This is a genomic window from Achromobacter ruhlandii (assembly GCF_902859695.1).
Classification (GTDB): domain Bacteria; phylum Pseudomonadota; class Gammaproteobacteria; order Burkholderiales; family Burkholderiaceae_B; genus Achromobacter; species Achromobacter ruhlandii.
On record NZ_CADIJL010000003.1, the window covers coordinates 112,090 to 224,209 of the forward strand.

A 112,120-nucleotide genomic window follows, 5' to 3' on the forward strand; every position below is an offset into this window, starting at 1 on the left:
GGACGCGCGCGTGGTGGGCTTCCAGGACGCCAAGCGCTTCACCGAGTCGCTGGACCGCGTGCTATTGCGTTGAGCGGCGGCCGGCCGCTACCATGAGGGTTCGCGCCGCGTGGGCGGCGCCTCCAACCCCTCAGGCCGGCGCCCGTGACGTCTCCGACAGTCGATGCAAGCCAGGACCGCACCGGTCTGATCTATCTGCAATTGATGTTCGTGATGGCCACCTGGGGCCTGAACATCGTCTCCATCAAGTATCTGACGCAGCACATGGATATCCGCGCCCTGGCGGCCTTGCGGATCGCCGTGGCGTTCGTCGCCGTCACCCTCATCGTCAAGGCGCGGCGCGGCCGCATTCCGAAGCTGGGACGCGTGGAACTGGCCTGGGTGGCGCTGGCGGGCTTCCTGGTGGTGTATGCGCACCAGACCGCGCTGGTGTACGGGCTGCAGTTCTCGTCGGCCGCCAACGGCACGCTGCTGATGGCCACCAGCCCCTTGCTGTCGGCGCTGCTGGCGGCCCTGTTCTATCGCGAGCGGCTGACATGGCTGCGCATCGCCGGCGCCTTGCTGGGCCTGGCCGGCGTGGCGATGGTGGTGGTGGGCAGCGGCGCGCAGATTGGCCTGACCGGCTGGGGCGACGCCATCGTGTTCCTGGCAGTGGCGGTGTTCGTGTTCGGCGGGCTGGTGATCCAGCGCATCTCGCGCACGCTCGATCCGCTGGCGATGCTCTGGTACATGTACCTGGCCGGCGGCCTGATGCTGATGGTGCACGCGGCGATGACGCCATCGTCGTATGACGCGGACAACTGGAGCATGACGTGGTGGCCGTGGCTGGTGCTGCTGTTCTCGGCGGTGATCGCCTCGGGTGTCAGCAACATCCTGTGGAACGCGGGCATCGCCCGGTTGGGCATCAGCCGCGCGGCGCTGTTCGTGAACTGGCTGCCGATCTTCGGCCTGCTGTTCGCCGCGCTGTTCCTGGACGAGCACGTCACGCTGGTGCACGTGGCGGGGCTGGCCTGCATTCTCAGTGGCACCTGGCTGGGCCTGCGCCGCGGCGCGCCGGCGTCGCGTTGAAACCGCGGCGGGCCGCAAGGGCCCGCCGGTAGTTGGCGTTGCATGGGCGCGTTTCGTGTGCGCGTTTCATGCCGAGGCGCGCGGATGACGAGCGGGGCAGGGCCGAGCAGGCCCCGCCAGCCGGGATCAGCGCTGCTGCTTGAGCAGCCGCGCCGCTTCGATCGCGAAGTACGTCAGGATGCCGTCGGCGCCGGCGCGCTTGAACGCCAGCAGCGCTTCCATCATGACCTTGTCGTGGTCCAGCCAGCCATTGGCGGAAGCCGCCTTGATCATCGCGTATTCACCGCTCACCTGGTAGGCGAAGGTCGGCACGCGGAAGGTGTCCTTGACGCGGCGCAGCACGTCCAGGTACGGCATGCCGGGCTTGACCATGACCATGTCGGCGCCTTCCTGCAGGTCGGCGGCGACTTCGCGCAGCGCTTCGTCCAGGTTGCCCGGGTCCATCTGGTAGGCCATCTTGTTGGACTTGCCCAGATTGGTGGCCGAGCCCACGGCGTCGCGGAACGGGCCGTAGAAGGCGCTGGCGTACTTGGCCGAGTAGGCCATGATCTGGGTGTGGATGTAGCCGTTGGCCTCCAGCGCGCGGCGCACGGCGCCGATGCGGCCGTCCATCATGTCGCTGGGGGCGACCATGTCGACGCCGGCCGCGGCCTGCGTCAACGCCTGCTTGACGAGGATCTCGACGGTCGGCTCGTTCACGACGTAGCCGTTTTCATCAATGACGCCGTCCTGGCCGTGGCTGGTGTACGGGTCCAGCGCCACGTCGCACAGCACGCCCAGGTCGGGGAATTGCTTCTTCAGCTCGCGCACCACGCGCGGGATCAGCCCGTCGGGGTTGGTGGCTTCGATGCCGTCGGGGGTCTTGAGCGCCGGGTCGATGGCGGGAAACAGCGACAGCACCGGGATGCCCAGCGCCACGCATTCCTCGGCCACCGGCAGCAACGTATCCAGCGAATAGCGCACCACGCCCGGCAGCGACGGCACGGCCTGTTTCAGCCCGCTGCCCTCGGCCACGAAGACCGGATAGATCAGGTCGTTGACGGTGAGGGCGTTCTCGCGCACCAGGCGGCGGGTGTAGTCGTCGCGGCGCAGGCGGCGGGGGCGGGAAACCGGGAAGTCGGGGGTGATGATCTGCGGGTTCATGGTACGACCTTGGGAGAAATCCAGTTTTCTATGTGCGCGCCAGCTTCTTCCAGGCCGATGCGCTCCGGCGCCGAGAAGGGGATGGTGTGCAGGGCGCCGATGTCCGCCAGGTCTTTGCGCACCGAGAACACGGTGCGCACGCGCTGGCCGTAGGGCAGCTTGTCGGCTTTGGTGAGCAGCGCCAGCACCGGGCGTCCGGTGGGGGCGATGAAATTGGCCAGGCGGCGGTCCAGTTCGGTGACGCCGCGGCGGATGTCGATGAGCAGCACGATGCCGGCCAGCGATTCGCGGTCGCGCAAATAACCGCCCAGGATGTCGGCCCACTTTTCCTTTTCGTCGCGGGCCACGGAGGCATAGCCGTAGCCGGGCAGGTCGACCAGATAGCCGATGTGGCCTTCGGGGTTCAACGGGTCGGGCAGGCCGAACATGTTGATCAGGCGCGTGCGGCCCGGCGTCTTGCTGGAGAAGGCGAGACGGCGCTGGTTGCACAGCACGTTGATGGCCGTGGACTTGCCGGCGTTGGAGCGGCCGACGAAGCAAACCTCGGGCGCGTCAGGAGGCGGCAACTGGTCGAGGCGAGCGGCCGACGTGAGAAAAGAGGCGCGATGTAGGAGGGACACGGGTGGCTTTGGATACGGTTGGTTTCGAGCCCTATTGTATAATCCGGCGTTTGCAACAGTGGTCCCCGTGCGCGGAGCCGTCTCTTTTGCTTACCGTTGAGGGCATTTCGTACCCGCCGGTCATCCGGCTTCGCAGGTACACCCGCCTTTGACGCGCAGGCAAATGGGCAAATCAGGTTCGATACGGTTTTCCAGATGTGCGGGCAGGCGTGGGCGCCTTTTTGCGCCTTGATCGATGTGATCGTCGAGGTCTTCATGAAGCGTGTGCTGTCCCGGATGTTGGTTGCGAGCGGGCTGTTGCTCGGCGCCTCCGCCTTTTCTACTACGAGCTTCGCCGCTGACGGCGCCGCGGGCCCGGCCAAGCCGGATGCCGCCAAGGGCGGGCAGCTGTTTGACCAGGGCGATGCCTCGCGCGGCATCATCGCCTGTGCGTCCTGTCATGGCGCGGCGGGTAACAGCACCATCCCGGTGAACCCCAACCTGGCCGCGCAACCCCACGAATACCTGGTCAAGCAGTTGACCGACTTCCAGGTCAAGCAGGGTGCCAAGCTGCCGGTGCGCAATGGCCCTGGCGGCAATCCGACCCCCATGACCGCCATGGCGCAGAACCTGACGCCGGCAGACATGCAGAACATTGCGCTGTATCTGGCGCAGCAGCCGCTGAAAGAACCCGCCACGGCCGGCCAGGAGAAGTTGGTTGACCTGGGTCAAAAGATCTGGCGCGGCGGTTTGCCCGAGCGCAATGTTCCGGCCTGTGCCGCATGCCATTCTGCCAATGGCGCGGGCATTCCGGGCCAGTACCCCCGCCTGTCGGGCCAGTTCCCCTTGTACATCGAAGAGCAGCTCAAGCTGTTCCGCAGCGGCGATCGCGCCAACGACGTGATGCACGCCGTGGCCGACCGGATGTCGGATGCCGACATCAAGGCCGTGGCGGACTACGCGGCTGGCCTGCGGTAGCCGTACGCCGGCACGCGCGCGGCTGGTCCGCGTTCACGCAACCTGGCATGGCGGAACCTGATTCCGTCATGCGCTGTCTACGAGGGGGGTAGCCGATCGCGCGGCCCCCCTTTTTTCATGAATTCGACTCAGACACACTCCCGTCCCTCCCTGCGCAGCCTGCCCCGCGATCTGTTTGAATTGCTAGGCTCGATGCGTTTCGCCGTCAGCCTGCTGATGTTCATCTGCGTGGCGAGCCTGGTGGGGACGGTTCTGCAGCAAAACCGCTCGTCCAACAACTACATCGACCAGTTCGGGCCGTTCTGGTTCGAGGTGTTCGACAAGTTCTCGATCTGGCACGTCTACAACAGCTGGTGGTTCCTGCTGATCATGGCGTTCCTGGTCATCTCGACGTCCGTCTGCCTGATCCGCAACGCGCCCAAGATGCTGCGCGACGCGCGTTCGTTCCGCGAGCACGTGCGCGGCGGTAGCCTGCGGGCCTTTCCGCACCGCGTCGAGACCGAGGCGCCCACCGACGTGCCGCGCACCGCGGCCGGCCTGACGGCGCTGCTCAAGCGCATGGGCTACGCGGTGCGCGAGCGCCAGGACAGCACGGGCGTGCTGCTGGCGGCCAAGAAGGGCAGCGCCAACCGGCTGGGTTACGTGTTCGCCCACGCCGCCATGGTCATCATCTGTATCGGCGGCCTGCTCGACAGCGAGCTGCCGGTGCGCCTGCAGGTGATGTTCGGCGGCAAGAAGCCGATCGTCGAGAACATGCTGATTTCCGAGGTGCCGGAGAGCGGCAGGCTGTCGGTCAACAATCCGAGTTTCCGCGCCAGCGTGCTGGTGCCGGAGAATGGCCAGGCCAGCACGGCGGTGGTGATGGTGGGGGATGGCGCCCTGGTGCAGCCGATGCCTTTCACCCTCAAGTTGAAGAAATTCGTTGTCGACTACTACTCGACGGGCATGCCCAGCCGCTTCGCCAGCGAAGTGGAGGTGACGGATCCGGATACGGGCAAGAGTTTCGATTCCACCATCGAGGTCAATGAACCGCTGCGCTTCAAGGGCATGACGGTCTACCAGTCCAGCTTCGATGACGGCGGCAGCACGGTGGTGCTCAAGGGTTATCCGCTGGTGGGTACGGCCAACACCACGTTCACAGTCGATGGTACCGTGGGCAAGACCGCGGAAGTAAGCGCTAACACTGCGCGTGGCCCGCGCAGCATGGGCGTAGAGATCACGGCCCTGCGCCCGATCAACGTCGAGGACCTGACCCGCGGCGAACCCAAGGGGGGCAGCCAGAGCTTCGCTGAGCACGTGGCGTCGGTGGCCGGCAGCGCGGCGGGCAAGAAGAACGAAAACCTGCGCAATGTGGGCCCCAGCGTCGAATACAAGCTGATCGACGACGCCGGCCAGGCGCATGAATTCCAAAATTACATGCTGCCGGTCCAGCTGGACGGCGCCAGCGTGTTCCTGGCCGGCGTGCGCAACAACGCCTCGGAGCCGTTCCGCTACCTGCGGATCCCGGCGGACGATGAGGGTTCGGTGGCCGAATTCATGCGCTTGCGCGCCGCGCTCGCCGACCCGACGGCGCGCCAGGAGGCGGCGCGCCGCTTCGCGGAGCGCAACAGCCCGAGCGGCGCCGATCGCCAGCCGCTGCAGACGGCCGCCGAGCGCGCCCTGGAAACCTACGCCGGCGGCGGCCTGCAGGCCGTGGCGGCGTTCCTGCAGGCCAACACGCCGGCGACCGACCTGGAGCGCGCGGCGGACGTGGTGATCCGGCTGATCGGCGCCAGCATGAACGAGCTGCGCGCGGTCGAGCGCGAACGCGCCGGCCTGCCGCCCGTGGCCACCGAGGGGCCCGAGGCCGAGCGCGCGGCGCTGTGGTCGCGCCTGTCGGTCGCGGCGCTGTCCGACCTGACCGTCTACCCGGCGCCGGTATTCTTCTCCCTGGCCGATTTCAACCACGTGCAGGCCAGCGTGTTCCAGGTCAGCCGCACGCCGGGCAAGAATACGGTCTACCTGGGCAGCCTGCTGCTGGTGCTGGGCGTGTTCTCGATGTTCTATATTCGGGATCGTCGTGTCTGGATCTGGATCAAGCCGCAGGAAGGCGGCAGCGGCATCCTGGCGGCGATGACTTCGCAGAAGCGTACACTCGACTTCAACCAGGAGTTCGATCGCTTCAAGCAGGCGCTGCTGCGCCAGAAAGGGTCTTAAGGTTTCCTATGTCCACGACGACCACCACGCATTCCCCCACGCCCGACAACCTCTGGCAGGACAGCCTGTCCGAGACCGGTGACAGCCGCGCGCAGCGTGGCCGGCCGGACTGGACTGACATCGTGTTCTTCCTGCTGCTGGCGGCGGGCGCCGGTTTCGCCCTGACGCGCTTCAGCGGCGCCATGGACTACTACGAGAAGATCATCCTGTGCGGCACCGTGCCGGTGCTGGCCTGGATGGGCTGGCTGTGGCGGCCCCTGCGCCGCCTGATGGTGGCCTGTGCGATCGCGGCCGGCCTGGCGCTGATGCTCTACGGCAACGACCTGGCGCGGGCCGAGCAGGTGTTCTTCCTGAAATACCTGTTCTCGTCGCAATCGGCCATCCTGTGGATGAGCGCGCTGTTCGCGCTGGCCATGGTGTGTTACTGGATCGGCTTCTTCAGTCCGACCGCGGCCTGGCTGGGCACGGCCCTGACCTGGGGCGCGGTGTTCGCGGGCGTCACCGGCCTGCTGGTGCGCTGGCGCGAGGGCCATCTGATGGGCCCCGACCTGGGCCACATCCCGGTCAGCAACCTGTACGAAGTGTTCGTGCTGTTCGCGCTGATCACGGCGTTGTTCTATCTCTACTACGAACGCAAGTACGCCACGCGCGCGCTGGGCGGCTTCGTGCTGTTGGTGGTGACCTCGGCGGTGGTGTTCCTGCTGTGGTATTCGTTCACGCGCGATGCCGGGCAGATCCAGCCGCTGGTGCCGGCGCTCAAGAGCTGGTGGATGAAGCTGCACGTGCCGGCCAACTTCATCGGCTACGGCACCTTCTCGCTGGCGGCGATGGTCGGTTTCGCCTACCTGGTCAAGCAGCACGGGCAGACCTCGTCGTGGCTCAAGCTGGCGCCGCTGTTCGTGCTGGGCGTGCTGCTGTGCGCCGAGCCGATGGTGTTCCGCACCGACGGCCTGTCGGCCACCTGGATGCTGTATTTCGGCATCGGCGCCGTGATCGTCGGCGCCATCCTGCTGGGCCGGCGCCGCATCGCCGCCGCGCTGCCGCCGCTGGAGGTGCTGGACGACATCATGTACCGCGCCATCGCCATCGGCTTCGCCTTCTTCACCGTGGCGACCATCCTGGGCGCGCTGTGGGCCGCGGACGCCTGGGGCGCGTACTGGCAGTGGGACCCCAAGGAAACCTGGGCGCTGATCGTCTGGCTGAACTACGCGGCCTGGCTGCACATGCGTTTGATCAAGGGCCTGCGCGGCACGATGGCGGCCTATTGGGCGCTGACGGGCCTGCTGATCACCGGCTTCGCCTTCCTGGGCGTGAACATGTTCCTGTCGGGGCTGCATTCCTACGGGCAGCTGTAATTCCAGCTCGCATGGCTAAAGGCCCCGTCTCGACGGGGCCTTTTTCATGCGTGGCAGGAGAGGTTCAGGGCAGCGTCGATTCGCCGCGCAGCAGGTCGTCCAGCGTTTCGCGCTGGCGCACCACGTGATAGTGGTCGCCGTCGACCATGACCTCGGCCGCGCGCGGGCGGGTGTTGTAGTTGCCGGCCATGGTCATGCCGTAGGCGCCGGCTGATTCCAGCGCCAGCACGTCGCCTTGCTCGATGACCAGCGCCCGCTGGCGCGCGAGCCAGTCGGCGCTTTCGCAGACCGGGCCGACGATGTCATAGTCGAGCGCATCGCCGGCGCGCGGCAGCAATGGCCGCAAGCCGTGCCAGGCATCGTACAGCGCCGGCCGCAGCAGGTCGTTCATGGCGGCGTCGACGATGGCGAAATTGCGCGCCTCGCCGTGCTTGAGGTATTGGACGGTGGTCAGCAGCAGGCCGGCGTTGCCCACCAGCGAGCGGCCGGGCTCCAGCACCAGGCGCAAATGACCCTGGCCGCGGGCCTGCAGACGCTGGAACACGCCGTCCAGCAACGCCTTGGGCGAGGGCGGCGTTTCATCGCTGTAGCGGATGCCCAGGCCGCCGCCCAGGTCCAGGTGCGACAGGCGGATGCCGATGCCTTCTAGGTCGGCGACCAGATCGAGCAGTTTTTCCAGCGCATCAAAATAGGGACTGATGTCGGTCAGCTGCGATCCGATATGGCAGTCCAGGCCGGTGACTTCCAGGCCGGGTAGCAGCCGGGCGCTGCGATAGGCGTCCAGCGCCGCCCCGATGGGGATGCCGAACTTGTTTTCCTTGAGGCCGGTGGAAATGTAGGGGTGGGTCTGTGCGTCGACGTCCGGGTTGACCCGCAGCGCCACCCTGGCGCGCCGGCCGGCTTCCTGGGCTACGTCGGACAGCCGCTGCAGCTCGGCTTCCGATTCGACGTTGAAGCACATGACGCCGGCATCCAGGGCCGCGCGCATTTCCCAGGCCTGCTTGCCGACGCCGGAGAAAACGATGCGGGCGGGGTCGGCGCCGACGGCCAGGGCGCGCTTGAGTTCGCCACCAGAGACGATATCGAAGCCGGCGCCGAGGCGGGCGAATTCCTTCAGGACGGCCAGGTTGGAGTTGGCCTTCATGCCGTAGCAGACCAGCACGGGCCGCTGGCCGACAGCGCTGTGGTAGGTGTTCCAGGCGGCTCGCTGCGCCGCGCGGGAGTAGACGTAGAGCGGCGTTCCCAGTTGCCCGGCCAGATGGTCCAGCGGCACGTCTTCGGCGTACAGCACGTTGTTGCGGTACTGGAAGAACGGGTGCCCGGCCAGGTCGGGCGGAACCGGGAACGCGGCGGTCATGGCAGCGAGGGCGCGGATGGTATCTGCGGCACCTGGGGCGTGGTCTGGCCCTGCCCGGCGGGTGGCGGCTTGCCGTCGGGCGTGGGCATGTACAAAGGACCCTTGTAGCCGCAGGCCGCAACCATGCCGGTCGCCACGAGCGTGGCTACAATGCGAAGAGACATGCGGCTGAATGCCAATTGGAACACTGGGAACTCCGTAATTCTTGCAGGCTCGATTATGACCGAATCCGAATTTCTTGCGTTGATCGACCAGGTGCTGAACAGCATCGAAAGCCAGGCCGATGACTGGGCGGCTTCGCTCGACGTCGACGTCGAAACCAGCCGCAGCGGCAATGTGCTGACGATGGTGTTCGAGGACAATACCCACGTGGTGGTGAACAGCCAGGCCGCCATGCAGGAACTGTGGGTGGCCGCGCGCAGCGGCGGCTTCCACTATCGCTACGACGGCCAACACTGGAACGATACCCGAGGCGGCCCGAATCTGCCCGATGCGCTATCGCAGATCTGTTCGGCCGCGGCCGGCGTGCCCGTCACGATCCGACTGTAGCGTTCAACAAAAAAAAGCCGGCGATTTCGCCGGCTTTTTTCATTCCGTTCAGAACGGGATCTTCTGCGACCAGGGCTGGGCACTCTGCGTGCCCACGCCCGGCGCGACCTTGATGCGGTTGTCCTCGCCGCTGTCGCTGTTCAGGCCGTTCAGGAACTCGCCCAGGGTATCCGCCTGCGGCAGGCCCAGGCGCGCCACCGCCTGGCCGGGCGGGAATTCCGAGAAGTAGTACTCGCCATTCTCGACGATGATGCCGTCGGGACGGGGGCGCGGCTTTTCTTCCGGCACGCCCTTGAGCACGTCCTGCATGTAGTCGACCCAGATCGGCATGGCCACGCCGCCGCCGGTTTCGCGCGAACCCAGCGACTTGGGCTGGTCGAAGCCGAGCCAGGCGGTGGCCACCAGCGACGGCGTGTAGCCCGAGAACCAGGCGTCCACGGATTCGTTGGTGGTGCCGGTCTTGCCGGCGATGTCGTTGCGCTTGAGCAGCACGCGGGCGCGGGCGGCGGTGCCGTAGGTGGCCACGCCGCGCAGCACGTCGTCCATGATCCAGGCGGTGCGCGGGTCGATGGCGCGGGCCGCGGCGTCGCCGGCCACGGTGGGCTTGGCCTGCATCACGATCTTGCCGCTGCTGTCGGTGACGCGGTCGATCAGGTAGGGCGTGACGCGATAGCCGCCGTTGGCGAACACCGAGAACGCGCCGGCCAGTTGCAGCGGGGTCACCGACCCGGCGCCCAGCGCCAGCGGCAGCACCGCGGGCTGGCGCGCCTTGTCGAAACCGAAGCGGGTCAGGTAGTCCTGTGCATACTGCGGACCGATGGCCTGCAGGATGCGGATCGAGACCATGTTCTTGGACTTGTACAGGCCCTGGCGCAGCGTCAGCATGGGCTCGTACTGGTTGCCGTAGTTCTTCGGGTTCCAGGCCTTGGAGCCGGTCTGCGCCGCGGTCAGCTCGAACGGCTGGTCGGAGATCTGCGTGGCCGGCGTCAGGCCGCGCTCGAGCGAGGCGGCGTAGATGAACGGCTTGATGTTCGAGCCGGGCTGGCGCCAGGCCTGCGTCACGCGGTTGAAGTTGCCGCGGTAGAAGTCGAAGCCGCCGACCATGGCGCGGATTGCGCCGTCCTGCGGCGACAGTGCCACGAACGCCGCCTGCACCGACGGCAGGTTGATGATTTCCCAGTTGTCGCCCAGCTTGCGGATGTAGACCACCGAGCCGCGCTTGATGCGCTGCTCGGGCTTGGCCTTGTCGTTGAGCGCGCGCGCCACCACGCCCAGCACCTTCTTGTCGGTGACGGTGATGATCTCGCGCGAGCTGCGCGCCAGCTTCACTTCGGTGGGGCTGGCCGACAGCACCAGCGCGGTCAGCAGGTCGCCGCTGTCGCTGAACTTGTCGAACACGCCGTCCAGGAATTCGTCCAGGGCCTGCGGGTTGTTTTCGGTGCCCGGGGGCAGGTCGAGCTGTTCCTCGGGGCCGGGGTAGGGCGCGCGGCGGGTGTATTCCAGCACGCCTTCGCGCACGGCGCGGTAGGCCGCTTCCTGGTCCTTGGACTGGACCGTGGTGTAGATGTTGATGCCGCGCGAATAGACGTTGTCCTGGTACACGTTGAACAGCAGTTGGCGCGCCAGTTCGGCCACGTATTCGCCATGGATGCTATAGCCGCCGGCCGGCGTGCCTTCGGCCGACTTCATGACGATCTGCTGCGCCATCGCCGTCTTGTATTCAGGCTCGGTCAGGTAGCCGAGCGACAGCATGCGGCCCAGCACGTAGCGCTGGCGCAGCTCGGCGCGGGGGCGGTTGGAGATCGGGTTGAAGCGCGACGGGGCCTTGGGGATGCCCGCCAGCATGGCGGCTTCGGCCGGGGTTACTTCGGACAGCGGCTTGCCGAAATAGGTGCGCGAGGCGGCGGCGAAGCCGTAGGCGCGGTGACCCAGGTAGATCTGGTTCATGTAGAGCTCGAGGATCTGGTCCTTGGTGAGCTCCGATTCGATCTTGAACGTCAGCAGCAGTTCGTAGAACTTGCGCGAGTACGTCTTTTCCGACGACAGGTAGAAGTTGCGCGCCACCTGCATGGTGATCGTGCTGGCCCCCTGCGTCTTGGACATGTTGATCAGGTTGGTCAGGCCGGCGCGCACCACGCCGGTCCAGTCGATCCCGCCGTGCTGGTAGAAGCGGTCGTCTTCGGCCGCCAGCACCGCGGACTTCATCACGTCCGGGATTTCATTGAAGCGCAGCACGTTGCGGCGTTCTTCGCCGAATTCGCCGATGAGCACCTTGTCCGCCGTGTAGACGCGCAGCGGCACCCGCGGGCGGTAGTCCGTCATGGCGTTCAGGTCCGGCAGGTTGGGCCAGGCCAGCGCCAGCGCCATGCCCGCCAGCAGCACGCCGCACAGGAACAGGCCGGCAAAGAAAATGCCGGTCTTGACGAAAAAACGCAATATCGGGGAACCGTTATTGGCGGGCTTGTCTTTTTTGGAGGAATTCTGCGGCTTGCTCATCGCGGCGATTTTACGGGTATCTCCGGTCCCGCCTCAGTGTGGCGGATCGGTTTCTGTAACAAGATAGTTCAGTGTGGTGCGCGGGCAACTTGGCGGCAGATGTGATAATGCCGTCATGAACTTTTCCGCTCATTCATGTCCGGAGGCTGACCCGGACCCGGCGCCCTCCGGCGAGGCGCCCGAAAACCCGCCTTGCGCCTCGGAGTGCCTGGGCAAGACCGTGTCGTTGCCGCACGACCTGCCCATCTTCCTGGTGGGGATGATGGGGGCGGGCAAGACGACCATCGGCCGTGGCCTGGCGCGTGCCCTGGGGCGCGATTTTATCGATCTGGACCATGAGCTCGAGGCGCGTTGCGGCGTACGGGTGCCGGTAATCTTTGAAATCGAGGGTGAGGCCGGTTTCCGTCGTCGGGAATCCGCCGCCCTGGAAGAGTGTACCCAACGGCGCAACATAATTCTCGCCACCGGTGGCGGCGCCATCCTGGCCGCCGAGAACCGGGTGCGCCTGCGCGAGCGGGGCATCGTGGTCTATTTGAGGGCCAGCGTGGACGAATTGTTCCGCCGCACCTGCCGCGATCGCAACCGGCCGCTGCTGGCCACCGCCGATCCGCGCGGCACGCTGCGCGACCTCATGACCCTGCGCGAGCCCCTCTACAAGGAAGTCGCCGACCTGGTGGTGGAAACCGGCTCCATGCCCATCCACACCCTGGTCAAGGCGCTCCTGCCGCAATTACAAGCCTTCGAGAAGCAGATATGAACGTTGTTGAGGTCGACACCCCGGGCGGACAGTACCCCATCCGCATCGCGCCGGGGCGCTTGGATGCCCTGGACGAAAGCATCCCCGCCGACGCCACCGCCATCGCGGTGGTGACCAACCCGACCGTGGCGGCGCTGTATGGCGAGCGCGCCGAAGCCGCCCTGGCGCGCACCGGCAAGCGGGTGCTGCGCATCGAGCTGCCCGACGGCGAGTCGTACAAGGACTGGCAGTCCCTGAACCTGATCTTCGACGCGCTGCTGGGCAATCGCCTGGACCGCCGCTGCGTGCTGGTGGCCCTGGGCGGCGGCGTGATTGGCGACATGACCGGCTTTGCCGCCGCGGTGTACATGCGCGGGGTGCGTTTCGTGCAGGTGCCCACGACCCTGCTGGCCCAGGTCGATTCGTCGGTCGGCGGCAAGACGGCCGTGAACCACCCGCTTGGCAAGAACATGATCGGCGCGTTCTACCAGCCGCTGGCGGTCGAGATCGACACCGCCGTGCTGGCCACGCTGCCGGCGCGCGAAGTGTCGGCCGGCCTGGCCGAAGTCATCAAGTACGGCCTGATCCTGGATCCGGAATTCTGGACCTGGTGCGAACAGAATGCGCGGAAATTGCGCAGCCTGGACCCGCAGGCCATTGCCTACGCCATCCGCCGCTCGTGCGAACTGAAGGCGCAGGTGGTGGGCAAGGACGAACGCGAATCCGGCCTGCGCGCCATCCTGAACCTGGGCCACACCTTCGGCCACGCCATCGAGGCGGGCCTGGGCTATGGCGCCTGGTTGCACGGCGAGGCGGTCGGCTGCGGCATGGTGCAGGCGGCGGAACTGTCGGCCGACGTGGCCGGCTTCCCCCGCGCCGACGTGGCCCGCGTGCGCGCCCTGGTCGAAGCCATCGGCTGTCCCGTGGTCGCGCCCGACCTGGGAGCCGATCGCTGGCTCGACCTGATGCAGGTCGACAAGAAGACCGAGGGCGGCGAGATCCGCTACGTGCTCATGACCCGCATCGGCGAAGCGATGATGCGGGCGGCGCCGGCCGATGCCGTGCGCGCCGTACTGGCCCGAACCACTCAATAAACATCGCTGGAGAGACGGTGTCGCAGATGAAAGAACTGGCTTCCTATGCATCCGACCCGTCCCGATCGCGCGGCCGGGCCTATGCCGAACCCGCGCCGGAAAACCGCACGGAATTCCAGCGCGATCGCGACCGCATCATCCATTCCGGCGCGTTCCGGCGGCTGGAGTACAAGACCCAGGTCTTCGTGAACCACGAAGGCGATCTGTTCCGCACGCGCCTGACGCACAGCCTGGAAGTGGCGCAGATCGCGCGGACCCTGGCGCGCAGCCTGGGGCTGTCGGAAGACCTGACCGAAGCCATTTCGCTGGCGCACGACCTGGGCCACACGCCGTTCGGGCACGCCGGCCAGGACGAACTCAATGCCTGCATGCGCGAGCTGGCGCCCGAGGCCGGCGGCTTCGAGCACAACCTGCAGAGCCTGCGGGTGGTCGATGAGCTCGAAGAGCGCTATGCCGACTTCAACGGCCTGAACCTGTGCTTCGAGACCCGCGAGGGCATCCTCAAGCATTGCTCGGCGGCCCATGCGCGGCAGCTGGGCGCCGTGGGCGAACGCTTCCTGGCCCGCACTCAGCCGTCGCTGGAGGCGCAGATCGCCAACCTGGCCGACGAAGTGGCCTACAACAACCACGACATCGATGATGGCCTGCGCTCGGGACTGATCACACTGGAGCAATTGCAGGGCGTGTCCATCTTCCAGCGTCATCATGCCGAGGTGCTGGCGCGTTACCCCGATCTGGCGTCGCGCCGCGCGGTGGCCGAGACCATCCGCCGCATGATAAATACGCTGATCGGCGACCTGACGCGTACGTCGCTGGCGCGCATCCGCGAGGCGGCGCCAGCCTGCGCCGACGACGTGCGCCGCGCGCCGCCGCTGGCTGGATTTTCGGACGACATTCGGCGCGAAGCCGACGAACTCAAGAAGTTCCTGTTCGACAATCTCTACCGACACTACCGCGTGTTGCGCATGACCACCAAGGCGCGGCGCATCGTGCGCGAACTGTTCGCGGCGTTCCTGGATGATCCGCGTCTGTTGCCGCCGGACTATCGGCGCGCCGCCTTCAACGACCAGGCCCGCGCCATCGCCGACTACATCGCCGGCATGACCGACCGCTACGCCATCCGCGAGCACCGGCGCCTGTTCGACATGAGCTAGGAGCCGGCGCCAGGCGGCGTTCAGGCTGGCGTGTCCTGGGCGGCACCCGCGCCGGGTTCTGGTGGCGAGACGCGGCCCTGCGGCGTCAACGATGCTTGCGGTAGGGTTCGTCGGCTTCGACGAAGGTGGCTTCGGCGCGCGCGTCGCGCATCCATTCCTGCATCGCCGGCAGCGCCAGCACCGCGTCCATGTAGTCGCGCACCGGGCCGGCCGCGGCGATGCCGTAGGTGACGAAGCGCGACACCACGGGGGCGAAGAACGCATCGGCGATCGAGAAGGCGCCGAACAGGAACGGGCCGCCCTGGCCGAATTCCGCGCGCGTGTCCTGCCAGATGGCGTGCATGCGCGAAATCTCCTGGCGCGCGGCCTCGGGGATGTCGATGCCGGGCAGGTGCGCCTCGATGTTCATCGGCAGCGCCTGGCGCAGCGCGCCGAAACCGCTGTGCATCTGCGCGGTCAGCGAACGGGCGCGGGCCCGGGCGCGGGCGTCCTGCGGCCACAGGCGGGCCTCGGGATGCTGTTCAGCCACGTATTCGCAGATCGCCAGCGAGTCCCAGACCGCCAGGTCGCCATCCAGCAGCACCGGCACCAGTCCGGCCGGCGTAAGCGTTTCCAGATGGCGGGCGAATGCCTCGGTGAACAGGCCCAGCTTCTGTTCGGTGAAGGCGACGCCGGTGGCGCGCAGCGCGAGCCAGGGCCGCAGCGACCACGACGAGTAGTTCTTGTTGCCGATGATCAAGGTGTACATGCCGATTCCCCTTCGTGACAGGCCCTGATTGCGCCGCGCCGTTCAGCCGCCGGGCGTGCGGCGCAGCAGTTTGCCGAGATAGTGTCCGGTGTGGCTTTCCGGCGCCGCCGCCACGTCTTCCGGCGTGCCTTGCGCCACCACCCGGCCGCCGCCGTCGCCGCCTTCCGGGCCCATGTCGACGAGCCAGTCCGCGGTCTTGATGACGTCCAGGTTGTGCTCGATGATGAGCACGGTGTTGCCGCTGTCCACCAGCTGGTTGAGCACCTGCAGCAGCAGTTCGATGTCGCGGAAATGCAGGCCGGTGGTGGGTTCGTCCAGGATGTACAGCGTGCGGCCGGTGCTGCGGCGCGACAGTTCCTGCGACAGCTTCACGCGCTGCGCTTCACCGCCCGACAGCGTGGTGGCGCTCTGGCCCAGCCGGATGTACGACAGGCCGACGTCGATCAGCGTGTGCAGCTTGCGCGCGATCGCCGGCACCGATTCAAAATACTCCAGCGCCTGCTCGACGGTCAGGTCCAGCACTTCGCTGATGTTGCGGCCGCGGTAGCGGATCTCGAGCGTTTCGCGGTTGTAGCGCTTGCCGTGGCACACGTCGCAGGGCACGTACATGTCGGGCAGGAAGTGCATCTCGACCTTGACCACGCCGTCGCCCTGGCAGGCCTCGCAGCGCCCGCCCTTGACGTTGAAGCTGAAGCGGCCGGGATCGTAGCCGCGGGTGCGGGCCTCGGGCACACCCGCGAACAGTTCGCGGATCGGCGTGAACAGGCCGGTGTAGGTGGCCGGGTTGCTGCGCGGCGTGCGGCCGATCGGGCTCTGGTCGACGCTGATGATCTTGTCGAAGTTCTCCAGGCCCTGCATCGCGACGTAGGGCGCCGGCTCGCTCTGCGCATGATGCAGTTGGCGCGACACCGCCACCGCCAGGGTGTCGTTGACCAGGGTCGATTTGCCCGAGCCGGACACGCCGGTGACGCAGATCAGGCGGCCGGCGGGCAGGCGCAAGTCGACGTTCTTGAGGTTGTTGCCGCTGGCGCCCGTGAGCGTCAACCAGGGCAGGTCCTCGGTGACCGGCCGGCGCTTGGGAATGGCGATGGCGCGCTGGCCGCTCAGGTACTGGCCAGTGAGCGAATTCGGGTCGCGCTGCACGGTCTCGGGATCGCCTTGCGAAACCACCTCGCCGCCATGCTCGCCCGCGCCCGGCCCCATGTCCACGACCCAGTCGGCCATGCGGATCATGTCTTCGTCGTGCTCGACCACGATGACGCTGTTGCCCAGGTCGCGCAGGTGCTGCAGCGTGCCGATCAGGCGGTCGTTGTCGCGTTGGTGCAGGCCGATGGAGGGTTCGTCCAGCACGTACATCACGCCGGTCAGGCCGGAGCCGATCTGGCTGGCCAGGCGGATGCGCTGGGCCTCGCCGCCGGAGATGGTGTCGGCGCTTCGGTCCAGCGACAGATAGTTCAGTCCGACGTTGTTCAGAAAGCTCAGGCGCGCCTCGATCTCGCGCACGATGCGCTGCGCGATCTCTTGCTTGGCGCCGGTCAGGGCCAGGTCGCGGAACCACGCCAGGCAGGTCGACAGCGGCATCGCTTCGACTTCATAGATGGCCTGGCCATGGCGTTCGCCGCCGCGCGGGTCCTGGCCGATCAACACGTTGCGTGCTTCCGGCCGCAGGCGCGAGCCGCCGCAGTCGGGGCAGGTCTTGATGTTGCGGTACTTGCCCAGCTCCTCGCGCACGGTGGCCGAATCGGTCTCGCGCCAACGGCGTTCGAGGTTTGGGATCACGCCTTCGAAGGTGTGGCGCTTGACGGTGCTGCGGCCCTTTTCGTTCAGGTACAGGAACGAGATTTCCTCGTCGCCCGAGCCATACAGCACTTTGTCGCGCAGCGCTTCGGGCAAGTCCTCGAAGGGCGCCTCGATATCGAATTCGTAGTGCGCCGCCAGGCTGGTCAGCAGCGAGTGGGTGAACGCGTTGCGGCGGTCCCAGCCGCGGATGGCGCCGGCCGCCAGGCTCAGTTCGGGGAAGGCGACCACGCGCTTGGGATCGAAGAAACCGACCTGGCCGATGCCGTCGCAGCTGGGGCAGGCGCCCATCGGGTTGTTGAAGCTGAACAGGCGCGGTTCCAGTTCCGGCAGGCTGTGGCTGCAGACCGGGCAGGCGTAGCGGCTGGAGAACACCTGTTCGCGGCTGCCGTCCATGTCCAGCGCCAGCGCGCGGCCGTCGGCCAGCTGCAGCGCGGTCTCGAAGCTCTCGGCCAGGCGCTGCTTGCTTTCGGGCTTGATGCGCAGGCGGTCGATGACCACGTCGATGTCGTGCTTCTCGGTTTTCTTCAGCGGCGCCATGCCGTCGATTTCCACCATCTGGCCGTCCACGCGCAGGCGCACGTAGCCCTGCGCCTGCAGGCTGGCGCATTCGTCCTCGAAGCTGCCCTTCTTGCCGCGCGCGATGGGAGCCAGCACCGCCAGGCGGGTGTCGGCCGGCCAGGACAGCACCGCGTCCACCATCTGGCTGACGCTCTGCGCCTGCAACGGCAGGCCGTGGTCCGGGCAATACGGCGTGCCGACCCGCGCGTACAAGAGGCGCAGGTAGTCGTGGATTTCGGTGATAGTGCCGACCGTGGAGCGCGGGTTGTGGCCAGCCGCCTTCTGTTCGATCGAGATGGCCGGCGACAGGCCCTCGATCAGATCGACGTCGGGCTTGTCCATCAACTGCAGGAATTGGCGGGCGTAGGCGGACAGGCTTTCGACGTAGCGCCGCTGCCCCTCCGCGTAGAGCGTATCGAATGCCAGCGAGGACTTGCCCGAGCCGGACAGGCCCGTGACCACCACCAGCTTGTGGCGCGGCAGATCCAGCGAGACGTTCTTGAGATTGTGGGTGCGGGCACCCCGAATGCGTATGGTCACGTCTATCGGGCTCTTTTAAGCGGTTGCAAAGGCCAACTTGGTACTATAGCGCGCCGAGTCCTCAGGCCATAGATCAGACCGCAAGCGCATGACATCCGCGCGCGAACGGCCCTCGTCACCGTTGAAAATTCGCATGCCGGCAGACACGAAACTGAAATTGACGCCTTCCGAGCGCCGCGCCAGCGTGGCGCTGGCCGGTTTGTTCGCCGCGCGGATGCTGGGGTTGTTCCTGTTGCTGCCGGTGTTCGCCGTGGCCGCCCGTGGCCTGCCCGGGGGCGACGACCCCGCCCGGGTCGGGCTGGCGCTGGGCATGTACGGTTTGACCCAGGCGTTCATGCAGATTCCCTTCGGGCTGGCGTCGGACCGTTGGGGGCGCCGGCCCGTGGTGCTGTTCGGCCTGCTGCTGTTCGTGGCGGGCAGCGTGGTCTGTGCGCAGGCCGATGATGTGTTCTGGATCACCATCGGCCGCGCCATCCAGGGCGCGGGCGCGATTTCGGCCGCCGTGACCGCCTGGCTGGCCGACGCCACTCGCGACGAGGTGCGCACCCGCGCCATGGCCATGGTGGGCGGCTCGATCGGCCTGTCGTTCGCCGCGTCGCTGGTGCTGTCGCCCGTGCTGGTGGGCTGGTGGGGCCTGTCGGGCCTGTTCTGGACCATTGCCTGCCTGGGCGTGATCTGCCTGGCGGTGGCGCGCTGGGTGGTGCCGGTGGTGCCGCGCACGCAGGCCCGCAGCATGCAGGCCGCCAGTCCGCGCCAGGTTCTTACCCACACCGATCTGTTGCGGCTCAATTTTGGCGTGTTCGTGCTGCACATGATCCAGGTGTCGCTGTTCGTGGTGGTGCCAGCGCTGCTGGCCAAGGCCGGCGGCCTGGACGCGCGCGAGCTCTGGAAGGTCTACCTGCCTGTGATCCTGGTGTCGTTCGTGCTGATGGTGCCAGTGGTGTTCGTGGCCGAAAAGCGCCGCGCCCACCGCGGTGCGCTGCGTGCCGCCGTGGCCGGGCTGGTGCTGGTGTGCGCGCTGCTGCCGGCGGCCAGCCATGGCTTCTACCCCCTGGCGGCGGCCTTGACCGGTTTCTTCGTGGCCTTCAACGTACTGGAGGCGCTGCAGCCCTCGCTGGTGTCGCGCGTGGCGCCGCAGGCCTACAAGGGCCTGGCGCTGGGCTTCTACAACACCGCCCAGGCCGCTGGCCTGTTCACGGGCGGCGCGCTGGGCGGCTGGGTCGCTTCGCATTCCGGCGCCGGCGCCGTGTTCATCGGCGCCGCGGTGCTGGCCGCCGTCTGGCTGGCCGTGACCTGGGCGCTCAAGCCGCTGGCCTAGGCGGCTGCCGTTGGCGAAATTCGCGGATCGCGCCGCCAACGGTGTCCAACAGCGGTGAAATCGTTTCCCCGGGTGGACGGCTTTGTCACCAATCGGGTTTGGCGCGGCGGGCGCTTTTCGTCGATAATAGAAGGCAAATTAGGGCTTCACCGGCGTCGCCGGTCATCGCTGCGATGACCGGCGAGTTTCATGAAGCCGGTCTTCAACATCGCTATTTATGTTGTTGCCGGCGCGCTCGCGGCAACGCGTGGCACAGGCTGTCAACAACAGAGGGACAACGGCATGGCATCGGTTAACAAAGTCATTCTCGTGGGCAACCTGGGTCGCGACCCGGAAGTCCGCTACAGCCCCGACGGGGCCGCAATCTGCAACATGTCCATCGCCACCACCTCCACCTGGAAGGACAAGGCCTCGGGCGAACGCCGCGAAGAAACCGAATGGCACCGCGTGGTCATGTACAACCGCCTGGCCGAAATCGCCGGCGAATACCTGAAGAAGGGCCGCTCGGTCTACATCGAAGGCCGTCTGAAGACCCGCAAGTGGCAAGACAAGGACACCGGCGCTGACCGCTACAGCACCGAAATCGTCGCCGACCAGATGCAGATGCTGGGTGGCCGCGAAGACGGCGGCGGCGGTGGCGGCAGCTACGGTGGCGGCGGCGGTTACGACGACGCCCCGGCGCGCCAGCCGCAGCAGCGCGCCCCGGCCCAGCGTCCGGCGCCGCAACAGCGTCCCGCGCCCCAGGCCGCGCCCGCGGGCGGCGGCGCCAACCTGGCCGATATGGACGACGATATTCCGTTCTGATTTCCGCCTTCCCGGCGGTCGATCGACAAAGCCCGGCAAGCCTCGCGCTTGCCGGGCTTTGTGTCGTTTGGGCGTCTCGCCGCTCCCGTGTGTCTACGGAAACCGTGGTCTTCCCCCTGAATCCCGGACAGCTGTCCACAGGCTGTGCACAGCATTTCAACAGCTTTCCCACCGATTTTCCGGCCTTTTCCACAGCTTTTGCACAAGGGGTGCAAAGGCCGGATTGGCGCTGTTATCGAGGCTTTCCAGTCTTTCCACTTGGCGGGATATCGTCCGCCAACTTCGTGATCGACGGTAGCCCGCAAGCCGCCTTGGTCCGCATCGGTGCGGGGCGGTCCCTATCCACAGGCTGCCCACAGCATTTACACAGCTTATCCAGCGCTATTCGGGGGTTTTCCACAGCTTTTCAACAGGGGGCGGGGCGGGTTGTCGGGTTCGCGCTAGGATTGTCGCTGTCTGCCATCAGCCGTCGATCATCCGTGCGCCACATGCCGTGACCGCGCCGACCGGTCCCGCGAGGAAATCCCCATGACTCAGAACATCTACGACACGCCCGAATTCTTCGAGGGCTACAGCCGCCTGGCCCGCTCGTTGCATGGCCTGGACGGCGCGCCGGAATGGCCGGCGCTGCGGGCACTGGTGGCGGACGTGAGGGGGCGCGACGTGGTCGACCTGGGTTGCGGCTTCGGCTGGTTCTGCCGCTGGGCCGATGAACAGGGAGCGGCCAGCATCCTGGGGCTGGACGTGTCCGCCAACATGCTGGCGCGGGCACGCGCCACGACCATCAGCGCCACCATCCGCTATGAACATTCAGACCTGGAGCGGTTGCAGCTGCCCGCGCAAAGCGTCGACCTTGCCTACAGCTCGCTGACCCTGCATTACCTGGAGCGCCTGCCAGCCTTGGTCGCGACCGTGCACCGGGCGCTCAGGCCCGGAGGGCGCTTCGTGTTTTCCTGCGAGCATCCTATCTACACCGCGCCGGCGCGCCCCGGGTTCATCGAGGATAGCGAAGGGCAACGAATCTGGCCGTTGAACCAATACGCCTTGCGTGGCGAACGGCGCACGGATTGGCTCGCCGAAGGCGTGATCAAGCAGCACCGCACGGTGGCGGACTATGTGAACCTGCTGATCGGCGCCGGGTTCACGCTCACGCACTTGGACGAATGGGCGCCCGACGCGGCCCAGCTGGCCGCGCAACCGGCGCTGGCGCAGGAGCGGGATCGGCCCATGATGCTGCTGGTGGCGGCAAACCGGTAGGGGAGAACGCCCTGGCGGGAGGGAATAGGAGGACGTCGAATGCAGTGAAATAATATGTTGCACAAAACCTGCTTGCGCTATCTATCTAGTAGTAGGTAAGATTCATCCATCGACGCAGCACCCAGACAGCAACGCGGCGTCGCCCAAACCAGAAATACAGTAGCACCCCTTTTTTATTTGCCGTGTTATCTACCTATAAGTAGATAGTTTAGACGAAACAACCTAGCCATCGCTATTTGGAGATCCCTCATGAAGACCCTCGTATCCGCCCTGATCCTGTCCGCTTCCTTCATCGGCGCCGCCCAAGCCGGCGAACTGGACTATCCGCCCGCCCAGGACACCCACAGCACCGTGACGCGCGCCCAAGTGCAGCAAGAACTCGCCGCGGCCCGCGCCAACGGTGAACTGGCCACGACCGAAGAAGGCTACGCCGCCACCGTGTTTGCCAGCGCTGGCGACAAGAGCCGCGCCCAGGTCAAGCAGGAACTGGCCGCCGCTCGCGCCCAAGGCCTGACCGAAAGCGGCGAACTGGACTACCCGCCCGTCCAAGGCTGATGTTTTTGACCTCGAATCTATCTATGGATAGATAGCACTTCCTGAATCGCATTGCCGATCCTTACTGGAGATCAACCATGAAGACCCTCGTATCCGCCCTGATCCTGACCGCCTCGTTCCTCGGTGCCGCCCATGCCGGCGAACTGGACTATCCGCCCGCCGTCGACACCCACAGCACGGTGACCCGCGCGCAGGTGCAGCAAGAACTGGCGGCCGCTCGCGCCAACGGTGAACTGGCCAGCGGCGAAGAAGGCTACGCAGCTACCGCTTACGCCAGCGCCGGCGACAAGAGCCGCGCCCAGGTCAAGCAGGAATTGGCCGCCGCCCGCGCCCAGGGCCTGACCGAAAGCGGTGAACTGGACTATCCGCCCGTGCAAGGCTGAGTCCGATGTCGGCCACTGCGAACCCCGGGGGGCGGGAACATTCCCGGCCGGGGTTCGCACGGTTGCATCGGAGCCCCGCATAGGGAATACCGCCGATGACGTACCGACCTATTAGTAGGTAATATTCAGCCATGGACACTCCGACCCCCAACACCACCCGCGACCAGCTGCTGGCCCACGCCGAGAAGCTGATCCGTACCCGCGGCTGCAACGGCTTCAGCTATCGAGATCTGGCCGAGCATGTGGGCGTGAAGACGTCCAGCATCCATTACTACTTTCCCGGCAAGGACGACCTGTTGTACGAGGCCGTCGAGGCCTACAGCGCCCGCGCCCTGGCGTCCGTGCGCAGCATCGACACCGCGCAGCCGGCACATGCCCAGCTCGACGCGTATCTGTCGATGATGGAGTCCAAGGCCTGTGGCCACGGTGAGTTGTGCCTGGGTGGCATGCTGGCCGCCGAAATGATGAGCCTGCCCGACCGCGTGCGCGGCGCCTTGCAGGGATTTTTCCGGGCGCACGAAGCCTGGCTGGCTCGCGTGCTGGCGCAAGGCGCTGAGGAAGGCACGCTGAAGTTCTCGGGCTCCGCCGAAGCGGCCGGCCGGGCGGTGTTCGCCACGGTGCAGGGCTGCATGCTGGTGTCGCGCCTGTTCCAGGCGCCGCCGGCCTTGTGCGAGGCGATCAGCGCCCTCTACGTCCAATGCCAGGACAAGCCCGCCGCCTGAGGCTTTCCGTCTTTCCTCCGCCACGGCCGCAACGCGCAAGCTTGCGGCCGTTGTGTTTACGGATCCGCGCCGACGCTGTCGTGTTGTGCGCCGCCAGTCGCGGACGTCGGGAAGTCCGGCCGCCCGTAGCGTCAGGCCGTCAGTGCGCGCGCCATGTCCGTGCTGCTGCGTGCCTGCATGCCCAGGTCGCGCATGCGTTGCAGGAAACCCGCCTGGGCCTCGACAAAACCCGTGACCGGGCTGATGCAGTCCGTCAGCAGGACCACGCGTGACAGATTGCCTCCCGGCAGGTATTCGGCAATGTGCTCGACGGTGGCCTTGACGCAATGGCTGCCAGCCTCGCCGGCAACGATGATGAGATCGGCGCGGTCGAGCGAATCGAGCAGCCGGCGGTTGAGCTGGCTGCGCGGGTCATCGGCGTCGGGCACTTCAGCCATCAGTGCGCTGTAGTGCTCCGTCCACGGGTTGGCGCCCTTGGGCACCTTGCGCACGATGAACTGGCGTTCGTCTTCCCAACGGGCGTAGGCCGCGCGCACATCCGCATGGACGTTGTGGCCCCAGCTGCCGATCTCGCAATGCACCGGCCATACCATCAGGGTGTAGCGGCCGCGCGCCTCCAGCTCCTCCAGGTAGGTCAACGTGCGCGGCAGGTCGTCGGCGTGGCGCGGCTGGAAGGCGCCCGAGCGTACCTGGCTGGCGGTGATGGGGGTGAAAGGGGCGACCGCGCGACCGTCGCCGGTGCGCCAGAAGGTGGGATGGGCGATATCCAGCCGGTGGTGTGAATCCAGCGTGACGGTAATGGCCGACAAGGCGGGCGCGGTGGCGTCGATGAAGCGCGCCAGCCGCTGCATATCGGCATGCGCGCCGGGGACCGGCAGCGCGGGGGCCATGGCCTGGCCGCTCAGGGGATCGACAGGCAGATGGCTGGCGGGCAGGTCACAGAAATCATTCTGCGGATCGATGATCAGGAGATGAGCGGAACGCGACATGGAGGCACAGGCGGGGAGTGAGTATGCAATATAGACCGGGAGGCGCGCTGCGCGCGAGCGTCCGCGCGTCTGCGGCCCTGGCCGGCCCCCGAGGCCAACGTGTCTCAGAACAGTACCAAGTGGCGGGGCAGATCGGGCAACTGGCGTAGCAGCGCACGCCATGAGAGCCACGCTCGCGCCATGCCCGCCACCGCTACTGCCGCCGCGCTGAGATAGAAAACCATGATCCGCTCCATGTCGCATAAATCGCACGATCGTGCGAAATTGATTGAAAACCATGCCGGCTGGCGCCGGCTTCCGGGGTAACGACTACTCGATGTACTTGAAACTGCGATACGTGGAAATCAGGCGTTCATAAGCGGCGCGGACCCGCTCGCGGGCCTTGGGGTCGCGCAGGAAGCGGGCGTCATGCATCAGCCCGATCATGAGACTGTAGACCTCGAACACCAGTTGCTCGGGATCGGTGTCCGGCCGCAAGTGGCCTTCGTCGAGCGCCTGCCGCACCGTGCGCACCATGACCCCGCGCCAGCGCCGCAGGTTGTTTTCCAGGATTTCGCGCAAGGGGGATTCGACGTCGTCGAATTCGAACGCGCCGGCGATATAGATGCAGCCGGTCAGCAGTTCGACGTTGCAGGCGCGTTCGATCCACAGGCTCATCAGCGCATTCAGGCGCGGCAACCCCCGTGGCTGCGACATGGCGGGGGTGAAGACGGCGGCCACGAAACGGCGTTCGTATTCGTCCAGCACGGCCTGCTGCAAGGCTTCGCGCGACCCTACGCGCGAAAATACGCCGCTCTTGCTGATGTCCAGTCGCTTGGCCACCTGGCCGAGCGACAGGCTTTCGAGGCCCTGGGCGGCGGCCATGTCCAGCGCCGCGTCCACGATGGCCGCGAACGTCAGTTCGCTTTTTTCAGTCTTGGCAGTCATGCGCTGCAATTTAGCACGACTGTGCGAAAAAAGGTTTGGCCATTCCTGAAGCCGGCAAAAAAAACGGACAGCCTGGGCTGTCCGGAATGTGAGGCGTGCCGCCGTAGCCGGCGGCCTCTGGCAATCAGGCCTGGGCGGCCTTGAATTCCAGGCGGAACTTGTGCAGCAGCGGTTCGGTGTAGCCATTGGGCTGGGTCAGGCCTTCGAACACCAGGGCGCAGGCGGCCTTGAACGCCAGCGAACGGTCGAAGTTGCCGGCCATCGGCAGGTAGTGGGGATCGCCGGCGTTCTGGCCGTCGACTACCTTGGCCATGCGCTTGAAGGTCTCCATGACCTGGTCGTTGTTGGTCACGCCGTGGCGCAGCCAGTTGGCGATGTGCTGGCTGGAAATGCGCAGCGTGGCGCGGTCTTCCATGAGGCCGACGTTATGGATGTCCGGCACCTTGGAGCAGCCCACGCCCTGGTCGATCCAGCGGACCACGTAGCCCAGGATGCCCTGCACGTTGTTGTCCAGCTCCTGCTGGATATCGGCGGCGGACCACTTGGAACGGTCGCCCACCGGCACCGTCAGCAGGCCGGCCAGCAGTTCGTCGCGCACGCTGTCGAGCTTGGTGCGTTCGAGTTCCTGCTGGACCGCCTGCACGTCCACCTGGTGGTAGTGCAGCGCGTGCAGCGTCGCGGCGGTGGGCGAGGGCACCCAGGCCGTATTGGCGCCGGCCTTGGGGTGCGCGATTTTCTGCTCGAGCATGGCGGCCATCAGGTCGGGCATGGCCCACATGCCCTTGCCGATCTGGGCGCGGCCGCGCAGGCCTGCGTCCAGGCCGACCAGCACGTTGTTGCGCTCGTAGGCGGTGATCCAGGCGGTGGACTTCATGTCGCCCTTGCGCAGCATCGGACCGGCCTCCATGCTGGAGTGCATTTCGTCGCCGGTGCGATCGAGAAAGCCCGTGTTGATGAACGCCACGCGCGCCGCCGCGGCCGCGATGCAGGCCTTGAGGTTGATGCTGGTGCGGCGCTCCTCGTCCATGATGCCCATTTTCAGGGTGTGGCGCGGCAGCGCCAGGAGATCTTCAACGCGGTCGAACAGCTCGCTGGCGAAGGCGGCTTCGGCGGGGCCGTGCATCTTGGGCTTGACGATGTAGACAGAGCCGGTGCGCGAATTGAGCTTGCGCTCACGGTCGTGCAGCGCCGCCAGGCTGGTGACGACGGCGTCGAGGATGCCTTCCGGGATCTCCTGGCCGTCGCGGTCGAGCACGGCCGGGTTGGTCATGAGGTGGCCAACGTTGCGCACGAACATCAGCGAGCGGCCATGCAGCGTCAGCGCCGAGCCGTCCGGACGCGTGTACTGGCGGTCGGGATTGAGCTTGCGGGTGAAGGTCTTGCCGCCCTTGGTGACGTCCTCGGTGAGGTCGCCCTTCATCAGGCCGAGCCAGTTGCGGTAGATGTGAACCTTGTCGTCCGCGTCGACCGCGGCAACCGAGTCCTCGCAATCCATGATGGTGGTCAGCGCGGCCTCAATCAACACGTCCTTGACCCCGGCGGCATCCGTGGCGCCAATGGCGTGGGCGCGATCGACCTGGATCTCGAAATGCAGGCCATTGTTCTTGAGCAGGATGGCGCTGGGTGCCGCGGCGTCGCCCTGGTAGCCAAGGAACTGGGCCGGCGTCTTGAGCGTGGTGGCGCCGTTGGCAAGCGCCACCTTGAGCTGTCCGTTCTCGACCGAGTAGCCGTGGGCGTCGGCGTGCGACCCCTGTGCCAGCGGCGCCGCGCCATCCAGGAAGGCGCGGGCGCGGGCGATGACGGCGCGGCCGCGTTCCGGGTTGTAGCCGGCGCCGTTGTCGCCGGGCGTGGCGGGAATCGCGTCGGTGCCGTACAGCGCGTCGTACAGGCTGCCCCAGCGCGCGTTGGCGGCATTCAGGGCGTAGCGGGAGTTGGACACCGGCACCACCAGTTGCGGCCCGGCCTGGTGCGAGATTTCGGTGTCGACGTTGTCGGTGGTGGCGCGCACGCTGGCCGGCTGCGGCAGCAGGTAGCCGATGCTTTCCAGGAACTGGCGATAGGCGGCCGGGTCGGCGATGGGGCCGGGGTGGGCGCGATGCCAGCGGTCGAGCTCAGCCTGCAGGCGATCGCGTTCGGCCAGCAGGGCGCGGTTCTTGGGCGCCAGGTCGTGTACCAGGGCCGCGAACCCTTTCCAGAACGCGTCGGCGTCCAGGCCGGAGCCGGGCAGCGCCTCTTGTTCGATGAACTGGCTGAGATTGGCCGCCACTTGCAGGCCGTGGTGCTGGATGCGTTGAGTCATGCGGGTCTCTGACGATTGGAGGTCTGGGCGGCGCGCGCGCCGGGCGAATCTGTCCGTACATCATCGTTCGCGTGCGCCGCAAAGTCCATATCAAAACCCGCTGGTCATACCAGTTTGTTCGCGGACTGCTGGGCAAACATCGTTTTTTTATGGTTTTATATCAGCTACTTACGAAGGTGGAATCTGGCAGGCTGCTTGGTATGCGTGCTTGGTCATACCACTGGCGCGGAGAGCCCATGCACGCGGAAACTGAAGCAAAACCCCGCCAGGTGGCGGATGAAGTAGCGGAGCGCATCGAACGCCTGATCCTGGACGGTGTCCTGAAGGCCGGCCAGGCGCTGCCGTCGGAACGGCGGCTGACCGAGAAGCTGGGCGTGTCGCGTACCGCGTTGCGCGAAGGCCTGAAGCTGCTGCGCGCCCGGGAAATCATCCACACCTCGCAAGGCAAGGGCTCGTTCGTGGCCCGTATCTCGAAGGTGGATGCCGGTCCGCTGATGCACCTGTTCAATTCGCAGCCGCGCACGCTGTACGACCTGCTGGAAGTGCGCTCGCTGCTGGAAGCGGATTCGGCGCGGCTGGCGGCCTTGCGCGGCACCGAGGCCGACTTCATCATGATCCGCCGTCGTTACGACGAGATGGTGAACGCCCAGGCCGCCGACACCGCCACGCACGCGCACCTGGATCATGCCTTCCACCTGGCCATCTGCGAGGCTTCGCACAACCCGGTGCTGGTGCACACGCTGCAGTCGCTCAATGACCTGATGCTTGGTTCCGTGTTCGCCTGTGTCAACAATCTGTACCACCGCGAACCCGAGAAGCGCCAGATCGACAAGCAGCATGCGCGGCTGTTCAACGCCGTTATTGGCCGCCAGCCGGAGCAGGCGCGCCGCGCCGCGGCCGACCATGTCGACAGCGTGCGGCAGAACCTGGCCGAGATCGAGCAGGAAGAGCAGCGCCTGGTGCGGGCGACGCTGCGCCTGGAGGGCTGGACTTAGCGTTAGCGGTCTTCGGTCATGGCGTTGGCCAGCGCCAGCGGCTTGCCGGCGTAGACGCGGCCGAAGCGGTTGCCCAGCAGGGCTTCCAGCGCGATCTGTTCCTGGCCCACGAAACCGCGCTGCGGCAACACGCCCTGTGCCACCAGATCCAGCGCCGCGCAGATGCCGGCCGCCGTCGACAACTGGATCGCGCTGAGGCGATGGCCGTCGACATCGGCGCCGAACACGCGGATGGGATACGACTCTTCTTCCAGCCGGCCGTGGCGATGGCCCGATGCCTGCGCCTGGATGACGATCACGTCCTGCTCGGTGGTGGGAATGGCGGTTTCGAAGATGTCCTTGAGCAGATCGCGGCGGTCACGCAGGCGCAGGTCATTGAGCAGCAGCTTCATGAGGTTGCAGTGGCCCGGATAGCGTACCGACTTGTAGTCGACATTGCGGGCGCGGCCCAGCAGGGTCGCGGGCAGCGTGCCCAGGCCGCCCGAGGTGTTGAAGGCCTCGTACTCGACCCCATCCAGCGCGAAGGTCTCGTAGCCTTCGAGCGCCGGCACGCTGGTCAACCGGCCGTCAACGATGGCCTCGCACGGATTGCAGTATTCGTTGATCAACCCTTCCGTGCTCCAGGTCAGGTTGTAGCGCAGGCTGTTGGAGGGGTAGCGCGGCAATGCGCCCACGCGCATGCGCAGGTCCAGCAAGGTGTCAAAGCGTCGCGCCAGCGCGTTGCCGACGATGCCGATGAAACCCGGCGCCAGGCCGCATTGCGGCATCAAGACGGCGCGGGCATCGCCGGCCAGCGCCTGGATGGCGTGCGTGCTGGCGACATCCTCGGTCAGGTCGAAATAGTGCACACCGGCCTGCGCGCACAGTTGCGCGACGGCGATGGCGCGATGAAACGGCAAGGCGTTGACGACCGCATAGCGGCCCTCGATGCAGCGGGCCAGTGACGCATCGTCACTGATCTGGCGCGTGTCGCAGCCCAGTTCCGCGACAACACTTAGGCGCGCCGGGTCCTGGTCGGCGACCAGGACCGAATAGTCGCCGCTGCGCTCAAGCATCAAGGCAATGGCGAAACCGATTTTTCCGGCGCCCAGGAGGAGGACGGGCTTGGGGGAGGGGGACATGGTGCGGCTCCTGCATAGAGGGGGGATGGGTTGGCCTCATCCTATGCGTGGGCGCTGTCGATTTGTAGATACCAAAGCGTCGTAACGGTTATATCTAACGTCGTTATGACTTAATTGAATGCCGAAACGTCAAAAAGAAAAGCCCTCCGGGTGAGGCCGGAGGGCTTTTGGGGGGCGAGTGCCAGGGCCTGGAAGCCAGGCCATGCAATCAGCTGCCCATGGGGGGGTAGTCCATGTTGCCGAAGGTGACCAGGCCTTCCGCCTTGGCTTGGGCCAGTTCGGTCTGGACCTGGCTGCGGCTCAGCGACGTGGTGCTGGCGGCGTGGGCGACGGGCGGGTAGTCCATGTTGCCGAAGGTGACTTCACCGGCGTTCTTGGCCTGGGCAAGCTGTTCTTGCACTTGCTGCGAGGTCAGGCTGGACTTCTGGGCGATGGCGGCGGGGTAGCCTTCTTCGCCGAAGGTGTACTGGCCGGAAACCTTGGCTTGTTGCAGTTCGGCCTGGACCTGGGCGCGCGTCGGGCCTTGGTCGGCTTCAGCGGCTTGGGCGCCAGCGGCGGCCAGAACGGACATGGACAGCATCAAAGCGGTAGCAAGGGTTTTCATAGCAGACCTCCATATGTCTTGAGCTTGGGATCCGATCCTCTGGCCTGATTGCCGGGGGTCGCTTGCTGTGTCCCGATGAGTTGCATTCTCGGCCCAAATAACCTTGGGATAAACCCTTATTCCCTGAAAACATCTTTCCAAAATGAATACTAATCACGATGGAACTTACCAAATGGCACCATAGGTGGCGATATTTCCATTTGATGACGCAATAGGTAGTGGTCGCAGGAGAGATCGGGCGGGGAGGGGCGAGGGCCGGACCCGCGATGGGGCGCACGCGGCAGAGCCAGGCGTGCCGGGAACAGAGGCGAGGACGGGGGAGATTCCGCAGCGCAAGCGAGGGGCAGCGCGCGCCACCCCGGGACGATGCCCCGGGGGCGGATCAAGGGGGAGGGATCAGCGGTTCAGGTCGGCCAGCGCGGCGTCGTATTCGGCACGGGCCTCATCCAGCTTGCGTTGGGCCTTGTCGATCTTTTCCTGCTTGCCCTTGGCGCGGGCGGCCTTGAGTTCGTCTTCGCGCTCGGACACCTTGTTCTGCTTGTCGCGCACATCGGCCTCGCGTTGCGATTGCAGGCGGCTGTCAGTGCAGTACGCCTTGGCCTCGGCCAGCGCCCTCTGCAAGCCGGCCACCCGGTGCGTGTTGCCGTGGGCGCGCGCGTAGGTGATTTCGTTCTCGAGACGGCAGAACTTGGCGGCGCAGCCCCGTTGCGCCGAGCAATCGGTGGTGGCCTGGGCGTGAGCCGGCAGGGCGCCGAGCAGGGCGCTGGCCGAAGCAAAGGCCAGCAGGGTTTTGGTCAGAGCGGACATCGGTGACTCCGTAAAGCATGTCGGAGCGGCCATCATCTCCCAAGCATGGCGCGTCCGCAATGCGCCGGATCAGCCGATCAGGGTGCCCGCGAGCGCCGCCGCGACCAGGATCGCACCCAGCCAGAGGTTGGCGCGGAACAGCATGAAGTTGCGATCCGGACGCTGGATATCGAACACTTTCAACTGCCACGCCAGGTGCACGGCGATCGCCGCCATGCCGACGTAATAGGCCCACGACATGCCGATGGCAAAGCCGCCCCAGGCCCACAAAATCACGGTGCCAAGATAGAAGCCGCCAATCCATAACTTGCCCTGGTCGCCGAAGCGCATGGCCGTGGAATGCAGGCCCAGGCTGCGGTCATCGCGCACATCGACGTAGGCATAGATGCTGTCGTAACCCACCTGCCACAGCACCGCGCCGAACCACATCGCGATGGCCGCCAGGGGCACATGGTTCTGCGTATCCGACCACGCCATCAGCATGCCCCAGTTGAAGCAGATGCCCAGCACCACCTGCGGCCAGTAGGTCACGCGCTTGCACAGCGGATAGATGAAAACGAACGGCAGAACGGCCACGGCGAGCCAGCGACTCATGCCATTCAGGAAGAACAAAAGCGACCCACAGACCACCAATTGGCCCAGCAAAAACCAGACCGCATTACGCATGCTGAGCTGCCCGCTGGTCAGCGGACGGAAGCGCGTGCGTTCGACGTGCTTGTCAAAGTTGCGATCGCACATGTCGTTGACGGTGCAGCCGATGCCGCGCATCAGTAGCGCGCCCAGCGAGAACACCACCAGGCGTTGCAGGTCGGGCAGGCCGCCGGCAGCCTGGACCAGCGCGGCGATACAGGGCAGCAGTGTCAGCCAGGTGCCGATGGGGCGATCGAGCCGGCACAGGCGGGCGTAGGGCCGCCACGATTTGGGCAGCCAACGTTCGACCCAGTCGGTGAAAACAATGTCGCTGAGGTCGACGGGAGAGGATTGCGGAGCGCTCACTGTCACGGCGAAAGAAAAGGGAGGAAAGCCGACAGCATAAAACAACGGCCGGGCAATGCGCCCGGCCGTGCGACCGTCAAGCCTGGTCAGGACCCGGTTTTCAGGCCGTGTATTCCTTGAGCAGCTTGCCCAGGATGGCGATGCCGGTGCGGATCTTGTCTTCCGGCACCGTGGCGAAGCTCAGGCGCAGCGTGTTGGCGCGGCCGGCGCCGCTGTAGAACGGCGCGCCCGGCACGAACGCGACGTTCTGGGCGATGGCCTTTTCCAGCAGCTTGGTGCTGTCGATGTGCTCGGGCAGCGTCACCCAGATGAACATGCCGCCTTCGGGCTTGGTCCAGCTGACGGTGGCGGGAAATTCGCGCGCGATGGCGTCCAACATGCAGCTGCCCTGGGCGCGGTAGATCTCGCGCACGTTGGGCAGGTGCTCTTCGAGGAAGCCGTCCTTGACGATTTCGTACACGGCCATCTGGGTCAGCGTGGGCGTGTGCAGGTCGGTGGCCTGCTTGGCCTGCACCAGCTTGTTGATCAGCGGACGGGCGGCGGCGATGTAGCCCAGGCGCAGGCCGGGGGCCAGCACCTTGGAGAACGTGCCCAGGCGCACGACGTTGGCGCCGTATTCGGCGGCCAGGGCGATCAGGCCCGGCTGCGGTTCGCCGGCGTAGCGCAGTTCACCGTAGGGATCGTCCTCGATGATGGTCAGGCCGAGCTCGGCGGCGCGCTTGACCAGCGCGATGCGGCGTTCCAGGCTGAGGGTGCGGCCGGTGGGGTTCTGGAAGTTGGGCAGCGCGTACAGGAAGCGGGCGCCGGCGGCCAGCTCGGGGGTGATGGCCTCGGGAATCAGGCCGCCGTCATCGGTGGGCACCGGCACGTACTTGGGCTGGTACAGGCTGAACGACTGCAGGGCGCCCAGGTAGCTGGGGTCTTCGACCAGCACCTTGCTGTCCTTGTCGACCAGCACCTTGCCCAGCAGGTCCAGCGCCTGCTGCGAGCCCGAGACGATCAGGACCTGGTCGGCGGCGACGTGGGCGCCGGCGCGGTTCAGGTCGTCGGCGACCCATTGGCGCAGCGGCGCGTAGCCTTCGGTGGGGCCGTATTGCAAGGCCGCGCGGCCGTTGGTGGACAGTACCTTGTCGAATGCCGCACGCACCACTTCCACCGGGAAGCCGCCGGGCGCCGGCAGGCCGCCTGCGAACGAAATGACTTCGGGCCGCTCGGTGACCTTGAGGATCTCGCGGATCGCGGAGCTGGTGAGTTGCAGGGCGCGTTCGGAAAAGGCGAACGTCGGTTCGAGAGGCTTGTCCATGGTTTGCTTCTTAATCAAGAAGGGAGTGACGGGGTGATGACAACGGCGCGGTAAAGACGTTACTGCGTAAACTATTGTCCCACAGCGTGGCAAGGCGGCCCCTTTATCGTGGGCAGCCCCTAAAATCACTTGCATCGATAATCGCCTGTACAGTTACATTTAGATATATGTTTGAAGCCGCCCCGATCACCGCCGACTCCAAGGCCGCGCTGTACGCCGAACTGGCCAAGCAGGCCCGCGCCCTGCTGGACGGCGAGCACGACCGCATCGCCAATGCCGCCAACCTGAGCGCGCTGGCCTACCAGGCGCTGCCCGACCTGAACTGGGTCGGGTTCTATCTGTTCGACGGCACCGAGCTGGTGCTGGGCCCGTTCCAGGGCAAGCCGGCCTGCGTGCGCATTCCGCTCAATCGCGGCGTGTGCGGCGCGGCCGCCAGCCAGCGCCAGACGCAGCTGGTGCCGGACGTGCACGCGTTCCCCGGCCACATCGCCTGCGACGCGGCCTCGCGTTCCGAGATCGTGGTGCCGCTGGTGCACCAGGGCGAGTTGATCGGCGTGTGGGACGTGGACAGCCCGGTGCCGGACCGCTTCGACGAAGACGATCGCCAGGGCATGGAAGCGCTGTGCGCGATCTTCCTGGCCAGCCTGCGTTGACAGCGTGGCGGCGGCCCGGTAGATTTGCGCATCGGTCGCCCGCGGCCGGTTTCAACCCTTTATTCCATTCATGATTCCTCAGGCCATCCAGTCCGCTTTCCTGTTCCGCGCCCTCGGCGTGGCGACGGTTTGCGCCGGCCTGAAATCCAAAAAACAGCCGCTCATCTGACCGGAGCATGCTGTTCCGTCAGATGGGCGACGGAACAGCGGCCTCACGGCGGCGCCACGGCGCCTTCGCGCGCACCCCCTGGTATCCCGAGCACTTCTGTACGGCCCAACCACGGTCCGCTTACACCGAAGGAGTGTTCATGCAAACTCATCAATCCCCGTTCCAAGGCGTCTGGATCCCCCTGGTGACGCCGTTTTCCGGCGGCGCCGTCGATGGCGGGGCCTTGCGCCGGCTGGTGCGCCATTTCAAGGCCGCGGGCGTCGACGGCCTGGTCGTCTGCGGCAGCACGGGCGAAGCCGCGGCGCTCGATGACGCCGAGCAGCTGGCGGTGCTGGACGCCGTGCTGAACGAGGCCGGCGCCATGCCGGTGGTGATGGGCCTGGCGGGCAATCACCAGGGGCACGTGCTGCAGCGGCTGGCCGCGTTCGGCACCCGGCCGCTGGCCGGCATCCTGGCGCCGGCGCCTTACTACGTGCGCCCGGGCCAGGACGGCGCGGCCGCTTATTTCCGCAGCCTGGCCGATGCCTCGCGCTTTCCCCTGGTGCTGTACGACATTCCCTATCGCACAGGTACAACGCTGGAGACCGCGACATTGCTGTCGCTGGCCGCGCATCCGAACATCGCCGCGATCAAGGACTGCGGCGGTTCGCTCGACAAGACCCTGGCGCTGATCGCCGACGGCAACATGAACGTGCTGGCGGGCGAGGACCTGCAATCGCTGTCGCTGCTGTGCCTGGGCGGCAGCGGCCTGATCGCGGCGGCGGCGCACATCCGTCCGGACCTGTTCGTGGCCATGTACCAGGCGGTGCGGGCGCAGCAGCTGGATCTGGCCCGCAGGCTGTTCCAGGCGCTGGCGCCGGTGATTCAACTGGCGTTCGCCGAACCCAATCCGGGACCGGTCAAGGCGCAACTGGGGCGCCAGGGGCTGTTGAGCGCGGAGCTGCGCGAGCCGATGCCGGCCGCGAGCGCGGCCCTGGCTCGGCGCATGGATGCGGCGGTAGCAGGCTTGAACCGGCAGTTTCCCTGCCAATAGGCGCAACTTCGGCCTGGGAGCGGCAGCTTTGTGGCGTCCGGATTCATTTGGTAATAAATGTCTCACCGCGCGGCTGACGGATTGCTTATGATGCGGCCATTCTCCGGGGTGAAACAAAACGTTCATGGCCCAAGCTTTTGTCGCGTTGTCCGCCTGGCAGGTCATGCTGGCGGGCCTGCTGTTCTTCGGCGGCATCTACCTGCTGTTCGGCGCGGCCACCTGGCTGCTGACCCAGTACATCCTGCCGGCGCTGGGCATCGGCCGGCCGCTCGATCCGCGGCCGCTGGCGCCGGGCCAGTTGCGCCGTGAATTCACGCAGTCGGGCGTGTCGATCCTGCTGTTCGGCACCGGCATGATCTTTCCGTGGGGCCTGCTGCAGCTGGGCTGGGCGCACCTGGATCCGGATGCCAGCTGGCAGAAAATCACGCTGGAGATCCTGGCCCTGGTGGCCTGGAACGACGTGCATTTCTGGATCAACCACCGCCTGCTGCACACCAAGCTGCTGCGCCGTTTCCACCTGCCGCACCACCGTTCGGTGGTGACGACGCCGTTCTCGACCTACAGCTTCCATCCGATCGAGGCGCTGATGCTGGGCAACGTCATCATGCTGCCGATGGTGCTGCATGATTTCAGCTTCTGGTCGCTGGCGTCGGTGCCGCTGTTCAGCCTGTTCTTCAACTGCATCGGCCACGCCAACTACGACTTCTTTCCCAACGTGTCGTATGCGCACTGGTTTGCGGCGAGCCGCCGGCATCACCTGCACCACGCCTGCTACAACGGCAATTTTGGTTTCCAGTTCACGTTCATGGACCGCCTGTTCCGCACCCGGCTGAAGGCCGAGGCGGCCGCGCCCCAGCTGGAAGCTTTCCGGCAGCGAGAATCGCTTGGCGGACGGGCTTAGCAAGACGCGCCGGCTGCCCGCGCTGCGCAACCGGCGCGATTGGCAGAGCCTGGCCTACCTGGCCGCGCTGCCCGCCCTGGCGGCGTGGCAGTGGCTGCATGGCTTCTGGTGGCCGCTGTACGCGCTGATGCTGTTCCTGACGCTGGGCATCGGCGTGATCCACCACAACCACACGCACATCCGCATGTGGCATGGCCGCTGGGCCAACCGCGCCACCGATTTCTGGATCACGCTGCTGCAGGGGCATCCCACTTTCGTGTTCTATCCGGCGCACGTGGCCAACCACCACCGCTACAGGCATGGCGCGCGCGACGTGGCACGCACCTACCGCTTCGGCGGCGACACCAATCACCTGTGGGGCTACCTGATCCATCCGGTGCAGGCCGTGTGGGTGCTGTATCCGCTGTTTTTCGCCTGGCTGGTACGGCTGCGCCGGCACTGGCCGGGCGCGTGGCGCTACTGCATGTGCCAGTACGGCGCCTGGCTGGGGCTGTGGGGCGGCCTGCTGGCGATCAATCCGGTCAAGGCGCTGGTGTTCGTCATCATCCCGCAACTGCACGGCCTGCACTGGCTGCTGGCCACCAACTACCTGCAACATGCGCACGCCGATGGCGGACCGCGCGCCGTCGCCGGCCTGAACTACGCCCGCAACTTCGAAGGACTGGTCAATCCGTTGCTGTTCAACATCGGCCTGCACACCGCGCACCACGAGAATCCGCGCGCGCACTGGTCCGAACTGACCCGGTTGCACCGCGACCACTACCGGGCCCGCGTGACGCCCGCGCTGAACGAGGGCGGCCTGACGCCCTACATGTTCCGCGTGTTCGTGCTGGGCACCTTCCTGCCGCGCTTTCGCAGCCGCTCGTGCATGGCACCCGAGCACGTGCGCTAGCGCCGCCACTCCATACCTGCCACTAGAGACCCGCCATGCCTATCGCGTTCAATCGTGTCTACCTGGAAAGCGCCGGCTATTTCATGCCGGGCGAACCCGTGTCCAACGAGGCCATGGACAGCTACATCGCGCCGCTGAACCGCATGTCCAGCCGCATCAAGAGCCGCATTCTGGCCGAGAACGGCATCAAGCAGCGCTACTACGCGATCGATGCCGAGGGCGGCACCGTCTTCACCAACGCGCAGCTGGCCGCCAACGCCATCCGCGATTGCCTGCGGCGCAATGACGGCGACCTGGCGGATGTGTCGTTGCTGACCAGCGGCTCGTCCGGCGGCGATGCGCTGATGCCGGGCTTTGCCAACATGATCCAGGGCGAGCTGGCCGCGCATCCGATGGAGACGCTGTCGGTACACGGCATCTGCGCGGCGGGCGTGTCGGCGATCCAGGTGGCGGCGCAGGGCGTCGAGATGGGCGGCCATGCCAGCGCGCTGGCGGTCGCGGCCGAGCTGCCGTCACGCCTGTTCAAGCGCTCGCGCTTTGCCGCGCGTGGTTATGACGCCGACTTCGACGCGCATTTCCTGCGCTGGATGCTGTCCGATGGCGCCGGCGCGTTGCTGCTGGGACGCGGCGGCCGGCCGTTGCCGGGCGCGTCCCAGGGCGTGCGGCTGCGCCTGAAGTGGGTGCACCAGCGCTCGTTCTCGGGCGACTATCCGGTGTGCATGCAGCTGGGCCTGTCGGCCGACCGGCAGAAGGGCCACCTGGACTATCCGTCGTGGAACGAGGCCGAGGCCGATGGCGCGCTGTCGCTGCGCCAGGACATCCGGCTGCTGCCGCACCTGTTCGACATCGGCATCCACGAGTACGCCAAGCTGGTGCGCGACGGTTGGCTGGATCCGGACCAGGTCGATCATTTCCTGTGCCACTACTCATCCGAGAAATTCATTCCGGTGGTCGAGGACCTGATGGAGAAGGCCGGCCTGGTGATCCCGCGAGAGCGCTGGTTCAGCAACCTGGCCTGGCGTGGCAACACCGGCGCGGCGTCGATCCTGATCATGCTGGCCGAGTTCCTGGAAACGCGCGAGATCAAGCCGGGCGAGCAGATCTTCTGCTACATCCCCGAGTCGGGCCGCTTCATGGCGGCCTACATGCTGCTGGAGGCCGAGGCCGCGCATGACGCCGCGCCGTCGGTGGCCGTGGGCGCCACGCCGGTCGCGGCCGGGCGCGAGGACGCCCACAGCGCCGATGCCGACGCCATCGCGCCGCCGCACGATCCGGACATGGCGCCGCAGGGCCTGGGCCAGTTGCTCACCGAACTGGCGGCGATCTGGCACGACTACCGCTCGCGCGTCTGGCGCACGCCGGTGGTGCGGCGCCTGCGCAACCGCCGCTTCGAGACCGCCGACTACCTGAACTGGATGGAGAACTGGATCCCGCAGGTGCGCGAGGGCAGCAAGTGGATGCGCGAAGGCGCGGCCTCGCTGACCGAGCAATATCAGCCGCTGGCTGCGCTGATCGACATGCATGCGGGCGAGGAGCAGAACGATTTCCAGATCCTGTTCCAGGACTACCGCACGGCCGGCGGCGCCATCGACAACATCGACGCGCTGCGTCGCAACCCCGGCGGCGAGGCGCTCAACGCCTATCTGCACAGCCTGGCCGCCACGCGCGACCCGATCGGCCTCCTGGGCGCCATCTACATCATCGAGGGCACCGGCCAGCGCATCGTGCCGGCCCTGCTGCCGTTGCTCAAGGCCAGCCTGAAGCTGCCGCCGGACGCCTTCCGCTTCCTGGAATACCATGGCCACAACGACGAGAACCACCTGGCGCGCTGGCTGACGGCGGTGGAACTGGCGCTGGACTGTGACGAGGACGGCCGCGCCGAGCAGCGTATCGTCGACACCGCGCGCCGCACGGCCGCGCTGTACCTGATGCAGTTTCATCACGTGATGGAGGATGATGCCGCATGAACAAGGAACCGGAATTCCTGGCCAAGGGCCACGATCCCGCCGATCCGAGTCCGTGGCTGGCGCTGTACCTGGATCGCAGCACGCCGCTGCCGGACAAGGTCAAGAAGGCCTGGCTGACCGATTCGAGCTGCGGCTCGCGCCAGTACCTGCTGCCGTTCCTGCGGCCGCTGGCGCGCGCCTGCATCATCCTGATCCAGGTCATCAAGACCTTCCTGCCGCGCCGCTGGTCGCATTCGCGGCTGCTGCATCGCATCCTGGCGTGGGGCCTGAAGCGCTTCGTCTCGCCAGAGGCCAACTGGCTGATCCTGCGGCATTTCCATCTGGGCGCGCAGATCCTGGCGTTCATCGCGGCCAACTCGCCGGTGCGCATCACCACCACGCCGCTCGAACCGATGGAGATCGACGATCTCAAGGACGAACTGTTCGTCAAGCACGACCTCAACCTGTTCAACTTCGTGATCCGGCTGAACCAGGCCTTGCGCGACGCGGGCGTGGAGATGCATGCGCCCGAGCGCGTGGACTTTTCGATGATCCGCGACCCGGATCTCAAGCTCGAGGACATGCCGCAGGGCAAGCTGAATTTCCTCGACCTGCAAAGCGCCATCGAGCTGTTCACGCCGCTCTACCAGCTGATGCTGACCGACAACGACTTCTGGCGCGCGGCCAATTCGCTGCAGCTGGATGAGACCATCGGCATCTACGCGGCCAAATTGCTGGGCGCGCCGCAGCACCTGATCCTGGTCAACAACAGTCATCCGCTGGTGCCCATGTCGACGCTGCGCGCCGGGTACCGGCTGGTGCTGCATGGGCTGTCGACCGAAATGCTGCACAGCCTGCTGATGGAGATGCGCGATGCGCAGCAGGGCGGCGAACCGCCCGCGCCGATCGCCTGAAAAGTGGTCGAATCCTAGCGTTGTCCCTGTAGGGCGGGTCGGGTTCGCTACGCTATAGTGCGACCCTTGTCCGCCGATTCGGGGTCGCGTGCGCGCGGCCCGGGTCTTCATTCCGGAAGCGCTTTCGATGCCCCAGCCCATAGAGATCATCGCCACCCTCCTGTTCGTCGTGGCGGTGTTGCACACCTTTTCCGTTCCCATGTTCGCCCGCCTGGCCCATCGCGGCGGGCCGCATGCCGGCTTCTGGCACCTGCTGGCCGAGGTCGAGGCGGTTTTCGGGGTGTGGGCGTTCGCCCTGATCGTGGCGATGGCGGCACTGTCGGGGCCGTCCGCGGCCATCGGCTACATGGACACCCGCAACTTCACCGAGCCGCTGTTCGTCTTCACCATCATGGTGGTGGCGGCCAGCCGGCCGATCCTGGAGCTGGTGGGGCTGCTGGTGCGCGCCACGGCGCGCGCGCTGCCGCTGCCGCGCGAGCTGGCGACGTTCTTCGTGGTGATGTCGCTGGTGCCGCTGGGCGGCTCGTTCATCACCGAGCCGGCGGCCATGACGCTGGCGGCGATCCTGCTGCGCGATGCCTATTTCCGCACCAGCGGCCGCGCCGGCTTCAAGTACCTGACGCTGGGCGTGCTGTTCGTCAACGTGTCGATCGGCGGCGTGCTGACCTCCTACGCGGCGCCGCCGGTGCTGATGGTGGCGTCCACCTTCGGCTGGGACTCGGCCTTCATGGCGCAGCATTTCGGCTGGCGCGCGGCGGTGGCGGTGTGCCTGAACGCGGGCCTGCTGACCTTCATCTGCCGCAAGGCGTTGCTGGAGCGCTCGGTGGGCACGGGCGGTGGAGTCGACGCCCCGGAAGGCAAGGACAACCGGCCGCCCGTGCCGGCGCTGGTGATGCTGATCCACCTGGTGTTCCTGGTGGCGGTGGTGTTGAGCGCGCACCACCCGGCGATCTTCCTCGGCCTGCTGATGATGTTCATCGGCTTTGCCGAGGCCTACAAGCGCCACCAGAACCGCCTGTTGATCAAGGAAGGGCTGATGGTGGGCTTCTTCCTGGCCGGCCTGGTGGTGCTGGGCGGCCTGCAGAAGTGGTGGCTGCAGGACCTGCTGGGCGGGCTGGAGCCGTTCGTGCTGTTCTGGGGCGCGACCGCGCTGACGGCCATTACCGACAACGCCGCGCTGACCTACCTGGGGTCGCTGGTGGAAGGCACCAGCGAAGCCTGGCGCTACATGCTGGTGGCGGGCGCGGTGACGGGGGGCGGTCTGACCGTGATCGCCAACGCGCCGAATCCGGCCGGTTTCGCCATCCTGAAGAACCATTTTCCGGACGGCAGTATCTCGTCCGGGCGGCTGTTTTTGTCCGCGCTGGGGCCGACGGCGGTGGCCGCCGTGATGTTCCTGTTGCCCGTCTGAGGGCGCGGGGCGAGCCCGTCGGCGGAGCCCCCGGGCACCCCGCTGTGGGGACGCCACCGGCCTTTCACGAAAAACCGCTAAAATTCAAGACTTTCCCGTATTTTTCCGGCCGTGCCCGGCCGTTGTCCGGTCCAGCGCCAGTTCCGGCCCCGGGGCCTCCCTTTGGTTTGGAGGACTCCTCGAGCCCCTGGTTTTGCGCAATGGGTTTGCAACGTCTGGCCGACGGTCACTGATACACCGGGCCCGCGCCTGGGAGCCCTCGATGCCCATCTACGCCTATAAGTGCAGCGCCTGCGGCCATGCCAAAGACGTCCTGCAGAAGATTTCCGACGCGCCGCTTTCGGTTTGCCCCGAGTGCGGCCAAAGCACGTTTTCCAAGCAAGTGACCGCGGCTGGCTTCCAGCTCAAGGGCTCGGGCTGGTACGTCACCGATTTCCGCGGCAACGGCAGCGGCGGCCAGCAGGCCACTGGCGCCAGTGCCCCGTCGACGCCCGCTGAAAGCGCCGCGCCGGCGGCCAGCGCACCGGCTGCGCCGGCCGCTGCCCCCGCGCCCGCCGCGGGGCCGTCCACCGCCTCCTGAGTAACCGCGCGATGCGTATGCGCGTCATCAAGAAGTACTTCATCACCGGCCTGCTGATCTGGGTTCCCCTGGTCATCACGGTGTGGGTGCTGGGTCTGCTGGTCGCCACCCTCGAAGGGTTCGTGCCTGGTTTTCTGTCGTCCGAGTCGCTGTTCGGCGTCGACATTCCCGGCTTCCGCTTCGTCCTGGTCATCGTGGTGGTGCTGTTGACGGGCATTTTCGCGGCCAACCTGATCGGCCGCACCATGGTGGACCAGTGGGAAAACCTGCTGGGCCGCATTCCCCTGGTGCGCTCGATCTACAACTCGGTCAAGCAGGTCAGCGACACCGTGCTGGCCCCGAATGGCCAGGCATTCCGCCGCGCGGTGCTGGTGCAGTATCCGCGCGCCGGCAGCTGGACCATCGCATTTGTCACCGGCACGCCTAGCGGCGAAGTGGCCGACCGGCTGCCCGGGGACCACATCAGCGTGTACGTGCCGACCACGCCGAATCCCACGTCCGGCTTCTTCCTGATGGTGCCCCGTGCCGACACGGTGGACCTGCAGATGAGCGTGGACGCGGCCTTGAAGTACATCGTTTCCATGGGCGTCGTCGCCCCGGGTCCGGCCGCGCCGGGCGCCCGGCCGGCGCCGCTCTCTCCGACGCCGGACGCGCAGCGCGCGCCGGGCGTCGACCTGTAACCCTTTACGCTACTACCAAGCACACAACGGAGTTATCCCGATGCGTACCTGCTACACCGGCCAGGTTTGCCGCGACCATCTCGGCCAGACCGTCACCCTGTATGGCTGGGTGAACCGCCGCCGCGACCACGGCGGGGTCATCTTCATCGACTTGCGCGACCGCGCGGGCCTGGCGCAGATCGTGTTCGATCCGGATAACGCCGCCTTCGCCACCGCCGAGCGCCTGCGCAACGAATTCTGCATCCGCGTCACCGGCCTGGTGCGCGAGCGTCCGGCGGGCACCGCCAATGCCGAGCTGGCCTCGGGCGAGATCGAAGTGCTGTGCAAGGAAGTCGAGATCCTGAACGCGTCGGTCACGCCGCCGTTCCAGCTGGACGACGACAACCTGTCGGAAACCACCCGCCTGACGCACCGCGTGCTGGACCTGCGCCGCCCGCAGATGCAGCGCAACCTGATGCTGCGCTACCGCGTCTCGATCGAAACCCGCAAGTTCCTGGACCAGCTGGGCTTCATCGACATCGAAACCCCGATGCTGGCCAAGAGCACGCCGGAAGGCGCGCGCGACTACCTGGTGCCCTCGCGCGTCAACGCCGGCCACTTCTTCGCGCTGCCGCAGTCGCCGCAGCTGTTCAAGCAGATGCTGATGGTGTCGGGCTTTGACCGTTACTACCAGATCACCAAGTGCTTCCGCGACGAAGACCTGCGCGCCGACCGCCAGCCGGAATTCACCCAGATCGACTGCGAAACCTCGTTCCTGAACGAGCTCGAGATCCGCGAGATCTTCGAGAACATGATCCGCCACGTGTTCAAGGTGGTGCAGGGCGTCGACCTGGCCAACCCGTTCCCCATCATGACCTGGACCGAAGCGATGCGTCGCTACGGTTCGGACAAGCCCGACCTGCGCGTGCAGCTCGAATTCACCGACATGACCGACGTCATGCGCGACGTGGACTTCAAGGTGTTCGCCGCCGCCGCCACGGCGCCCGGCAGCCGCGTGGTCGCCCTGCGCGTGCCCGGCGGCGCCGAGATGTCGCGCAGCGAGATCGACGCCTACACCCAGTTCGTCGGCATCTACGGCGCCAAGGGCCTGGCCTACATCAAGGTCAACGAAGTGGCCAAGGGCCGCGACGGCCTGCAATCGCCCATCGTCAAGAACCTGCATGACGCCGCCCTGGCCGAACTGGTCAAGCGCACCGGCGCGCAGGACGGCGACATCATCTTCTTCGGCGCCGACCGCGAGAAGGTCGTCAACGACGCCATCGGCGCGCTGCGCGTGAAGATCGGCCACAGCGAATTCGGCAAGAAGACCGGCCTGTTCACCGCGGGCTGGATGCCGCTGTGGGTGGTCGACTTCCCGATGTTCGAATACGACGAGGAAGACGGCCGCTACACCGCCGCCCACCACCCGTTCACCAGCCCCAAGGACGGCCACGAGGACTTCCTCGAGACCGATCCCAGCAAGGCGTTCGCCAAGGCCTACGACATGGTCCTGAACGGCTGGGAAATCGGCGGCGGCTCGGTCCGTATCCACCGCGAGGAAGTGCAGAGCAAGGTGTTCCGCGCGCTCAAGATCGGCGCCGAGGAAGCCCGCGAGAAGTTCGGCTACCTGCTGGACGCGCTGCAGTACGGCGCGCCTCCGCACGGCGGCATCGCCTTCGGCCTGGACCGCATCGTCACGATGATGACCGGCGCCGAATCGATCCGCGACGTGATCGCGTTCCCGAAGACCCAGCGTGCGCAGGATCTGCTGACCCAGGCGCCGTCGGAAGTCGACGAGAAGCAACTGCGCGAGCTGCATATCCGCCTGCGCAACGCAGAGCCGAAGTAGGCCCACCCCCGAGCGCCTGCGGCGCTCCCCCTCAAGGGGGCGCCGCGCGGGACCGGCGGAGCCGGATCCCGGCGGCCTGGCTAGGGATGGTGTCTCGGGTTTGTGGCGTTTTTCTGCTTGCCTTGTGTGTGCTCGGCTTGGGGACGTCCCGGGTGCGGGGCTTTGCCTGAGCGGATACGCCTCTGAGCCGCGCCGGGCCCGTTCGCTGCGTTTCAGGGTGTCTCCGAGGTGGGAAGGGTTCATGGAATTGGAGTAATCTGGCAAACGCCGCCTGGGTTGGCGGTGCTTGCCGGGACGCTTCTTTTTTGTGGGCCTCGGTTGGCGGTTTCACTGTCTTGAGAAGGCGCCATCTCCTCCATGTCGCTCATTCGTGTCGTCAGCTACAACATCCATAAAGGTCGCTCGGCGCTGGGTCGTCGCGACTCGTTGAACGAACTGCGGCTGGGCCTTTACGGCCTGCGCCCCGACCTGGTCTTCCTGCAGGAAGTGCAGGGCCGCAACGAGCAGAAATCGCTGCTCGACGCCCAGCACGAGTCGCTGGCCGCCGCGCTCAAGCTGGACGTGGCCTACGGCCGCAACGCGATCCGCAGCGCCACGGACCACGGCAACGCCCTGTTGTCGCGCTTTCCCATCCTCGATCACGAAAACCAGGACATCTCCGATCATCGCCTGGAGCAGCGCGGGCTGCTGCACGCGACCATCGAACTCGACGGCCGGGCGGTGCATTGCTTCGTGGTGCACCTGGGCCTGTTCGCCGGCAGCCGCAGCCGCCAGATCCTGGCGCTGACCGAGCGCATCCGGCGCATGGTGCCCGATGGCGAACCGATCCTGATCGCGGGCGATTTCAACGACTGGGGCGACCGGCTGGCGCCGCTGTTCGTGCAGCAGTTGGGCCTGTACGAGGTGTTTTCGCACGCCCCGCGCAGTCATGGCGGCGAATTGCCGCGCTTGCGCGATTCGGTCAAGCGCCTGAGCAACGCCCTGCGCGGCCTGCCCAACAGCGGCGTATCCGTGCTGGAACGCACCAATCAGCTGGGCATGGACGGCAATTCGCCCCTGTTGCTGCCGCCGCCGCGCACCTTTCCCGCCGTGTTTCCCTGGTTCCGCCTGGACCGCATCTACCAGCGCGGCTTCGCCGTGCGCAGCGCGCGCGTGCTGCGCGGCCGCGAATGGGCGCGGCTGTCCGATCATTCCCCCTTGCTGGCCGAGCTGGAACTCCCGTGAAGGCCGAGCAGGTCAGGCTGGAGTGGACCGACGGCAACGACATCCGGCTGCTGCAGAACGGCACCGACTTCTTTCCGGCGTTGTGCCAGGCGATCGATGCGGCGCAATCCAGCGTGCATCTGGAAACCTACATCTTCATGCTGGACCGCACCGGCGTGAAGGTGCTGGACTGCCTGACGGCGGCGGCCGCGCGCGGCGTCAAGGTGCGCGTGGTGCTCGACGGTTTCGGCGCGGCCGAAACCGCGGATACCCTGCGTGAGCGCTTGACCAGCGCGGGGGCGCAATGCCGCATCTTCCGTCCCGAGCCGCGCTGGTTCGCGAAGTTCATTCCCTCGCGCAGCCGCCTGCGGCGCCTGCACCGCAAGGTCACCATCGTCGATGGCAGCGTCGCCTTCATCGGCGGCATCAACATCATCGACGATTATGACGATCTCGATCCCACCGACGGCATCTCGGCGCCGCGCTTCGATTTCGCGGTCCAGGTGCGCGGCCCGCTGGTGACAGAGGCGGCGTACGCGCAGGACCTGCTGTGGGTGCGCCTGAACTGGGCGCGTCTGCGGCGCCATCCGCGCGACTGGAACCGCATGCGGCTGACCAAGCCCAGCCACGCGCCGGTGGCGCCCTGTGGCACCCTGCGCGCCGCGCTGGTGCTGCGGGACAACCTGCGTTTCCGCCAGACCTTCGAACGCGCCTACCTGTATGGCATCACGCAGGCGCGGCGCGACATCCTCATCGCCAACGCCTATTTCTTTCCCGGCCGCCAGTTCCGCCGCGCCCTGGCCAAGGCCGCCGCGCGCGGCGTGCGCGTGCGGCTGCTACTGCAGGGCAAGGTCGAATACCGCATGCAGTACCACGCCACTCGCTCGCTGTACGACCAGCTGCTGCGCGATGGCATCGAGATCTATGAGTACATGCCAAGCTATCTGCATGCCAAGGTGGCGGTGATCGACAACGTCGCCACGGTCGGTTCGTCCAACCTGGATCCGTTCAGCCTGCTGCTGGCGCGCGAGGCCAATGTGGTGGTCGACGACCAGCCGTTTGCCTGGGACCTGCAGGAGCGGCTGGAAGCGGCGATCCAGGAAGGCGGGCGCTTCATCCGTCCGCTGGAATATCAGCGGCGGGGGTGGGTGCGGCGTTGGGTGGATGCGATGTCGTATACGTTGCTGCGGATCGGGGTGGCGTTGACGGGGACGTCGGATAAGTATTGAGCCGGCGGCCACGGCGGTAAACTGCCGGATTGGAAGGCGGCGCCTTCACTCGGGCACTACGCAATGAGCATTCTCGTCACCGGCGGCGCCGGATTCATCGGTTCCAACTTTGTGCTGGATTGGCTGGCGCAGGGGGGCGAGCCCGTGGTCAATCTGGACAAGCTGACCTATGCCGGCAACCGGCACAACCTGGACGGGTTGAAGGACGACGCGCGCCATGTGTTCGTGGTGGGCGATGTCGGCGACATCGCGTTGGTGACCCGTCTGCTGCAAACGCACCAGCCGCGCGCGATCCTGCATTTCGCGGCGGAGTCGCACGTGGACCGCTCCATTGCCGGGGCGGGGGATTTCATCCAGAGCAATATCTGCGGCACGCATGGCCTGCTGGAGGCGGCGCGCACGTATTGGGCGGGCCTGACCGGCCCGGCCCGCGACGACTTCCGCTTCCTGCATGTTTCCACCGACGAGGTCTACGGCTCGCTGTCGCCCGATGCCCCCGCCTTCACCGAATCGAGCCCGTTTCAGCCCAATAATCCCTATTCCGCCAGCAAGGCGGCCAGCGATCACCTGGTGCGGGCCTGCGGCAAGACGCACGGCCTGCCGGTGCTGACCACGCACTGCTCCAACAACTTCGGGCCGCGCCAATTTCCGGAGAAACTGATTCCATTGATGATCCAAAATGCGCTGGCCGGCCTGCCATTGCCCGTCTACGGAGATGGCCTACATGTGCGCGACTGGCTGTACGTGACGGATCATTGCGCCGGCCTGCGCAAGGTGCTCGACCGCGGCCTTCCCGGCGAAACTTACAATCTGGGGGGCAACAGCGAGCGCACCAACCTGGACGTGGTGCTGGCCGTCTGCAAACTGTTGGACCAGCTGCGCCCGCGTGCCGATGGCGCGGCCTACAAGACGCAGATCGCGAAGGTCGCGGATCGCCCTGGGCACGATCGCCGCTACGCCATCGACACGACGCGGGCCCAGCGCGAATTGGGCTGGCGGCCTTCCGAGACGTTCGCTTCGGGGTTGGAGAAAACCGTGCGTTGGTATCTGGACAACCCGCAATGGGTTGCCGACATCGTATCGGGCGCCTACCGCCAGGGAGATCCAGCGCCATGAGTCCGACCGTGCCGCGCAAAGGCATCATCCTGGCCGGCGGGTCCGGTACCCGGTTGCATCCAGCCACGCTGGCCCTGAGCAAGCAACTGATGCCGGTCTACGACAAGCCGATGATCTACTATCCGCTCAGCACGCTGATGCTGGCGGGCATACGCGAAATTCTCATCATCACCACCCCCGACGATGCGCCGCGCTTTGCCCACTTGCTGGGGGATGGTAGCCGTTGGGGGTTGAGCCTGCGGTATGCCGTGCAACCGTCGCCTGACGGGTTGGCGCAGGCTTTCCTCATCGGTGCCGATTTCATTGGCGGGGCGCCTTGCGCGTTGATCCTGGGTGACAACCTTTTCTACGGGCATGATCTGCCGCAGTTGCTGGCGCGGGCCGACGCGCGCCAGGCGGGCGCCACCGTGTTTGCGTATCACGTGCAGGATCCGCAACGCTATGGCGTGGTGCAGTTCGATGCCGCTGGCCGCGCGCAACGGATTGACGAGAAACCGGCTTTGCCGCAGTCCAGCTATGCCGTCACCGGCCTGTATTTCTATGACGAACAAGTGGTGGAGATGGCGCGCCACATCCGTCCGTCCTCCCGCAACGAACTGGAAATCACGGACTTGAACCAAGCGTATCTGCAACTGGGCCGCCTCAATGTCGAGATCATGGGCCGCGGCCATGCCTGGCTGGATACGGGCACGCACGACAGTCTGCTTGAGGCCAGCCAGTTCATCGCTACACTGGAGCGCCGTCAGGGACTGAAAGTGGCCTGTCCCGAGGAAATCGCCTTTCGCAAGCAATGGATCGATGCCGGGCAATTGGAGGCGTTGGCACGTCCATTGCAGAAAAGCGGCTATGGCGACTATTTGATGAGCCTGCTCAAACGGCTGCCTTTCTGATGAAAATCACACCCCTGTCGCTGTCCGATATCCTGCTGATCGAACCTGAAGTGCACCGCGATGCGCGCGGGTGCTTTTTCGAGACCTATCGGCAATCAGTGCTGGACGCCGTGGTCGGACGCGAGCTGCGCTTCGTCCAGGATAACCAGTCGGAGTCCCATCGGCACGTCCTGCGTGGCTTGCACTACCAGACCCAGGATCCCCAGGGCAAGTTGGTACGCGTGACCGAAGGCGAGATCTACGATGTGGCCGTAGACATGCGCCTGGACTCGCCGACCGTCGGGCAGTGGGTGGCCCGGCGCTTGTCGGCAGAGAACCATCTTCAGTTGTGGATTCCGGAAGGCTACGCGCACGGCTTTTTGGTGTTGTCCGAGCGTGCCGTGGTGTCGTACAAGGCGACGGCCTACTACCAGCCGGCGCATCAACAGTGCCTGTTGTGGAATGATCCGGCCCTGGCGGTACCCTGGCCATTGAGCGATCCCCCCCAATTGTCGCTGCCGGACCAGCATGGCCTGACCCTGGATCGCGCTCCCCGGATCCAACTCGGCTAGCCTGGCGCCGCACGCCGCTTGCCGCCAACCAGGCCCAGTGCCAGCGCCGTGCCCACGAGGATGATGCCGGCGCCAGTCAGGATCGACACGGTGATGGCCTCGTCCAGGAACCACGCGCCCCACACCACCCCGAATACCGGGACCAGAAATGTGACACTGACCGCGCCGGTGGGACCGACATTGGCGATCAATCGGAAGAAGATGATGTAGGCGGCACCGGTGCAGACAACTGCCAGCAAAACGGTGGCCCCCCACGCGCGGACCGATATCGGCGCTTCGGGCCAAGCGGCCAGCGCCAGCGGCAGCAGTACCAGGCTGGCGGCGAGCATGCTGCCGGTCGCGTTGGACAGGGCGTCCACGCCCGTCAGGAAGCGCTTGGTCCAGTTTGCCGCGATGCCGTAGAAGATGGGGGCCGACACAGCCGCCAGCACGGCGGGGCCGGTCCCGCCGCGCTGGAAATCGAGCTTGTCCCACACCAGCACCACGATTCCCAGCAGGCCGATCGCGAGGCCCAGCGAACGCGACCAGGGCAGCCTGTCCTTTAACCATAGCCAGCCGACCACCGCACCCCATACTGGTGTGACGGCGTTGGCCACGGAAAGGAATCCCGCGCCGAGCGATTGGGCGGCGTAAGCGTATAGCAGGAACGGCAGGGCGGCGTTCAAGACGCCCACCACCAATATGGCCTTCCAGTGCCTGCCGATGATGGTCAGCTTGCCGCGCCACAAAGCGGCTGGCAGCAGGAACAGCGCGGCCAGGCCCACGCGCAGCTCGATCAGCGCAACCGGGCCGAATTCCCCCACGGCCAAGCGCATGAACAGGAAAGAGCCGCCCCAGACGGCGGCCAGGAGCAGAAGGTCCAGCAAATCGCGGCGGCGCATGATAAATCCTGAGAATCAGGTGGAATTCCGGCTGGTTGCCATATTCTTCATCTTGACCCGATGCGCGAGTACCGCGCAGGTCAGGCACAGGACAATACACAGGACCAGCCCGGTGCGCACTCCGTTTAGTATCGTGCCGTGGGAGATTAGGATGCCGACTACGGCGGTGCCCAATGCGCTGCCGATGGCGCGGGTGGTCTGCACCAGGGCCGAGGCCACGCCCACGTCGCGTCGTTCGCTCAGCATCTGCATGAACAGCGTCAGGTTGGGCAGCAGGAAGCCCAGCGCGCAGCCGTTGACGAAGAACGCCGCCAGGATCCACCAGGCCGAGGTGCCCGGCGAAATCAGCAGCACCATCAGCGTGCCCACCGCCAGCAGGCCGGCGCCGAACACCATCAGGCGCTGCGGTTCCGTCTGCCGGGGAAACAGACGGCCATTGATGATGCTGCCCACCGAGATCGCGGCCACCAGCGGGGTCAGCAGCAGGCCGGCCTCGCTCGGGGTGTAGCCGAGCACTTGTTGCAGCAGCAGCGGGCTGTAGAAGATCAGGACGAACATGACGGCGCCCACCATCATGGCGGCAAGGTTCAGCAACCGTGATTCCCAGGCCGCCAGTACACGCAGCGGAAATATCGGGGATGCGACGCGGCGTTCGATGGGAATCAAGGCGGCGATGGCTAGCGCGCCAGCAACGGCGAGGACCAGTCCCACCAAGGGGTGGGCGTGGTCGCCGCTGGCGAAGGCCAGCTCCAGGGCTGCCAGGGGCGCACCCACCGCGACCACCAGCAGTATGGCGCCAAGCCAGTCGATCTTGCGGCTTTCATTGTGCAGTGGCCGGATCCGAGGGAAATAGCGCGCGAGCAGGAAGAGCGTGATGGCCGCCGCGACCGGGGAAATGAAGAATGCGGCGCGCCAGCCCATGGCCTGTGTCACTGCGCCGCCCAGTACCGGGCCGATTCCACTCGCCATGGCGAACGCGGCGGACACCAGCGCCATCCAGCGTACGCGTTGTTTGGCGTCGGGGAACAGGTCGGCTGGCGCCGCGAACGCGGTCGCGATCATCATGCCGCCGCCGATGCCTTGCAGCGAGCGGAATACGATCAACTGCGTCATGGATTGCGACAGGCCACAGGCGATGGAGCCCAAGGCGATGATCAGGACCGACACCAACATTAACGGCTTGCGGCCAAACATGTCGCCCAGGCGACCGAAGATCAGGATCGATGCAGCAGTGGCCAGTAGGTAGCCGGTGCCCACCCAGGCATACAGGGACATGCCGTCGAGGGCCTCAGCCACGCGTGGCAAGGTGGTGCTGATGATGGTGGAATCGAATGCCGCCAGCACGACGGTGGCGGATACCCCTGCCATGGCCATCAGCAGATCGCGGCGGGAATGCACGGGGGCGGCGGGCTGGGTCGATGGGGGGGGCGGGTTCATGCCGCCAAGCATATCATCGGCCCACTAGGGTTTTCACTTGTAGAACGCGTGGTAACTCCAGAAAACCGCGATGACCAGCACCACGATCGCCCACGACCAGCGCGAATTAGACAGTCCGCGGCCCGGGGGCTCAGGCGGAGGGGGGGGCGGCGCCACCCGGGGCTGCGCCGCCATGTAATCGATGAATTCAGTGAAAAACCGGTCGATGATTTTCTCTCCGGCCTTCAGCACCAGGCTTTCACCGCATTCGGCCAGCTTGCCCCCCGTCATGCCGGCGACGGTGTAGGCAACGCGGGTGCCTTCGTCCTTGATGCTGAGATTGACCTGGGCGGTGCCGATCGCCAGGCAGGCCGCCAGCCCCTTGCCTTCGAATACCAGCGTGCAGCTATTGGGAGGGTCTACGTCGGATAGCAGGATTTCGCCTTCGTAGTCGGTATCGATGCCGGCCACCTTGGCCCGCAATGTGACCGCATATTCGGTGGCGGACCGCTGTGTCACGCTGATGCAACCCGGTATGCATCGCTGTAACACAGCGGGATCCGTGAGGGCGTCCCAGGTTTGATGCTGGGTCGAAGGAATCCACTGGGCATCGGCTATGCGCATGGCTGTCTCCTTTTCGGGCCTTGTTTGAGTATTGTGGCCCTAAACCAGGAAATCTGCCATGAGCGTGTGCGAGCCCTCGGGTGGCCCCCTTGCGCGGGTTCAGTTGGTGATCAGCGTCGTTCCGCAGGTGATCCGGTGGCGCTGCGAGGGTGAGACAAGGCCAAAAACAGGGCGATCAGCATGCCGTACATCGATATGGTGCGCATGCCTCGGAACATCAGTTCAGTCAGGCCAAATACAACAAAACTCAGGCAGAGCGCCAATCCCATCGCCGCTGAGGCTCGGGCGGGCATCGCTAAAGGCTGCCTGAGTCTACGCAAGAAAACGACGGCTGGTGCGAAATAAACAATCAGCAGGGCGCTTGCGCCGAGGATGCCATAGCTGGCCATTGCCATGAGCATATCGTTGTGGGTTTCACCAAAGTTGTTGGTGACATACTCCGAGACTATTCCGGCTTCCTGAAGCCGTGGCAAGGATTGTTCATATCGCTTGCCATTGCCGCTGCCAAGCCAGGGATCCTGCTGGAACATGTGCCATGCAGCACGTGCCAGCTGGACGCGGATGCAAACCGAGCTGTCAGCCCGATCATTTTGCGTCATGCACTCATGTATTTCTTGCTGAGCCAGATAGATTCGCTCACGGAATCCGCTGCTGCTGAAGGCGAGGGCGGATGCCGCGGCGGTGAACGCCAGCATTGCCGCCACCAGGCGCACCGGGCGAATCTTCGGAAAGAAAAGCACCAGTCCGATCGCCGCGAAAATTGGGAATGCCATCCACGTCGAGCGGGTGAACGTCAGGATGACACCTATCACGGAAGCGGCCGTTATCAACAGTTTCGCGATTCTTTCCGCGCGAGGATGTCGCGAGAAGGGCACCGCCAATGAATACAGGCTCATGCATCCGAACAGCAGCAGCAAGTTCGCATAGCTGACGGCGTTGTAGTCCCCGGTAACGGGCCGCCCGCTCGTGGTCAGTGCGAGTTCGAGCACCGTGGCTGCTCCGACCACCGCGGCCCCGAGAGTGCCGAGGATTGCGAATCGGAGTTTCTGTTCATCGATGCGCAATAGCGCAAAGAGCAATATGACAACGCTCGGGCCCAGTCGGAAGGCGCGTTCGATATCCGATGATGACCATCCGTGCTTGGCCCATTGGCTCAGCACGACGGTGAGCATCGGAAGGCACATCAACACGATGAACACCCTGTAGCCTGTCGCCGTGAGCGCATCGGGCGAGGGCGCGCTGCGCGGCCATGCCAACAGCGCCAAAGCCATCACTATCGCCAAGTAGGACAGCAGACTGCCTCCGTAACCAGAGGCCATGTTCAGCAATGGAATGGCGGCAAGTACCGCCACCAGCAAAGATTTCAAAGATCTATGCATAGTAGACGCAGTCAGTTCGCGCCGCTGCGTTTGAGAACAATCTTCAGGGTCAGGAAGGCGATGCGAAGATCCTGCCGCAAGGTGCAATTGCGCACATACTCGGTGTCGTAGGCGACGAGCTCCTCCTGGGTGAGTGCGCTGCGGCCACAGACTTGGGCCAGGCCCGTGATGCCGGGTCTGACGCCATGACGCAGTTGCCAATCATCAGCAGCGAAATCGGCACGTTGCACGGGGGTCATGGGCCGAGGTCCGATCAGAGACATGTCTCCCGTCAGCACATTCAGGAGTTGCGGCAGTTCATCCAAGCTGGTGCTTCTCAGGAAAGCCCCGATTGGTGTAATGCGCGAATCATTCACTTCGGTCGTGCGGAATGCCGACCTCTGCATCTTGACGTCTTCCAAGGGCACGCTCTCCGGTACATCACCGCCATCGACAGCGACAGTCATCGTTCGGAATTTAAGCATGCGAAACCTGCGCAGATCCTTGCCTACCCTGGTCTGCCGAAAGAAAATCGGACGGCCTTCCTTGATCAGGACTGCCAGCGCCAACCCTGCCAGGACAGGCGCTAGAACGAGCAGCAATAGCAAAGCCGCCAGGAAATCCATCGGGCGTTTCAGGCAATACGCCTGCTTGGTCTTACCCTGCACGTTGGTTTTCCCCGGTGTTCCGCAGGAAAACTTCTTCCCATAGGTTCTGCGCGATCAAGGCCCGGATTTCGCGAGTGTAGTTGTGGCTGCCGCTGATGTGATCGTCCAGTATCGATCTGAGACGCTCAGGCTTGAAGAGGGCCGGCAGATTCGATTTTTCGCCAACCAGATGGTCTTTGCAAAAACCCGCGAGCTCATTGCGGAACCAGTCACCAACCGGCACCGTGAACATTTGTTTACGGCGGTACGCCAGATCATCGCCGATCATCGGCGCGACTGCCTTCTTGTAGAGGTACTTGGTCACGCCGTCGCGCAGCTTCAGCGTGCCGGGCATGCGGAAGGCGAATTCCATCATGCGGTAATCGAGGAACGGCGTGCGCGCCTCGAGCGACTCCGCCATGCCCATGCGGTCCGGCTTTACGAGGTTATTGCCAGACAGCAGCAATTGCATGTCCAGAAACAGGGCCTGATTGATCCGGTCCTGGTGCGGGACCTGGGCCATGATGTCGCTGGCCATGACGAACGAATCCACGTTGCTCAGGCGTTGCTGATCCGCCGGCCGATAAAGGTCGATCTTGGCTTCCGGCGAGAACAGGCTGATGCTGTCGAAATAGCGCCGGGTAAATGAGGCCTGATCCAGTTCATCAATGCCGGGTTGCGAGAAGAAGCTCAGGTACTTGTCGTAGCCTGCGAACAGCTCGTCGCCGCCGTCGCCGGTCAGCACCACCTTGACGTGCTTGGCGGCAAGCTGGGAAACACGCCACGTCGGCAGAAACGATACGTCTCCGTGAGGTTGGTCGCAGTACCAGGTTGCCTTGGGCCAACGATCAAGCATGTTGGGAGAAACACGTTCCATCGTGTGCTGCGTGCCAAAGCGATCCGCTGCGGCTTGAGCGAAAGACGCTTCATCGTACCGAGGGTCGTCAAAGCCGATACAGAATGTCTGTACGGGGCGCGACATGTGGCGCGCCATCAGACCGACGACGCTGCTTGAGTCGACGCCGCCCGACAGGAATGCGCCGATTGGCACGTCGGAGCGCAGGCGAATGCGGACCGCATCGTCCAGGATGGCGTTGAATTCTTCGATCCAGTCGGATTCACTGCGGTTGTGCTCTGGCTGCACCTTGGCCAGATCCCACCACTGATGTACGGAACTACCGACGGCGCTGATTTTCATCCAATGTCCGGGCATCAGATGCCGCACGCCCTTGAACATGGTGTAAGGCGCGGGAACGTAGTTGTAGGTCAGATAGTGGTGGAGTGCCTCTTCGTCACGCACGGCCGGAATGCCTGCCAGCAGCAAGGCCTTGATCTCCGATCCAAAAACCAGTCGCTTGCCTTGCTCGGCGATGTACAGCGGTTTGACGCCGATTCGATCGCGGATCAGGTACATGGCTTGCTCGCGCTTATCCAGAATAGCGATCGCAAACATGCCATTGAGTTTGCTTACGAACGAAATGCCCTCTGTTTCATACAGGCGAAGCAGTACCTCGGTATCGGAATGGGTGCGGCAGTGTACCCCCTTTGTCGCCAATTCCGCCGCGAGTTCGACGTGATTGAAAATCTCGCCGTTCTGAACCAGAATGATCTGGCCATCATCGGAGATAAAGGGCTGATGCCCATCTTTGACATCGATAATGGAAAGACGACAGTTTCCCAGCGCAGCGCCTGCCTCGGCATGCACGCCATTTTCATCCGGCCCGCGATGGTGCAATACCTTCGCCATGGCGGAAAGCGTGTCTGCGCTGAGACTTGCCTTGTCTCGGTCAAAATAGCCAAAAATGCCGCACATTTATTTAATTCCTATCTGGATTTCAGGGCCGGCATTTTCAGCGCCTGACTAGAGATTTAAGATTTGGTATGCCAACGCCAAGATTCACGGCGAGGACCGCGAGGCCGGCCAGCGCTATCCATCCGAGCAGCATCCAGTGCGGCAGGGAGAGGTAGGTCTGGAGGGTGGCAAGCATCGCAAAGACGGCAGATGACATCACGATCGCACTCACAACTCGCGAGTCGAAAACTCCGTTGTTGCCCCAGAGTTTCGGGCCGGTTGCAATCCATAGGCAAACCGTCATCACTGCGTAGGTCGCGTTAAGTATAAGCATAACGGAGCCAATGGCGAGGTCGCCCGCGAACCAAGCCATGGCGATGGCCATCGCACCGACACACAACCCGCTTATCCACATAGGGACGTGGGTGCGCTTTTGCGCGTTCAGGGCTGTGGCGAGCATATAGCACGCCCCTTGCAGCGGCAAGGATAAGAAGCCGATTCCCGCCAGGCTGCCGAGATCGTCGAGTTCCTTGCCAGACAGGCTACCGCTCTGGCCATAGACGAGCGTTGCGAGGGGGAGTGCGTACCACGCGCAGATTAGCGTGATCGACACGGACAGCAGGATCGTCAGGCGCAGCGCCTGCCCCAGCAACACATACCCTTCGGGCGACCGGATGGAAGCGGTGAAGTGCTTTGATAGTCTGGGGAACGTGATGGATGCGATCAGCGTGATGAATACAGATAGCGGGAGTTCCACTAGCTTGCTGGCGTAGTTGAAGATGGCGACGCCGCCTTCTCCGCTGGCGGAGGCGTAGGCGCGCGCAAGCACGGGTACCGCCAACAGGATGCTGCTGGACAGGAGTGCCTGGAAGTAGCGGGTCAAAAGGGCGCGGTTTATTAGCCAGTCCGTCCAGATGTTGCGTGGCCTTTCCCGGGGGATATTCGCCAATTGCGCGGCCCAGCGGAAAAACGCGCCGGCGTTGATGGCGAGGGCCAGGGCTACGATCAACGATGTGTTCACGCCGGGGACCAATAAAACGGCGATGATGCACGCGTTGAAAATCAGTGTGCCAAGCCCGCTGGAGAGGAACCGCTCGTTGGCTTGTAGATAGGCGGTTGTTGTGCCGGCCAGAGCGCTCAGTGGGATCGCCCACGCCATGATTCGCATTGCGACCGCACCGTCGTCATAGGCTTGCGCGACAAGGCCGGGACCGAGCAGGCCGAGAACCTGGATGGGAAACGATGCGATCAGCAGGGCGAGTGTGCCGAACAGGCCACCGATCACAAGCGAGGATTGCACGAACAAGTTCGCCGCGCGCGTTTTGTCCAGACTCTTGAATTCCGGGACGAGTGCTCCTGCAAGCCCTCCAGCGAGCAGCAGATTGACCAGCAGGTCGGGCAGGGTCAACACCAGCACCGCGGCATCTGCCTGGGCGGTGGCGCCGAAGTGGCTGGCAAGAACGATTTCGCGTAGGAAGCCTGTAATACGTCCCGCCAGGATGGCGACGGACAGGACTACTCCCATTCGTATCAGGCTTTTGCCCATCGAGTGTCGTGGTGCGAGGCGGCGTTGTCAGGGCTTGGATGCTGAGCCGGCTGCGGCCGCGGCAATTTGCTTCTGCGAGACGATATCATCCACGATGCGCCGCAGGCGCAGCCGATTTTCATCCACCAATGCGGGCGATGCCTTGAATTGGGCGATTGCCTGGTTCAGCCTGCCGATTTCGTGTTCAAAGTCCATGTTGGACTTGAGTTCGTCGAGGCTCTGTGCCATCCGGTGGAAGGTGCGCGACAGAATGACGCTGGACGAGCCGAGGCGGACGTGTTCGCCGAGGATGACTTCGGCGGGCAATTGTCCTTCGCCAACCCGGGCAATGCCTCCAATGCCAAAGGGGAGTCCCTGGCTGCACACGATGGCGGCCAGTTCGTCGATGAGGCCGCTGGCCAGCGGCTCGAACATGAAGGTACAGCCTAGCTCAAGATGCAGATCGTTGAGCCCGATGTGAAGTTCGGATACGCCGGCGATCTCGACGATTTCGGCGAGAGATCGCGTGGCGCCTACGGTTTCCAGCAGGGGAATCAGGCGGGCGCGGCCGTCGATCCATTGGCTAACTTGGCGGACCGCAGCCGCGTCCGCGAACATCGGAAGCATGATGATGTCGGCGCCCCGCCTCAAAACCTGCTCAATCTCTTCCTGGGTGTTGCCGTCCAGGGGATTGATGCGTACGAGGAGGTCTGCGTCGGGAGCTGCTTGCCGGATGGTATCCACGTCGCTTAGCGTGTGGCGGCTGATGACAGTGTTCAAATGACCCTGGCGGGCCAGTTTTCCTGTGAACTCAAGGTCGACAAACACACGACTTACTCCGTGTTTGACGACGTACCGGGCGATGTCCGGCAAGTTCGTGATCAGCATGTAGTTCATCGTGGTCCACCCGTCTATAGCGGGCAGAGTGTACACTATCCTGCCCATAAATGGGTTTTCAGTCAGATACAAATTGGTGTGTTTCTGGTCAGCGGAACCAATGAATAACTATGAGTAGATCAAGTCAGCTCGTCGCTTCGGAAGAAACTCCCGATCTCAATTTTCGACAAACCATGCTCCGAGTTGGTCTGGTGTTTGTCGTATTGTGCATCGGGTTTTATATCGTGGGGGCAAGTGGTTCGGGTAGCCTAAGGCCTCGTCCGGTGCTGCATTATCTGTTCACCTCTACGCCTGCTGCGATTTCAAGCTACGCCAGCTACTATTTCTACAATGTCCTGGAGAAATATGATTTTTGGGGGGTGGTCGCGTCAGTGGGTTTTCTGATGATTATTGGAATTGCCACTGCCTTGCTGGTGTTTGAGATTTTCTACTACTGGTGGAGGCGGGGCGACTTCCGAGTTGGAATGCGCGAAACGTCGCTGTATCGCTTTGCATTCGGCGACAAGAGCGAACGGACCGATCTCTACCTATTCCTGTATTACGCGCTGTCGCTTGATGGGTTGGTGGTCATGGCGTTGGGCTTGTTGGGGCCCTTTATTATTTTTGGGATTCTCGTCAATAACGTCCAGATCGGTATTGGGCAATATATGCCGTCGTGGGCGGCGTTTCTTGTATTCATCCTGGTTGCGGATTTTCTGGCGTATTGGTTTCACCGCTTCGCTCATACAACGACGTCGCTTTGGGAGCTGCACAAGTTCCACCATTCCGCACTCAGCATGAATCTGCTGACGGCGCACAGAAATCATCCATTCGAAGTGGCGATGCAGTATCCGCTGCGCGCGATTCCGTTGATTCTGGTCGGGCCCAGCATTCCGGAGTACGTGGTCTACACAATGATTCACCACGCGGTGATTCTGCTGCAGCATTCCAATTTCAATGTCGGCTTCGGCTGGTTTGGTCGTATTATCGTGTCACCGCGCTTTCACCTGTTGCACCATTCCTCCAAGCCTGAGCATTTCGACCAAAACTATGCTGTGGTTTTCTCGTTTTGGGATGACTTGTTTGGTACAAGGTACAAAGGGAAGGATGTTGATCCCGTTTATGGCGTGACAGACAACTATTTTAACCGGCGGGGATTCGGTTTTGATATGTGGGCGCCATTCAAGCGATTCTGGCGAGGAATTTTCCGTAAACCGGTCAAGGTCTAGGAAGCATCGGCTCCCGCCGCGGGCAGCGCACGGGAGCCAGTTCGATGCTTACTTTGCCTGCATGTCAGCTGTGGCGCGGCGAGAGGGGTCTTCAGGACGCGTTGAGTAGCGCTTGAGCCGCAAGGCGGGTTTCTCCACCAAGTACCAGGACAACAGGCCCGCTGTGATGCTGAACGCGACCGAGATCCATGCGCCTGCAACGGGCGAAACCTTGCCGTTCAGGTAGTAATACGCCATTTGCTGCAGCGGTGTCGAATATATGTATACACCGTAGGAGATGTCTCCCATCCGGTGGATGGCATCGGCCAGTCGCGAATGGCGCACTCCAATGGCCATGACAATATATGGCAGTGCGATGAAGTGCACAGGATAGTAGGCGCTGGTCTTGAAAGTCAGTATGTAAACAACAACCAGGATCGCCGCAACGTCAAGCCGCAAGAAGCGCAGGGGTATCCAATTGAATAGCGCCCCGATGAAAAAAAAGGCGATGAAGCGGGCTGCATTCACTGGTTGAAAATACAGCCAGAAAAAATAATCTTCTTTATTGTTGTTGATCGATTGCATCGCATACCAAAGTGTCTTGTCATTGGTAGCCATGCCATTGAGAAAATAGGCCGCGGCAATGATGGCCAGGGCGAGGACGTACGGCCACTTGCGGCCCCTGACAAACAGCAAGGCTATCGCGATGAGATAAGCCGAGAACTCGATGCTGAGCGTCCAGATGGAACCGTTGACGGTGAAGGGCCGGGGTTGGCCTTCGAAAACGCCGGGCAGTACGGTTTGCAGTGGGAACAGGAAAATATTCAGCAGATAAAGCCACGTGCGTTCGTGGGACAAGTAGCTCGCAAGGGGCAGGCTTGTGACCATCGGGCCCAGGATCAAGGCGCTCCATAGCATGCAGACGATCAGGCCGGGGAAGATGCGCACTGAGCGATTGACGATGTAGCCGCCAATAGTTGGCGAGGCAATCAAGCTGCGTGTCACCAAAAAGCCGCTGATCACGAAAAAGGTGATCACGCCGACGGTCGCCAAGTCGTCATAGCCGGACCATTGCAACACGGGACAGGGGCCAAGGGCGAAGATGCGCAACACATGGGAGTACACGACCATGAACGCCGCTGCAAGGCGCAGGGCGTCGAAGTTGTTGCGAGGCGGCAGAGCAACCAGGGTGTCCTTGGGATGGGCTGCGGAGCCGGCGCTCAGAGCGAAAGTCATCATGTCATCGATTGAAATGGTGGGGTGCGACGGAAGTGCGCAATTTTTGCACAGGTAGGCGGGGCGTGGGCGGTTTTGGGTGTGGCTAGCCCGGGCATCGCACTATAATGTTCGCCTACCTACATTGGCCACTGCCGCGAAATTATCCATGAAAAATAACCCCACGTTACATGTCGTGCACTGCATTGACACAGAGGGCCCGCTCGACGAGAGCCTTGCGGATACCTTTGTTCGCCTGCGGCAGTTGTTTAACGTGGTGCTTCCCCCCACGCGTGAGAACCTGGCCAAGCTGCAGCAACGTCAGATCCCGCTGGATGGCCTGGAAGACGAGGTTGCCAAGGTCGTTTCGCCCTCGCTGATGGCCTATAACCGCACTTGGCATGACGTGGGCGCGATGCTTGATGATTGCATGAGCGCCCCCTTTCGCAACCAGATGGTCGATGATTTTGGCCGTGGTTGGGTCTATAGCTGGCATTGCATGGACCATTTGGGATTGAATGAGAATCCCCGACGTAAGGATTTTGGGTACGGAAATATTTTTCGCTACTACCAAGACAAGATACGCGAGACGAATTCCGAGCTCGATGAAATTGATTGGCATTTCCACCCGCTGTCATTGACTCGGCACCCGCTTCATGCTGCAACGTCTTTTGCGAATAGTATGGATATTTTGATGCCTACTATTGCGCGACGCATTATAGATAATCACTGGTTCCCCACTACCAACCGGCCCGGCTTCCATGCCGAGCGCCCGGATTCGCATTTGTTTTTCGAACAGTGGATTCCCTTTGACTATGCCAGTCAGTCGCATGAGTCGGCGATCTCGGCGCAGCGTGATACTCAGCTTGGTCGGTTTGGCGATTGGTCCCGTGCCCCGGCGGATTGGCTTGGTTATCATCCCAGTCACGACGACTATCAAGTGCCTGGAAACTGCCGGCGCTGGATTTTTCGGTGTTTAAATCTGGGAACGCGCTTGCGGGTAATGCAGATCGAGCATGTGAGGGATGCTTTCAGGCAGGCGAGTGAGAATGGGTCGGCGATTCTGGCCTTTGCCGATCACGATTATCGGGATATTCGACCAGACGTCCAAACCTTGCGCGCAATGTTGCAAGAGGTGCGTGCTGAGTTTCCTGACGTGAAAATACGGTTTTCCGGGGCCCATGAGGCGGCACAGGCGCACGTCAGCGCTGAAAGCGAATCGATAAAGCCGTTGGAGCTTGCGCTTCGGGTGGAAAATAATCGTATTTACGTGAACGTGGTTGCGGGACAGGTCTTCGGTCCGCAGCCATTCCTTGCATTGCGCACGCGTGATGGGCGCTATTTTCACGACAATTTTGATGTCATCACGCCGAATTCCGAATGGACTTATGTGCTGGACGACCAGACAATGATGTTGCAGAGTCTGTCGCACATTGGCGTGGGAGCAGCGGGTCGCTTTGGCGGATACCACGTAGCGTTACATACGGTTGTATGATGCAGCGCCGAAATCTTGCTCGGACCTCATAATTGATCCGAACAAATGATTCGAGCAGATTCGAAACGTCGATACTGATCCAGAGATAATGAAAGTATTCTTGGTGTTTTACGGAGGGGGCCATGTCACCGCCGCCGTTCCGCTTATCCGCTCGCTGAAAAACAGAGGTCACGAGGTTGTGCCGCTCGCGTTGACGACGGCTTCCGCGGTGTTGAGCCGATTGGGTATCGCGCACCGGACGGTCCGTGATTATGTTGATGCGACTGACGCGCGGGTCGCGCTGTATGGTGGCAAGCTAGCCGAGAAGCACCATACGGAAGGCAAGGGCATTCCGAGGGAAGAGTCCATTGCCTACCTCGGCGCTTCGATGCGGGATCTGGTTGATGAGATTGGAGAGACCGCGGCGTGGGCTGCTTATGAAGAGCGCGGCCTCAATGCGTTTTCACCGGTGGCCACGGCGAGCCGCATTCTCAAATCGGAACAGCCTGACTGGGTGGTGGCGACAGCCTCGCCCCGCATGGAATCCGCGCTATTGCGGGCGGCCTGCCAGCTGCATATCCCCAGCATCTGCGTCATCGATCTTTTTGCCATCCTTGAGTTGCCTTGGTTGCGCCGCCCTGACAACGGGCACTTGCTGACGGTCTATTCGCAGACCGTGGTCGATCGCCTGGTGGAGGCCGGGCGGATGCGCGAACGTATTTTCGTGACTGGCAATCCGGCATTCGATGCGCTCAATGATCCCGAATTGCAACGGCTGGGCGCGGAGTGGCGCCATCGACATGGGGTCGCGGATCAAGAAAAGCTCATCCTCTGGGCGGAGCAGCCCGAACCGTCGAATCCCGAACTGCCCCGGCGGGTAAGGGCGTTCCTCGCTGAGCTTTGCGCACGGCGCGCAGGGTGGCGCCTGGTTGTACGACTGCACCCCAGCAGTACCGATCCGCGTGGTGAGGTTATTCCCGACGGCGCGTTGCACAGCCCTGCGGAAGATGCGTTGCCGGTGGTGGCGGCCGCGGCGGATGCCGTTGTTACGCTGACGTCCACGGTGGCGATGGAGATGTTGCTGACGGGTAAACCCGCCATCGTCCTACAGTTGTCCCAATACGATGCGTTGGTAAGCTACAGCGAAGCGGACGGCGCGCTAGTGCTTGGCGATCTGCAGGAAGTGGGGCAAGGTCTGGAACAGGTGCTGAACGACACGCCGCTTGCCCGCAAACTCGCTGCGGCCCGCAAGACGTTGCCGCCTCCAGGAAACGCGGCCGAGCGTGTCTGCGATGTGCTTGAAAATGAGCATGCGAAGACGCTCGCCGAGATTCGAGAGGCCCGTTCATGAGCCCGCAGAATGCAATATTCGGCGAGACTGGGCCGGCGCAGGACGCCTCGGCACCGCTGGTGGCCGATGACGTGGCGACGCGCTGGCGGGGCAGGTTGCTGGTTCTGCTTGCCCTAGGGCTGTTCACCGCCGCGAGTCTGCCGATCCTTCCCGTCTGGGGCGATGCATGTAGATTGTTCGCAATCGTCGTTCTCGTGCTTCATCCCCGTGTGCCCCGATGGCTGGGTGTGGTCCTGGGGTTGACTCTGGTGGGATTGATGCTCCTGCCAATGGCTCATTCGCATGCCGGCTTGCTGGTCAGGCCGCTGCAGTATGTGGCGGATGCCGTGCACTATGTCATGGGCTATCCGCTCAACCTCGCGCCGGCAGTGCAATTGCTCATCGTCGATAGTGTTCTTTTCGCTGGGCTCGGGTTTCTCTGCTGGCGGGATACGCGGCATAACCCGATGGGCCGGTATGTACTCATCGTGCTGGCGCTGTTCGGCGTCTGGTTGTTCGGCAATGCGCTGTGGAGTCTCTATGATGCCGTTCGCGAGTTGTCGACGGACGCCGAGAGCGCCTCCTTGCTTGAGCGTTCTGTCAGTAGCGTAATGGCGGCCTCGGCCATCTGGTACGCATTCATCCTGACTGCATTCTTGGTCATGCTCTTGGTCAAGACCGAGCGCGATCGCACCCTATTGCTATCGACGGTCGGTCTGGCCATGGTGTTCCAGGCGTTGATCGCTTTGGTGCAGATGGCGGTGGGAGACTGGGCCTACATCCTGGAATTTCCAGATGGCTTGGACTACATCCGCCGGGTGCGTGGAGCATATTATTACCACGGCAGTCTGGATTTGTTCCTGACGATTGGTCTGTTCGTCATGGTGTCGCTGACGGCGAACGTGCGGCGGAAATGGTTGCCAGTGGCGGGTTTTGCAATACTGGCCTGTACGTTGGCGCTGAACAGTACCCGCGCATTGAGTGTTGGTATCTGTCTCGGCGCCGTCGCATGCCTGGTCTGTTTTTGGCGGGTGCGGGCAAGCCTGTATCGCCCGATGATTGTGGCGTTGATACTCGTCATTCCCATGTTTGCGTCGCTGGTGTTCTATGACAAAGCGGAACGCAAGATCGAGGGAGATGGTACGTCGGTTGAAATCCTTGCTCAGACCAACGTGGCCCGTTTCGATCTGGCAGGCGGCGCGCTAAAGGCGATTGAAAAGCAGCCCCTGTCGGGATATGGTCCGAGTTGCGTGATTCCCTTGTCCGGCCGCGTGTTGGGCGGCGAACGTTGCACCGATTCGTCTCACGTGCTTCTAGTGGACGCCGCGCTGATGCTGGGCATTCCGGCTCCGGTGCTATTGTTCCTGTTCTTCGCGGGCATCGGCGGGTACTGCCTGTGGCGTGTCTTGTTCCGTCGTGATCCCTGCGGGCTGTACATGGTTGGCGTCGTGGGTATGGTGGTAATGCTGGGCATTGCCACCTTGTTCTTCCCCAAGGAGCGCGACTGGAATCTTCTCATGGTGTTCGCGATCCTGGCGCTGGCAGTCTGTGCTCCCAACGGGTCGGTTACAACGGGGGAGCGCTCGATCCTTGTGAACCGCTGGGGCCGGGTTGGCATTGCGCTTAGCGCGTTTGCATCGATCCTTTGGGTCGTGCTCACGAGCCCGACTTACACAATGCCCTTGACGGACTTTCTGCGCGCTCGCGCGCTCATGAACGCGCAACATGTGCCTCAGGTGGTCTACAGCAATTCGGGTCTGTTGACGGCGGTGGGACGATTTGCCTTTTCCGTGATGGGCAACTGGATTCCCTCTATAAAGAACGTGTCGTTCCGTCAATTGCGTGATAACGGCGAGGCGCTTGATCTGCCTACGGGATCCTGGGTCTTCTGGTCTGGGGCGCACGACAGTGCCTATCCCAACCTGGTGAAGAGCCAGCGTTTCAATTTTTACCGCCCTTACGGCCTGGCGCCAAGTTTCAATTTGCCCTATGGTTGGGAGATGGTCCGCAGCAGTTCGCCGGCGGTGTCGCTGCTGAGGGTGGGGTCTTCACCATACGTGGCGCCATTGGGGCTGGACGACGTCCTGTGCGGCAAAGTCCGTGACGATGATGTTTCGCTGTTTGGAACGCCGCGCGACTGCGCCCCGCATGTCCCGGTGAATGAGCTGAGCGAATGGCGGCGTATCGCACCGTTCGTGACTCAGTTGCAGTTCAAGCTGAGCGACTCGCAGACAGAAGCCGAAAAGCGCAGCCGCATTCAACGGCAACTGACCCCAGTGCGGCACACGGGTTTGGAGTTCGACTTGATCTATCAGGATGGCCGCAGCGTCCATATCGATGAGGATCGGAGTATCCCCCTGGCTTTCGGCGAGGGAGAGCGTCTGAAGGCGGTTGATATGACGATGCGCGTCAACGCCCCTTACGTACGCCTGGAGTCGGGTGCCGTGATCGCTGTAGGCATGAATCTGGCGCGTCCTGATGCAATTACCACGGTGACGGCGGAGGGTGTGAAGCCCGCGCCTGTGCTGGGGGATGAAAAGGCCACGACGTCGTGGGCAGGACGTGATGGCGATCAAATCGTAATCGATGCCCGCAGGGCCAAGCGCGCGGCACCGTTCCTTTATGAAATCATGCTGCCGAACTACGCCAAGCCAGACGGCAAGCCGCCAGTCAGTTGGGTCTTCGAGGGATCAAACGATGGTCAATCCTGGGTCGACCTGGATCGGCGCAGCCGCCGTGAGGATCTGACCCCAGGGGCAACCGAGTGGTATGCGCTGCGGTCAACGCCGGGTTATGACTATTACCGGTTCACGTTGACCGGCAAGAGCAAGAGCGAACCTATCTCCGTCTCTGGCGTGAAGCTGTACACCGAATTTTCTGGAAATCCTGACTATGAATGAGAGCATCTTACTAATTGGCGCTGGCAACCTGGGAAGCCGGCATTTGCAGAGTCTGGCAGATGCTCCGTGGATCGGGCGCGTGGTGGTGGTGGAACCCAGCCAGGCGGCTGCGGAAGTTGCCCGTACGCGATGGCACGATGTGCCGAATTGCCAGGGCAAGGAGTTGATTTTCGCCGCATTGGACGATGTTGCACGGCGCGGGCCGTTTCATGCGGCCGTGATTGCCACCCCCGCTCCAGGACGTTTGCAAGTATTGCGCGCGGTGCTTGGCCTGGGGATCAAGCGAGTCCTGTGCGAGAAGGTGCTTTTTCAAAGCGAAGCAGAACTGGATGACGCGTTGATGGTGGCGGCCGAGGCAGGCGCAGATATCCGCGTGAACCATATCTACCGTTACCTGGACGCTCTTTACAAATTGCGCGCCCTGACGGTCGGCCAGCAAGTGTCCATGTCCGTGGACATCGACGGCGATGGCATGGGCTGCAATCTCATTCACTACGTCGATCTCTTTGCCTATCTGACCGGCTCGAACGTGAGCGAGCTGGCGGCGGAAATCGACAAGCCGGTCCACGAGTCCAAGCGGGGCGGCAATTTCGTGGAGTTCACGGGCAAGGCCGTTGCGTCCGATGATCTCGGAGGTCAACTTCGCGTGACTTACCACGACAAGGCACCAGCCGCGGCTCCGCGCATCTGTGTGGAAGGCGAATTCGGCCGGGTCGTGTTCGATGAAGCGACGGGTTCCGTGGTCAGCGATCTCGCCCCATTGCAGGGTCTTGTCTTCAATGTGCCACGGGTGAGCGCGCTGACTGCGCCAATTCTTGCGGAGCAACGTGAGGGCCGCTGCTTGTTGCCGACCCTGGAGCAATCCGCGGCTATGAACCGTCTGATGTTGAAGACATTCAATGTTCAATTGACTGGGCGGCATGAGCGTGACCTCGCTTGCCCCATCACCTGAATAGCCTGTTGCGCACGAGGAGTTGGAACTCATGAATATCTTGTTGGTTGGCGCGGGCGGGATTGCCCCCGAGTATGTCAAGGCGCTGCGTGCTGTAGGCGTTCAGAATATCGATGTGTTGGCTCGCACAGAAGCCTCCGCACAGAAGCTTGCGCGGGATTGGCAATTGGGCCAGGCGTTCGGCGGTGGGGCGGATACGCTGGCCAAGGTCGGTGGAAAGTACGACGGCGTTGTGCTGGCATCCGCGATCGAAAGCTTGATGCCCCTGATGAATGTGCTGGCTGACATCGGCGCACAAAAAGTGCTCGTCGAAAAGCCTGTCGCGCTGTCGAGCCAGGCGTTGCGCACCTTTATTGCGGCGCATCCGTCGTTTGATGCGGCCGTCGCGCTGAACCGCCTGTACTTCCCTTCCGTTCAATTGCTGCGCGAGCACATGAAGGGCGAAGAAGTCACCAGCGCCGCGTTTTCGTTCACGGAGTGGGTGCATCGCATTGATGCCACCGCGTATTCCACTCTCGAGCTCGCTCGGTGGGGGGCCAGCAACTGCATCCACGTGATAGCAACCGCATTCGACCTTATCGGCATGCCCAAGGCGCTGCATAGCGTTATCGGCGGCAAGGACACCATATCCTGGCATCCTGCGGGCGCCGTGTTCGCCGGATCAGGAAGCTCGGACAGAGATATTCCGTTCACTTACATGTCGGATTGGCGCAGCGCTGGACGCTGGTGGCTGAGCGTGAGCACAACGCGGGGGCGCTACGACCTGATGCCGATGGAAGGCGTGACCTTCACCGAACGCGGGACCATCGCACCCCAAACGTTGATGGCGCCCTATTCGGGCGAGGTCAAGTGCGGTTTTGAGCCAATGCTAAGGGCTTGGCTGGCGCCGGCTGGTCAATCGGCCGTCGTGGGTTTGAACGATCTGGTGGCTCATCTCGAAGTCATTGAGAAAATCTTTGGTTATGACGCGGTTGCCTAAAACCCTGGACGTCGCCGCGTTTCTTGCGCGGCCGCTGGATCCCCTGGTCTTCTACGATATCTTGCCATCGGACGGCTGGTCGGTTCGGGGTCTGCCCGAGAAGCCGGTTATCGGCGATTTGGTGGACAGGTTATTGGCAGCTACGGTCGACACGGTGGCGGAAGGCGATCTCGATCTGATCCGGGCGGCGCTGTTGGGTGGCGGCGCGGACCAAGAGCGGGACGAGCGGTTGACTGCTCTGGCGGACCATGCATCCAGGCTCTACTCGCGCTTGCTTGAAGGCGGGAAGAGCCGTAGACCGCTACGCATGAAGTTGCAGCAATTGAACTTCTTCCTGCGCGATTGGCTGGATCGCGACGTCGATGTGGTGCGTGACGTGCAGGGAGAGACGTTGCTCGGTGCGCCGGCGCCATGGGACTGGCTGGACCTGGAGGGAGGGGGGCGACTCCTGTTGATTTCGGGGCCAGACAATGTCCGGTGGCATTGGCAGGGAAAATCCGGCGGGCAGTCTTGCGGATACCCGAGTCAGCTGGACTTGATCGCTCCTGGGCGCATTAGCATCGGTTCGATTTTTTCAAATGGCGCTGATGTATTTGATAACGGCACCATTGATCATGTGGAACATCATCGGCCTATTGTCCTGATGTTCTCCATGGCAGCGGAACTCTGGGCAGTGGATTACGACGGCCATGTCTTTCCGATCGGCGATCACGCGGCAGGAGTCAAATTGCCTATTCGGCAGGTGGATCGCGCGCGCCGTATCGGCGATCGGCTCTATCTGTCCGATTGGACCGCCCCGGGCGTCATCGTCGTAGTGGAGCTTGGCAGTCTTGCCTGCCGGGTTCAGGCTCTGCCGGGAATACTGCTATTGAATGACATCTGCGAGGGGGCCAAAGGCTTCTACGCGGTCTGCAAGCAGCAAGGCAATGTCTTTGCGTTTGATCACGCTTTCATGCCTCGCGGTGAGCGGCTTGGATTCGGGCGAGGCAAGGGGAGGCTGTTCGATCCCTTGACCGTGCGCTGCAGCGGTGACCAGCTTCAAGTGTTGAACTGGATCACCGGCAGTCTCATTTTGCTGAAGGCCTTCTAAGCCTGAATAGGCGTTTATTTGCGCTTTTTCAGTGCTGTTTCGATGCACGCAATGGTGCGCTCGAGCTGGCCTTCGCTCATGTTCGAACCGGAGGGCAGGCAGATACCGTTGTGGAAGAGTCCGTCTGAAACGGATTCTTCACCGTGCTTGAAATACTCGCAAGATGCAAAGACTGGCTGCAGATGCATCGGCTTCCAGACCGGGCGAGCTTCGATGTGCTCGGCACCCAGCGCCTGGATCAAATCGGTCGGCGTCACCCCGATCTTCGGATCCAGCGTGAGCGCGCTCAACCAGTGGGTCGAGAAACTCCAATCGGGTTCGGGCATCATGTGGACACCAGGCACGCGCTGGAAGCGGTCGAGGTACTGGGCGTAGACGTGTCGCCGGCTTTGTACCCGGTCCTCCAGCACCTTGAGCTGACCTCGGCCGACGCCCGCCAGAATGTTGCTCATGCGGTAATTGAAACCGATTTCGCTGTGCTGATAGTGCGGGGCCGGATCCCGGGCCTGAGTGGACAGAAAACGGGCCCGGTCGACGATCGCTTTGTCATTCGACACGAGCATGCCGCCACCCGACGTGGTGATGATCTTGTTGCCGTTAAACGAGTAGATGCCGATGGCGCCGAGCGTGCCGCTGGCGCGGCCTTTGTAGCGTGCGCCGAGGGACTCGGCGGCGTCTTCAACCAGGGGGACCCCGTACTGGTCGCAAAGGGCAAGGATCGGGTCCATGTCGGCGCTCTGGCCGTACAGGTTCACCACGATCACCGCCTTGGGCAGTTTTCCCTTGCGCTTGGCGTCTTCAAATGCGCGCGCGAGCGCCTGCGGCGACATGTTCCAGCTTTCTGGCTCCGAATCGATGAAAACGGGTTGCGCTCCCTGGTAGACAATCGGGTTGGCGCTAGCCGAAAACGTCAGCGAAGAGCAGAACACGGTGTCACCGGTGGTGACTCCCAATATGCGCAACGCCAAATGAATCGCAGCGGTGCCCGAGCTGAGCGCGGCAGCGTGGCCGATGCCGACATAGGCTGCCAGCTCCTTCTCGAAATTGTCGACGTTTGGCCCCAGGGGGGCGATCCAGTTGGTACGGAAGGCTTCTTCGACGTACTCTCGCTCCAGCTCTCCCAAGTGGGGTGACGAAAGGAAAACTTGAGCGTCCAGGTCTGCTCTCGTTACTACCTTGATTGGCCTGCCTTGCGCATCCGTCACCGGAAGATGGTTGATGTCGTGCTGGTTCATCAATTCAAGCGCGGTATGGCGGGTATACCCCTCCGTCAGAACAATGGGGGTCGTGCGATCCAGCGTTTCCAGGGTTTTTTCCAGCGTTGCCCCATTGAGAATGAGACGGCGCAAGTCCCCGTCGGTCACGGTGCGTTCCAATTGCCCGTCCGGCGAGACCAAGAGCAGCATGCCGTGCGCGTGGTTGGATTGGTTCAATCGCTCCAGCGCTTCGCGCAGCGTGACACCCCGCGTAACGCAGAGCTCTGTGATCGGACTCTTTTTCTCGGTAGGTTTCATGTTCTGTCTCATTTACCAAACGGTCAGGCCGCCATCGACGACGAGATTCTGGCCTGTAGTGTACGAGGATGCGTCCGAGGCCAAGTACAGGTAGGCCCCCATGAGTTCATCAGGTTGCGCCATGCGGTTGAGCGGCACTCGCGCTGAGTAGCGGTCAACGAAGGTAGTGTTCTGTCCGCTGAATATACCTCCGGGAGTCACGGCATTGACGCGCACACCCTGAGCGCCCCAATAAGATGACAGATAGTGAGTCAGGCCCCAGAGGGCGGCCTTGCTGACGCTGTAGATGGCGGGAGTGTTGATGGCTCTTCCCAGATAGCTGGAGCCTTCGTATATGCGCTGATCGGGGGCGACGATTCCATAGATGGACAGGGTGTTGATGATGCTGCCTCGACCTGCTTGCGCCATCGGGGTCCCGAACACCTGGCAACAATGCATGGCGCCGGTCACGTTGACGTCCATGACCATGTCCCAGTCGTCTCGCGGGAACGTCTCGAACGGCTCGAAGAAGTTCGGACTTTTGGTTGCCGCGTTGTTGATCAATACATCGATGGCGGGCATGTCGGCGCTGAGGCGTTCGCGGATCGCTTCCAGTGCGGGCTTGGACGTGATGTCGGCGCATTCAGCGCGCAAGCGAGACGGCTCTCCGATATCCTGTTCCAGTGTGCGCAAGGCTGCTTCGGAGTGGTCAAGCGCAATGACAGTCTGTGCGCCGGCATCCAGAAGATGACGGGTCAGTCGTGAGCCCAGGATGCCAGCAGCGCCTGTGAGCAGGATGGTTTTTCCGGTCAGTGTGAAGTCAGTCATTATTTGCCTTGAGTCGTCTGCGCGGATGCCATGATCAGCTCGACAATTCGGAAGTCGATTTCGCTATCGATATCGATTGATCTTTCGCGCGGCATGACATGCAGCCGCGTGCGTCCGTTCCACAAGCCCTTTGTCAGGGAATGGTAATGCCATACATAGATCGATGCATTCATTGCATAGACCTTTGGAGCGTGTTGGCGACCCAGCACGGCCTGATCGGGCACTTTGACCAGACCGATATTGCCGTTCGGCTGACGCTCCACCATGTTGAAATATGGGTTCTTTTCGGCCTCGTATCCCGTGATCACTACATCGGTATCGTCGTCCAGCAGGGCGATGCAGTCAACGATGTCCTGCGCATTGCGCAGCGGGGATGTGGCATCGAGATCAATCACCCGCCCGACGGGGCCCGCGTTAGCGTTCACCCAATCGGCCATGTGTTGAATCACCGGCAATTTACCGGCCTCGCTGGTGGCAAGATGAGCCGGACGGAGAAGCGGCACCAACGCGCCTGCGTGGCGCGCCACGGCGGCGATCTCGTCGTCATCGGTCGAAACGTAGACTTCGTCGATCAGGTCGCAGGCAAGCGCCTGCTCAATCGTGTGAGTAATCAGCGGTTTGCCGTGCAGTAGCCGAATATTCTTGCGGGGCACGCCAACAGATCCCCCGCGTGCGCAGATAGTAGCAATGGTTTTCATGGATTTCAGCAGGCTTCGCGGGCTCGCAACAACAAGTCAAGGCTGGCGATGCCTTCGGTAAGGGGTTGACTGGTTTCTCGATTGGTATCCAAGGCACTGAGCAACTCGGCCATGGCTGCGGGATATGTGGCAGCCACGTCGAAATCTGCCGGGTCATTGGTCAAAAGCAGTTGACGGCCGCCCGCCTGGTTCAGATGGAGCGTCTTGCCGATCAGGTCGCAGACCAGGGTGCCCGACTCCGTAACGACGAGATAACGCCGCAAGGGCTGGCGCGAGATGTAATCGACGCTGACGGTCGCCAGCGCGCCTTGCCGGGCTCGCATCGCGATGCAGGCCACATCTTCCGTCTCGATTTCAAGCGAACTCACTTTGCCCGAAAACGCCTTGACGCTGTCGAATTCGCCCAGCAGCCAGCGAGCGGCATCCACCTCGTGGATGAGATCCAGCATGACGCCGCCACCCAGCGCGTACGAGGCGCTGTAGCTCTTGCGGTAGTCGCTCGCGGGTCTCCAGTCAGGCAGCCATTGGCCCGCCTGGAAGTCGCCGCGCACGATTGCTCCCATATCTGTCTCGAGCAGCCGCTGGCGCATCTGCGCGAGCGCTGGCAGGAATCGGAGATTGCAGCCCACCAGCGTCGGCGCCTTGCCGCGGTGCCTGTCTGCCGCCTCGATGAGCTGGGCAAGCTGTGCGCGATTCGTCACGACAGGCTTCTCGATGTACAGCGCGATGCCGGCGTCAAGCAGCTTTGGCAGGACCTCGATATGCAGGGAGGAAGGGCTGGCGATGACAGCGAGGTCCGGCTTCTCGGCGAGGGCGTCGTCGAGGTTGTCGCACACGATCGCGTCCAGGCTCGCACTGAGCGCATCGTGGTAAGCGCGGGACCGCAGCAGCACCCAACCAAGGTCCTGGCGCAGCGATTTCAGGCTGTTGATATGGCGCCGGCCGATCGACCCTGTGCCGATGACGAGTATCTTCATGTCGCCGTTGCCTTTCGCAGGACGGCGGGAACGCCCGCCCACAGGGAGTCCGGACCGGCATCGTTGCGCAGGACTGCGCCCGCGCCGACGGTGGCGCGTGAATCGATCTTCAGTCCAGGCAGGATGTTTGCACCCGCGCCAATCATGACCTGTTCGCCGATCTGAACGCCACCGGCGAGCGAGGCTTGCGGAGCGATATGGGCATGTTGGCCCACGACACAGTCGTGATCGATGATGGCGCCGTGATTGACGATGACCCCAGATTCGATGCGGCTCGCGGGCGCCACGACGGCGCGCGCGGCAATGAATACGCCATCGGCAATGCAGGCGTGCGGGGAAATGCATGCCGTCGGATGTGCGATGGTCAGCGGCTTGCCACCAGCGCGAACAAATCGGGCGAACAATTTTGCCCGCGCGACATTTGAACCGATGGCGATATGGAAATACTGGTCACGGAACATCGAGTCATCCAGCGGCGCACGAATGCCGACATGCAGCAATGTCGTGCCGTCCAGGGCGGGGTTGTCATCGATGACGACTGGCGAGTAGCCGCCCATGAGCAGCAGGGCATCCAAGACGACTTTGGCATGGCCGCCCGCGCCGACTATCAGCACCTGGCTAGTAGGCATTGGATTTCATCAAGATCGAATCGTCCAGAGGCATCATGGTCAGCAGCGCTGCAATGCGTTCGCTGGCATGGCCGTCGCCATAGACGTTAGCCGAAGATATGCGGCCGGGACTCTGTCGCACGTGCTTGAGCGCGGCCTCGATAGACGCTGCGTCGGTGTCGCAATCCCGGACATTCGGATTGCGCTCACGCAAGTTTTGGCGTGACCCCACATTGATGACGGGCGTGCCGAATGTGGCGGCCTCGATAATGCCGCTGCTGGAGTTGCCGATCATCAGGTCGGCCGCGGCCATCCAGGCGATGAATTCCGGGCGTCTCAGATGCGTGAGCACGCGGACATCGGGCCTGTCCTTCAGGGACTCCAGAACTTGGGCCACCGCCGTACTACCTGCATCGGAATTGGGCTTCAGCGCCAATAACTGGTAGCCGTGGGCGAGGACGGCCCGCAGCAGCGTATCGACCTGTTCGGCGGCTCGGTCGGCTTCTTGCACGACGGGGTGGAACACCATCAGCGCCAGGGGCAAATCGGGGTCCAGGCCCTGCGACTGGCAAAGTTCCGTGCGATTCGCGCGAGGCGTTTCGGCGAGTCCGTCCAGCCCGGGGGCGCCGGTGACGGTAATATGTCGTGGTTGCTCGCCCATGCGGATCAGGCGGTCGCGCGACTGCTGGGTGGCGACGCAATGCCAGTGCGCAAGCTTGGAAATGGCGTGCCGCACGGGTTCGTCAATCGTGCCGGAACGCTCGCCGCCATGGATATGCACGATCGGAATGCCCAGGTGTGCGGCAGCGATGGCGCCGGCCAGCATTTCACCTCGGTCACCGAGCAGCAAGACGATATCCGGCCGGGCTTGTTCGAGGACGTCGCTGAACTGCATGACCATGTACCCGATCGCGCGGGCCATCCCTGCGCCCGTGCCGGTATTCATGGGGAGCACGATGCGGGCCAGGATGGGCAGGCCATCGTGCTCGATTTCCGCCACGGTATTGCCGTACTCGGGAGAGAGGTGCATCCCCGTGACAATGAGGCTCAATTGGCAGGCAGGATTAGCCTGGATCCTGTGCAATGTGGCCGCCATCAGGCCGTAGTCGGCCCGAGTGCCGGAGATATAGACGATGCGTCGCATGGTCGGGCTACTCGACGTCAGTCCAGGTCAAGGTGGTTCTGGACGGGATATCGTGCGTGGCGGTCTTGCCGTACAGATTGGCCAAGTCAGCGGGAGCGATACCCGTTCCCGGGCGCAGCAAGGTCAGGTTATGAGCGCCGAAGACCTCGCCTTTCTTGATCGCGGCGGCGGACGTGACGCTGCGTCGTACCAAGTCTCGTACGGCCAGTTCCTTTTGCGCAGGCGTCTTCACGCCATCACCCTGGGCCTGTTCCACCAACCGGATGCTCTGAACCATGGTGCGCAATTCGGCGGGCTCAAGCGATGCTTTGTGATCAGGGCCCTTCATGTCACGGCTGATCGTGAAGTGCTTCTCGATGACGCTCGCGCCCTGCGCGACCGCGGCGATCGAAATGGCGATGCCATCGGTATGGTCCGAATACCCGATGGGCAGATTCAGCGCCTGACGCATGGTGGCCATCGCGCGCAAGTTAACGTCGGCAGCCGCCGCCGGATAGTTGGATGTGCAGTGCAGGACCGTTACGTAGTCGGACAGCTTGCCGGTGTGGCCGAGGGCCTCGCGCGTGGCCTGCACCGCTGCAACGGCCGCTTCGACTTCTTGCAGATTCGCCATTCCGGTGGAAAGAATGAGCGGCACGCCGTAGGCCGCCAGTATCTTCAGGAACGGGATGTTGGTGATTTCGCCGGAAGGGACTTTGATGCGGCGCATGCCCAGACCGATGAGGAAGGAGGCGGCTTCTTCGTCGAAGGGCGTCGACATGAATTCGATGCCGCGGGCCGCGCAACGCTGGACCAGCGCTTCATAGGATGCTTCCGGCAATTCCAGCGCCTTCAGCATCTGGTGCTGATCGCCATCTCCCGTTTGGGTGCGCTGGTACTCTGCCTTGGGTGCTCCTTCGCGGACGAGCCGGTCGGCGCTGAACGTTTGAAACTTGATGGCGTCTGCCCCGGCGTCCGCGGCAATGTCTACTAGCTCTAGAGCAAGAGCGGTATCACCGTTGTGATTGACTCCGGCTTCGGCAATGATGAACGTGTTCATTGTGTGACGAGATGGTGATGGTTGGGGATGCGACCCATGTCGAGCTGGCACACGTATTCGGGCACCAGCTCCTTGAGGCAGGTCACAGCGTCGAAGAGGCGGTTTTCGCGCAGTGCTGCGGCCAGGCGCTCAAGGCCAGCCATGAGTTCGCCGTACTCGAGTTCATGTTCATTGGCTCGCATGATGCGTTCATGGCCAGTCTTTTCGACGTTTTCGCCAATCAGGAGCTCTTCATAGAGCTTTTCGCCTGGACGTAACCCGGTCACGCGTATTTCGATATCGCCCGCGGGATTGTCGGCGTCACGGACTTCCAGACCCGATAGTTGAATCATGCGGCGCGCCAGATCGACGATCTTGACCGGTTCGCCCATGTCGAGCACGAATACCTCGCCGCCCTTGCCCATCGCGCCAGCCTGCATCACCAGTTGGGCGGCCTCGGGGATGGTCATGAAGTACCGGATGATGTCCGGGTGGGTGATGGTGACGGGGCCGCCCGCCTGTATTTGATTGCGAAATAGGGGGACTACGCTGCCGGAGCTGCCAAGCACATTGCCAAACCGCACCATGCACAACTGAGTCCAGCTCTGCGTACGCGAGTGTGCTTGAAGGATGAGTTCTGCAAGGCGCTTCGTGGTTCCCATGATGTTGGTCGGACGCACGGCCTTATCGGTCGAAACAAGCACGAAGTGCTCGACGCGGGCTTCAATTGCGGCCTGCACCATATGCAGTGTGCCAAACGCGTTGTTCAGGATGCCTTCTGAAATGTTGTGTTCGACGATAGGGACATGCTTGTATGCCGCGGCGTGATACACGGTTTGCACGCCATACCGGCGGATCTGCTCAAGGCAGTACTCCCGATGGCGCACATTCCCGAGGATGGGGATGATCTCCACGGTGCAATCGCGGTGATGGATACGCAGGTATTGCTCGGTAGTGTAAAGCGCGGCTTCGGACACCTCCAGCATGACCAGTCTGGCGGGTCCTTGCGCCAGAATCTGGCTACAGAGTTCTGATCCGATGGAGCCGCCAGCGCCAGTCACCATGACGGACTTGCCCGTCACGCACTTGCTGATCAGATCAGGGATGGGCGGAACAGGGTCGCGGCCGAGCAAATCCTCGATCCGGATGGTGCGCAGCTTCCGATGATCAATCTCGCTATCGATGAGTTCGGCCAAAGGAGGGAGGGTGCGGATCTGCAAATGATACGACGCAAGATCCAGAGCAATTTCACGCAGCCGGCTGCGTGCGGCGCTAGGCATCGCGATGAAGAGCTGTTCGATTTGGTACCGATCAATCAATGTCGGGATGCTTGAGGGCGCGTAGGTGCGCAGGCCGGCGATCCACAGCTTCTGCTTGGCCCGTTCATCGTCCACCAATGCCACTGGTCGGTAGTGCGGGGTTGCGCGCAATGCGTTGGCCAACTGTTGCCCTGCCTTGCCCGCGCCATAGATGATGACGGGGATTCGACGAGTCTCCGGGAACAGGCCCCCGCCGAACGCAGTGCGCAGCAAGACTCGCGACAGTGCGAGCATCGTGATTGCCAGCAAGACGTAAAGAACCAAAAATCCGCGCGAAAGCACGGCGGGTAGAATTCTGAAGAACAGGTCGATCGTGCCGATTGCCATGATCGATAGCACGATGCCGCCTGTGATCGACAGGAGCGTGCGCCCGTTGAACGATCTCAGGGTGAAATGGTAGGCTCCCAGAAGATACATGCCACACAGCGCGCTGAGTACGGCGATGACGGAGTAGAGGCCGTATTCCCTGGAGAAGTACAGGAAGTCGAAGCGTAGCCAAAGGGCGGCATAAAACGACACGAACAACAGGGCAGCGTCAACAACAATAGTCGCAATACGCTTGTATGCTCGCGGCAAGTTCAACAGGCGCGCAGAAAGTGAAGCTAGCAATGTGATCGGCATTATAGAATTCTACCTAAATGAAACATCCCCGTATCCTTATCGTTCGCACGTCATCCCTTGGGGATCTGGTTCACATGCTGCCCGCCATATCCGATATCGTTCGGCATGTGCCGGAGGCGCGGATTAGCTGGATAGTCGAGGAGGCATTCGCGGAGATTCCTAGCTGGCATCCAGGAGTTCACGAAGTAATAAAGGTTGCTCATCGCCGTTGGCGGAAATCCTGGTGGTCCCCGGAAGTCCGGGCTGAGCGGAAGGCGCTGGCACAACGTTTGCGCGCTGAAGAATTCGATATCATTTTGGATATGCAGGCACTGTTGAAGTCAGCATGGCTAGTCCGCCAGACGCGAGGTGTCAAGCATGGTCTGGATTGGCGGTCTGCGCGGGAGCCATTGGCGAGCCTATTCTATAACGTCCGTCATCGAGTCGAGTTCTGGCAACCGGCAGTCATTCGTCAGCGGAAGTTGGCGGCGTTGACATTTGGCTACAGCTATTCTGGCCACCCGGATTTCGGTCTGCAGGAATTTTGTCGACAATCCGTCAATCCACCCGCTGAGGATGTGTCTCGAGAAGACCATGGGCACGAAGTGTCGCGGGTGCTGCACCTGGATACCAGCCAGGATTACGCGGTGATAATGCCTTCGGCAAGCCGTGACGACAAACTCTGGCCTGAAGATGACTGGCGCGCAGTGTTCCGCCGTTTGCGCGATGCGGGCTGTGCGCTGAAATTACTGGCCGGCAATGACAGGGAGGCGGAGCGAGCCAAGCTGCTGGTGGCCGGCATGGAAGACGTCGAAGTCATGCCCCGAATGGACCTGACCTCGGTTGCCCGGCTGCTGGCCGGGGCGCGCCTGATGGTCGGCCTGGACAGTGGCCTGACCCACCTGTCGGCCGCGCTGGGCCGTCCCACCATCGGCATCTACCGCGCTTCCACGCCGGTGCGCACGCCGCTGGTCGGTTCGAACTACACCGCCAGCCTGGGCGACCGCGGGGCCTCGCCGTCGCGCGAAGCTGTCATGGCGTCGGTGGAGCAGGCGCTGGCCGCGCGCTGATGAACCGCACCGTCTACACGCTGGGGTTGCGGGCGCTGGCGCCCCTGGTGTGGCTGTGGATGGCGCGTCGCGCCAGGCGGGCCGGGGGTGAATGGGGAATCTTCTCGCCCGAGCGATTCGGGCGGGCTGTATCGGGCGCGACCGTGCCGGACCGCTTTGCGCCCGGCAAAAGCGGGGCTACCGCAGCGATCGAAGGCCCGGTGTGGGTGCACGCCGTCAGCCTGGGCGAGACGCGTGCCGCGCAGCCGCTGCTGCAGGCCCTGCTCGATCGCGGCCTGCCGGTGCTGCTGACGCACATCACGGCCACCGGCCGTGCCGAAGGCGCGCGCCTGTTTGCCGAGGCCATCGCCCGCGGCCAATTGCGGCAGGCCTGGCTGCCCTACGATTTTCCCGGCGCCACGCGCCGCTTCCTGGCAGCGGCCAAGCCGCGCTGCGGCATCCTCATCGAACGCGAGATTTGGCCCAACCTGCTGGCCGCGGCGCGACGCGCAGGCGTGCCGATGGCGCTGGTGAGCGCCCGGTTCTCGGAGTCGTCGCTGCGGCAGGCGGGACGCATGGGCGGCGTCATGCGCGAGGCGCTGGCCGGCCTGGACCTGGTGCTGGCCCAGACCGCGCCCGACGCCGAGCGGCTGGCGCGGGCTGGCGCGCCGCAGCCGGCCGTCTCCGGCAATTTGAAGTTCGATCTGTCTCTGCCCCAGGACCGGGTGCGGGAGGGGCAGGCCTGGCGCGCGCGCCTGGGCCGGCCGGTGGTCGCCCTGGCCAGTACCCGCGAAGGCGAGGACGGGCCTTTCATCGCGGCCCTCAAACGTCTCGCGGGCACGCCCGGTGGGCCTCTGTTCCTGTTGATCCCGCGCCATCCACAGCGTTTCGACGAGGCCGCCGCGTTGCTGGAACAGGCCGGCCTGCCTTATGTGAGGCGGTCGACAGGCCAGGAGCCGGAGCCGCGCACGACCGTGTTGCTGGGCGACACGCTGGGGGAGATGGCTTTCTATTACGCCGCCGCCGATGTGGCCGTGGTGGCCGGCAGTTTCGCGCCGCTGGGCGGGCAGAACCTGATCGAAGCCTGCGCCGCCGGCGTGCCGGTCATCGTCGGGCCACACACCTTCAATTTCCAGCAGGCCGCCAGCGATGCCATCGAGGCGGGCGCGGCGCAACGCCAGCCGGATCCGGAGCGGGCCGTGGCGGCCGCGCTGGCGCTGCTGGCCGACCCCGTGGCGCGGCAGGCGGCCGGTGACGCGGCGCGGGCCTGGTTCGCCAGCCATGCCGGCGCCACCGCGCGGACCATGGACGCGCTGGCGCCCTGGTTGCGGTAAGGTCCGCGCCCGCCAAGCGCCTCAGGCGGGTTTGCGCGGTACCAGCGTAACGGCGCCGGGGTTCAGTTCCTGGCTGAAGCGGCGCGTGTCGCGCCCTTCGTCTTCCGGGCGCACGCCCAGCCAGCCTTGGCCGAGGGCGTAGACGCCCAGGTTGGCCAGCAGGATCAGGATGAAGAGCACTCGCATGGCGCGGCCTCGTCGGTGTCAGGCGCCCGTTGCCGGATTGGCGCGCGCGATGGCGGCCAGCCCATCCAGAACGGGGTGGTTCAGGTAGATCGGCACCGGCGCGGCGCCGAACGCGCCGCCGGCGTCGGCCAGGAGGCGTTCGATCTCCTGGTGCACTTCCGGCCAGCCGCCGCCGGCGGCGAAGATCTGCGGCGTCTGGCCGTAGCGCTGGCGGCCCGCGAGCCACTGCCGCACCACCGCGCCGGCCTGTGCGGCGGCGATGCCGGAGGCGATGGCTTCATGCGTGTCGGTGGGATAGGGCACCACCTGGCCTTCCGCGATCGGCAGGTTGGCGGTGCCGTGCGCCAGCGCGTTGCGCATCATCGCCGGGCCAGGCAGGATCAGGCCGCCGGCGAAGACGTTGTCCGGCCCCACGGTATCGATGGTGGTGGCGGTGCCGAAGCTGGCCAGCAGGAAGGGCGGATGGGCGCCGGGCAGGCGCGACAGCACGCCCAGCAGCGAGGCCCAGCGGTCCGCGCCCAATTGTGACGGCGTCTTGTAGCGGTTGACCAGTCCCAGGGTGGTGGCCTGCGAGGAGGCCCAGGTCACCGCGCAGCCATGGCGTTGCAGGATGGCGGAGATGGCGGCGCCACGCTCGGCGCCGGCCACGTTCACGCCCAGCGCACGCGACGGCCGTTGCGGCAGGGCGGCGAGCCAGCGGTCCAGGGCGTCCAGGTCCAGGCCGTCGAAGGCGACGGCGGCCGGCTCGCGCGGCATGTCCGGGCTGCTGGGATCCAGCCAACCCACTTTGAGGCGGCTGTTGCCGGAGTCGATGAGGATGATCATGCTTGGCGTCGAATCGAGATTTCACCGACCGAGATCGGCATGGCGCCCTGGGGCGTTTGCACCAGCAGGCGGCCCTGGCCATCGACGCCACAGGCGGTGCCGCTGAGGATCACGTCGCCCTTGTCCAGCACGTTGATCGCGCGGCCGGCAAGCGCGTCCACCTGGTCGAAGCGTTGCGAGAAGGCGGCAAAGCCGTCGCGTTCGAGGGCGCGGACGGCCTCGTGCCAGGCGTTTGCCGCGGCGCACACCAGGTCGGCGGCGGTGGCGGCGTGGCCAGGCGCGTGGCGGGTGACGCCGGTCCAATCGGCGACCTGACGGCCCAGCGCCTGCGACAAGGCGTCGGCGTCGACCAGGTTCACGCCCATGCCGATGACGACCGTATAGCCCGTTTCGCGACCACCGGGGTTGCGGGTGGTCTCGACCAGCACGCCGGCCAGCTTGGCGTCGTGCCACTGTATGTCGTTGGGCCATTTCATGCAGAGGCCATCGGCGCCAGGGCCCGCCACGGCGCGTAGCGCCTCGCAGGCCGCCAGGCCGGCCAAGGGCGACAGGGCGGGCAGCTGCGCGGCGGGCAGGTGCACGTCGAAAGCGCACGAGAACATCAGCGCCGCGCCTACCCGGTTCTGCCAGGGACGGCCGGCGCGGCCGCGGCCGGTTTCCTGCAGATGGGTGCCCAGCAGCCAGGGCTTGCCGGCGCCCGCGCCCGTGCGGGCGCGCGCCAGCAGGTCGGCGTTGGTCGAGCCGGTGCTGGCGGTCCAGGCGATGTCTTGGAAGGCGGGCAGGCGCGAACCCAACATCCGGGCCAGGTCGTCTGGCGCGGGCAGGTCGATGGGGCGGACGTGATCGGACATGGCGGCGATTGTAGGGCACGCGCGGGCCGCGCTCGCGGCCTGTCGCCCCCAGCGTATATGATTGTGGATACATTTTTGCATTCCTGTCCCGCTACATGCCGCTTTCCGCTCCGACCGCGTCCCGCGCCGCCACGCCCTTCCGCCAGGAAGCGGGTGTGTGCCACGTCGGGGGCGACTGGAGCGTCCTGGCGCTGGCGGAGCCGGGCGAGGTCGAGCGCCGCCGCGCGGCGATGGCCAAGGCGGCCGATGCCGGCGTGCGCTGGGACCTGCAGGGCATCAGCCGGCTCGACACCATTGGCGCGCTGCTGATCTGGCAGGCCTGGGGCGAGAAACTGCCCGAGCGTGTGCGCTGGTCGGCCGGCCAGCAGGACGTGTTCACCGCCCTGGCCACGAACAAGGGCGGCAAGCAGGCGCCGCCTCGTCCCGAGCCCTCGTGGGGCTGGCTGCGCGCCCTGGGCGGGGCCGTGCTGCAGGCCGGCGAGAACGGCCGCGCCTTGCTGACCATGCTGGGGCAACTGGTCCTGGACCTCTTCGGCATGTTGCGCCGGCCGTCGCGGGGGCCGTGGCGCGAGATCTCGGCCCAGGTGTATCGCACCGGGGCGCAGGCGCTGGGCATCACGGCGCTGGTGGGTTTTCTGATTGGCGTGGTGCTGTCATACCTGTCGGCCCAGCAATTGCAGATGATCGGCGCCGACCGCTTCATCGTGCGGCTGCTGGGCGTGTCGATCGTGCGCGAGCTGGGGCCGGTGCTGGCGGCCATCCTGGTGGCGGGCCGCTCCGGGTCGGCCATCACCGCGCAGATCGGCGTCATGCGGGTCACGCAGGAGCTGGACGCGATGCTGGTGATGGGCATTTCGCACGGCCAGCGGCTGATCCTGCCGCGGGTGGTGGCGCTGGCCATCACCATGCCGCTGTTGGTGCTGTGGACCGACGCCATGGCGATCCTGGGCGGGATGCTGGCGGCGCAGGTGCAGTTGGGCGTGTCGGCGCAGTGGTTTCTGCAGTCGCTGCCTGACGCCATTTCCCTGACCAATTACTGGATCGGTATCCTGAAGGGCGTGACCTTCGGCATCCTGATCGCGCTGATCGCCTGCCATTTCGGCCTGCGCATCCAGCCCAACACGGAAAGCCTGGGACGCGGCACCACGACGTCGGTGGTCACGTCGATCACTGGCGTGATCTTGCTGGACGCGCTGTACGCGGTCATTTTCAGTTCGGTGGGCATCTGATGGCCGGCGCCGAACAGCATCGCCTGTTTACCGAGGAGCAGGTCACGGTCGCGCCCGTGATCACCGTGCGCGGCCTGCGCACGGCGTTCGGCGACCACGTGGTGCACGACAACCTGGACCTGACCGTCTTTCCCGGCGAGATCCTGGTGCTGGTCGGCGGTTCCGGCACGGGCAAGACGGTGTTGCTGCGGCAGATCATCGGACTGGACCGGCCGGCGGCCGGCACCATCCAGGTGCTCGGCAACACCTTGTCCGAGTTGACGCCAAGCGAACGTCGGCGCCTGTCCTACCGCTGGGGCATGTTGTTCCAGGCGGGCGCGCTGTTCTCGGCGCTGTCGGTGTACGACAACGTCGCGCTGCCGCTGCGCGAGCTGCGCACGGTGCCGGAAGACCTGGTGCGCGATGTCGTGATGTGCCGCCTGGCGATGGTCGGCCTGTCGGCGCAGGATGCGGACAAGCGGCCCTCGGATCTTTCAGGCGGCATGGTCAAGCGCGTGGCGCTGGCGCGCGCGCTGTCGCTGGACCCGGAACTGGTGTTCCTGGACGAGCCCACGGCGGGCCTGGATCCGCTGCGCTCGGACGAATTCGTGGACCTGGTGCGCAGCCTGCACCGGCAGTTGGGATTTACCGTCGTCATGGTGACGCACGACCTGGACACGCTGCTCGCGCTGGCCACGCGTGTCGCCGTGTTGGCGGACAAGCGGGTGATCGTGTGCGACACGGTGCCGGAAGTGCTGAAGGTCGACCACCCGTTCATTCATACATTCTTCCTGGGCGAGCGCGGCTTGCGCGCGCTCGGGGACATGGCGCCGAAGGGAACGCATCATGGAAAACCGTAGTCACGCGCTCATGGCCGGCATCTTCACGCTGGTCCTGTTGGCCGCCGCTGCGCTAGTGGCCGTCTGGATCGGCCGCGACCGCACCAAACTGCAGACCTACGAAATCGTCTCGGCGACCGCCGTCAGCGGCCTCAACCCGCAGTCGACGGTGCGCTACCAGGGCGTGCCGGTGGGCAAGGTGCAGTCGCTGGCGCTGAACCCCGACAAGCCGGGCCAGGTGCGCATCCGCATCGGCGTGGCGCCGAACACGCCGATCACTGAATCGACCTGGGCCGAACTGGGCGTGCAGGGCGTGACCGGCATGGCCAATGTTGAACTGCGCGACGACGGCAGCTCGTTCAAGCGGCTGGCATCCAGCGCCGCCAACCCGGCTGCGATTCCGCTGCGTCCCGGCTTCCTGGACCGCATCGAGCAGCGCGGCGGCCGCCTCATTTCCAACGTCGAGGACGCCACTGAGCAGCTGCGGCGCCTGCTGAGCGAGCAGAATGTGCAGGCCCTGACCGCCAGCCTGCAGAACGCCACCGACATCACCCAGTCGCTGAAGGACGCCAGCCGCGACCTGGGGCCGGCGCTGGCCAAGCTGGGACCGTTGGTCGATTCGTTGGGCAGCACCTCGCGCCAGGCCGACCGCGCGGCGCGCGAAGTGGCCGACCTGGCCCAGCAGGCGCGCCAGTCGCTGGCGCGCCTGAACGCGCCGGACGGCGCGCTGGCCGCGGCCACGCGCAGCCTGAACGACATTGCCTTTGCCGCTTCGCGGCTGGATGGCGAGACCCTGCCCGCCGTCACCGGCATGGCGGCCAGCGTCACCGAGGCCGCGCGCGGCGCCACTTTCACCCTGCGGCGCGTGGACAACACGCCGCAATCGTTATTGTTCGGGCCGGCGCCGGCGGCGCCTGGACCCGGCGAGGCCGGATTCGCCGGCTTTGGGAGACAGCCGTGATGAAGATGCGTAGCGCAATCCTGATCCTGACCCTGGCGCTGGCTGGCTGCGGCGTGGGCCGTGTCGGCGCGCCGCCCGCCGTGTTCGACCTGGGGCTGGACAGCCGGCCGACGCCGCAATTGCCGGCGCGCGAGCCGGTCGCCCTGGTGTTCTCGGCGGTGCCGACGCTGTCGAGCACCGGCGTCATCTGGCGCGTCGGAGACAGCGCCACGCCCAAGTCCTATGCCACCTATCGCTGGGCCTCGTCGCCGTCCGACCTGGTGCGCCAGCGCCTGATCGAGCGCCTGTCGCGCCAGGGGCCGGTGCTGGCGGAACGCGCCAGCGGCCAGACGCCGCAGTTGCAGGTCTACCTGTCGCAGTTCGAACAGGTGTTCACCCCCGATGGGGCGGCCAGTGAAGGCCGCGTGCTGCTGCAGGCGGTCCTGCTCAATGGCCGCAGCGTGGTGGGCCAGGTGCGCATTGCGACGCAGGCGCCGGCGCCGACGCAGGACGCCGCCGGCGGCGTGGCCGCGTTGCGCCAGGCCACCGACGATGCGGCCGACCAGCTGGCGCAATGGCTGGCCAGCCAGCCCAAGGCCGCGGTGCGGCCCGGCGGTTAACATCTCTTCTTTTCCACGCAGCACGAGTCCGACATGCCCGCAAGCACTGAAACCCACGCCTTTACCGGAGCCGCCGGCCGCATCGACTGCGCCGTGGATTGGCCTGACGGCACACCGCGGGGCTGGGCCCTGGTGCTGCATCCGCACCCGCTGCAGGGCGGCGCGCGCGAGAACAAGGTGGTGACCACGCTGTCGCGCGCCTGCGTCCAGCATGGCCTGGTGGCGGTGCGGCCCAACTTCCGCGGCGTCGGGCTGTCCGAAGGCGAATTCGACAAATCCGTGGGCGAGACCCAGGACATGCTGGCGGTGGTCGCGCAGATGCGCGAGCGCCATCCGGAACTGGCGTCCGCGCCGTGGGTGCTGGCCGGTTTTTCCTTCGGCACCGCGGTCGCCGCGCAGACCTATGCCGCACTGGCCGACCAGGGCGATGCGGTGCTGCCCAGCGCGCTGATGCTGATGGGCCCCGCCGTCAACCGCTTCCAGTCGCACGAGGTGCAGGTGCCGGGCGACACGCTGATGGTGCATGGCGAAGAGGACGAGGTGGTGCCGCTGTCCGAGGCCATGGACTGGGCCCGTCCGCGCTCGATCCCGGTGGTGGTGATTCCCGGCGCATCGCACTTTTTCCACGGCAAGCTGCTGGTGCTGCGCCAGCTGGTGCAGGCGCACCTGAAGGTCAAGCTTGACTGAGCGCCGCGCAACGCGCCGCGTTGCATCAAGTTGCATGTTTTAAATGGCCGAGGAACCCTTCCCGGGCCGGACGGGTCTCATCGACTGCCTATAATTGTCAGCCACTTGCCCCGCGCCGGCGGGCGTCTTTCCTGGACCCACGTTGCCGATGAAGAATTTGTCTCACTCCACCCCTTTCCCCGTTGTCTTTGCCCGCCGCGCCCTGGCCAGCGCGGTGCTGTCGGCGATGCTCGCGACCTCGCTGCCGGCCTGGGCCCAGCAGGCGCCAGCCGCGGCGCCGGCGGCCGCGGGCGCCACGGCTCCCGCGCCGTCGGCAACGGGCGTGGTGCCGGTGGGCGACGTGTCGGCGGTGCCGGCGCCCACCATCGCGGCCAAGGCCTGGATCGTGATCGACGTGAACAGCGGCCAGACCCTGGCGGCGTCGAACCCCGACATGAAGGTCGAGCCGGCTTCGCTCACCAAGATCATGACGGCCTATGTCGTGTTCAATGCGCTCGAAGAGAAGCGCCTGACGCTGGAGCAGACCGTGCCCGTGTCGGAGCACGCCTGGCGCACCGGCGGTTCGCGCATGTTCATCGAGCCGCGCAAGCCCGTTACTGTCGATGAGCTGAACCAGGGCATGATCGTGCAGTCGGGCAACGACGCCTCGGTCGCGCTGGCCGAAGCGGTCGGCGGCAGCGAAACCGCGTTTGCCTCGCTCATGAACCAGGAAGCCGAGCGCCTGGGCATGCGCAACACCCACTTCATGAACGCCACGGGCCTGCCCGATCCGCAGCACATGACGTCCACGCGCGACCTGGCCACGCTGTCGGCGCACCTGATCACCGATCACCCGCAGTTCTTCCACTACTACAAGCAGAAGAGCTTTACCTACAACAAGATCACCCAGCCCAACCGCAACCGCCTGCTGTGGGCCGATCCCTCGGTCGACGGCATGAAGACCGGCCACACCGATTCGGCCGGCTACTGCCTGGTGTCGACCGCGGTGCGCGGCGACCGCCGCATCCTGGTGGTGGTGGTGGGCACCGACAGCGAAGCCACGCGCGCCGAGGAAAGCCTGAAGCTGCTGAACTGGAGCTTCCAGAACTTCGACACGGTCAAGCTGTTCGACAAGAGCCAGCCTGGCATTGACGCCCGCGTCTGGGAAGGCACGGCCGAGAACGTCAAGCTCGGCCCGCCCAACCCGGTCTCGATCGCGGTCCCGCGCGGCAAGGCCGGCGACCTCAAGCCCGTGGCGCAGCGCACCGATCCGCTGATCGCGCCGCTGGCCAAGGGCCAGCAGGTCGGCACGCTGCAGTTCACGCTGGATGGCAAGGTGTTGCGCACCGAGCCGCTGGTGGTGCAGGACGCCGTCGAACGCGCCGGCTTCTTCGGCCGCATGGTCGACACCGTCAAGCGCTGGTTCCAGTAAGCGGACGCGCCACGGGCGCGGTCGCGGGTGTAAGCTTCACCAAGAAGGGGCGGGCCGGGTGGCCCGTCCCTATCCATTTGATTCTCAGGAGCGGCTCATGATTCCGGGCGTGCCGGGCGAAAGCCAGGTGTTTCTCAATGGCGAGTTTGTGCGTATCGACGAGGCCAAGATCTCGGTGCTCGATCGCGGCTTCATTTTCGGCGACGGCATCTACGAAGTGGTGCCTGTCTACCGCGGCAATGCCTTCCGCATGGCTGAACACCTGGACCGCCTGGACCGCAGCCTCGCGGCCCTGCGCATCGCCCAGCCGTTCGACCGCGCGGGCTGGATCGACCTGATCGAGCAGCTGCTGGCGCGCTCGAACCTGGACACCTGCATCGTCTACCTGCAGGTCACGCGCGGCGTGGCCAAGCGCGACCACCAGTTCCCGGCCGAGCCGGTCAAGCCGACGGTGTTCGGCATGGTCTCGGCCTGGGCGCCGCCGTCGGCCGCGGCCCGCGCGCAGGGGCTGTCCGCCATCACCATCCCCGATGAGCGCTGGCTGCACTGCGAGATCAAGTCGGTGTCGCTGCTGGGCAACGTGCTGGCCAAGCAGCAGGCGGTCGATGCCCATGTCGACGAGGTGCTGCAGTTCCGCGACGGTTTTCTCACGGAGGGTTCGTCCACCAACATCTGGGTGGTCTCCGGCGGCAAGCTGTTGGCCCCGCCCAAGAACAACCTGATCCTGGAAGGCATCCGCTACGGCCTGATGGGCGAGCTGGCCGCCGAAGCCGGCATCCCGTTCGAGGCGCGCCGCATCACCCAGGACGAGGTCGCCCAGGCCGATGAACTGATGCTGTCTTCGGCCACCAAGGAAGTGCTGGCTATCGTGTCGCTGGACGGCCGGCCGGTGGGTTCGGGCAAGCCTGGCCCCGTTTTTGCACAATTGCGCGCGGGTTATGATGCCCGCATCGCCGCGCTCTAGAACGGCCACGCGGGGCGGCCCTGGCGGCCCCCCGCGCCGGCGGCGGGCCTTGCCTGCACGATGCCTGCCCCCATATAGATAGTTTGACGCCCCAGGCCATCCATCATGCATATTCCGCCCGAAGAATCCCTCATCGAGTACCCCAGTGACTTTCCCATCAAGGTCATGGGCAAGCACCATCCCGACTTCGCGCAGACGCTGACCGAAGTCGTGCTGCGCTTCGACCCGGGTTTCGATGCCGCCACGGTCGAGATGCGGCCCAGCAAGGGCGGCAACTACATGGGCCTGACCTTCACGGTGCGCGCCACCTCGCGCGAGCAGCTCGACAGCCTGTATCAGGCCTTGCACGGCCACCCGATGGTGTCGATCGTCCTGTAGGGCCGGCGGTTGTGATCAAGTGGCTCGCGCGGCCCGCGGACTACCTGTCCGTGTGGCGGGACATGCAGGCGTACACCGACCAGCGGTCGGCCGAAACGCCCGATGAAATATGGCTGTGCGAGCACGCCCCGGTCTACACGCTGGGCCAGGCGGGCCTGCCCGAGCACGTGCTCAACCCCGGCGCCATCCCCATCGTCCATTGCGACCGCGGCGGCCAGGTCACTTACCATGGCCCCGGCCAGGTGATGGCCTACGCGCTGTTCGACCTGCGCCGCGTCGACATGTACGTGAAGGAGTACGTGGCCCTGCTGGAATCGGCGGTGATCGACACGCTTGACGAGATGGGCCTGCCCGGCGCCTGCCGCAAGGCGGGCGCGCCGGGCGTGTACGTGGCGCATCCCGAGGGCGGCGATCTGGCCAAGATTGCCGCGCTGGGCATCAAGATCCGCAACGGCCGCGCCTATCACGGCGTGTCGCTGAACGTGGCGATGGACCTGGCGCCGTTCCTGGGCATCAATCCTTGCGGGTACGCCGGCCTGCGCACGGTCGACATGGCGTCCTGTAGCGTGCGGCGCGAGCCCACGGAAGTGGGCGACGCGCTGGCGCGCAACCTGGCCCGCTTGTGGCGCCAGGCAAGGACACCCGCATGAAGACAAGCTATACCCCGGCCGAGGTGGCCGCGACCACCCCTGAAGCGTTGGCCGGCCTGCGCGCCGGGCCGGCGCCGCAATACGCCGCCTGGATTCGCACGGCGGCCGAAATGGGCCTGGTCGAGGCCCAGACCATTTTCGGCCAGATGCTGCTCGACGGCGTCGGGGTGCCCCAGGACCAGGCCGAAGGATTGGCCTGGTTCAAGCGCGCCGCCAACGCCGATCACGTGATGGCCATGAACATGATCGGCCGCTGCTACGAGAACGGCTGGGGCGTCGCGGCGGACGATACCGTGGCGGCCTACTGGTTCCGGCTGGCCGCGGATCGCGGGCTGGACTGGGGCATGTACAACTACGCCCACATGCTCAAGAGCGGCCGCGGGGGCGTGGCGCGGAACCGCGCCGCGGCGCTGGCGCTGTACCAGCAGGCCGCGCAGGCCGGACACGTCAAATCCATCGGCGTGGTGGGCCGCTTCTACGAAGCGGGTGACGTGGTCGAGCAGGACCTGGAGCGCGCGTTCGACTGCTACCAGCGCTGCGCCGAGGGCGGCGACTTCCGCGGCATGTTCCACCTGGGCCGCATGCTGCTGCTGCGCGGCCGCAAGGAAGAGGCGGTGCAGTGGCTGGCGCGCGTGCCCGAGACCTCCACGCCGGCCTTCCTGCGTGAAGCCGACGCGATGCTGCGCGACTGCGGCTTTCCCGCGCTGTACGAAACCGGCGCCTGAAAGGCGCGGGCGGGGCCACGCCCTAGGCGCCAGGCCCGGTACGAGGCACTCCTCTTTGTGCCAACGTGGCTTCGTCCATCATCCCGGTCCGCGCGCTATGTGCTCAGGCCCGCATCGAACACAATGTCCAGCGTCAGGCGCGTGCCGGCCGGCTGTTCGCCATCGAGCCGGTCCAGCAGCAACTGGCCCGCGCGGCGGCCCAGCTCGGCCGCGTCCAGTCCCAGCGTCGTCAGGCCCTGAACCCATTGCGGCGCGCTGCCGTCCTCGGTGAATCCCAGCACCGCCAGGTCCTGCGGCACCTGCAAGTCGCGGTTGTGGGCCTCCGACACCGTGGCGGCGGCCAGCACGTCCGACGTGCAGAACACCGCATCGAAGATCGTATTGGTGGCCAGCAGGCGCAGAAACGCCATGCGGCCATCGTTCAGTTGCTGCGCCTCGGGTTGCACGATGTCGGCGACCAGATCCAGCCCGAGCGCGGCCGCGCTGCCGATGAAGCCCTCGCGGCGGGCGCGCTCCCACGGGGTGTCGGCGCTGACGCAGGCGATGCGGGCGTGGCCTTTTTCGGCGAAATGGCGGGCCGCCTGCCGGCCGGCTTCGGCATTGTCGACCGTGATCAGGCTGTCCAGCGGGGCGGCCGGCGGACTCCAGGTTTCCACTACTGGGATTTCCAGCGCCGCCACGGCCGCGCGCAGCTGCGGATCGTCCAGCGGGCCGATCACCAGCGCGGCGGCCGGCGCCAACGGAGTCAGCAGCGGTAGCAGGGCCGCGTCACGCCACGGAGCGGCGGCCAGGTAGTAGCCGGCAGGCGCCAGCCGTTCGGCGCAGGCTTGCACGGCGCGGGCGGCCGGGCCGGCGTCCAGCCGGGGGGCGATCAGGGCGATGGGGCGGGGGAGCGGCAAGGTCGACATGGGGCAGGCGGCACGGATTCATCAGGCGTGACGATAACCCGGCGCGGCCCGGCGCCGGGCCATTCGGGGCGGATTCGGGCGCAGGGGGTAAAATGTCTTCTTTTGTCCCAGACCGCAACGCCGCGCGCGCCGGTCGTGAAGGTGTTCCATGTCCACGCTTGCCGAGTCGTCTGTGCCCTCGAACGAAGCCGCCGCCGCGCCCGCGGAAACGGCGTACGATCCGACGCAGAAACAGAAATCCCAGGCCAAGACGGCGCGCATCCCGATCAAGATCATCCCGGCCGAACGCCTGAAGAAGCCGGAATGGATCCGCGTCAAGGCGGCCCAGCCGGGTTCGCGCTTCTACGACATCAAGCGCATCCTGCGCGAGCACAACCTGCACACGGTGTGCGAGGAAGCGTCCTGCCCGAACATCGGCGAATGCTTCGGCAAGGGCACGGCCACGTTCATGATCATGGGCGACAAGTGCACCCGCCGCTGCCCGTTCTGTGACGTGGGCCATGGCCGCCCCGACCCGCTCGACACCAAGGAACCGGAAAACCTCGCGCGCACCATCGCCGCGATGAAGCTGTCGTACGTGGTGATCACCTCGGTCGACCGCGACGACCTGCGCGACGGCGGCGCCGGCCACTTCGTCGACTGCATCACCCACATCCGCGAACTGTCGCCCACCACCCGCATCGAGGTGCTGGTGCCGGACTTCCGCGGCCGCCTGGACCGCGCCCTGACTATCCTGAACGCCGGTCCCCCGGACGTCATGAATCACAACCTGGAAACCGTGCCGCGCCTGTACAAGCAGGCCCGCCCGGGTTCGGACTACATGCACTCGCTCAAGCTGCTGGCCGAGTTCAAGAAGCTGCATCCGAACGTGCCGACCAAGTCGGGCCTGATGCTCGGCCTGGGCGAGACCGACGAGGAAATCCTGCAGGTGATGCGCGACATGCGCGAACACAACGTCGACATGCTCACCATCGGCCAGTACCTGCAGCCGTCGGAACACCACCTGCCGGTGCTGCGCTACGTGCATCCCGACACCTTCGCGATGTTCGAGCGCGAGGCCTATGCGATGGGCTTCTCGCATGCGGCGGTGGGCGCCATGGTGCGTTCGTCATACCACGCCGATGAGCAGGCGCATGCGGCGGGCGTGCCCAACTAAGGCTCCTGCCGTCTCGACGCCAACAAGGAAAATGCCCCGCGAAGGGGCATTTTTCTTTTCAGCGCCGAGGCATCCTCAAGATGAAAGCGTCCCCTTGAAGGCAGCAAGCCGCAGGCGCGGCTGGGGGGCATCTCTCATTCCGTGGCCTGGCGCGACACGCGGCTGGTCCAGAACACGTCGGGCCGGCCTGCTTCGCGGTTCAGGTAGCGCGCCAGCACGAACATCAGGTCCGACAGACGGTTCAGATATTGCCGCACCGGCGCGTTCACCGCTTCCTCGCGCGCCAGCGCCACCACCGCACGCTCGGCGCGGCGGCAGGCGGTGCGCGCTAGATGGGCCTGCGCGGCCGCGCGCGAGCCGCCGGGGAGGATGAACTCGCGCAGGGGCGGCAGGGCCGCGTTGTAATGCGCCAGCCGCGCATCCAGGTGCGCAACCTGGGCATCGGCCAGCGCGACGTGGCCGGGGATGCACAATTCGGCGCCCATATCGAACAAATCGTGTTGGATCGTGAGCAGATCGGCAGCGACGTCCGCCGGCATGGGTTCGGTGAGCAGCAGGCCGATGACGCTGTTCAAGTCGTCTACATCGCCCAGCGCGGCGATGCGGGCCGCGTCCTTGGGCACGCGCGACCCGTCCCCCAGCCCGGTGCTGCCGTCGTCGCCGGTGCGGGTGGCAATGACTGAAAGGCGGTTGGCCATGAGATGTCCTTTGCAAACAACCGTCAGGATTGTTGCGTTATTACGGGGAAACTATTGCACAAGGGCGGTATCCTAGCATTGTGGAAAGCGGGCGCGCGGCAAGACCGGCGCGGCGCTTTCATGGCAATCGGAGGATAGAGCATGGCTTTCAATCGCAAATACACCACGCCCATGGCCGTGGCCACCGCGATGGCCGTTGTGTCGCTGGCCACGCCGCTGGCGTTCGCGCAGCAGGCCGACGCCAGCGGCGAAGTGCGGCGCGTGGACCCGGGCGCGGGCAAGGTCACCATCAAGCACGACGCCATCAAGGCGCTCGACCTGCCGGCCATGACGCTGGTGTACGACGCCGATCCGGCGCTGCTGGCCAAGATCAAGGCCGGCGACAAGGTGCGTTTCACCGCCGAGCGCAAGGATGGCAAGTACGTGGTGACCTCGATCACCAATTGAACGGGCGCCGCGCGCGCCGATATGGCGCTCGCCTGGCACGGGAAGCGCCATCGCTGCCGCAGGCGCCGATATCGAGTCCCAACGCAAAAGCAAAAGGCCCACCGCAATCGCTTGCGGCGGGCCTTCGTGTCTGTGCCGCCGACCAGGGCCGGGGCGCGGACCTTACAGCACGTAGCGGGCCAGGTCCTGGCTGCTGGCGGCTTCGGCCAACTGCGCGTTGACGTAGGCGGCGTCGATCTTCACCGTCTTGTTGCTGGAGGCGGTGGCGTCGAACGACAGTTCGTCCAGCAGCTTTTCCATCACGGTGTAGAGGCGGCGGGCGCCGATGTTCTCGGTGGTCTCGTTGACCTCGTAGGCCAGTTCGGCCAGGCGGCGCACGCCTTCGTCGGTGAATTCCAGCTGCACGTCCTCGGTGGCCAGCAGCGCCGTGTATTGCTTGGTCAGCGAGGCGTCGGTATCGCCCAGGATGCGCACGAAGTCCTCGGCCGTCAGCGATTCCAGTTCGACGCGGATCGGGAAGCGGCCCTGCAGCTCGGGAATCAGGTCGGACGGGCGCGCCAGGTGGAAGGCGCCCGAGGCGATGAACAGGATGTGGTCGGTGCGGACCATGCCGTAGCGCGTGTTGACGGTGGTGCCCTCGACCAGCGGCAGCAGGTCGCGCTGCACGCCCTGGCGCGAGACGTCGGCGCCGCCGCTTTCCTGGCGCGCCGCGATCTTGTCGATCTCGTCCAGGAACACGATGCCGTTCTGCTCGACGTTGTTGATGGCGACGGTGCGCAGGTCTTCCTCGTTGATGCGCTTGGCGGCTTCCTCGTCGACGATCAGCTTGAAGGCTTCGCGCACCTTCATCTTCTTGGACTTCTTCTTGTCGCGCGCCAGGCCGGCGAACATGCCGCGCAGCTGCTCGGCCATTTCTTCCATGCCTGGGGGCGTCATGACGTCCATCTGCGGCGCGGCCTGGGCCACTTCGATTTCGATCTCAAGATCGTCGATCTTGCCTTCGCGCAGGCGCTTGCGGAAGGTCTGGCGAGCGCTGTTGTCTTCACCGCGCTCGGGCTCGCCCGAGGCGCCGCGGGGCGGCGGCACCAGGGCGTCGAGGATGCGGTCTTCGGCGGCGTCCTCGGCCTGGGTGCGCACGCGGCGCATTTCCAGCTCGCGGGTCTGCTTGATCGAGTATTCGGTCAGGTCGCGGATGATGGTGTCGACGTCGCGGCCGACGTAGCCCACCTCGGTGAACTTGGTGGCCTCGATTTTGATGAACGGCGCGTTGGCCAGCTTGGCCAGGCGGCGCGCGATCTCGGTCTTGCCCACGCCGGTGGGGCCGATCATCAGGATGTTCTTGGGGTGGATCTCGTGGCGCAGCGGCTCGGCCACCTGCTGGCGGCGCCAGCGGTTGCGCAGGGCCACCGCCACCGCGCGCTTGGCGCGGTTCTGGCCGACGATGTACTTGTCGAGTTCGGAGACGATCTCTCCGGGCGTCATGTTGGAAGCGGACATGAGGGCGGATCCTTGAAGCGGGGCGATGCTGGGAGGACGGGCCGCGGCGCCGGGTGGGCGCCGCGAGGCGCGCGTCAGTCGCCCAGCGTCTCGATGACGTGGTTCTGGTTGGTGTAGATGCAGAGGTCGCCGGCGATCTCGAGCGATTGCTTGACGATGGTCTCGGGCGCCAGGTCGGTATTGCGCAGCAGCGCCAGCGCGGCGGACTGGGCATAGGCCCCGCCCGAGCCGATGGCGGCCAGGCCGTGCTCGGGTTCGAGCACGTCGCCGTTGCCGGTCAGCACCAGCGTGTGCTCGGCGTCGGCCACGATCAGCATGGCTTCGAGCCGGCGCAGGACGCGGTCGGTGCGCCAGTCGCGGGTCAGTTCGACGGCCGCGCGCATCAGGTTGCCCTGGTGCTTTTCGAGCTTGGCCTCGAAACGCTCCTGCAGCGTGAATGCGTCGGCGGTGGCACCGGCGAAGCCGGCCAGGATCTTGTCGTGGTACAGGCGGCGGATCTTGCGCGCCGTGCCTTTGATGACGATGTTGCCCAGGGTGACCTGGCCATCGCCGCCCAGTGCGACGCGGTTGCCGCGGCGCACACACACGATGGTGGTGGCGTGAAATTGTTCCATGCGTTCCTTCCTTTGAAAGGACTAGCTGGGGGCGAAGCGAACGAAATCAAGGCTTGCGGGACGAGGAAGAAAGGAGGCGCCCACGCCGCGCCTTCTGCCGGCTGCCTTCCCGGTGAGAGGGGCATTCTTGGCATGAGGCGGCCCGGCAATGAAAAAAAGGCCATGCTGGAAACCAGCATAGCCTTTCGATGTGGCGCTTGAATAACGGGACGGATCAGTCGCCGTACAGCTTCTGCCGCATTTCGCGCCGTTCCTGCGCTTCCAGCGACAGGGTGGCGGTGGGGCGGGCCAGCAGGCGCGGGATGCCGATGGGTTCGCCGGTTTCCTCGCACCAGCCGTATTCGCCGCTGTCGATGCGGGCGATGGACTGTTGCACCTTCTTGAGCAGCTTGCGTTCGCGATCGCGGGTGCGCAGCTCGAGGGCGTGTTCTTCCTCGATGGTGGCGCGGTCGGCGGGATCGGGCACGAACTGCGTTTCACGCAGGTGCTCGGTGGTTTCGCCGGCGTTGGCCAGGATGTCCTGTTCGAGTTGTTTGAGCCGTTCCTTGAAGAACGCCAGTTGGCGTTCGTTCATGTAGTCGGACTCGGGCATGGCCAGCAATTCCTTCTCGCTGGGCAGATCAATCGCCGTATCGCTCGTCGACTTGCTTGATTTTTTGGTTGCTGCCTTGGTAGCCATGAAAACACTCCACTATGAATCGATCCTGGCGCGGGCTTGTCTTCCCGGTCCGTGTTTGCTGCCTACGCTATTCGTACCCTCACAGTACTGCCTTCGTCGCACCGCGTCACGTATCCAAAAAGGGGATTACCCCGCCAGGCACTGCTCCAAGCCCCGGGTGAAAATCTCCTGGGGCAGCTTGCGGCCGATGAAGACCATCTTGGTGGACGGCTTTTCGGCCGCGGTCCACGGTTTGCCGGGTTCGGCGCCCATCATCATGTGCACACCCTGGAACAACATGCGGCGGTTGATGCCCTTCATGTACAGGATGCCCTTGTAACGCAACAGGTCCGGGCCATAGACCTGCACCACGCCGCCCAGGAATTCCTCGAGGCGGGCAGGATCGAACGGCTTGTTGGAGCGGAACACGAAGGCGCCGATCTCGTCGTCGTGCTTGGGGTGGTGATGATGCGCGTGATTGCAGTGCGCCCCGCATTCGCCGTCGTGATCGTGGTCATGGTCGTGACCGTGGTGGTCGTGGCCGTGATCATGATCGTGGCCGTGCCCGTGGGCATGGCTGTGGGCGGCATCGGGATGCTCATCGGCCAGGAAGTCCGGGTCGATGTCCAGAATGGAATTCAGGTTGAAGCCGCTGATATCGATGATCGACTTCAGGTCGGCGTCGCCGAAGTTGACCGGCGTGATGGGCGCGCGCGGGTTCATCCGCAGCAGGCGGTTGCGCAGCGCTTCGTAGTCGACGTCGTTGACCAGGTCCTTCTTGGAGATCAGGATGCGGTCCGCGAAGCCGACCTGCTTCTGCGCTTCGGGTTGTTCGTCCAGCGTCGCCATGCCGTGCTTGGCGTCGACCACCGTGACCACCGCGTCCAGGCGGTAGTACTCGGCGATGTCGTCGTCCATGAAGAACGTCTGGCACACCGGGCCGGGGTTGGCCATGCCGGTGGTTTCCAGGATGACGCGTTCGAAATTCAGGGCGCCGGCCTCGCGCTTGGCGCGCAGGTCGGACAGGGTGCGCATCAGGTCGCCGCGCACCGTGCAGCAGACGCAGCCGTTGGACAGCTCGATGATTTCTTCATCGCTGTCCTGGACCAGCAGGTCGTTGTCGATGCTTTCCGGTCCGAATTCGTTTTCGATGACGGCGACGCGACGGCCGTGGAATTCGGTCAGGATGCGTTTGAGCAGGGTGGTCTTGCCCGCACCGAGAAAGCCGGTGAGGATGGTGACGGGAACCATTTTGTCCAAACTGCGCGGGGTGTTCATGGCGAAGCTGCTTGCGTGAAGTAAAGGCGGTTAAACACGGCGGTCAAGCGCTGGGTCTGGCGGCCGGCAGTGGGTGCCGAGTGCCTGCCAGACATCGCTCGACCGATGTTACTGCCACAGGCTGCGAGGGCCGCCTATCGCGGCCGGACGCAGGATTACAGCACAGTCGGGGGCGGGGGGCAAACCCCGGGCCAACCCGGGGGCCGTAGCCGCCCAGATCGCGGCTGTACGCCGTCAAGTATCGGGCGATATCACTATTTTGGGGCAATTTTCCGGATTTCAAGGGCCGGATGGAAAGCGCGCGACGAGCGAGGCGTCGGCCCCCGCTGCCTGATCGCCTGTGGCGGGTCCGGCAGCGGGCAGGGACAGGCCCCGTCAGTGATGGTGGTGATGATGCCCGGCGTCCGCGGGCTGCTTCTTCTGGCACTGCGGGCAGAGGGCCCGGATCTCGGTCTCGTGGGTGGCCAGCACATAGCCGGTCTGGGCCACGCGTTCGGCCAGTTGACGACTCATGGCGGGATCGGATATCTCGGCGACCGCGCCGCACGCGGTACAGACCACCAGCAGGTCGTGCGGCGCGCCGCCGACGTCGTGGCAGGCGCTCCAGGCGTTGACGGCATCCAGGCGGTGGATCAGGCCTTCGTCCATCAGGAAGTCGAGGGCGCGGTAGACCGTGGGAGGCGCGGCGCCAGGGTGCACTTCGCGCATGGCGTCGAGCAACTCGTAGGCCTTGAGACTGCGGCCGTGGCGTAGCAGCAGCTCGAGCACCTTGCGGCGGATGGGCGTCAGGCGCCGGCCGCGCTGTTCGCACAGCGCTTCAGCGACGCTGAGTTGGGCACCTACGGTGTCACTGCGGGGGGAACGGGGTGGAGCAGGCATGGCGGGCTTCATCTGAATAGGGACGCGCGCGACGCGCGAGATGTCAGGAAGGTAGCAGAAAACAACTGGCTACGGGCAAAACCAACCGATCCCAGTTTATTGGTTATGATATAACATAATATGCTCAATCAGCCGGCGCCATTTTCCAGTTTTTGCTGCTTGCCGTTTCCATGTCCCGCTCTTCGCTTCTACCCCCGCACCGCGGCAATGCCCCGGACCCGTGCACTTCCTTCCGTTCCGCCTTCCTCGCTTCCGCTTGGCGCCGCATGGCCTATGCGGTGGCCGCAGCCGCTGCCCTGTGGGCGTTGACCGGCTGGGCGCTGGACTGGTGGCCGCGATGAAGGCCGCGCCGGTCGCCATCGAACTGTGCAATGCGTCCTTCGGCTGGCACGGGCATACGGCCCTGCGCGGCATCTCGGGCCGTTTCGAGCCCGGCGCGATGACAGCCGTGGTGGGCCCCAACGGCGCCGGCAAGTCGACGCTGATCAAGGGAATCATGGGAGTGCTGCGGCCCATGGCCGGCAGCGTCACCATCGGTGGCGCGGGGCGGTCCGAATTGGCCTGGCTGCCGCAGGCCGCCGAACTCGACCGCGCCTTTCCCGCCAAGGTCCTGGACCTGGTGGCGCTGGGCGCCTGGCGCCGGGTCGGCAGCTGGCGCCGCTACGGTCGCGAGGAAATCGACCGCTGCATGCACGCGCTGGAGACCGTGGGCCTGGCGGACATGGCCGGCCGCGGCATCGACACGCTGTCCGGTGGCCAGATGCAGCGCACGCTTTTTGCCCGCATGTTGGTTCAGGATGCGCCCGTGCTGATGCTGGACGAACCGTTCACCGCCGTCGATAGCCATACCGCCGACGAATTGATGGCCCTGCTTTGCGACCTGCATGGGCAGGGACGCTCGGTCATCGCCGTGTTGCATGACCTGGACCTGGTGCGCGATCGCTTTCCGCAATGCCTGCTTCTGTCCGGTTCGGTGGTGGCCTGGGGCGAGACCGGGATGGCGCTGAGCGAGACGCACCTGAGAACGGCGCGCCAATGGCATACGAGGGCCTTCGCATGACGGCGCTGCAATGGGCCGTGGCGCCCTTTCTCGACTACGGTTTCATGCGGCGCGCGCTGGCCGGCGCCAGCGCCCTTTCCCTGGGCGCGGCGCCGCTGGGCGTATTCCTGGTGCTGCGGCGCATGAGCCTGATGGGCGATGCCATGTCGCACGCCATCCTGCCGGGCGTGGCGGCGGGCTTCCTGCTGTCCGGCCTGTCGCTCGGCGCCATGATGCTGGGCGGTATCGTCACCGGGCTGGCCGTGGCCCTGCTGGCAGGGTTGGTGGCTCGGCTCACGCCGTTGCGCGAAGACGCCAGTTTTGCCGCGTTCTACCTGATCTCGCTGGGCCTGGGGGTTCTTCTGGTGTCGCTGCGCGGCTCCAACATGGACCTGCTGCACGTGCTGTTCGGCACGGTGCTGGGGCTCGATGACGATGCGCTGTTGCTGGTGACGACGACCGCCAGCGTCACGCTGCTGGCGCTGGCCGGGCTCTACCGCCTGCTGGTGGCCGAGTGCCTGGACCCTGGTTTCCTGCGCGCCAGCGGCGGCCGGGGCGGCTGGGTGCACATGAGCTTCCTGGTGCTGGTGGTGGTGAACCTGGTGGCCGGGTTCCAGGTGCTGGGCACGCTGATGGTGGTCGGCATCATGATGCTGCCGGCCGCGGCCGCCCGATTCTGGATGCGCTCCGCGGCCGGCCAGATCCCCCTGGCCGCCGGTATCGGCGTGACCGCCTCGATCGTCGGCCTGCTGGTGTCCTACCACTTCAACGTGCCGGCCTCGCCCGCCATCATTCTGGCGGCGGGTGTCTGTTATCTGTTTTCCATCGTTGGCGGCCCGCATGGCGGGCTGCTGCGGGCGCCGCGCCGATCGCGCCGGGCCTGAACCTCAAGGAGATTCGCTATGCGTTCCATTCTGCCGGCGCTTTCGCGCCGCCGCGCCTTGCTCGCGGCGGCCGGCTTGTGGCTGTCCGCGACCTTTGGCGCGGCGCATGCCGCCGAACCGTTGCCGGTCGTGGCCAGTTTCTCGATCCTCGGCGACATCGTGCGCGAGGTCGGCGGCGATGACGTCCGGCTTGACATCCTGGTCGGGCCGGACGGCGACGCCCATGAATACGAACCCACTCCAGGCGATGCCAAGAAGCTGGCGGCAGCCAAGGTGCTGTTCGTCAACGGCCTGGACTTCGAGGCCTGGTTGCCGCGACTGGTCAAGGCGTCCGGTTTCAACGGGGCCACCGTGGTGGCATCCCAGGGCGTGACGCCGCGCAAGTTCGCCGGCCATGGCGACAAGGAGCATGACCATGGCGCCGACCACCACGACCACGATCATGGCCATGCCCATGGCGCGGATGACGGTCACCATCATCATGGCGACGCCGATCCGCACGCGTGGCAGAACCTGGCCAACGGCGTGATCTATGCGCGCAATGTCGCCGAGGGCCTGGCCGCGGCCGACCCGGCTCATGCCGATGCCTACCGCAAGCGCGCCGACGCCTATGTCGCCCGGCTGCAGGCCGCCGACGCCGCCGCGCGCAAGACCTTCGCCGCGATTCCGGCCGAGCGCCGCAAGGTGGTCACGTCGCACGATGCCTTTGGCTATTTCGGCGATGCCTACGGCGTGGACTTCATCGCCGCGATGGGCATCTCGACCGCGGCCGAGCCGTCCGCTGGCGACGTCGCGCGCATCATCGAGCAGGTCAAGCGCGACAAGGTGCCGGCGGTGTTTGTCGAGAACATCACCAGCCCGCGCCTGGTGCAGCAGATCGCGCGCGAAACCGGCGCCAGGGTGGGTGGTACGCTGTATTCCGATGCGCTGTCCAAGCCCGGACAGCCCGGCGCCACCTATCTGGAAATGTTTGAATGGAACGTACGTCAGCTCGCCGCGGCCTTGCAGCCCTGAGCGCCATGGCGGGCGCGCTGGCGGCCACCGCCGCCAGCGCGCATCCCCATATGTGGATCGACGCCCGCGCGGTGATCGACCTGGACGAACAGCATCGGGTCACCGCGGTGCGGCAGGTCTGGCAGTTCGATGAGATGTTCGGCGCCTATGCCACGCAGGGACTCAAGAAGGGCAAGGGGGGCACGCTGCCCGACGACACCCTGAAGGGCATGGCGCAGGATTGGATGAAGGCGCTGGGCGAGCCGGTGTCGCACTATTTCACGCGTGTCACCGTGGCGGGCAAGAGTGCGGCGTTCGCCGCGCCGCGCGATGCGCGCGTGACCTGGAATCCGAAGACCGGGCGGTTGGCGCTGGCGTTCACGTTGCCGCTGGCCGAACCCGTCGCGCCGGACGCCGCGGGGGCGCAGGTCGATATCTACGATCCGACGTACTTCGTTGCCTACGCCTTCGATGAAAAGGGGGCGGTCGCGCTGGAAGGGCCTGGCGCGGCGGCCTGCAAGCAGGCTTACCGCAAGCCCAAGGAACTGGATTGGAACACCATGCAGCAGTTGGCCGCGATCCCGGCCGATCCGGAGGCGTTGCCCGAGGAGCTTTTCGCCATCACCAAGGGCCTGACGCATCGTATCGAGGTGCAATGCCCGTAGCGCGCGGCCGTCCGCCAACCGTCACGCTCGCGTGGCTGCTGGCCCTGTTCGTCGCGCTGGCCTGGGCAGGGGAGGCAGCGGCGCAGGGCGCGCATCCCTTCGGCGTGCCCGAGAGCGGCGGCGCGGGCCTGGGCGGTCCCGGCTGGCTGGCGGGCTTTTTCGGCCAGGTGTCGGCATGGCAGACCCATTTCTACCGCCAACTCACGGCGGCGGTGCGCGCCTGGCAGGCCGATGGCGGCGGCTGGCTGCTGATCGGCCTGTCGTTCGCCTATGGCGTGTTCCATGCCCTGGGGCCGGGCCATGGCAAGGCGGTGATTTCGTCGTATGTGCTGGCCAATCGACAGACCGCCCGCAATGGCGCGCTGCTGGCGTTGCTGTCGTCATTGGTGCAGGCCTTGGTGGCGATTTCGATGGTGGCGGTGCTGGCGCTGGTGTTCAACGCCACGGCGGCTTCCATGAACCAGGCGACACGCTGGCTGGAGCTGGCGTCGTATGCGCTGGTAACGCTGTTGGGGGCGTGGCTGGTGTGGGTCAAGGCGATCAGGCCGCTGTGGCGGCGACGGTCGTCCGCCGCGCGTGTCGCGGCTGCGCCGGCCCGGCCCGCGACGCCGGCGGTCGCCGGCGGGCCGGGATTGAAGGGCGCCGCGGCGCTGCGCGCGATCACGGTGCAGGCCGCCGCGCCACGCGCTCAGCCGGCGCTCCACGAACCCGCACACGTCCATGGGCACCACCGCCATGATCACCCGCATCATGACGACGCCTGTGGCTGCGGCCATGCCCACGTGCCGCCGGCGGAGCAGATGGCGGGGCTGTTGAACTGGCGCCGCGCCGGGTCCGCCATTCTTGCCGTGGGCCTGCGCCCGTGCAGTGGCGCGCTGATCGTGCTGGTATTCGCGCTGTCGCAGGGATTTTTCCTGGCGGGCGTGGCTTCGGCGCTGGCGATGGGCCTGGGCACGGGCCTGACCGTGGCGGCGCTGGCCTGCCTGGCGGTCGCGGCCGGGGGCGCGGCGGATGCGCTGGGCGCGCGCCTGTCGAGCGCGGCGGCGGCGCGGCTGCGCTACGCGGTGGAAGCGTTGGCCGCGCTGGCGGTGCTGGCGTTGGGCGTGCTGCTGCTGGGCGGCATGCTGGCAGGGGGTGGTTGAACGCGCGCCGGTCTCAGGACTTGCGGCCGGCGCGAGGATGCGCCTGGTCGTAGGCGCGCGCCAGGTGCTGGAAGTCGAGCCGGGTATAGATCTGGGTGGTGGAGATGTTGGCGTGGCCCAGCATTTCCTGCACGGCGCGCAGGTCCTGGGCCGATTGCAGCACGTGGCTGGCGAAGCTGTGGCGCAGCACGTGCGGATGCACGTGGGTTGGCAGGCCGGCGGCTTGCGCGATGTGCGCCAGCTGCAGTTGCACGACGCGCGGCGAGATGCGCCGACCGCGCGCGCCCAGGAACAGCGCGGCGGCGTCGTCCGCCGACGCCGCCGGCGGCGCCAGTTGCGGGCGCGCCTCGATCCAGCGCCGCAGCGCCGCCAGAGCGGCCTGGCCGACCGGAACCGACCGGCGTTTGCCGCCCTTGCCCAGCACGATGACCTCGGCTTCGTCCAGGTTCAGCCAGCCGCGCGATTCGTGGTCGGCCGAGCGTGTGTAGCGCAGATCCAGCCCGACCAGTTCCGACAGGCGCAGGCCGCTGGAATACAGCAACTCGAACATGGCCTGGTCGCGCAGCGCGGCCGGCGCGGTCGCGACTTTTGCCGGCGCGCGGTCGAGCAGGGCCTGGGTCTGCTCCACCGACAAGGCCTTGGGCAGGCCGCGCGGCGCCTTGGGCGCGCGCACGCCGGCCACCGGATTGCCGGCCAGCTCGATGGTGGGCGCCCACCATTGGTAGAAGCCGCGCCAGGCCGCCAGCGTGCGGGCCAGGCTGCGCGGGCCGCGGCCCTGGGCGTGCAGTCGTGCGACGAATTGCCGGATGTGGCCGTTGCCGAGCTGGTCGAGCGGCAGTCTGGCGCGTTCGGCCAGCGCATGCAGGAATCGCAGTTCGCGCCGGTAGCCGTCCAGCGTGTGGGGAGAATAACGGCGGTTGCTTTCCAGATGGCGCAGCCAGGCGGCCATCGGATCGGGCAGGGGAGCGTCCGGCGCCGGATCCTGCATGGCGTGTTCCGGGGCTCCCGTACTCATGGTGCGCTTACGCCTTGGGCGCGGCCGGGTTCAACCGGTGCAGCGCGGCCGAGGCCAGCTGGCCGATGGATTCGAGGAACGCGGTGCCCATCTCGGGCGTAAAGCGTTCGGCGTCGTCCGAACCCAGCACCAGCAATCCGACGCTGGCGCCGTCGGCCTCCAGGCGCAGCGGCACCAGCGCCAGCGACTTGGGCTTGGCGTCCAGCCAGGCGACCGCCTCGAAGGCCGTGTCGGTGCCGCAATAGGGCGTCTTCAGGCTGTCGGTGAAAGTGCGCACGTCCTGGCTGACGGGTTCGCCGTAGCCGGTCTCGGGCAGTTCGGGCAGGTTCCACAGGCGCAACGCCACGTGGTTCAGGTCGAATTGTTCGGCCAGGCCCAGGGCGATCTCGCCGGGCACACGCTGCGGGTCCGGTTCGGACAACAGGCGGCAGCACCACTTTGAAATGTGGCCGCCGATGGTTTCGTTGGCGGTGGCGTTGCGCACCAGTTCGTTCAGGCGCCACTCGAGTTCGCGATTGCGTTCGCGCAGTGTGAGGATCTGGCGTTCGCCCAGCGAGATGGCGCGCGAGCCGTGCGGATGCGGCACCTGCAGCGTGGCGAAAACGTCGGCGTGCTGGTCGAAGAAGCCGGGGTGTTCCTGCAGGAAAGTGGCGATGTCCTGGGCGGTGAAAGCGGTATCGGTCATGGGGTTATCGGTTCAGCGCCATGGAGAAGACGAGCTTGTCGATATCGACCTGGCCCGTGAAGACGGATTCGGCGGGGCCGGTCATGCGCAGCTGGTCGCCATTCCAGGCGATGGTCAGCACGCCGCCGCGCGTCTGCACGCGCACCGGGGAATCGAGCAGGCCGCGGCGGATGCCGGCGGCGACGGCGGCGCAGGCGCCGGTGCCGCAGGCCAGCGTTTCGCCGGCGCCGCGTTCGTGCACGCGCAGGCGGATGTTGTGGCGATCGACGATCTGCATGAAGCCGGCGTTGACGCGGCGGGCGAAGCGCGGGTGGTTTTCGATCAGCGGGCCGACGATGGCGACGGGCGCGGTGTCAACGTTGTCCACCACCTGCACGGCGTGCGGGTTGGAGATGGCCACGGCCGACAGGGCCACGCCGCGCGGCAGGCCGGCGGGCACATCGAGCTCCAGCTGCCAGAGTGTGTCCTGGCCTTCGGTGCGCGAGGCCAGGCCAGCCGTGTCGAACGGCAACGCGGCCGGGTCGAAACGGGTGCTGCCCATGTCGACGGTGACCTGCTCGTCGTCGCCTTCGTCCAGCACCAGGATGCCGGTGGCGATCTCGGCGCGCAGGGGGTTGCGGTCGGACAGGCCCTGTTCGTGCACGAAACGCACGAAGCAGCGCGCGCCGTTGCCGCAGTGTTCGACTTCGCTGCCATCGGCGTTGAAGATGCGATAGCGGAAGTCGGCGTCGGGCCGGGTGGCGCGTTCGACCAGCAGGATCTGGTCTGCGCCGATGCCGAAGTGACGGTCGCCCAGGGCGCGGGCGCGCTCGGGCGTCATCTCGATGGCCTGGCGGACCCCGTCGAGGACGACGAAATCGTTGCCCGCGCCGTGCATTTTGGTGAAGTTCCAGTTCATGGGGGGATTATCGCCCATTCTGGCCGGGGAAACCGCTTTCGCGCGGCCCCCGGGGGAACTCGGATGCGGGTCAGTAGATCTTGGGTTCGCCCGGCGGGCGCGTCTTGAAGCGGCGGTGCACCCAGTAGTACTGGCTGGGACAGCGGCGCACCCAGGCTTCCAGTTCGCGGTTCAGGCGCGCGGTGGCCTCTTCCAGCGAGTCGTCGCCGGGGAAGTTCTCCAGCGGCGGCAGGACTTCCGCGTGATAACGGCCGGTTTCGGGGTTCCAGAAGTCCAGGATTGGCAATACCGCCGCGTCCCATTTCTTGGCCAGCTGGGCGGTGGCCAGCAGTGTCGCCGCCTGCACGCCGAAGAAAGGCGCGAACACCGCGCCCTGGCGGCCGAAGTCCATGTCGGGCAGGTAGTACACCGGCCGCGGCGCGCGCAGGTGGCGGATCAGTTCGCGCACGCCATCCTTGCGGCTGACCAGGAACACCTCGTTGAAGCGGGCGCGCCCGGCGGCCACCACCGCGTCGATGTGCGGATCGCTTTGCGGCGTGTACATGGTGGCCGCGCTTGGCACTTCCATGGTGAGCCGGGTCGCGGCCGCGTCCAGGCCGATGAAGTGCGGCGCCAGCAGGATCACCGAGCGGCCCTGGGCGGTCAGGTCGTTGATGCGTTCGGCGCCGCTCTGCGTGACCATGTCCTTGATGGCTTCGGGCGTGCCGTACCACAGCACGCCACGGTCGACGATGGATTGGGCCAGCGCCCGGAAGTGTTCGCGCACCCAGCGTTCGCGCACTTCCTCGGGCTGGTCCGGAAAGCACAGCTCGAGATTGCGGCGCACGATGCGGGTGCGCGACTTGGCCAGGCGCATGGCCAGCCAGCCGAGCGCGGCGCCGATGCGCAGGCGCGTGGACGGCCGCATGCGGCCGAACCATTTCAGCAGGTTGACCAGCGTGCGCGTTTTGGATTCGTTCATGGGCGGATTGTGGGGCTTGGGACCAGGGCGGCGGCGGGGCGGCGGCGTCAGCGGGAGGCGGTGGCCGTGTCCTCGGCGGGCGCGGGCGGGGCGCCGCGCGGGGTCTTGTAGCGGTTGTAGCTCCAGAGATACTGCTGCGGGCAGCGGCGGATCAGCGTTTCCATGGCAGCGTTGAGCAGCGCGGCCTGGGCCTGCGGGTCCGCCGGCAGCGGCTCGGGCACCCGTACGTAGTGGATGCGCCAGCCACGGCCGCCCGGCAGGCGTTCCCCGGCGGTCAGGATGATCGGCACGCCGGTCTGGGTGGCCAGCTTGCCGGGCAAGGTCATGGTGTAGGCCATGCGTCCGAAAAATGGCGCCCAGACGCCGTCGCCGACGCCCGGCGCCTGGTCCGGCAGCATGCCGACCGATTCGCCGCGGCGCAGGGCGCGCACGAATTCCCGCACCCCTTGCATGGTGGCGGGCACGGCATTGACGGCCGAACTGTTGCGCGCGGTTTCCAGCAGCGGCGCCAGGATGTCCTTGCGCGGCGGGCGGAACATCACGGTCATGGGCATCAGGCGGGCCAGGTAGCGCGCGGTGATCTCGAAACAGCCCAGGTGCGGGGTCAGGAACAGGATGCCGCGGTTTTCGGCGCGGGCGGCTTCCACCACCGCGTTGTCGTCCGAGATGACCTGGGCCAGGCTTTGTTCATTGCGAAACCAGACTCGCGGCATTTCCAGGATCATGGCGCCGGCTTCGCCGGCCGCCCGGCGCGCGAAGGCCGCGTCCGGGTAGCCGGCCTGCGTGGCGTTGGCCCGCAGGCGGCGCCGGTACTTGCCCGGGAAGGCGTAGGCAATGCGGCCGAGCAGGCGCCCCAGCGCGTGCGCGACGGGCAGGGGCAGGGCGGCGAACAGGCGGAACAGGGCGAGCAGCATGCGGCAAATGAGTGATATCGGGCATGGTAATACCGGTACTCGGGGGAAAGACCCCACCCCCGGCACAAGCATAAGACCCGCATTTTCGCTTAAAATCGGCAGGTCGCCGAGTTAACCGACAACTTGCGGGGCGACGGCAAGGTCCAGGCGCGTCATGCGTCGCTTGCCAAATCCGCTAAAGCGTCGCGCCCAGATCAGTGCATGCCATGCCGTCCGGGGTGCAACGCGCCTCGTGAACCTATGCTCCGTGTACCGGACACGAAAGGACGCATCTGTGGCCAATAACGACTTTCTCTTCACTTCCGAATCCGTTTCCGAAGGGCACCCCGACAAGGTAGCCGACCAGGTTTCCGACGCGATTCTGGACGCCATCTTCACCCAGGACCCCAACGCCCGCGTGGCGGCGGAAACCCTGTGCAACACGGGTCTGGTCGTGCTGGCCGGTGAAATCACCACCACCGCCAACGTCGATTACATCCAGGTCGCGCGCGACACGATCCGCCGCATCGGCTACGACAACACCGAGTATGGCATCGACTACAAGGGTTGCGCGGTGCTGGTCGCCTACGACAAGCAGTCGCCCGACATCGCCCAGGGCGTGGATCGCAGCTCGGAAGACTACCTGAACCAGGGCGCGGGCGACCAGGGCCTGATGTTCGGCTATGCCTGCGACGAAACGCCCGACCTGATGCCGGCTCCGATCTGGTACGCGCACCGCCTGGTGCAGCGCCAGAGCGAACTGCGCAAGGACGGTCGTCTGCCGTGGCTGCGCCCCGACGCCAAGTCGCAAGTCACCTTCCGCTATATCGACGGCCGCCCAGCGGAAGTCGACACGGTGGTGCTGTCGACCCAGCACGCGCCGGACGTCACGCAAGAGACGATCCGCGAAGCGGTCATCGAAGACATCATCAAGCCCAGCTTCCCCGAAGGCCTGATCACGCCCAAGACCAAGTTCCTGGTCAACCCGACCGGCCGCTTCGTCATCGGCGGTCCGCAGGGCGATTGCGGCCTGACCGGCCGCAAGATCATCGTCGACACCTACGGCGGCGCTTGCCCGCATGGTGGCGGCGCGTTCTCGGGCAAGGATCCGTCCAAGGTCGATCGTTCGGCCGCCTACGCCGCCCGCTACGTGGCCAAGAACATCGTGGCCGCCGGCCTGGCGCGCCAGTGCCAGGTGCAGGTCAGCTACGCCATTGGCGTGGCCGAGCCGATCAACATCACCGTCTACACCGAAGGCACCGGCGTCATTCCCGACGACCAGATCGCCAAGCTGGTGCGCGAGCACTTCGACCTGCGTCCGAAGGGCATCGTCAACATGCTGGACCTGCTGCGCCCGATCTACACCAAGACCGCCGCGTATGGCCACTTCGGCCGTTCCGAGCCGGAGTTCTCGTGGGAAGCCACGGACAAGGTCCAGGCCCTGAAGAAGTCGGCCTGATCCTCCCCGCCTGGCAAGACGCCCCTGCATGCAGGGGCGTTTTCTTTTGGACGGCCTCGGCCGGGTCAGAGGTTCCAGGCCGAGAGGTCGGGTGTGCGCATGACTGGCGCCAGGATGCGTTCCAGCGCCGCGGCGCAGTCCAATAGCGCGGCATCGGCGCCGGCGGGCGCCAGCAATTGCACCGCCATCGGCATGCCGTCGGCGTCGAACCCGGCCGGCAGCGCGATGGCCGCCGCGCCCAGGAAGTTGGCGGGACGCAACAGCCTGCCCAGGCCCGCATGGCGCACGTCGGCAGCGTCCAAGGCCTGTGCGGCCTGGTCGCAGGCCGGCATCAGCAAGGCGTCGATCCCCTGCATGGCGGCGGCGAACGTGGCCATGTCGGCCTGCCGCCGTTGCAGCGCGGCAGCGTAGTCGGCCGGCGCGATGCGGCCGCCGGCGGCGATGCGCGCGCGCACGACTTCCCACAGCGGCTGCGCCGGGTCCTCGGCCAGGTGGCCGAAATGGCGGTAGGCCTCGTAGGCCAGCACCAGCGAGTTGTCGTCCGCCATGCGCGCGAACGACAGCGACGCCGGCGGATGCCAGGTCGCGGGCGTGACGCCGGCCTGGTCCAGTCGTTCCTGCGCCTCGTGCCAGATCCGCAGGCCCTCGTCGGCCAATGCCGCGGGCCAGGCCTGAGGCGCCAGCACCGCGATGGCGCCGCCGCGGCGCGGGGCCGGGCGTCGCAGCGCGGCGATGCTGGCGGCGGAGACGTCCAGCGTGGCGACATCGTCGATATCCGGACCGGCCAGCACCTGCGTCAACAGGCGTGCATCGGCCACGCTGCGGGCGATGGGGCCCAGCACATCCAGTGTCTCGGACAGCGGCAGGCAGCCGGCGCGGCTGATGAGGCCGGAGGACGGCTTGTAGCCGACCACGCCATTGAGCGCGGCGGGCGCGCGCACGGAGCCGCCGGTATCGCCGCCCAGCGCCAGCGGGGCCAGGCCCGCGGCCACCGCGACACCGGCGCCGCTGGACGAGCCGCCGGGTGCGCGCGGGGTGCCCGCGTCCCAGGGGTTGCGGGCGGTGCCCTGGGTCGGGTTCTGGCCCGACAGGCCGAACGCGAATTCGGTCATGCGGGTCTTGCCCAGGATCACCATGCCCTGCGCCGCCAGGCCGCGCACGGCGGTGGCGGTTTCATCGCTGACCACGCCGCGGCGGGTCTGCGAGCCGCCGCTGGCGGTGGTGCCGGCCCATTGCACACTGTCTTTCACCGCCACCGGCACGCCATGCAGGGGCCCCATCGAAATGCCGGCCGCCAGCAGGCGATCGGCGGCTTCGGCCTGGGCCAATGCGCGTTCAGCCGTCACCTCGCTGTACGCGGCCAGGTCGGCCGCGCGGGCAATGCGATCCAGGAAATGGGTGGTGATCTGGCGCGAACTCAATTCGCCCGCACGGATGGCGCGGGCGAGTTCGCGGGCTTCTCGGAAGTGCAGGGCGGTGTCTTGTTCTGGCATGGCTCTCACGAAAAAAGGAAAAGCTTTCCGGCCCAGGAGGAGCCGGAAAGCGTTGAGACGGGGCGTCAGCGCCGGGGGCGGTCTTGTTTCAGCCGGTCTTACTTGAGCGATTGGCCCCGGGTCTCGGGCATGCGGATGAAGGTGATCAGCGTGATGACGGCGCCGGCCAGCACGTAATAGAAGAACCAGCGCTCCATGCCCTTGCTTTGCAGCCAGGTCAGCAGGTAGGGCGTGGTGCCGCCCAGCAGCGCCACGACCAGGTTGTACGGTGTGCCGATACCGACGGCGCGCACGCTGGTGGGGAACTGCTCGGACATGATGGCCGGCGCGATCGACGTGTACATGGCGTACAGCACCAGGCCGAACAGCTCCACGGCCAGGATCGAGCCGAACGACGGGCCCAGCGTGGTCATGAGCGGGTAGAAGAACACCAGGTAGCCGGCGGCGAAGAAGATCAGCTGCGGCTTGCGGCCGATGCGGTCCGACAGCATGCCGAACACGGGCTGCACCAGCATGAAGACGATCAGCGCGACGGTGTTGGCGGCGAACGCCACCTGCGGATCGGCCTTGACCTGGCGGATGGCGTAGGTCGGCACGTACGCCACGAAGATATAGAAGGCGAACGTCGTCAGAATCGAGAAGCCGACGATGCGCAGCACCTCACGCGGGTGCTCGCGCAGCAGGGTGCGCAGCGGCTGTTTTTCGACGCCGGCCTTCTTGGCGTGCGAGAACGCCTCGGTTTCGGGGACCGCGCGGCGGATCCACATGCCCGCCAGGCCACCGAGCGCGCCC

The 112,120-nt window shown here is 65.2% G+C and carries 107 protein-coding genes (2 of these 107 running past the window's edge); 58 read left to right on the forward strand and 49 right to left on the reverse strand.

Annotated features, from left to right (window positions below; all coding sequences use genetic code 11):
* Nucleotides 1–73, forward strand: partial view of a protein-disulfide reductase DsbD gene (dsbD, locus tag HV742_RS04920; protein ID WP_437340582.1) — the final stretch only. 1,769 nt of this gene lie to the left of the window's left edge; 73 of the gene's 1,842 nt are visible here — the last part of the coding sequence; its start codon lies off the left edge, out of view; its stop codon occupies nt 71–73.
* A gap of 131 nt (nt 74–204) precedes the next feature.
* A complete protein-coding gene (locus HV742_RS04925; RefSeq protein WP_049077226.1) occupies nt 205–1,068 on the forward strand; it encodes a DMT family transporter in 864 nt (287 codons plus the stop codon).
* Nucleotides 1,069–1,194: 126 nt separating this feature from the next.
* Here HV742_RS04925 and hemB read toward each other — a convergent pair whose 3' ends face one another.
* Together hemB and yihA are read right to left on the reverse strand one after the other, a co-directional pair.
* The gene (hemB, locus tag HV742_RS04930; protein WP_049077224.1) at nt 1,195–2,211 is read right to left on the reverse strand and encodes a porphobilinogen synthase; all 1,017 of its coding nucleotides are present in this window, start codon (nt 2,209–2,211) and stop codon (nt 1,195–1,197) included.
* Entirely contained in the window at nt 2,208–2,831 is a 624-nt protein-coding gene (gene yihA / locus HV742_RS04935) for a ribosome biogenesis GTP-binding protein YihA/YsxC (RefSeq protein ID WP_049077223.1), read from the reverse strand. The genes hemB and yihA overlap by 4 nt, the downstream gene beginning before the upstream one ends.
* Nucleotides 2,832–3,086: 255 nt before the next feature.
* On the opposite strand from yihA, the gene HV742_RS04940 reads away from it, so the two are divergent.
* The 3 genes from HV742_RS04940 to ccsB all read left to right on the forward strand — a co-directional run bounded on the left by HV742_RS04940 (nt 3,087) and on the right by ccsB (nt 7,339).
* A complete protein-coding gene (locus HV742_RS04940; RefSeq protein WP_100503279.1) occupies nt 3,087–3,788 on the forward strand; it encodes a c-type cytochrome in 702 nt (233 codons plus the stop codon).
* A 117-nt stretch (nt 3,789–3,905) separates the two neighbouring features.
* Nucleotides 3,906–5,984, forward strand: a complete 2,079-nt coding sequence (locus HV742_RS04945) for a cytochrome c biogenesis protein ResB (RefSeq protein WP_175144605.1) — start codon at nt 3,906–3,908, stop codon at nt 5,982–5,984.
* Between the two features lie 8 nt (nt 5,985–5,992).
* Nucleotides 5,993–7,339 carry a c-type cytochrome biogenesis protein CcsB gene (gene ccsB, locus HV742_RS04950; protein WP_006392019.1) on the forward strand — a complete coding sequence of 449 codons (1,347 nt, stop codon included), beginning with the start codon at nt 5,993–5,995 and terminating at the stop codon, nt 7,337–7,339.
* Between the two features lie 64 nt (nt 7,340–7,403).
* Here ccsB and lysA read toward each other — a convergent pair whose 3' ends face one another.
* Both lysA and lptM read right to left on the reverse strand, forming a co-directional pair.
* Complete coding sequence (lysA, locus tag HV742_RS04955; protein ID WP_175144606.1) at nt 7,404–8,696, reverse strand: diaminopimelate decarboxylase; 1,293 nt, start codon at nt 8,694–8,696, stop codon at nt 7,404–7,406.
* On the reverse strand, nt 8,693–8,860 hold the full coding sequence (gene lptM / locus HV742_RS04960) for an LPS translocon maturation chaperone LptM (protein ID WP_049078207.1): 168 nt from the start codon (nt 8,858–8,860) through the stop codon (nt 8,693–8,695). The genes lysA and lptM overlap by 4 nt, the downstream gene beginning before the upstream one ends.
* A gap of 55 nt (nt 8,861–8,915) precedes the next feature.
* On the opposite strand from lptM, the gene cyaY reads away from it, so the two are divergent.
* A complete protein-coding gene (gene cyaY, locus HV742_RS04965; protein WP_049077214.1) occupies nt 8,916–9,245 on the forward strand; it encodes an iron donor protein CyaY in 330 nt (109 codons plus the stop codon).
* Between the two features lie 48 nt (nt 9,246–9,293).
* On the opposite strand, the gene HV742_RS04970 is transcribed toward cyaY, so the two are convergent.
* Nucleotides 9,294–11,741 carry a penicillin-binding protein 1A gene (locus HV742_RS04970; protein WP_049077212.1) on the reverse strand — a complete coding sequence of 816 codons (2,448 nt, stop codon included), beginning with the start codon at nt 11,739–11,741 and terminating at the stop codon, nt 9,294–9,296.
* Nucleotides 11,742–11,856: 115 nt separating this feature from the next.
* Here HV742_RS04970 and HV742_RS04975 point away from each other — a divergent pair, with 115 nt between their 5' ends.
* From HV742_RS04975 to HV742_RS04985, 3 genes are read left to right on the forward strand one after another with little or no spacing between them, the layout of a single operon-like run.
* On the forward strand, nt 11,857–12,498 hold the full coding sequence (locus tag HV742_RS04975; protein WP_175144607.1) for a shikimate kinase: 642 nt from the start codon (nt 11,857–11,859) through the stop codon (nt 12,496–12,498).
* Nucleotides 12,495–13,571, forward strand: a complete 1,077-nt coding sequence (gene aroB / locus HV742_RS04980; RefSeq protein ID WP_049077209.1) for a 3-dehydroquinate synthase — start codon at nt 12,495–12,497, stop codon at nt 13,569–13,571. The genes HV742_RS04975 and aroB overlap by 4 nt, the downstream gene beginning before the upstream one ends.
* Nucleotides 13,572–13,597: 26 nt before the next feature.
* On the forward strand, nt 13,598–14,725 hold the full coding sequence (locus tag HV742_RS04985) for a deoxyguanosinetriphosphate triphosphohydrolase (protein ID WP_054419639.1): 1,128 nt from the start codon (nt 13,598–13,600) through the stop codon (nt 14,723–14,725).
* Nucleotides 14,726–14,810: 85 nt separating this feature from the next.
* Here the strand turns inward: HV742_RS04985 and HV742_RS04990 are convergent, their stop codons facing one another.
* Both HV742_RS04990 and uvrA read right to left on the reverse strand, forming a co-directional pair.
* Nucleotides 14,811–15,473 (reverse strand): glutathione S-transferase family protein, encoded by a 663-nt coding sequence (locus tag HV742_RS04990; protein ID WP_063583662.1) that lies wholly within the window; start codon nt 15,471–15,473, stop codon nt 14,811–14,813.
* Between the two features lie 42 nt (nt 15,474–15,515).
* Nucleotides 15,516–18,371, reverse strand: coding sequence for an excinuclease ABC subunit UvrA (gene uvrA / locus HV742_RS04995; protein ID WP_419715830.1), 2,856 nt, complete (start codon nt 18,369–18,371; stop codon nt 15,516–15,518).
* Nucleotides 18,372–18,504: 133 nt separating this feature from the next.
* On the opposite strand from uvrA, the gene HV742_RS05000 reads away from it, so the two are divergent.
* The 6 genes from HV742_RS05000 to HV742_RS05025 all read left to right on the forward strand — a co-directional run bounded on the left by HV742_RS05000 (nt 18,505) and on the right by HV742_RS05025 (nt 23,410).
* Nucleotides 18,505–19,689 carry an MFS transporter gene (locus tag HV742_RS05000; RefSeq protein ID WP_054419625.1) on the forward strand — a complete coding sequence of 395 codons (1,185 nt, stop codon included), beginning with the start codon at nt 18,505–18,507 and terminating at the stop codon, nt 19,687–19,689.
* A 282-nt stretch (nt 19,690–19,971) separates the two neighbouring features.
* Nucleotides 19,972–20,493, forward strand: a complete 522-nt coding sequence (gene ssb, locus HV742_RS05005; RefSeq protein WP_026382027.1) for a single-stranded DNA-binding protein — start codon at nt 19,972–19,974, stop codon at nt 20,491–20,493.
* Nucleotides 20,494–21,021: 528 nt separating this feature from the next.
* Entirely contained in the window at nt 21,022–21,750 is a 729-nt protein-coding gene (locus HV742_RS05010; RefSeq protein ID WP_175144608.1) for a class I SAM-dependent methyltransferase, read from the forward strand.
* Between the two features lie 249 nt (nt 21,751–21,999).
* Nucleotides 22,000–22,305: a DUF4148 domain-containing protein gene (locus tag HV742_RS05015; protein ID WP_175144609.1), complete on the forward strand. Its 306-nt coding sequence runs from the start codon at nt 22,000–22,002 to the stop codon at nt 22,303–22,305.
* 77 nt (nt 22,306–22,382) lie between these two features.
* On the forward strand, nt 22,383–22,688 hold the full coding sequence (locus HV742_RS05020) for a DUF4148 domain-containing protein (protein WP_049077199.1): 306 nt from the start codon (nt 22,383–22,385) through the stop codon (nt 22,686–22,688).
* Between the two features lie 131 nt (nt 22,689–22,819).
* The gene (locus tag HV742_RS05025; protein WP_049077196.1) at nt 22,820–23,410 is read left to right on the forward strand and encodes a TetR/AcrR family transcriptional regulator; all 591 of its coding nucleotides are present in this window, start codon (nt 22,820–22,822) and stop codon (nt 23,408–23,410) included.
* A 131-nt stretch (nt 23,411–23,541) separates the two neighbouring features.
* On the opposite strand, the gene HV742_RS05030 is transcribed toward HV742_RS05025, so the two are convergent.
* The 3 genes from HV742_RS05030 to HV742_RS05040 all read right to left on the reverse strand — a co-directional run bounded on the left by HV742_RS05030 (nt 23,542) and on the right by HV742_RS05040 (nt 27,625).
* Nucleotides 23,542–24,399, reverse strand: a complete 858-nt coding sequence (locus HV742_RS05030; RefSeq protein ID WP_175144610.1) for a cysteine hydrolase family protein — start codon at nt 24,397–24,399, stop codon at nt 23,542–23,544.
* Nucleotides 24,400–24,708: 309 nt separating this feature from the next.
* Entirely contained in the window at nt 24,709–25,326 is a 618-nt protein-coding gene (locus tag HV742_RS05035; RefSeq protein ID WP_049078203.1) for a TetR/AcrR family transcriptional regulator, read from the reverse strand.
* Between the two features lie 124 nt (nt 25,327–25,450).
* Nucleotides 25,451–27,625: a malate synthase G gene (locus tag HV742_RS05040; RefSeq protein WP_175144611.1), complete on the reverse strand. Its 2,175-nt coding sequence runs from the start codon at nt 27,623–27,625 to the stop codon at nt 25,451–25,453.
* A gap of 236 nt (nt 27,626–27,861) precedes the next feature.
* Between HV742_RS05040 and glcC the strand changes: the two genes are divergently transcribed.
* On the forward strand, nt 27,862–28,620 hold the full coding sequence (gene glcC, locus HV742_RS05045; protein WP_049077184.1) for a transcriptional regulator GlcC: 759 nt from the start codon (nt 27,862–27,864) through the stop codon (nt 28,618–28,620).
* A 2-nt stretch (nt 28,621–28,622) separates the two neighbouring features.
* Here the strand turns inward: glcC and HV742_RS05050 are convergent, their stop codons facing one another.
* The 5 genes from HV742_RS05050 to HV742_RS05070 all read right to left on the reverse strand — a co-directional run bounded on the left by HV742_RS05050 (nt 28,623) and on the right by HV742_RS05070 (nt 33,451).
* Nucleotides 28,623–29,741 (reverse strand): saccharopine dehydrogenase family protein, encoded by a 1,119-nt coding sequence (locus HV742_RS05050; protein WP_175144612.1) that lies wholly within the window; start codon nt 29,739–29,741, stop codon nt 28,623–28,625.
* A 208-nt stretch (nt 29,742–29,949) separates the two neighbouring features.
* Nucleotides 29,950–30,345 carry a DUF4148 domain-containing protein gene (locus HV742_RS05055; RefSeq protein WP_080977534.1) on the reverse strand — a complete coding sequence of 132 codons (396 nt, stop codon included), beginning with the start codon at nt 30,343–30,345 and terminating at the stop codon, nt 29,950–29,952.
* A gap of 396 nt (nt 30,346–30,741) precedes the next feature.
* Nucleotides 30,742–31,152 (reverse strand): DUF1090 domain-containing protein, encoded by a 411-nt coding sequence (locus HV742_RS05060; protein ID WP_175144613.1) that lies wholly within the window; start codon nt 31,150–31,152, stop codon nt 30,742–30,744.
* A gap of 69 nt (nt 31,153–31,221) precedes the next feature.
* Nucleotides 31,222–32,148, reverse strand: a complete 927-nt coding sequence (ubiA, locus tag HV742_RS05065; RefSeq protein WP_049077174.1) for a 4-hydroxybenzoate octaprenyltransferase — start codon at nt 32,146–32,148, stop codon at nt 31,222–31,224.
* A gap of 100 nt (nt 32,149–32,248) precedes the next feature.
* Nucleotides 32,249–33,451: an aminotransferase-like domain-containing protein gene (locus HV742_RS05070; protein WP_175144614.1), complete on the reverse strand. Its 1,203-nt coding sequence runs from the start codon at nt 33,449–33,451 to the stop codon at nt 32,249–32,251.
* Between the two features lie 167 nt (nt 33,452–33,618).
* On the opposite strand from HV742_RS05070, the gene HV742_RS05075 reads away from it, so the two are divergent.
* The 15 genes from HV742_RS05075 (at nt 33,619) to rfbC (ending at nt 49,447) form a co-directional block, all read left to right on the forward strand.
* Nucleotides 33,619–34,104 (forward strand): GAF domain-containing protein, encoded by a 486-nt coding sequence (locus tag HV742_RS05075; protein WP_049077169.1) that lies wholly within the window; start codon nt 33,619–33,621, stop codon nt 34,102–34,104.
* A gap of 308 nt (nt 34,105–34,412) precedes the next feature.
* Nucleotides 34,413–35,306 (forward strand): 4-hydroxy-tetrahydrodipicolinate synthase, encoded by an 894-nt coding sequence (dapA, locus tag HV742_RS05080; RefSeq protein ID WP_175144615.1) that lies wholly within the window; start codon nt 34,413–34,415, stop codon nt 35,304–35,306.
* A gap of 124 nt (nt 35,307–35,430) precedes the next feature.
* The gene (locus HV742_RS05085) at nt 35,431–36,207 is read left to right on the forward strand and encodes a sterol desaturase family protein (protein WP_054419898.1); all 777 of its coding nucleotides are present in this window, start codon (nt 35,431–35,433) and stop codon (nt 36,205–36,207) included.
* Nucleotides 36,191–37,099 carry a fatty acid desaturase gene (locus HV742_RS05090; protein WP_175144616.1) on the forward strand — a complete coding sequence of 303 codons (909 nt, stop codon included), beginning with the start codon at nt 36,191–36,193 and terminating at the stop codon, nt 37,097–37,099. The genes HV742_RS05085 and HV742_RS05090 overlap by 17 nt, the downstream gene beginning before the upstream one ends.
* Nucleotides 37,100–37,134: 35 nt before the next feature.
* Entirely contained in the window at nt 37,135–39,066 is a 1,932-nt protein-coding gene (locus HV742_RS05095; protein ID WP_175144617.1) for an iron-containing redox enzyme family protein, read from the forward strand.
* The gene (locus tag HV742_RS05100) at nt 39,063–39,959 is read left to right on the forward strand and encodes a DUF6999 family protein (RefSeq protein WP_049077159.1); all 897 of its coding nucleotides are present in this window, start codon (nt 39,063–39,065) and stop codon (nt 39,957–39,959) included. Before HV742_RS05095 ends, HV742_RS05100 begins: the two co-directional genes overlap by 4 nt.
* A gap of 127 nt (nt 39,960–40,086) precedes the next feature.
* A complete protein-coding gene (locus HV742_RS05105) occupies nt 40,087–41,370 on the forward strand; it encodes a putative Na+/H+ antiporter (protein WP_049077157.1) in 1,284 nt (427 codons plus the stop codon).
* Nucleotides 41,371–41,632: 262 nt separating this feature from the next.
* Nucleotides 41,633–41,950 (forward strand): FmdB family zinc ribbon protein, encoded by a 318-nt coding sequence (locus tag HV742_RS05110; protein WP_049077155.1) that lies wholly within the window; start codon nt 41,633–41,635, stop codon nt 41,948–41,950.
* A 17-nt stretch (nt 41,951–41,967) separates the two neighbouring features.
* The gene (locus HV742_RS05115) at nt 41,968–42,630 is read left to right on the forward strand and encodes a DUF502 domain-containing protein (protein WP_049077153.1); all 663 of its coding nucleotides are present in this window, start codon (nt 41,968–41,970) and stop codon (nt 42,628–42,630) included.
* A gap of 40 nt (nt 42,631–42,670) precedes the next feature.
* Entirely contained in the window at nt 42,671–44,458 is a 1,788-nt protein-coding gene (aspS, locus tag HV742_RS05120; protein ID WP_049077151.1) for an aspartate--tRNA ligase, read from the forward strand.
* A 357-nt stretch (nt 44,459–44,815) separates the two neighbouring features.
* Nucleotides 44,816–45,682 (forward strand): endonuclease/exonuclease/phosphatase family protein, encoded by an 867-nt coding sequence (locus HV742_RS05125; RefSeq protein ID WP_049077149.1) that lies wholly within the window; start codon nt 44,816–44,818, stop codon nt 45,680–45,682.
* Nucleotides 45,679–46,890, forward strand: coding sequence for a cardiolipin synthase ClsB (gene clsB, locus HV742_RS05130; RefSeq protein WP_049077146.1), 1,212 nt, complete (start codon nt 45,679–45,681; stop codon nt 46,888–46,890). Before HV742_RS05125 ends, clsB begins: the two co-directional genes overlap by 4 nt.
* A 63-nt stretch (nt 46,891–46,953) precedes the next feature.
* On the forward strand, nt 46,954–48,006 hold the full coding sequence (gene rfbB, locus HV742_RS05135; protein ID WP_175144618.1) for a dTDP-glucose 4,6-dehydratase: 1,053 nt from the start codon (nt 46,954–46,956) through the stop codon (nt 48,004–48,006).
* Nucleotides 48,003–48,896 (forward strand): glucose-1-phosphate thymidylyltransferase RfbA, encoded by an 894-nt coding sequence (gene rfbA / locus HV742_RS05140; protein WP_175144619.1) that lies wholly within the window; start codon nt 48,003–48,005, stop codon nt 48,894–48,896. Before rfbB ends, rfbA begins: the two co-directional genes overlap by 4 nt.
* Nucleotides 48,896–49,447 (forward strand): dTDP-4-dehydrorhamnose 3,5-epimerase, encoded by a 552-nt coding sequence (rfbC, locus tag HV742_RS05145; protein ID WP_175144620.1) that lies wholly within the window; start codon nt 48,896–48,898, stop codon nt 49,445–49,447. Before rfbA ends, rfbC begins: the two co-directional genes overlap by 1 nt.
* On the opposite strand, the gene HV742_RS05150 is transcribed toward rfbC, so the two are convergent.
* From HV742_RS05150 to HV742_RS05185, 8 genes are all read right to left on the reverse strand, one after another.
* Nucleotides 49,444–50,328, reverse strand: coding sequence for a DMT family transporter (locus tag HV742_RS05150; RefSeq protein ID WP_175144621.1), 885 nt, complete (start codon nt 50,326–50,328; stop codon nt 49,444–49,446). The two genes, rfbC and HV742_RS05150, sit on opposite strands and share 4 nt — an antisense overlap.
* A gap of 15 nt (nt 50,329–50,343) precedes the next feature.
* Complete coding sequence (locus tag HV742_RS05155; protein ID WP_175144712.1) at nt 50,344–51,702, reverse strand: MFS transporter; 1,359 nt, start codon at nt 51,700–51,702, stop codon at nt 50,344–50,346.
* Between the two features lie 96 nt (nt 51,703–51,798).
* Nucleotides 51,799–52,368 carry an SRPBCC family protein gene (locus HV742_RS05160; RefSeq protein ID WP_175144622.1) on the reverse strand — a complete coding sequence of 190 codons (570 nt, stop codon included), beginning with the start codon at nt 52,366–52,368 and terminating at the stop codon, nt 51,799–51,801.
* A gap of 110 nt (nt 52,369–52,478) precedes the next feature.
* On the reverse strand, nt 52,479–53,735 hold the full coding sequence (locus HV742_RS05165; RefSeq protein WP_175144623.1) for an O-antigen ligase family protein: 1,257 nt from the start codon (nt 53,733–53,735) through the stop codon (nt 52,479–52,481).
* Between the two features lie 23 nt (nt 53,736–53,758).
* Nucleotides 53,759–54,394 (reverse strand): sugar transferase, encoded by a 636-nt coding sequence (locus HV742_RS05170; protein WP_254600971.1) that lies wholly within the window; start codon nt 54,392–54,394, stop codon nt 53,759–53,761.
* A complete protein-coding gene (gene asnB / locus HV742_RS05175; RefSeq protein ID WP_175144624.1) occupies nt 54,384–56,186 on the reverse strand; it encodes an asparagine synthase (glutamine-hydrolyzing) in 1,803 nt (600 codons plus the stop codon). Before asnB ends, HV742_RS05170 begins: the two co-directional genes overlap by 11 nt.
* Nucleotides 56,187–56,223: 37 nt before the next feature.
* The gene (murJ, locus tag HV742_RS05180; protein WP_175144625.1) at nt 56,224–57,711 is read right to left on the reverse strand and encodes a murein biosynthesis integral membrane protein MurJ; all 1,488 of its coding nucleotides are present in this window, start codon (nt 57,709–57,711) and stop codon (nt 56,224–56,226) included.
* Between the two features lie 27 nt (nt 57,712–57,738).
* On the reverse strand, nt 57,739–58,587 hold the full coding sequence (locus HV742_RS05185; protein ID WP_175144626.1) for an aldolase/citrate lyase family protein: 849 nt from the start codon (nt 58,585–58,587) through the stop codon (nt 57,739–57,741).
* A gap of 110 nt (nt 58,588–58,697) precedes the next feature.
* Here HV742_RS05185 and HV742_RS05190 point away from each other — a divergent pair, with 110 nt between their 5' ends.
* Entirely contained in the window at nt 58,698–59,795 is a 1,098-nt protein-coding gene (locus tag HV742_RS05190) for a sterol desaturase family protein (RefSeq protein WP_175144627.1), read from the forward strand.
* Nucleotides 59,796–59,843: 48 nt separating this feature from the next.
* Here HV742_RS05190 and HV742_RS05195 read toward each other — a convergent pair whose 3' ends face one another.
* Nucleotides 59,844–61,013 (reverse strand): acyltransferase family protein, encoded by a 1,170-nt coding sequence (locus HV742_RS05195; RefSeq protein WP_175144628.1) that lies wholly within the window; start codon nt 61,011–61,013, stop codon nt 59,844–59,846.
* Between the two features lie 145 nt (nt 61,014–61,158).
* On the opposite strand from HV742_RS05195, the gene HV742_RS05200 reads away from it, so the two are divergent.
* From HV742_RS05200 to HV742_RS05225, 6 genes are all read left to right on the forward strand, one after another.
* Entirely contained in the window at nt 61,159–62,484 is a 1,326-nt protein-coding gene (locus HV742_RS05200) for a hypothetical protein (protein WP_157810471.1), read from the forward strand.
* A gap of 88 nt (nt 62,485–62,572) precedes the next feature.
* Nucleotides 62,573–63,814: a UDP-N-acetylglucosamine 2-epimerase gene (locus HV742_RS05205; RefSeq protein WP_100508950.1), complete on the forward strand. Its 1,242-nt coding sequence runs from the start codon at nt 62,573–62,575 to the stop codon at nt 63,812–63,814.
* The gene (locus tag HV742_RS05210; protein WP_175144629.1) at nt 63,811–66,693 is read left to right on the forward strand and encodes an O-antigen ligase family protein; all 2,883 of its coding nucleotides are present in this window, start codon (nt 63,811–63,813) and stop codon (nt 66,691–66,693) included. Before HV742_RS05205 ends, HV742_RS05210 begins: the two co-directional genes overlap by 4 nt.
* On the forward strand, nt 66,686–67,645 hold the full coding sequence (locus HV742_RS05215) for a Gfo/Idh/MocA family protein (RefSeq protein WP_175144630.1): 960 nt from the start codon (nt 66,686–66,688) through the stop codon (nt 67,643–67,645). Before HV742_RS05210 ends, HV742_RS05215 begins: the two co-directional genes overlap by 8 nt.
* A 31-nt stretch (nt 67,646–67,676) precedes the next feature.
* Nucleotides 67,677–68,624, forward strand: coding sequence for a Gfo/Idh/MocA family oxidoreductase (locus HV742_RS05220; protein ID WP_100508953.1), 948 nt, complete (start codon nt 67,677–67,679; stop codon nt 68,622–68,624).
* Entirely contained in the window at nt 68,608–69,714 is a 1,107-nt protein-coding gene (locus tag HV742_RS05225) for a hypothetical protein (RefSeq protein WP_100508954.1), read from the forward strand. The genes HV742_RS05220 and HV742_RS05225 overlap by 17 nt, the downstream gene beginning before the upstream one ends.
* 14 nt (nt 69,715–69,728) lie before the next feature.
* On the opposite strand, the gene HV742_RS05230 is transcribed toward HV742_RS05225, so the two are convergent.
* From HV742_RS05230 to HV742_RS05265, 8 genes are read right to left on the reverse strand one after another with little or no spacing between them, the layout of a single operon-like run.
* On the reverse strand, nt 69,729–71,228 hold the full coding sequence (locus tag HV742_RS05230; RefSeq protein WP_278989936.1) for an aminotransferase class I/II-fold pyridoxal phosphate-dependent enzyme: 1,500 nt from the start codon (nt 71,226–71,228) through the stop codon (nt 69,729–69,731).
* A gap of 12 nt (nt 71,229–71,240) precedes the next feature.
* A complete protein-coding gene (locus HV742_RS05235) occupies nt 71,241–72,035 on the reverse strand; it encodes an SDR family oxidoreductase (protein WP_100508956.1) in 795 nt (264 codons plus the stop codon).
* Nucleotides 72,035–72,733, reverse strand: coding sequence for an acylneuraminate cytidylyltransferase family protein (locus tag HV742_RS05240; RefSeq protein ID WP_100508957.1), 699 nt, complete (start codon nt 72,731–72,733; stop codon nt 72,035–72,037). The genes HV742_RS05235 and HV742_RS05240 overlap by 1 nt, the downstream gene beginning before the upstream one ends.
* A 5-nt stretch (nt 72,734–72,738) precedes the next feature.
* Nucleotides 72,739–73,710, reverse strand: a complete 972-nt coding sequence (locus HV742_RS05245; RefSeq protein WP_100508958.1) for a Gfo/Idh/MocA family protein — start codon at nt 73,708–73,710, stop codon at nt 72,739–72,741.
* Nucleotides 73,707–74,339 carry an acetyltransferase gene (locus tag HV742_RS05250; RefSeq protein WP_100508959.1) on the reverse strand — a complete coding sequence of 211 codons (633 nt, stop codon included), beginning with the start codon at nt 74,337–74,339 and terminating at the stop codon, nt 73,707–73,709. Before HV742_RS05250 ends, HV742_RS05245 begins: the two co-directional genes overlap by 4 nt.
* Nucleotides 74,329–75,462, reverse strand: coding sequence for a UDP-N-acetylglucosamine 2-epimerase (gene neuC, locus HV742_RS05255; RefSeq protein ID WP_175144631.1), 1,134 nt, complete (start codon nt 75,460–75,462; stop codon nt 74,329–74,331). Before neuC ends, HV742_RS05250 begins: the two co-directional genes overlap by 11 nt.
* A 7-nt stretch (nt 75,463–75,469) precedes the next feature.
* Entirely contained in the window at nt 75,470–76,501 is a 1,032-nt protein-coding gene (neuB, locus tag HV742_RS05260; RefSeq protein WP_175144632.1) for an N-acetylneuraminate synthase, read from the reverse strand.
* The gene (locus HV742_RS05265) at nt 76,498–78,420 is read right to left on the reverse strand and encodes a nucleoside-diphosphate sugar epimerase/dehydratase (RefSeq protein ID WP_100508962.1); all 1,923 of its coding nucleotides are present in this window, start codon (nt 78,418–78,420) and stop codon (nt 76,498–76,500) included. The genes neuB and HV742_RS05265 overlap by 4 nt, the downstream gene beginning before the upstream one ends.
* Nucleotides 78,421–78,494: 74 nt before the next feature.
* Between HV742_RS05265 and waaC the strand changes: the two genes are divergently transcribed.
* Both waaC and HV742_RS05275 read left to right on the forward strand, forming a co-directional pair.
* Nucleotides 78,495–79,469: a lipopolysaccharide heptosyltransferase I gene (gene waaC / locus HV742_RS05270; protein WP_254600973.1), complete on the forward strand. Its 975-nt coding sequence runs from the start codon at nt 78,495–78,497 to the stop codon at nt 79,467–79,469.
* On the forward strand, nt 79,469–80,782 hold the full coding sequence (locus HV742_RS05275) for a 3-deoxy-D-manno-octulosonic acid transferase (RefSeq protein ID WP_175144633.1): 1,314 nt from the start codon (nt 79,469–79,471) through the stop codon (nt 80,780–80,782). The genes waaC and HV742_RS05275 overlap by 1 nt, the downstream gene beginning before the upstream one ends.
* A gap of 21 nt (nt 80,783–80,803) precedes the next feature.
* On the opposite strand, the gene HV742_RS05280 is transcribed toward HV742_RS05275, so the two are convergent.
* From HV742_RS05280 to HV742_RS05290, 3 genes are read right to left on the reverse strand one after another with little or no spacing between them, the layout of a single operon-like run.
* A complete protein-coding gene (locus HV742_RS05280) occupies nt 80,804–80,968 on the reverse strand; it encodes a hypothetical protein (RefSeq protein WP_167352803.1) in 165 nt (54 codons plus the stop codon).
* An 18-nt stretch (nt 80,969–80,986) separates the two neighbouring features.
* Complete coding sequence (locus HV742_RS05285) at nt 80,987–81,793, reverse strand: type III pantothenate kinase (protein ID WP_054418525.1); 807 nt, start codon at nt 81,791–81,793, stop codon at nt 80,987–80,989.
* Nucleotides 81,790–82,644 (reverse strand): biotin--[acetyl-CoA-carboxylase] ligase, encoded by an 855-nt coding sequence (locus tag HV742_RS05290; protein WP_068950509.1) that lies wholly within the window; start codon nt 82,642–82,644, stop codon nt 81,790–81,792. Before HV742_RS05290 ends, HV742_RS05285 begins: the two co-directional genes overlap by 4 nt.
* 95 nt (nt 82,645–82,739) lie before the next feature.
* On the opposite strand from HV742_RS05290, the gene HV742_RS05295 reads away from it, so the two are divergent.
* The 10 genes from HV742_RS05295 to HV742_RS05340 all read left to right on the forward strand — a co-directional run bounded on the left by HV742_RS05295 (nt 82,740) and on the right by HV742_RS05340 (nt 91,066).
* Nucleotides 82,740–83,873 carry an MlaE family ABC transporter permease gene (locus HV742_RS05295; RefSeq protein ID WP_049077134.1) on the forward strand — a complete coding sequence of 378 codons (1,134 nt, stop codon included), beginning with the start codon at nt 82,740–82,742 and terminating at the stop codon, nt 83,871–83,873.
* Nucleotides 83,873–84,712, forward strand: coding sequence for an ABC transporter ATP-binding protein (locus HV742_RS05300; protein WP_049077132.1), 840 nt, complete (start codon nt 83,873–83,875; stop codon nt 84,710–84,712). The genes HV742_RS05295 and HV742_RS05300 overlap by 1 nt, the downstream gene beginning before the upstream one ends.
* A complete protein-coding gene (locus tag HV742_RS05305; protein ID WP_049077130.1) occupies nt 84,699–85,652 on the forward strand; it encodes an MlaD family protein in 954 nt (317 codons plus the stop codon). Before HV742_RS05300 ends, HV742_RS05305 begins: the two co-directional genes overlap by 14 nt.
* Entirely contained in the window at nt 85,652–86,251 is a 600-nt protein-coding gene (locus HV742_RS05310; protein WP_175144634.1) for an ABC-type transport auxiliary lipoprotein family protein, read from the forward strand. Before HV742_RS05305 ends, HV742_RS05310 begins: the two co-directional genes overlap by 1 nt.
* Before the next feature lie 33 nt (nt 86,252–86,284).
* Nucleotides 86,285–86,938 (forward strand): alpha/beta hydrolase, encoded by a 654-nt coding sequence (locus HV742_RS05315; RefSeq protein ID WP_049077126.1) that lies wholly within the window; start codon nt 86,285–86,287, stop codon nt 86,936–86,938.
* 148 nt (nt 86,939–87,086) lie between these two features.
* Nucleotides 87,087–88,349, forward strand: a complete 1,263-nt coding sequence (locus tag HV742_RS05320) for a D-alanyl-D-alanine carboxypeptidase family protein (protein ID WP_175144635.1) — start codon at nt 87,087–87,089, stop codon at nt 88,347–88,349.
* Nucleotides 88,350–88,446: 97 nt separating this feature from the next.
* Nucleotides 88,447–89,313 carry a D-amino acid aminotransferase gene (locus HV742_RS05325; protein ID WP_049077123.1) on the forward strand — a complete coding sequence of 289 codons (867 nt, stop codon included), beginning with the start codon at nt 88,447–88,449 and terminating at the stop codon, nt 89,311–89,313.
* Nucleotides 89,314–89,418: 105 nt separating this feature from the next.
* The gene (locus tag HV742_RS05330) at nt 89,419–89,691 is read left to right on the forward strand and encodes a YbeD family protein (RefSeq protein ID WP_047993153.1); all 273 of its coding nucleotides are present in this window, start codon (nt 89,419–89,421) and stop codon (nt 89,689–89,691) included.
* 11 nt (nt 89,692–89,702) lie between these two features.
* Nucleotides 89,703–90,341, forward strand: a complete 639-nt coding sequence (lipB, locus tag HV742_RS05335; RefSeq protein ID WP_049077122.1) for a lipoyl(octanoyl) transferase LipB — start codon at nt 89,703–89,705, stop codon at nt 90,339–90,341.
* Entirely contained in the window at nt 90,338–91,066 is a 729-nt protein-coding gene (locus HV742_RS05340; protein ID WP_049077120.1) for a tetratricopeptide repeat protein, read from the forward strand. Before lipB ends, HV742_RS05340 begins: the two co-directional genes overlap by 4 nt.
* Nucleotides 91,067–91,161: 95 nt before the next feature.
* Here the strand turns inward: HV742_RS05340 and HV742_RS05345 are convergent, their stop codons facing one another.
* Nucleotides 91,162–91,974 (reverse strand): substrate-binding domain-containing protein, encoded by an 813-nt coding sequence (locus tag HV742_RS05345; protein WP_175144636.1) that lies wholly within the window; start codon nt 91,972–91,974, stop codon nt 91,162–91,164.
* Nucleotides 91,975–92,122: 148 nt separating this feature from the next.
* On the opposite strand from HV742_RS05345, the gene lipA reads away from it, so the two are divergent.
* Nucleotides 92,123–93,130: a lipoyl synthase gene (gene lipA, locus HV742_RS05350; protein WP_054418514.1), complete on the forward strand. Its 1,008-nt coding sequence runs from the start codon at nt 92,123–92,125 to the stop codon at nt 93,128–93,130.
* Between the two features lie 134 nt (nt 93,131–93,264).
* Here the strand turns inward: lipA and HV742_RS05355 are convergent, their stop codons facing one another.
* Nucleotides 93,265–93,828 carry a cob(I)yrinic acid a,c-diamide adenosyltransferase gene (locus HV742_RS05355; protein ID WP_059272834.1) on the reverse strand — a complete coding sequence of 188 codons (564 nt, stop codon included), beginning with the start codon at nt 93,826–93,828 and terminating at the stop codon, nt 93,265–93,267.
* Between the two features lie 141 nt (nt 93,829–93,969).
* Here HV742_RS05355 and HV742_RS05360 point away from each other — a divergent pair, with 141 nt between their 5' ends.
* Nucleotides 93,970–94,275 carry a copper-binding protein gene (locus HV742_RS05360; protein WP_049077086.1) on the forward strand — a complete coding sequence of 102 codons (306 nt, stop codon included), beginning with the start codon at nt 93,970–93,972 and terminating at the stop codon, nt 94,273–94,275.
* Between the two features lie 162 nt (nt 94,276–94,437).
* On the opposite strand, the gene hslU is transcribed toward HV742_RS05360, so the two are convergent.
* The 5 genes from hslU to HV742_RS05385 all read right to left on the reverse strand — a co-directional run bounded on the left by hslU (nt 94,438) and on the right by HV742_RS05385 (nt 99,201).
* A complete protein-coding gene (hslU, locus tag HV742_RS05365; protein ID WP_049077084.1) occupies nt 94,438–95,772 on the reverse strand; it encodes an ATP-dependent protease ATPase subunit HslU in 1,335 nt (444 codons plus the stop codon).
* A 74-nt stretch (nt 95,773–95,846) separates the two neighbouring features.
* Nucleotides 95,847–96,386, reverse strand: coding sequence for an ATP-dependent protease subunit HslV (gene hslV / locus HV742_RS05370; protein WP_006391917.1), 540 nt, complete (start codon nt 96,384–96,386; stop codon nt 95,847–95,849).
* A gap of 214 nt (nt 96,387–96,600) precedes the next feature.
* Nucleotides 96,601–97,065: an RNA polymerase-binding protein DksA gene (gene dksA / locus HV742_RS05375; RefSeq protein WP_006389752.1), complete on the reverse strand. Its 465-nt coding sequence runs from the start codon at nt 97,063–97,065 to the stop codon at nt 96,601–96,603.
* A gap of 126 nt (nt 97,066–97,191) precedes the next feature.
* Nucleotides 97,192–98,322, reverse strand: coding sequence for a CobW family GTP-binding protein (locus tag HV742_RS05380; protein WP_049077083.1), 1,131 nt, complete (start codon nt 98,320–98,322; stop codon nt 97,192–97,194).
* A 375-nt stretch (nt 98,323–98,697) separates the two neighbouring features.
* Nucleotides 98,698–99,201, reverse strand: a complete 504-nt coding sequence (locus HV742_RS05385; protein ID WP_063581460.1) for a Fur family transcriptional regulator — start codon at nt 99,199–99,201, stop codon at nt 98,698–98,700.
* Nucleotides 99,202–99,538: 337 nt separating this feature from the next.
* Between HV742_RS05385 and HV742_RS05390 the strand changes: the two genes are divergently transcribed.
* Genes HV742_RS05390 through HV742_RS05410 form a run of 5 tightly spaced genes read left to right on the forward strand, consistent with a single transcriptional unit; the run spans nt 99,539 to nt 103,924 of the window.
* On the forward strand, nt 99,539–100,261 hold the full coding sequence (locus HV742_RS05390; RefSeq protein ID WP_059272831.1) for a metal ABC transporter ATP-binding protein: 723 nt from the start codon (nt 99,539–99,541) through the stop codon (nt 100,259–100,261).
* The gene (locus tag HV742_RS05395; RefSeq protein ID WP_175144637.1) at nt 100,258–101,124 is read left to right on the forward strand and encodes a metal ABC transporter permease; all 867 of its coding nucleotides are present in this window, start codon (nt 100,258–100,260) and stop codon (nt 101,122–101,124) included. Before HV742_RS05390 ends, HV742_RS05395 begins: the two co-directional genes overlap by 4 nt.
* Nucleotides 101,125–101,142: 18 nt before the next feature.
* Complete coding sequence (locus HV742_RS05400) at nt 101,143–102,138, forward strand: metal ABC transporter substrate-binding protein (RefSeq protein WP_175144638.1); 996 nt, start codon at nt 101,143–101,145, stop codon at nt 102,136–102,138.
* Nucleotides 102,099–102,782, forward strand: coding sequence for a DUF1007 family protein (locus tag HV742_RS05405; RefSeq protein ID WP_049077073.1), 684 nt, complete (start codon nt 102,099–102,101; stop codon nt 102,780–102,782). Before HV742_RS05400 ends, HV742_RS05405 begins: the two co-directional genes overlap by 40 nt.
* Nucleotides 102,773–103,924: a nickel/cobalt transporter gene (locus tag HV742_RS05410; protein WP_175144639.1), complete on the forward strand. Its 1,152-nt coding sequence runs from the start codon at nt 102,773–102,775 to the stop codon at nt 103,922–103,924. Before HV742_RS05405 ends, HV742_RS05410 begins: the two co-directional genes overlap by 10 nt.
* 13 nt (nt 103,925–103,937) lie before the next feature.
* Here HV742_RS05410 and xerC read toward each other — a convergent pair whose 3' ends face one another.
* From xerC to HV742_RS05435, 5 genes are read right to left on the reverse strand one after another with little or no spacing between them, the layout of a single operon-like run.
* On the reverse strand, nt 103,938–104,939 hold the full coding sequence (gene xerC, locus HV742_RS05415) for a tyrosine recombinase XerC (RefSeq protein ID WP_437340583.1): 1,002 nt from the start codon (nt 104,937–104,939) through the stop codon (nt 103,938–103,940).
* 7 nt (nt 104,940–104,946) lie between these two features.
* Nucleotides 104,947–105,624 (reverse strand): DUF484 family protein, encoded by a 678-nt coding sequence (locus tag HV742_RS05420; RefSeq protein WP_049077067.1) that lies wholly within the window; start codon nt 105,622–105,624, stop codon nt 104,947–104,949.
* Nucleotides 105,625–105,628: 4 nt separating this feature from the next.
* Nucleotides 105,629–106,540, reverse strand: coding sequence for a diaminopimelate epimerase (gene dapF, locus HV742_RS05425; protein WP_054418502.1), 912 nt, complete (start codon nt 106,538–106,540; stop codon nt 105,629–105,631).
* A 52-nt stretch (nt 106,541–106,592) separates the two neighbouring features.
* A complete protein-coding gene (locus tag HV742_RS05430) occupies nt 106,593–107,483 on the reverse strand; it encodes a lysophospholipid acyltransferase family protein (protein ID WP_049077062.1) in 891 nt (296 codons plus the stop codon).
* A gap of 47 nt (nt 107,484–107,530) precedes the next feature.
* Nucleotides 107,531–108,397 carry a lysophospholipid acyltransferase family protein gene (locus tag HV742_RS05435; RefSeq protein WP_059272825.1) on the reverse strand — a complete coding sequence of 289 codons (867 nt, stop codon included), beginning with the start codon at nt 108,395–108,397 and terminating at the stop codon, nt 107,531–107,533.
* Between the two features lie 274 nt (nt 108,398–108,671).
* Between HV742_RS05435 and metK the strand changes: the two genes are divergently transcribed.
* The gene (metK, locus tag HV742_RS05440; protein WP_049077057.1) at nt 108,672–109,835 is read left to right on the forward strand and encodes a methionine adenosyltransferase; all 1,164 of its coding nucleotides are present in this window, start codon (nt 108,672–108,674) and stop codon (nt 109,833–109,835) included.
* Between the two features lie 65 nt (nt 109,836–109,900).
* On the opposite strand, the gene HV742_RS05445 is transcribed toward metK, so the two are convergent.
* Both HV742_RS05445 and HV742_RS05450 read right to left on the reverse strand, forming a co-directional pair.
* Entirely contained in the window at nt 109,901–111,328 is a 1,428-nt protein-coding gene (locus tag HV742_RS05445; protein ID WP_175144640.1) for an amidase, read from the reverse strand.
* Nucleotides 111,329–111,426: 98 nt separating this feature from the next.
* Nucleotides 111,427–112,120: the 3' portion of an MFS transporter gene (locus tag HV742_RS05450; RefSeq protein WP_175144641.1), read on the reverse strand. Its footprint extends 611 nt past the window's final position; the window shows 694 of its 1,305 coding nt (coding positions 612–1,305); its start codon lies beyond the right edge, outside the window — the gene reads right to left on this strand; its stop codon occupies nt 111,427–111,429.

Bases quoted from the DNA above. Each gene is read 5' to 3' on its own strand.
- HV742_RS04925 (WP_049077226.1), top strand. From the start codon at position 205: ATGTTCGTGATGGCCACCTGGGGCCTGAACATCGTCTCCATCAAGTAT.
- hemB (WP_049077224.1), bottom strand. From the start codon at position 2,211: ATGAACCCGCAGATCATCACCCCCGACTTCCCGGTTTCCCGCCCCCGC.
- HV742_RS04940 (WP_100503279.1), top strand. From the start codon at position 3,087: ATGAAGCGTGTGCTGTCCCGGATGTTGGTTGCGAGCGGGCTGTTGCTC.
- HV742_RS04945 (WP_175144605.1), top strand. From the start codon at position 3,906: ATGAATTCGACTCAGACACACTCCCGTCCCTCCCTGCGCAGCCTGCCC.
- ccsB (WP_006392019.1), top strand. From the start codon at position 5,993: ATGTCCACGACGACCACCACGCATTCCCCCACGCCCGACAACCTCTGG.
- lysA (WP_175144606.1), bottom strand. From the start codon at position 8,696: ATGACCGCCGCGTTCCCGGTTCCGCCCGACCTGGCCGGGCACCCGTTC.
- lptM (WP_049078207.1), bottom strand. From the start codon at position 8,860: ATGTCTCTTCGCATTGTAGCCACGCTCGTGGCGACCGGCATGGTTGCG.
- cyaY (WP_049077214.1), top strand. From the start codon at position 8,916: ATGACCGAATCCGAATTTCTTGCGTTGATCGACCAGGTGCTGAACAGC.
- HV742_RS04970 (WP_049077212.1), bottom strand. From the start codon at position 11,741: ATGAGCAAGCCGCAGAATTCCTCCAAAAAAGACAAGCCCGCCAATAAC.
- HV742_RS04975 (WP_175144607.1), top strand. From the start codon at position 11,857: ATGAACTTTTCCGCTCATTCATGTCCGGAGGCTGACCCGGACCCGGCG.
- aroB (WP_049077209.1), top strand. From the start codon at position 12,495: ATGAACGTTGTTGAGGTCGACACCCCGGGCGGACAGTACCCCATCCGC.
- HV742_RS04985 (WP_054419639.1), top strand. From the start codon at position 13,598: ATGAAAGAACTGGCTTCCTATGCATCCGACCCGTCCCGATCGCGCGGC.
- HV742_RS04990 (WP_063583662.1), bottom strand. From the start codon at position 15,473: ATGTACACCTTGATCATCGGCAACAAGAACTACTCGTCGTGGTCGCTG.
- HV742_RS05000 (WP_054419625.1), top strand. From the start codon at position 18,505: ATGCCGGCAGACACGAAACTGAAATTGACGCCTTCCGAGCGCCGCGCC.
- ssb (WP_026382027.1), top strand. From the start codon at position 19,972: ATGGCATCGGTTAACAAAGTCATTCTCGTGGGCAACCTGGGTCGCGAC.
- HV742_RS05010 (WP_175144608.1), top strand. From the start codon at position 21,022: ATGACTCAGAACATCTACGACACGCCCGAATTCTTCGAGGGCTACAGC.
- HV742_RS05015 (WP_175144609.1), top strand. From the start codon at position 22,000: ATGAAGACCCTCGTATCCGCCCTGATCCTGTCCGCTTCCTTCATCGGC.
- HV742_RS05020 (WP_049077199.1), top strand. From the start codon at position 22,383: ATGAAGACCCTCGTATCCGCCCTGATCCTGACCGCCTCGTTCCTCGGT.
- HV742_RS05025 (WP_049077196.1), top strand. From the start codon at position 22,820: ATGGACACTCCGACCCCCAACACCACCCGCGACCAGCTGCTGGCCCAC.
- HV742_RS05030 (WP_175144610.1), bottom strand. From the start codon at position 24,399: ATGTCGCGTTCCGCTCATCTCCTGATCATCGATCCGCAGAATGATTTC.
- HV742_RS05035 (WP_049078203.1), bottom strand. From the start codon at position 25,326: ATGACTGCCAAGACTGAAAAAAGCGAACTGACGTTCGCGGCCATCGTG.
- HV742_RS05040 (WP_175144611.1), bottom strand. From the start codon at position 27,625: ATGACTCAACGCATCCAGCACCACGGCCTGCAAGTGGCGGCCAATCTC.
- glcC (WP_049077184.1), top strand. From the start codon at position 27,862: ATGCACGCGGAAACTGAAGCAAAACCCCGCCAGGTGGCGGATGAAGTA.
- HV742_RS05050 (WP_175144612.1), bottom strand. From the start codon at position 29,741: ATGTCCCCCTCCCCCAAGCCCGTCCTCCTCCTGGGCGCCGGAAAAATC.
- HV742_RS05055 (WP_080977534.1), bottom strand. From the start codon at position 30,345: ATGAAAACCCTTGCTACCGCTTTGATGCTGTCCATGTCCGTTCTGGCC.
- HV742_RS05060 (WP_175144613.1), bottom strand. From the start codon at position 31,152: ATGTCCGCTCTGACCAAAACCCTGCTGGCCTTTGCTTCGGCCAGCGCC.
- HV742_RS05070 (WP_175144614.1), bottom strand. From the start codon at position 33,451: ATGGACAAGCCTCTCGAACCGACGTTCGCCTTTTCCGAACGCGCCCTG.
- HV742_RS05075 (WP_049077169.1), top strand. From the start codon at position 33,619: ATGTTTGAAGCCGCCCCGATCACCGCCGACTCCAAGGCCGCGCTGTAC.
- dapA (WP_175144615.1), top strand. From the start codon at position 34,413: ATGCAAACTCATCAATCCCCGTTCCAAGGCGTCTGGATCCCCCTGGTG.
- HV742_RS05085 (WP_054419898.1), top strand. From the start codon at position 35,431: ATGGCCCAAGCTTTTGTCGCGTTGTCCGCCTGGCAGGTCATGCTGGCG.
- HV742_RS05095 (WP_175144617.1), top strand. From the start codon at position 37,135: ATGCCTATCGCGTTCAATCGTGTCTACCTGGAAAGCGCCGGCTATTTC.
- HV742_RS05100 (WP_049077159.1), top strand. From the start codon at position 39,063: ATGAACAAGGAACCGGAATTCCTGGCCAAGGGCCACGATCCCGCCGAT.
- HV742_RS05105 (WP_049077157.1), top strand. From the start codon at position 40,087: ATGCCCCAGCCCATAGAGATCATCGCCACCCTCCTGTTCGTCGTGGCG.
- HV742_RS05110 (WP_049077155.1), top strand. From the start codon at position 41,633: ATGCCCATCTACGCCTATAAGTGCAGCGCCTGCGGCCATGCCAAAGAC.
- HV742_RS05115 (WP_049077153.1), top strand. From the start codon at position 41,968: ATGCGCGTCATCAAGAAGTACTTCATCACCGGCCTGCTGATCTGGGTT.
- aspS (WP_049077151.1), top strand. From the start codon at position 42,671: ATGCGTACCTGCTACACCGGCCAGGTTTGCCGCGACCATCTCGGCCAG.
- HV742_RS05125 (WP_049077149.1), top strand. From the start codon at position 44,816: ATGTCGCTCATTCGTGTCGTCAGCTACAACATCCATAAAGGTCGCTCG.
- rfbB (WP_175144618.1), top strand. From the start codon at position 46,954: ATGAGCATTCTCGTCACCGGCGGCGCCGGATTCATCGGTTCCAACTTT.
- rfbA (WP_175144619.1), top strand. From the start codon at position 48,003: ATGAGTCCGACCGTGCCGCGCAAAGGCATCATCCTGGCCGGCGGGTCC.
- rfbC (WP_175144620.1), top strand. From the start codon at position 48,896: ATGAAAATCACACCCCTGTCGCTGTCCGATATCCTGCTGATCGAACCT.
- HV742_RS05150 (WP_175144621.1), bottom strand. From the start codon at position 50,328: ATGCGCCGCCGCGATTTGCTGGACCTTCTGCTCCTGGCCGCCGTCTGG.
- HV742_RS05155 (WP_175144712.1), bottom strand. From the start codon at position 51,702: ATGGCCATGGCAGGGGTATCCGCCACCGTCGTGCTGGCGGCATTCGAT.
- HV742_RS05160 (WP_175144622.1), bottom strand. From the start codon at position 52,368: ATGCGCATAGCCGATGCCCAGTGGATTCCTTCGACCCAGCATCAAACC.
- asnB (WP_175144624.1), bottom strand. From the start codon at position 56,186: ATGTGCGGCATTTTTGGCTATTTTGACCGAGACAAGGCAAGTCTCAGC.
- murJ (WP_175144625.1), bottom strand. From the start codon at position 57,711: ATGGGCAAAAGCCTGATACGAATGGGAGTAGTCCTGTCCGTCGCCATC.
- HV742_RS05185 (WP_175144626.1), bottom strand. From the start codon at position 58,587: ATGAACTACATGCTGATCACGAACTTGCCGGACATCGCCCGGTACGTC.
- HV742_RS05190 (WP_175144627.1), top strand. From the start codon at position 58,698: ATGAGTAGATCAAGTCAGCTCGTCGCTTCGGAAGAAACTCCCGATCTC.
- HV742_RS05195 (WP_175144628.1), bottom strand. From the start codon at position 61,013: ATGATGACTTTCGCTCTGAGCGCCGGCTCCGCAGCCCATCCCAAGGAC.
- HV742_RS05200 (WP_157810471.1), top strand. From the start codon at position 61,159: ATGAAAAATAACCCCACGTTACATGTCGTGCACTGCATTGACACAGAG.
- HV742_RS05205 (WP_100508950.1), top strand. From the start codon at position 62,573: ATGAAAGTATTCTTGGTGTTTTACGGAGGGGGCCATGTCACCGCCGCC.
- HV742_RS05210 (WP_175144629.1), top strand. From the start codon at position 63,811: ATGAGCCCGCAGAATGCAATATTCGGCGAGACTGGGCCGGCGCAGGAC.
- HV742_RS05215 (WP_175144630.1), top strand. From the start codon at position 66,686: ATGAATGAGAGCATCTTACTAATTGGCGCTGGCAACCTGGGAAGCCGG.
- HV742_RS05220 (WP_100508953.1), top strand. From the start codon at position 67,677: ATGAATATCTTGTTGGTTGGCGCGGGCGGGATTGCCCCCGAGTATGTC.
- HV742_RS05225 (WP_100508954.1), top strand. From the start codon at position 68,608: ATGACGCGGTTGCCTAAAACCCTGGACGTCGCCGCGTTTCTTGCGCGG.
- HV742_RS05230 (WP_278989936.1), bottom strand. From the start codon at position 71,228: ATGAAACCTACCGAGAAAAAGAGTCCGATCACAGAGCTCTGCGTTACG.
- HV742_RS05235 (WP_100508956.1), bottom strand. From the start codon at position 72,035: ATGACTGACTTCACACTGACCGGAAAAACCATCCTGCTCACAGGCGCT.
- HV742_RS05240 (WP_100508957.1), bottom strand. From the start codon at position 72,733: ATGAAAACCATTGCTACTATCTGCGCACGCGGGGGATCTGTTGGCGTG.
- HV742_RS05245 (WP_100508958.1), bottom strand. From the start codon at position 73,710: ATGAAGATACTCGTCATCGGCACAGGGTCGATCGGCCGGCGCCATATC.
- HV742_RS05250 (WP_100508959.1), bottom strand. From the start codon at position 74,339: ATGCCTACTAGCCAGGTGCTGATAGTCGGCGCGGGCGGCCATGCCAAA.
- neuC (WP_175144631.1), bottom strand. From the start codon at position 75,462: ATGCGACGCATCGTCTATATCTCCGGCACTCGGGCCGACTACGGCCTG.
- neuB (WP_175144632.1), bottom strand. From the start codon at position 76,501: ATGAACACGTTCATCATTGCCGAAGCCGGAGTCAATCACAACGGTGAT.
- HV742_RS05265 (WP_100508962.1), bottom strand. From the start codon at position 78,420: ATGCCGATCACATTGCTAGCTTCACTTTCTGCGCGCCTGTTGAACTTG.
- waaC (WP_254600973.1), top strand. From the start codon at position 78,495: ATGCTGCCCGCCATATCCGATATCGTTCGGCATGTGCCGGAGGCGCGG.
- HV742_RS05275 (WP_175144633.1), top strand. From the start codon at position 79,469: ATGAACCGCACCGTCTACACGCTGGGGTTGCGGGCGCTGGCGCCCCTG.
- HV742_RS05280 (WP_167352803.1), bottom strand. From the start codon at position 80,968: ATGCGAGTGCTCTTCATCCTGATCCTGCTGGCCAACCTGGGCGTCTAC.
- HV742_RS05285 (WP_054418525.1), bottom strand. From the start codon at position 81,793: ATGATCATCCTCATCGACTCCGGCAACAGCCGCCTCAAAGTGGGTTGG.
- HV742_RS05290 (WP_068950509.1), bottom strand. From the start codon at position 82,644: ATGTCCGATCACGTCCGCCCCATCGACCTGCCCGCGCCAGACGACCTG.
- HV742_RS05295 (WP_049077134.1), top strand. From the start codon at position 82,740: ATGCCGCTTTCCGCTCCGACCGCGTCCCGCGCCGCCACGCCCTTCCGC.
- HV742_RS05300 (WP_049077132.1), top strand. From the start codon at position 83,873: ATGGCCGGCGCCGAACAGCATCGCCTGTTTACCGAGGAGCAGGTCACG.
- HV742_RS05305 (WP_049077130.1), top strand. From the start codon at position 84,699: ATGGAAAACCGTAGTCACGCGCTCATGGCCGGCATCTTCACGCTGGTC.
- HV742_RS05310 (WP_175144634.1), top strand. From the start codon at position 85,652: ATGAAGATGCGTAGCGCAATCCTGATCCTGACCCTGGCGCTGGCTGGC.
- HV742_RS05315 (WP_049077126.1), top strand. From the start codon at position 86,285: ATGCCCGCAAGCACTGAAACCCACGCCTTTACCGGAGCCGCCGGCCGC.
- HV742_RS05320 (WP_175144635.1), top strand. From the start codon at position 87,087: ATGAAGAATTTGTCTCACTCCACCCCTTTCCCCGTTGTCTTTGCCCGC.
- HV742_RS05325 (WP_049077123.1), top strand. From the start codon at position 88,447: ATGATTCCGGGCGTGCCGGGCGAAAGCCAGGTGTTTCTCAATGGCGAG.
- HV742_RS05330 (WP_047993153.1), top strand. From the start codon at position 89,419: ATGCATATTCCGCCCGAAGAATCCCTCATCGAGTACCCCAGTGACTTT.
- HV742_RS05340 (WP_049077120.1), top strand. From the start codon at position 90,338: ATGAAGACAAGCTATACCCCGGCCGAGGTGGCCGCGACCACCCCTGAA.
- HV742_RS05345 (WP_175144636.1), bottom strand. From the start codon at position 91,974: ATGTCGACCTTGCCGCTCCCCCGCCCCATCGCCCTGATCGCCCCCCGG.
- lipA (WP_054418514.1), top strand. From the start codon at position 92,123: ATGTCCACGCTTGCCGAGTCGTCTGTGCCCTCGAACGAAGCCGCCGCC.
- HV742_RS05355 (WP_059272834.1), bottom strand. From the start codon at position 93,828: ATGGCCAACCGCCTTTCAGTCATTGCCACCCGCACCGGCGACGACGGC.
- HV742_RS05360 (WP_049077086.1), top strand. From the start codon at position 93,970: ATGGCTTTCAATCGCAAATACACCACGCCCATGGCCGTGGCCACCGCG.
- hslU (WP_049077084.1), bottom strand. From the start codon at position 95,772: ATGTCCGCTTCCAACATGACGCCCGGAGAGATCGTCTCCGAACTCGAC.
- hslV (WP_006391917.1), bottom strand. From the start codon at position 96,386: ATGGAACAATTTCACGCCACCACCATCGTGTGTGTGCGCCGCGGCAAC.
- dksA (WP_006389752.1), bottom strand. From the start codon at position 97,065: ATGGCTACCAAGGCAGCAACCAAAAAATCAAGCAAGTCGACGAGCGAT.
- HV742_RS05380 (WP_049077083.1), bottom strand. From the start codon at position 98,322: ATGAACACCCCGCGCAGTTTGGACAAAATGGTTCCCGTCACCATCCTC.
- HV742_RS05385 (WP_063581460.1), bottom strand. From the start codon at position 99,201: ATGCCTGCTCCACCCCGTTCCCCCCGCAGTGACACCGTAGGTGCCCAA.
- HV742_RS05390 (WP_059272831.1), top strand. From the start codon at position 99,539: ATGAAGGCCGCGCCGGTCGCCATCGAACTGTGCAATGCGTCCTTCGGC.
- HV742_RS05395 (WP_175144637.1), top strand. From the start codon at position 100,258: ATGACGGCGCTGCAATGGGCCGTGGCGCCCTTTCTCGACTACGGTTTC.
- HV742_RS05400 (WP_175144638.1), top strand. From the start codon at position 101,143: ATGCGTTCCATTCTGCCGGCGCTTTCGCGCCGCCGCGCCTTGCTCGCG.
- HV742_RS05405 (WP_049077073.1), top strand. From the start codon at position 102,099: ATGGAACGTACGTCAGCTCGCCGCGGCCTTGCAGCCCTGAGCGCCATG.
- HV742_RS05410 (WP_175144639.1), top strand. From the start codon at position 102,773: ATGCCCGTAGCGCGCGGCCGTCCGCCAACCGTCACGCTCGCGTGGCTG.
- xerC (WP_437340583.1), bottom strand. From the start codon at position 104,939: ATGAGTACGGGAGCCCCGGAACACGCCATGCAGGATCCGGCGCCGGAC.
- HV742_RS05420 (WP_049077067.1), bottom strand. From the start codon at position 105,624: ATGACCGATACCGCTTTCACCGCCCAGGACATCGCCACTTTCCTGCAG.
- dapF (WP_054418502.1), bottom strand. From the start codon at position 106,540: ATGGGCGATAATCCCCCCATGAACTGGAACTTCACCAAAATGCACGGC.
- HV742_RS05430 (WP_049077062.1), bottom strand. From the start codon at position 107,483: ATGAACGAATCCAAAACGCGCACGCTGGTCAACCTGCTGAAATGGTTC.
- HV742_RS05435 (WP_059272825.1), bottom strand. From the start codon at position 108,397: ATGCTGCTCGCCCTGTTCCGCCTGTTCGCCGCCCTGCCCCTGCCCGTC.
- HV742_RS05445 (WP_175144640.1), bottom strand. From the start codon at position 111,328: ATGCCAGAACAAGACACCGCCCTGCACTTCCGAGAAGCCCGCGAACTC.